The organism is Burkholderia sp. AU44665, from assembly GCF_030504405.1.
Classification (GTDB): Bacteria; Pseudomonadota; Gammaproteobacteria; order Burkholderiales; family Burkholderiaceae; genus Burkholderia; species Burkholderia semiarida.
This window is the reverse complement of the sequence record NZ_JAUJRI010000015.1, coordinates 55,628-140,827: the sequence shown is the minus strand read 5'-3', so window position 1 is coordinate 140,827 and position 85,200 is coordinate 55,628. Positions and strand designations below refer to the sequence as shown.

The 85,200-nt window shown below is 68.8% G+C and carries 74 protein-coding genes and 2 pseudogenes (1 of these 76 running past the window's edge); 44 read left to right on the top strand and 32 right to left on the bottom strand.

Translation table 11 applies throughout. The features are described from left to right. Positions 1-789, top strand: a 789-nt coding sequence (locus QZM15_RS25375) for a tetratricopeptide repeat protein (protein WP_302107479.1), incomplete at its 5' end; no start/stop codon positions are given. Positions 790-1,154: 365 nt separating this feature from the next. On the opposite strand, the gene QZM15_RS25370 is transcribed toward QZM15_RS25375, so the two are convergent. Both QZM15_RS25370 and QZM15_RS25365 read right to left on the bottom strand, forming a co-directional pair. Beyond that, positions 1,155-1,742 carry a type VI secretion system amidase effector protein Tae4 gene (locus tag QZM15_RS25370; RefSeq protein ID WP_081066517.1) on the bottom strand — a complete coding sequence of 196 codons (588 nt, stop codon included), beginning with the start codon at positions 1,740-1,742 and terminating at the stop codon, positions 1,155-1,157. Further along, entirely contained in the window at positions 1,718-2,515 is a 798-nt protein-coding gene (locus QZM15_RS25365) for a hypothetical protein (protein ID WP_302107478.1), read from the bottom strand. The genes QZM15_RS25370 and QZM15_RS25365 overlap by 25 nt, the downstream gene beginning before the upstream one ends. 276 nt (positions 2,516-2,791) lie before the next feature. Between QZM15_RS25365 and QZM15_RS25360 the strand changes: the two genes are divergently transcribed. The 3 genes from QZM15_RS25360 (at position 2,792) to QZM15_RS25350 (ending at position 4,953) form a co-directional block, all read left to right on the top strand. After that, complete coding sequence (locus QZM15_RS25360; protein WP_302107477.1) at positions 2,792-3,712, top strand: biotin--[acetyl-CoA-carboxylase] ligase; 921 nt, start codon at positions 2,792-2,794, stop codon at positions 3,710-3,712. After that, positions 3,709-4,509 (top strand): type III pantothenate kinase, encoded by an 801-nt coding sequence (locus QZM15_RS25355; RefSeq protein ID WP_059575983.1) that lies wholly within the window; start codon positions 3,709-3,711, stop codon positions 4,507-4,509. The genes QZM15_RS25360 and QZM15_RS25355 overlap by 4 nt, the downstream gene beginning before the upstream one ends. Before the next feature lie 201 nt (positions 4,510-4,710). Further along, positions 4,711-4,953 (top strand): hypothetical protein, encoded by a 243-nt coding sequence (locus tag QZM15_RS25350; protein WP_059575981.1) that lies wholly within the window; start codon positions 4,711-4,713, stop codon positions 4,951-4,953. 16 nt (positions 4,954-4,969) lie between these two features. Here the strand turns inward: QZM15_RS25350 and rfaE2 are convergent, their stop codons facing one another. The 6 genes from rfaE2 to QZM15_RS25320 all read right to left on the bottom strand — a co-directional run bounded on the left by rfaE2 (position 4,970) and on the right by QZM15_RS25320 (position 10,975). Then, positions 4,970-5,455, bottom strand: a complete 486-nt coding sequence (rfaE2, locus tag QZM15_RS25345; RefSeq protein ID WP_012329309.1) for a D-glycero-beta-D-manno-heptose 1-phosphate adenylyltransferase — start codon at positions 5,453-5,455, stop codon at positions 4,970-4,972. A 160-nt stretch (positions 5,456-5,615) separates the two neighbouring features. Then, entirely contained in the window at positions 5,616-6,494 is an 879-nt protein-coding gene (locus QZM15_RS25340) for a ferritin (protein WP_060966598.1), read from the bottom strand. A gap of 466 nt (positions 6,495-6,960) precedes the next feature. Next, positions 6,961-8,187, bottom strand: coding sequence for a patatin-like phospholipase family protein (locus QZM15_RS25335; RefSeq protein WP_059585380.1), 1,227 nt, complete (start codon positions 8,185-8,187; stop codon positions 6,961-6,963). A gap of 24 nt (positions 8,188-8,211) precedes the next feature. Continuing rightward, the gene (locus tag QZM15_RS25330; RefSeq protein ID WP_302107476.1) at positions 8,212-8,958 is read right to left on the bottom strand and encodes a PhaM family polyhydroxyalkanoate granule multifunctional regulatory protein; all 747 of its coding nucleotides are present in this window, start codon (positions 8,956-8,958) and stop codon (positions 8,212-8,214) included. 78 nt (positions 8,959-9,036) lie between these two features. Then, complete coding sequence (locus tag QZM15_RS25325; RefSeq protein WP_059837340.1) at positions 9,037-9,864, bottom strand: enoyl-CoA hydratase/isomerase family protein; 828 nt, start codon at positions 9,862-9,864, stop codon at positions 9,037-9,039. A 118-nt stretch (positions 9,865-9,982) separates the two neighbouring features. Beyond that, entirely contained in the window at positions 9,983-10,975 is a 993-nt protein-coding gene (locus tag QZM15_RS25320) for a fumarylacetoacetate hydrolase family protein (protein ID WP_059585383.1), read from the bottom strand. Positions 10,976-11,104: 129 nt separating this feature from the next. On the opposite strand from QZM15_RS25320, the gene QZM15_RS25315 reads away from it, so the two are divergent. From QZM15_RS25315 to QZM15_RS25290, 6 genes are all read left to right on the top strand, one after another. After that, on the top strand, positions 11,105-11,971 hold the full coding sequence (locus QZM15_RS25315) for an IclR family transcriptional regulator (RefSeq protein WP_124863404.1): 867 nt from the start codon (positions 11,105-11,107) through the stop codon (positions 11,969-11,971). Between the two features lie 114 nt (positions 11,972-12,085). Beyond that, the gene (locus QZM15_RS25310; RefSeq protein ID WP_089465299.1) at positions 12,086-13,333 is read left to right on the top strand and encodes a DUF3108 domain-containing protein; all 1,248 of its coding nucleotides are present in this window, start codon (positions 12,086-12,088) and stop codon (positions 13,331-13,333) included. A 248-nt stretch (positions 13,334-13,581) separates the two neighbouring features. Continuing rightward, the gene (locus QZM15_RS25305) at positions 13,582-13,839 is read left to right on the top strand and encodes a DUF3567 domain-containing protein (RefSeq protein ID WP_006477667.1); all 258 of its coding nucleotides are present in this window, start codon (positions 13,582-13,584) and stop codon (positions 13,837-13,839) included. Between the two features lie 200 nt (positions 13,840-14,039). Then, a complete protein-coding gene (locus tag QZM15_RS25300) occupies positions 14,040-15,107 on the top strand; it encodes a homocysteine S-methyltransferase family protein (protein ID WP_034189174.1) in 1,068 nt (355 codons plus the stop codon). 41 nt (positions 15,108-15,148) lie between these two features. Then, positions 15,149-17,866 (top strand): methionine synthase, encoded by a 2,718-nt coding sequence (metH, locus tag QZM15_RS25295; protein ID WP_059585385.1) that lies wholly within the window; start codon positions 15,149-15,151, stop codon positions 17,864-17,866. A gap of 143 nt (positions 17,867-18,009) precedes the next feature. Further along, positions 18,010-18,726 carry a hypothetical protein gene (locus tag QZM15_RS25290; RefSeq protein WP_302107475.1) on the top strand — a complete coding sequence of 239 codons (717 nt, stop codon included), beginning with the start codon at positions 18,010-18,012 and terminating at the stop codon, positions 18,724-18,726. Positions 18,727-18,910: 184 nt separating this feature from the next. Here QZM15_RS25290 and QZM15_RS25285 read toward each other — a convergent pair whose 3' ends face one another. Then, entirely contained in the window at positions 18,911-19,234 is a 324-nt protein-coding gene (locus QZM15_RS25285) for a DUF1840 domain-containing protein (protein WP_006489103.1), read from the bottom strand. A 200-nt stretch (positions 19,235-19,434) separates the two neighbouring features. Between QZM15_RS25285 and argS the strand changes: the two genes are divergently transcribed. The 6 genes from argS (at position 19,435) to QZM15_RS25255 (ending at position 27,563) form a co-directional block, all read left to right on the top strand. Further along, the gene (gene argS / locus QZM15_RS25280) at positions 19,435-21,216 is read left to right on the top strand and encodes an arginine--tRNA ligase (protein ID WP_302107474.1); all 1,782 of its coding nucleotides are present in this window, start codon (positions 19,435-19,437) and stop codon (positions 21,214-21,216) included. Positions 21,217-21,336: 120 nt separating this feature from the next. Further along, positions 21,337-22,236, top strand: a complete 900-nt coding sequence (locus QZM15_RS25275) for an SPOR domain-containing protein (RefSeq protein ID WP_104011854.1) — start codon at positions 21,337-21,339, stop codon at positions 22,234-22,236. Positions 22,237-22,306: 70 nt separating this feature from the next. Then, the gene (locus QZM15_RS25270) at positions 22,307-22,945 is read left to right on the top strand and encodes a thiol:disulfide interchange protein DsbA/DsbL (protein WP_011694426.1); all 639 of its coding nucleotides are present in this window, start codon (positions 22,307-22,309) and stop codon (positions 22,943-22,945) included. 19 nt (positions 22,946-22,964) lie between these two features. After that, positions 22,965-23,738 (top strand): SDR family oxidoreductase, encoded by a 774-nt coding sequence (locus QZM15_RS25265; protein WP_059585389.1) that lies wholly within the window; start codon positions 22,965-22,967, stop codon positions 23,736-23,738. Positions 23,739-24,131: 393 nt separating this feature from the next. After that, a complete protein-coding gene (locus QZM15_RS25260) occupies positions 24,132-25,727 on the top strand; it encodes an ABC transporter substrate-binding protein (RefSeq protein ID WP_302107473.1) in 1,596 nt (531 codons plus the stop codon). 192 nt (positions 25,728-25,919) lie between these two features. Further along, positions 25,920-27,563, top strand: coding sequence for an ABC-F family ATP-binding cassette domain-containing protein (locus QZM15_RS25255; RefSeq protein ID WP_302107472.1), 1,644 nt, complete (start codon positions 25,920-25,922; stop codon positions 27,561-27,563). Positions 27,564-27,579: 16 nt separating this feature from the next. Here the strand turns inward: QZM15_RS25255 and QZM15_RS25250 are convergent, their stop codons facing one another. Beyond that, positions 27,580-28,659, bottom strand: coding sequence for an MBL fold metallo-hydrolase (locus tag QZM15_RS25250; RefSeq protein WP_302107471.1), 1,080 nt, complete (start codon positions 28,657-28,659; stop codon positions 27,580-27,582). Between the two features lie 303 nt (positions 28,660-28,962). Between QZM15_RS25250 and aceK the strand changes: the two genes are divergently transcribed. From aceK to bioB, 11 genes are all read left to right on the top strand, one after another. Continuing rightward, positions 28,963-30,780 carry a bifunctional isocitrate dehydrogenase kinase/phosphatase gene (gene aceK, locus QZM15_RS25245; RefSeq protein ID WP_059641340.1) on the top strand — a complete coding sequence of 606 codons (1,818 nt, stop codon included), beginning with the start codon at positions 28,963-28,965 and terminating at the stop codon, positions 30,778-30,780. Positions 30,781-30,835: 55 nt separating this feature from the next. Then, positions 30,836-31,606 (top strand): carbonate dehydratase, encoded by a 771-nt coding sequence (gene can, locus QZM15_RS25240; RefSeq protein ID WP_059585395.1) that lies wholly within the window; start codon positions 30,836-30,838, stop codon positions 31,604-31,606. Positions 31,607-31,708: 102 nt separating this feature from the next. After that, positions 31,709-32,386, top strand: coding sequence for an SDR family oxidoreductase (locus QZM15_RS25235; RefSeq protein WP_059585396.1), 678 nt, complete (start codon positions 31,709-31,711; stop codon positions 32,384-32,386). A gap of 39 nt (positions 32,387-32,425) precedes the next feature. Continuing rightward, positions 32,426-32,863, top strand: a complete 438-nt coding sequence (locus QZM15_RS25230; RefSeq protein ID WP_302107470.1) for a YchJ family protein — start codon at positions 32,426-32,428, stop codon at positions 32,861-32,863. A 106-nt stretch (positions 32,864-32,969) separates the two neighbouring features. Then, positions 32,970-34,241, top strand: coding sequence for a dienelactone hydrolase family protein (locus QZM15_RS25225; protein WP_302107469.1), 1,272 nt, complete (start codon positions 32,970-32,972; stop codon positions 34,239-34,241). Positions 34,242-34,388: 147 nt separating this feature from the next. Then, positions 34,389-34,778 (top strand): helix-turn-helix domain-containing protein, encoded by a 390-nt coding sequence (locus QZM15_RS25220; RefSeq protein WP_226290322.1) that lies wholly within the window; start codon positions 34,389-34,391, stop codon positions 34,776-34,778. Further along, on the top strand, positions 34,778-36,127 hold the full coding sequence (locus QZM15_RS25215; RefSeq protein ID WP_275906080.1) for a type II toxin-antitoxin system HipA family toxin: 1,350 nt from the start codon (positions 34,778-34,780) through the stop codon (positions 36,125-36,127). The genes QZM15_RS25220 and QZM15_RS25215 overlap by 1 nt, the downstream gene beginning before the upstream one ends. A gap of 381 nt (positions 36,128-36,508) precedes the next feature. Further along, a complete protein-coding gene (bioA, locus tag QZM15_RS25210) occupies positions 36,509-37,855 on the top strand; it encodes an adenosylmethionine--8-amino-7-oxononanoate transaminase (RefSeq protein WP_124659238.1) in 1,347 nt (448 codons plus the stop codon). Then, entirely contained in the window at positions 37,852-39,039 is a 1,188-nt protein-coding gene (bioF, locus tag QZM15_RS25205; protein ID WP_302107468.1) for an 8-amino-7-oxononanoate synthase, read from the top strand. The genes bioA and bioF overlap by 4 nt, the downstream gene beginning before the upstream one ends. Beyond that, positions 39,036-39,755, top strand: coding sequence for a dethiobiotin synthase (bioD, locus tag QZM15_RS25200; RefSeq protein ID WP_059585402.1), 720 nt, complete (start codon positions 39,036-39,038; stop codon positions 39,753-39,755). Before bioF ends, bioD begins: the two co-directional genes overlap by 4 nt. Before the next feature lie 41 nt (positions 39,756-39,796). Then, positions 39,797-40,816, top strand: a complete 1,020-nt coding sequence (bioB, locus tag QZM15_RS25195) for a biotin synthase BioB (protein ID WP_059585403.1) — start codon at positions 39,797-39,799, stop codon at positions 40,814-40,816. A 147-nt stretch (positions 40,817-40,963) separates the two neighbouring features. Here the strand turns inward: bioB and QZM15_RS25190 are convergent, their stop codons facing one another. Together QZM15_RS25190 and QZM15_RS25185 are read right to left on the bottom strand one after the other, a co-directional pair. Then, positions 40,964-41,689, bottom strand: a complete 726-nt coding sequence (locus QZM15_RS25190; RefSeq protein WP_059608800.1) for a copper homeostasis protein CutC — start codon at positions 41,687-41,689, stop codon at positions 40,964-40,966. 206 nt (positions 41,690-41,895) lie between these two features. After that, the gene (locus QZM15_RS25185) at positions 41,896-43,182 is read right to left on the bottom strand and encodes an EAL domain-containing protein (RefSeq protein ID WP_059641320.1); all 1,287 of its coding nucleotides are present in this window, start codon (positions 43,180-43,182) and stop codon (positions 41,896-41,898) included. Between the two features lie 308 nt (positions 43,183-43,490). Between QZM15_RS25185 and QZM15_RS25180 the strand changes: the two genes are divergently transcribed. Further along, positions 43,491-45,158 carry a Na+/H+ antiporter gene (locus QZM15_RS25180; protein WP_060010340.1) on the top strand — a complete coding sequence of 556 codons (1,668 nt, stop codon included), beginning with the start codon at positions 43,491-43,493 and terminating at the stop codon, positions 45,156-45,158. Between the two features lie 92 nt (positions 45,159-45,250). Here QZM15_RS25180 and QZM15_RS25175 read toward each other — a convergent pair whose 3' ends face one another. From QZM15_RS25175 to QZM15_RS25160, 4 genes and pseudogenes are all read right to left on the bottom strand, one after another. After that, the gene (locus QZM15_RS25175) at positions 45,251-48,823 is read right to left on the bottom strand and encodes an indolepyruvate ferredoxin oxidoreductase family protein (protein ID WP_302107467.1); all 3,573 of its coding nucleotides are present in this window, start codon (positions 48,821-48,823) and stop codon (positions 45,251-45,253) included. Between the two features lie 426 nt (positions 48,824-49,249). After that, entirely contained in the window at positions 49,250-49,480 is a 231-nt protein-coding gene (locus QZM15_RS25170; RefSeq protein ID WP_124659232.1) for a hypothetical protein, read from the bottom strand. Between the two features lie 1,528 nt (positions 49,481-51,008). Beyond that, positions 51,009-51,146 (bottom strand): annotated as a pseudogene (locus QZM15_RS25165) (sugar O-acetyltransferase); the annotation flags it as partial. Between the two features lie 49 nt (positions 51,147-51,195). Further along, positions 51,196-51,378 carry a lysozyme inhibitor LprI family protein gene (locus tag QZM15_RS25160; protein WP_226225923.1) on the bottom strand — a complete coding sequence of 61 codons (183 nt, stop codon included), beginning with the start codon at positions 51,376-51,378 and terminating at the stop codon, positions 51,196-51,198. Positions 51,379-51,459: 81 nt separating this feature from the next. On the opposite strand from QZM15_RS25160, the pseudogene QZM15_RS25155 reads away from it, so the two are divergent. Then, a pseudogene (locus tag QZM15_RS25155) lies at positions 51,460-51,531 on the top strand (glutathione S-transferase); the annotation flags it as partial. 71 nt (positions 51,532-51,602) lie between these two features. Here the strand turns inward: QZM15_RS25155 and QZM15_RS25150 are convergent. Together QZM15_RS25150 and QZM15_RS25145 are read right to left on the bottom strand one after the other, a co-directional pair. Beyond that, positions 51,603-52,565, bottom strand: coding sequence for an ion channel (locus tag QZM15_RS25150; RefSeq protein WP_226225921.1), 963 nt, complete (start codon positions 52,563-52,565; stop codon positions 51,603-51,605). A 164-nt stretch (positions 52,566-52,729) separates the two neighbouring features. Further along, entirely contained in the window at positions 52,730-53,749 is a 1,020-nt protein-coding gene (locus tag QZM15_RS25145; RefSeq protein ID WP_302107466.1) for a sulfate ABC transporter substrate-binding protein, read from the bottom strand. 451 nt (positions 53,750-54,200) lie between these two features. On the opposite strand from QZM15_RS25145, the gene dapA reads away from it, so the two are divergent. After that, entirely contained in the window at positions 54,201-55,094 is an 894-nt protein-coding gene (gene dapA / locus QZM15_RS25140) for a 4-hydroxy-tetrahydrodipicolinate synthase (protein ID WP_302107465.1), read from the top strand. A 56-nt stretch (positions 55,095-55,150) separates the two neighbouring features. On the opposite strand, the gene QZM15_RS25135 is transcribed toward dapA, so the two are convergent. The 3 genes from QZM15_RS25135 to QZM15_RS25125 all read right to left on the bottom strand — a co-directional run bounded on the left by QZM15_RS25135 (position 55,151) and on the right by QZM15_RS25125 (position 56,908). After that, positions 55,151-55,531 (bottom strand): type II toxin-antitoxin system VapC family toxin, encoded by a 381-nt coding sequence (locus QZM15_RS25135; protein ID WP_302107464.1) that lies wholly within the window; start codon positions 55,529-55,531, stop codon positions 55,151-55,153. Further along, positions 55,531-55,740 carry a hypothetical protein gene (locus QZM15_RS25130; RefSeq protein ID WP_059583180.1) on the bottom strand — a complete coding sequence of 70 codons (210 nt, stop codon included), beginning with the start codon at positions 55,738-55,740 and terminating at the stop codon, positions 55,531-55,533. Before QZM15_RS25130 ends, QZM15_RS25135 begins: the two co-directional genes overlap by 1 nt. 115 nt (positions 55,741-55,855) lie before the next feature. Then, positions 55,856-56,908: a LysR substrate-binding domain-containing protein gene (locus QZM15_RS25125; RefSeq protein ID WP_302107463.1), complete on the bottom strand. Its 1,053-nt coding sequence runs from the start codon at positions 56,906-56,908 to the stop codon at positions 55,856-55,858. Positions 56,909-57,014: 106 nt separating this feature from the next. On the opposite strand from QZM15_RS25125, the gene QZM15_RS25120 reads away from it, so the two are divergent. After that, a complete protein-coding gene (locus tag QZM15_RS25120) occupies positions 57,015-58,283 on the top strand; it encodes an MFS transporter (RefSeq protein WP_302107462.1) in 1,269 nt (422 codons plus the stop codon). Positions 58,284-58,325: 42 nt separating this feature from the next. On the opposite strand, the gene QZM15_RS25115 is transcribed toward QZM15_RS25120, so the two are convergent. Further along, the gene (locus QZM15_RS25115) at positions 58,326-60,527 is read right to left on the bottom strand and encodes a TonB-dependent siderophore receptor (RefSeq protein WP_302107461.1); all 2,202 of its coding nucleotides are present in this window, start codon (positions 60,525-60,527) and stop codon (positions 58,326-58,328) included. Positions 60,528-60,665: 138 nt separating this feature from the next. Further along, complete coding sequence (locus tag QZM15_RS25110; RefSeq protein WP_059641289.1) at positions 60,666-61,313, bottom strand: glutathione S-transferase family protein; 648 nt, start codon at positions 61,311-61,313, stop codon at positions 60,666-60,668. A 112-nt stretch (positions 61,314-61,425) separates the two neighbouring features. Here QZM15_RS25110 and QZM15_RS25105 point away from each other — a divergent pair, with 112 nt between their 5' ends. Further along, the gene (locus tag QZM15_RS25105; RefSeq protein WP_099316878.1) at positions 61,426-62,346 is read left to right on the top strand and encodes a LysR substrate-binding domain-containing protein; all 921 of its coding nucleotides are present in this window, start codon (positions 61,426-61,428) and stop codon (positions 62,344-62,346) included. A 9-nt stretch (positions 62,347-62,355) separates the two neighbouring features. Here the strand turns inward: QZM15_RS25105 and QZM15_RS25100 are convergent, their stop codons facing one another. From QZM15_RS25100 to QZM15_RS25090, 3 genes are read right to left on the bottom strand one after another with little or no spacing between them, the layout of a single operon-like run. Beyond that, positions 62,356-64,581, bottom strand: coding sequence for a xanthine dehydrogenase family protein molybdopterin-binding subunit (locus tag QZM15_RS25100; RefSeq protein ID WP_302107460.1), 2,226 nt, complete (start codon positions 64,579-64,581; stop codon positions 62,356-62,358). Then, a complete protein-coding gene (locus QZM15_RS25095; protein ID WP_099316880.1) occupies positions 64,578-65,579 on the bottom strand; it encodes a xanthine dehydrogenase family protein subunit M in 1,002 nt (333 codons plus the stop codon). The genes QZM15_RS25100 and QZM15_RS25095 overlap by 4 nt, the downstream gene beginning before the upstream one ends. A gap of 18 nt (positions 65,580-65,597) precedes the next feature. Beyond that, entirely contained in the window at positions 65,598-66,353 is a 756-nt protein-coding gene (locus QZM15_RS25090) for a (2Fe-2S)-binding protein (protein ID WP_059576466.1), read from the bottom strand. A gap of 557 nt (positions 66,354-66,910) precedes the next feature. On the opposite strand from QZM15_RS25090, the gene QZM15_RS25085 reads away from it, so the two are divergent. Then, positions 66,911-67,198, top strand: coding sequence for a hypothetical protein (locus QZM15_RS25085; RefSeq protein ID WP_302107459.1), 288 nt, complete (start codon positions 66,911-66,913; stop codon positions 67,196-67,198). 236 nt (positions 67,199-67,434) lie between these two features. On the opposite strand, the gene QZM15_RS25080 is transcribed toward QZM15_RS25085, so the two are convergent. Further along, a complete protein-coding gene (locus tag QZM15_RS25080; RefSeq protein WP_012329348.1) occupies positions 67,435-68,058 on the bottom strand; it encodes an alpha/beta hydrolase in 624 nt (207 codons plus the stop codon). Positions 68,059-68,404: 346 nt separating this feature from the next. Between QZM15_RS25080 and QZM15_RS25075 the strand changes: the two genes are divergently transcribed. The 4 genes from QZM15_RS25075 to QZM15_RS25060 are packed head-to-tail and all read left to right on the top strand — an operon-like array spanning position 68,405 to position 71,047. After that, positions 68,405-69,346: a glyoxylate/hydroxypyruvate reductase A gene (locus tag QZM15_RS25075; protein WP_060317096.1), complete on the top strand. Its 942-nt coding sequence runs from the start codon at positions 68,405-68,407 to the stop codon at positions 69,344-69,346. A 32-nt stretch (positions 69,347-69,378) separates the two neighbouring features. Next, positions 69,379-70,311, top strand: coding sequence for a hydroxymethylglutaryl-CoA lyase (locus tag QZM15_RS25070; RefSeq protein WP_302107458.1), 933 nt, complete (start codon positions 69,379-69,381; stop codon positions 70,309-70,311). A 26-nt stretch (positions 70,312-70,337) separates the two neighbouring features. Beyond that, complete coding sequence (locus QZM15_RS25065; protein WP_226094042.1) at positions 70,338-70,844, top strand: YbaK/EbsC family protein; 507 nt, start codon at positions 70,338-70,340, stop codon at positions 70,842-70,844. Then, on the top strand, positions 70,841-71,047 hold the full coding sequence (locus tag QZM15_RS25060; RefSeq protein ID WP_226291256.1) for a DUF1289 domain-containing protein: 207 nt from the start codon (positions 70,841-70,843) through the stop codon (positions 71,045-71,047). The genes QZM15_RS25065 and QZM15_RS25060 overlap by 4 nt, the downstream gene beginning before the upstream one ends. Before the next feature lie 243 nt (positions 71,048-71,290). On the opposite strand, the gene QZM15_RS25055 is transcribed toward QZM15_RS25060, so the two are convergent. Then, on the bottom strand, positions 71,291-72,193 hold the full coding sequence (locus tag QZM15_RS25055) for a DMT family transporter (protein WP_059576451.1): 903 nt from the start codon (positions 72,191-72,193) through the stop codon (positions 71,291-71,293). 112 nt (positions 72,194-72,305) lie between these two features. Between QZM15_RS25055 and QZM15_RS25050 the strand changes: the two genes are divergently transcribed. Next, on the top strand, positions 72,306-72,797 hold the full coding sequence (locus QZM15_RS25050) for an Lrp/AsnC family transcriptional regulator (protein ID WP_059576448.1): 492 nt from the start codon (positions 72,306-72,308) through the stop codon (positions 72,795-72,797). 124 nt (positions 72,798-72,921) lie between these two features. On the opposite strand, the gene QZM15_RS25045 is transcribed toward QZM15_RS25050, so the two are convergent. Beyond that, on the bottom strand, positions 72,922-73,818 hold the full coding sequence (locus tag QZM15_RS25045) for an alpha/beta fold hydrolase (RefSeq protein ID WP_302107457.1): 897 nt from the start codon (positions 73,816-73,818) through the stop codon (positions 72,922-72,924). A gap of 239 nt (positions 73,819-74,057) precedes the next feature. On the opposite strand from QZM15_RS25045, the gene QZM15_RS25040 reads away from it, so the two are divergent. After that, positions 74,058-75,017, top strand: coding sequence for a nitronate monooxygenase family protein (locus QZM15_RS25040; RefSeq protein ID WP_059576442.1), 960 nt, complete (start codon positions 74,058-74,060; stop codon positions 75,015-75,017). Positions 75,018-75,143: 126 nt separating this feature from the next. Here the strand turns inward: QZM15_RS25040 and QZM15_RS25035 are convergent, their stop codons facing one another. The 3 genes from QZM15_RS25035 to QZM15_RS25025 form a co-directional block, all read right to left on the bottom strand. Continuing rightward, on the bottom strand, positions 75,144-76,106 hold the full coding sequence (locus tag QZM15_RS25035; protein ID WP_060966567.1) for a LysR family transcriptional regulator: 963 nt from the start codon (positions 76,104-76,106) through the stop codon (positions 75,144-75,146). Between the two features lie 194 nt (positions 76,107-76,300). Further along, positions 76,301-77,377: a porin gene (locus tag QZM15_RS25030; protein ID WP_059641258.1), complete on the bottom strand. Its 1,077-nt coding sequence runs from the start codon at positions 77,375-77,377 to the stop codon at positions 76,301-76,303. Between the two features lie 344 nt (positions 77,378-77,721). After that, a complete protein-coding gene (locus tag QZM15_RS25025; protein WP_124659463.1) occupies positions 77,722-78,204 on the bottom strand; it encodes a peptide-binding protein in 483 nt (160 codons plus the stop codon). 347 nt (positions 78,205-78,551) lie between these two features. Here QZM15_RS25025 and QZM15_RS25020 point away from each other — a divergent pair, with 347 nt between their 5' ends. The 5 genes from QZM15_RS25020 to QZM15_RS25000 all read left to right on the top strand — a co-directional run. Then, positions 78,552-79,583: a bile acid:sodium symporter family protein gene (locus QZM15_RS25020; RefSeq protein WP_059641254.1), complete on the top strand. Its 1,032-nt coding sequence runs from the start codon at positions 78,552-78,554 to the stop codon at positions 79,581-79,583. Between the two features lie 217 nt (positions 79,584-79,800). After that, positions 79,801-81,645 carry a phosphodiesterase gene (locus QZM15_RS25015; protein WP_060010414.1) on the top strand — a complete coding sequence of 615 codons (1,845 nt, stop codon included), beginning with the start codon at positions 79,801-79,803 and terminating at the stop codon, positions 81,643-81,645. Positions 81,646-82,021: 376 nt separating this feature from the next. Further along, positions 82,022-83,041, top strand: a complete 1,020-nt coding sequence (locus QZM15_RS25010; RefSeq protein WP_059576424.1) for a LacI family DNA-binding transcriptional regulator — start codon at positions 82,022-82,024, stop codon at positions 83,039-83,041. Further along, on the top strand, positions 83,038-84,318 hold the full coding sequence (locus QZM15_RS25005; protein WP_059576421.1) for an AGE family epimerase/isomerase: 1,281 nt from the start codon (positions 83,038-83,040) through the stop codon (positions 84,316-84,318). The genes QZM15_RS25010 and QZM15_RS25005 overlap by 4 nt, the downstream gene beginning before the upstream one ends. Beyond that, on the top strand, positions 84,315-85,200 hold the 5' portion of the coding sequence (locus QZM15_RS25000; protein WP_302107456.1) for a carbohydrate kinase. 23 nt of this gene lie beyond the right edge of the window; the window shows 886 of its 909 coding nt (coding positions 1-886); the start codon lies at positions 84,315-84,317; its stop codon lies off the right edge, out of view. The genes QZM15_RS25005 and QZM15_RS25000 overlap by 4 nt, the downstream gene beginning before the upstream one ends.

The window sequence follows — 85,200 nt, the reverse complement described above, 5'->3', positions numbered from 1 at the left end:
CCGACCGGGCTGTACGAATGCAGATCGGTGCTGCCGTTGCGGCCGAGATCCCAGCCGCCGCCCCAAGCGTTGTTCAGCACGTACAGGTTGCCGGCCGCATCCTTGCCGAGCGCCGCGCAGCTCGACGAATGGCAGGCGATGGTCACGCAGGCGACCGAGCCGCATGCGCTGGCCCAATTGCGCACGCTCGCGCGCCGCGGCTCGGGCGCCGCGCAGGCGGCGCTCGGCATCGCGCTCGTCGATGCGCACGAACCGGGGCTGCGCGACGAGGGGCGCGGCTGGCTGGAAACGGCCGCGGCGGCAGACGGCCGGGCCGACGCGCCGGCTGCGCGGCGCGCGCGGCTCGCGCTCGGCAAGGCATTGCTGCTCGGCAGCGGCGACTTCCCGAAAGACTATGCACGCGCCCGCGCGCTGCTCGGCGCGGCGGCCGAACAGGGCGACCCGGCCGCCGCGTATTACCTCGGGCTGATCTACCGCAGCGGCTACGGCATCGCGGCCGACCCGGCGCAGGCCGCGCACTGGTTCGACGTCGCGTCGCGCGCGGACATTCCGGCTGCCGACTTCATGCTCGCGAACGCGTACCGCGACGGCAGCGGCGTGCCGCGCGACGACGCGCGCGCACTCGCGCTGTATCGCCGGGCCGCCGAGCACGAGCTACCGGAAGCCGTGCAGACGCTCGCGATGGCCTATCGCAACGGCGAACTCGGGCTTCGGCCCGACGCGGACGAATTCCACGCGCAGTGGATCGAGACCGCGCATGCGCTGAAGCATCCGGTCGTCGCGCCGTGACGCGATAGTCCTTCGGCTCGCGCTTGCCGTGGCGCGAGTCCTCCGCATGATCTAACGCCCCGCTCATCGATCGCCGTCACGCGGAATCGGTTGCGGGGCCCGGGCGAGCGCACCTCAATCCCGTTCCCGCATTTTTCCTTCCCGGTTTCTCCCCCAGACGCAACCACACCAGCCGCCGATTACCGAGACCACAGCCACGGATACCAACCAGCCGAAAAAAAACAGGTTGGCGACTCTCGGGTGCGTATCGAACAGACTGCCCCTTCCGTGAAGAATCAAAACGCCGAACAAATACAACCCACCCCAACAAACGAGTGTGGTCACGGCCGAGCCGGCAATTGCACCGATGGTAAATCCCAATAGTTTCATTTGATCGGAAAAAACAGGATTCTTTTCGAAACACGAAAATCGGACCAAAATCCAGGAATCACGATATTCCAGCGGATTCGAATTCCAGTACCGAATCCCGTGAGTTTTTCGCCATTCCATAGATCAATGTGCCCACCGCTTGCATTTGCATCTGCCTCGCCCTCGCGAGTCCAGTAGCCGTCAAACATGATGATGCCTGTTCGTCCTTCGACCCTATCCCTCCAATTGGTGCCGGTGACGTTTTCCGCCTTCCCCAGCCCTGCAAATGGTTGCAGCCTCAACCACTCGCCGAGCTCGTTGGCGCGCGTGGCAGTTGCTCGCCCGTTCAACAGGATACGCCCGATGCTCGACTGACCGCCAAGCGGCTTGACCAGTTTCGACGAAAAGGACTTCATTTCTATGCCGACCCGGTGAAGCGCGACGCTCAACCGAATGGCGCATTGATTGGTATAAGCGGGATTCTTATAAGGATTGCCCGACGGATACGCGGCCCACAGTTCCTTGAATGTTACTGCCCTGAGTTGCACACCCTTGATCGAATCAGGCGTCGTGTTCGTTGTTACGGTTGTCGGTCTGTTTGGCATGGCGGCCAGTCCTCGTGGGCAAGCGCATCCTCACCCCAATATACTTGGTAACTTCCGGAGATCTCGGTATGAATGCGCGGCAACCGACCGTTGGTATCGACGCGGCCCGCGATCGTCCGCCCATCGGCCATTTCTATCAAATACGGATAATTCTGAGATAGCGTAGTGCCGATGCAGGCGCGCACCTGTTCGTCATAGATGGGAGCAGTGCGAGATCGTGGTGCGGTATCTTCTCTTTCGTCGATCTCCCCCATTCGCAGTTTCTTCTCGGCGCCGGCTGCATCTCGTGACGTCAGAATCATCTTCATGCCACGCTCGGCATAGAAGACGGGGGGCGGACTACATCCGCATACGTTGACATCGCCACTCAATGCCCACTGCCGACCATTGGGCCCCGTACCCGACAAACGCGGACCTTCCGGCGCGATGAACCCTTCCTGTTTGCAAGCCGCGCAGTAGGTTTTCATGTAAAGCGTGGCGATCTGTACACGTGGGGGTGGACTGGAACACGTGACGAACTCCAGTCCTTCCGTAATCACGGCGTTACCGCCCCGGTCGCCTTTGGCAAGGAAATAGCGAATCATGCCGGCCAGCCACGGAACGTCCGGCCCGCACGCTTCTCGTCCGTAGCGGAATGAACCGCTGCCGACGCGATGACTGCCTTCTTGCCGTCCACGACAAGCCGACCACTCTGCGCAGCAAGCCGGCAAATAACCATGAAAGAAAATGCTGGTGACGCTTGCCCGTTGCTCATCTGGATTCCTCGTCGTCAATGGCTGGAATCCAAAATGCCCAATCCGCACGAGGCAATCAATCAGACGTATTCGAAATCGCAATCAATTAATATGGGTCGACTATATGTTTTCGACACGAACAAGAGCCGGGCGACTTCACCTATCGTGACGATGCCCTTCTGCTTGAGAACGCGATACCTTCGCCTGGCGGCGACGCAATTCGAGCGGACCTGTCGGGACGATCCGGACAAGCGCCTCGACACACGCCTGCCCGCTTGCCAACTCCCACCGCCCCCTGTCGCTACAATAGGCGCCATGAACGCCCCCACCTCCTCCGACACGCCCGAATCCACCGACGCGCACATCGCGCGCAACCGGCTCGAGGCGCACCTGGACGCCGCGCCGCGCGCGTGGCCGCTCGACATCGTCGCCGCCACCGGCTCGACCAACGCCGACGTCGCGGCCCGGCTCAAGGCGCTGCCGCGCGGCGCGAACGCGTTGCCCGCGCCGCTCGTGCGCGTCGCGTTCGAGCAGACGGCCGGCCGCGGCAGGCAGGGCCGCCCGTGGTTCGCGCAGCCCGGCAATGCGCTGCTGTGCTCGGTCGGCTGCATCGTGCCGCGCGCCGTCGATGCGCTCGGCGGCCTCAGCATCGCGATCGGCGTCGCACTCGCCGAAGGGCTGGCCACGCTGCCGCTCGACGCCCGCATGCGCGTCGCGCTCAAATGGCCGAACGACCTGCTGCTGACGGCCGCCGACGACGGCGCGCCGCGCATCGTCGGCAAGCTCGCCGGGATCCTGATCGAAACCGTCTGGACCACCGCCGACGCCACCGCCGTCGTGATCGGCTTCGGCATCAACGTGCGCGGCGCGCAAGCCGTGGCCGCGCAGGTCGACGCGCTGCGCGCGCGCGAAGCGACGCTCGCAAGCGGGCTGCCGCCCGCCGCGCTGTCGATCGCGTGCGCGTCGGCGAACCTCACCGATACGCTCGCCGCGTCGCTGAACGCGCTCACGCCCGCGCTCGCGCAATTCGGCGCCGACGGCCTCGCGCCGTTCCTGCCGCGCTGGCACGCGCTGCACGCATACGCGGGCCGCGAAGTCGTGCTGCTCGAACAGGGCGTCGAACGCGCACGCGGCATCGCGACGGGCATCGACGCGACCGGCCAGTTGCTGCTCGACACGCCGAACGGCGTACAGACGATCGCGGCCGGCGACGTGTCGCTGCGCGAAGCGCAATGAGCGAACCGTACCTGCTGATCGACGCCGGCAACAGCCGGATCAAATGGGCGCTCGCCGACGCGCGGCGCACGCTCGTCGACACGGGCGCGTTCGGCCACACGCGCGACGGCGGCGCCGATCCCGACTGGTCGCGCGTGCCGAGGCCGCGCGGCGCCTGGATCTCGAACGTCGCGGGCGCCGACGTGGCCGCACGGATCGACGCGCTGCTCGACGCACGCTGGCCCGGCCTGCCGCGCACGACGATCCGCTCGCGGCCCGCGCAATGCGGCGTGACGAACGGCTATACGACGCCCGAACAGCTCGGCAGCGACCGCTGGGCCGGCCTGATCGGCGCGCACGCGGCGTTTCCGGGCGAGCATCTGCTGATCGCGACGTTCGGCACCGCGACGACGCTCGAGGCACTGCGCGCGGACGGCCGGTTCACGGGCGGGCTGATCGCGCCGGGCTGGGCGCTGATGATGCGCGCGCTCGGCACGCACACCGCGCAGTTGCCGACGCTGACCACCGATATCGCAAGCGGCCTGCTCGCGGGCGCGCAGGCCGAGCCGTTCCAGGTCGATACGCCGCGCTCGCTGTCGGCCGGCTGCCTGTACGCGCAGGCCGGCCTCATCGAACGCGCATGGCGCGATCTCGCCGATGCCTGGCAGGCGCCCGTGCGGCTCGTGCTGGCAGGCGGTGCGGCAGACGACGTCGCACGTGCATTGACGGTCGCGCATACGCGGCATGACGCGCTGATCCTGTCCGGGCTCGCGCTGATCGCAGCCGATGCGGGCGACCCGGCAACGGCGCCGGATTGACGCGCGCGTGCCGGCGCGCGGCGGCGCGGGCCGATGCAAGCCCAGGCGGGCCCGCGTCACGCCGACGATGCAATACGCGCGGTGCCGCGCCTGCGGCCCGCACGAACGGTCAGGTCAACGGAAACCATGAAAAAAGCCGGCCCTTCGGCCGGCTCGACTGAACGACGTGAACCACGTCAATGACGACAAGGAGTTTCGACGATGCTGCGCTGGCTGATCGCTGTTCTCTTTCTCGCCAACATGCTCGCGTTCGTGGTGGCGCGCGGCGTGTTCGGGCCGCTGCCGGCGGCCGGCCCGCGCGAACCCGGCGTGCTGTCGCGGCAGGTGCGGCCCGACGCATTGCGCGTGACACCGCTCATGCGCGCGACCGACCAGCCCGTGGTCGGCGGCCCGATCGCGGCGCCGGCCGTCACGACCGCGCCGCTCGCGGCATCGGCCCCGTGACGGCGCCGCGCCGCGCTCAGGACTGTTGCGCGCGCACCTTCTTCAGCAACGCGGTGGTCGAGCGGTCGTGCTCGAACGGAATCGCCAGCGCCCGGCCGCCCCAGCCGCGCACGAGCGCCGATTCCGGCAGCGCGTCCATGTCGTAATCGCCGCCCTTCACGAGGATGTCCGGACGGACGGCCTCGATCAGCGACACGGGCGTCTTTTCCCCGAACGTCACGACCCAGTCGACGCTTTCCAGCGCCGCGAGCAATGCCGCGCGATCCTCTTCGCGGTTGATCGGCCGGTCGTCGCCCTTGCCGAGCATGCGCACCGACGCATCGCTGTTCACGCCGACGATCAGGCACGCGCCGAGCGCTTTCGCATCGGCGAGATACGTGACGTGACCGCGATGCAGGATGTCGAACACGCCGTTGGTGAACACGACGGGCGACGGCAGCGACGCACGCAGCGCGACGAGGGCGTCACGGGTGATCAGCTTGCGTTCGAAGGTGGCGGACATGATGGCGACAGGACGGAATGGACCACGGCGCGCGCGACGGCAGCGCCAGATAAAAAGCCCGCCGGACCGGCCGGGCGGGCTTCACGCAACACACGCGACACCGGCCGCGAGCCGGGCGCGAATCGGGCACGACGCGCGCCGGCACCGGCGCCCGCCGGCCTCAGGCCGGCTGCGCGGCCGACGACGGGCCGCTTTCGGCCTGCAGGCGGCTGGTGACTTCCTTGCGGTAGCGGTTCAGCTCCTGCGCGGTCGCGAACGTGCGCTCGAACAGGATCGACAGGTTGTGCAGGATCCGCTCGACCACCTTCTTCTCCCACTCGCCGTCGAAACGGATCTGCTCGTCGAGCCAGCGCTCGAGCCATTCCGGATCCGGCAGGCGCGATTGCACGGTGTCGCGCGGGAACAGCGCCTGGTTCACGTGCAGGTTGGTCGGGTGCAGCGGCTTCTCGGTGCGGCGCGCCGACGCCATCAGCACGCCGATCTTCGCGAAGGCCGCACGCGCGACGTCGCCGCAGTTGTTCAGCGCCTTCTTCATGTAGCGCAGGTACGCGCCGCCATGACGCGCCTCGTCGCGCGAAATCGTTTCGTAGATCTGCTTGATGACGGGCTCGGTGTGCCAGTCGGCCGCGCAGCGGTACCAGTGGTTCAAACGGATCTCGCCGCAGAAATGCAGCATCAGCGTCTCGAGCGGCGGCGCAGGATCGAACTGGAAACGCACCGCGTGCAGCTCCTCCTCGGTCGGCACCAGCTCCGGCTTGAAGCGCCGCAGGTATTCCATCAGCACGAGCGAATGCTTCTGCTCCTCGAAGAACCACACGCTCATGAACGCGGAAAAGTCGCTGTCGTGCTGGTTGTCGCGCAGGAACATTTCCGTCGCGGGCAGCGCCGACCATTCGGTGATCGCGTTCATCTTGATCGTCTTCGCCTGCTCGTCGGTGAGTAGCGAAGCGTCGAACTTGTCCCACGGAATGTCCTTCTCCATGTCCCAGCGGACAGCTTCGAGCGACCTGTAAAGTTCCGGATAAAGCATGGTGTTCATGATGGTCCCACCCCTGTTCTGCGCAATGCGACTTCTCTAAACGTGACTGTTGCCGCGCAAGCGCGCCACCCGCGCTTTTTGCAGCCAAGACTCTAATTTTACGCGGGAAACCGGCCCGCCGGACGCTGATTCCTCGTCCGGCTGCCGGGCGGCCGCGTCGCCGCCGTTGGGCATGCCGCAACCCGCTCCGTTCGGACGGAGCCGGCCGCGCTTGCCTGAGTGGGGGGCCGGCGCTGGCCGGCTCGTTGGCGCGCCCGTCCCCTGCCCCAGGCGGGTTCCCCGAAAGGTCCCGTGCGGATGCCGGATCGGCGGGCTGCTCGATATGGTGTATACGGCGGCGGCCATGATAGCACGCGTGCATGACGCTTCCGAGACGCCCGCCCGGTCGCGCGCCGCCAACCGGTATGCGGCGATCGGTCGCGGCCGGCCGTCGCGAAAACGCAACCTTGCATTGCGCGTGCGCGTGTCAGACCCGTATTTCGTCGGTCGCGAGGCCGTCTTCGGGCGGCGTGCCGGCCGCCGGCGCGCTGCTGCCGTCCGCCTGCGCGATCCAGCCGGCGAGCGTCTCGCGCTGCGCGCGGCCGTCGCGGTAGCCGAGCTCGATCAGCTCGCGCGTGAAGGCTTCCTCGAACAGCAGGTAGCTGGCGAACGACGCGCCGGCCGGCTGGCTGCCGCCGATCGCGCCGAGCAGCCCGCGCATCGTCGCCGGCATCTGCTTCAGGTGCTTCGCGGCGATCAGCTCGATGCGCTCGGACGGCGCGATCGCGAGCACGTCGACGTGCCGCCAGCCGCTGTCGATCTCGACCTGGTGCGGCAAGTGCTCGATCATCCGGTTGATGTGCTCGATCCGTTCGATGTCCGAGCCGATCGAGTCGAGGAACACGCTCGCGAGCACCTGCTGGCCGATCTGCGCGGGCGTCGGGTAGCCACGCGCCCGGCCCGCGCCGTTCGCGGCCGGAATCTCGGGCCGAGGGTCGGCAGCGCCCACGACGACGATCCGGTCCGCGCCGAAGTGGATCGCCGGCGACAGCGGCGCGATCTGCCGGATCGAGCCGTCGCCGAAGTACTCGACCTGTCCGTCGAGCACGAGCGGCACGGCGGGAAACACGAACGGAATGGCCGACGACGCGAGCAGGTGCGACGCCGACAGATCGACGAGCCGCGCGGTGCGCTGCGCGCGCCGCCACGCCTGGATCGGCTCGGCGGCCTGGTAGAACGTGAGGTGCCGGCCGCTCGAATAGCTGAGCGCGGTGACCGCGAGCGCGTGCAGCAGGCGCGCCTCGAGCATCTGCTCGATCCGGTGGAAGCTCAGCTCGCGCTGCAGCAGGTGCGCGAGCGGCGTGTTGTCGAGCAGCCCGCGCGGCGAGCGGCGGGCCGCCCAGCCGAACGTCATCGTCGCGAGCCAGCGCGCGCCGGCGCCCGCGATGCCGAGCCAGTCGGTGCGATACACGTAATCGGCGCGCAACGGCTCCCAGAATTCGAGCAGGCGCCGCACGCCATGGGAAAAGTCGTCCGCGTGGCTCGCGATCGACGTCGCGTTGATCGCGCCGGCCGACGAACCGCACACGACCGTGAACGGCACCGTGTGCCGCTGCGGATCGGCCTCGCGCGCGATCTCGGCCAGCGCCTTCAGCACGCCGACCTGGTATGCGGCGCGCGCGCCGCCTCCCATCAGAACGAGCGCGAGTCGCATGATCGACCTGCTACCTGCGCCGCATCACGTCGAGCGCTTCGGCGGACGCGTTTCGGGCGACGAAGCGGCCGCCGCGCGCGCCGCGGCCGAACCGGACGGCTTCACGGCGCGCTTGGCCGCGGGCTTGCGCGGCGCGGCGGCGGCGGGCTTCGCGACGGGTTCCGGCGCGGCGGCGGGCTCGGGCGACGCGGCGCCCGGCGCCGCCGGCTGCATGCCCGGCTGCGCCATCGCGAGGCTCGCGAGCTGGTTGAATTGCGTCTGCAGCAGGTTCCACCAGCCGGCCGGATCGAACGGCTGCTGCGCGGGGTCGCCTTCCGGCGCATCCGCCGCCGGAGCCGCCGCATCCGGTGCGGGCGCGGCCTCGCCCGCCGAGGTTTTCGCGGCCTGCGCGGCGGCGACCGCCGCGTCCTCGGCCGCCGACATCGAGCTCTGCGCGAACGCGCCGAACGCGCGCAGCGTCGCGAGCGTCGCGCGCTGCACCTCGAGCGCCTGGATCGCGGACTGCAGCATCCCGAGATTGAGCTTCAGCCACTGCTCGACCGCGCGCAGATCGGTGATCCGCTTGTCGAGCTCCTCGACGCTCGTGAGCGGAGACATCATGTCGGACATGCTCGACAGCGACGGCGGCAGCCCGTGCGCGGCGCCCGGAAAGGGCGCCATCCCGCCGAACGGCGACATCCGGATCATGTCCCACATCCGGTCCATCATGTCGGCGGGCTGGAACCCGGCAAAGCCGGCGAAAGGGTTGGCGCCGGAGGCATCGGTCGTCATACGGGCATCCTGGTTGACTGGGGGAGCGAGGCGGCCGTGCGTCGCGCGGCCGCCCATGATTCGATCATAGCGCGCGCGTCAGAACGGCGCGTCGCCGGGAAACGCGGGCGGGCGCCGCTCGCGCAGCGAGCGGATGCCTTCCTGCACGTCGGGCCCCGAAAAGCCCATGAATTCGAGCGCGAGCGACGTATCGAAGGTCGGCCCGGCCGTGCGCAGCCAGTTGTTCAGCGCGTACTTGGTCCAGCGGATCGCCGACTGCGAACCGTGCGCGAGCCGTTCGGCCACGTCGTACGCCTTCGGCAGCAGGTCGGCGGGCTCGACCGCGAGCGAGACCAGCCCGATCCGTTCGGCCTCCTCGCCGCTCACGGGCTCGCACAGCATCAGGTAGTACTTCGCCTTCGCCATCCCGCACAGCAGCGGCCACACGATCGCCGCGTGGTCGCCGGCCGCGACGCCGAGCCGCGTGTGGCCGTCGATGATGCGCGCATCCTTCGCGGCAATCGAGATGTCGGCGAGCAGCCCGGCGACGAGCCCCGCGCCGACGGCCGGCCCATGCATCGCCGACACGATCGGCTTGCTGCAATTGATCACGTTGTAGACGAGGTCGCGCGCCTCGCGCCACACGCGGGCGCGCACGTCGAAATCGTTCGCCATGTCCTCGACGAGCGCGAGATCGCCGCCCGCCGAAAAACCCTTGCCTTCGCCGCGGATCACCGCGACGCGCGTGTCGGGATCGCGATCGACGTCGCGCCAGATGTCGGCGAGCTCGCGATGCATGCGCGCGTTCGCGGTCGCGAGGCCGCTGCGGTTCGCCCCCTCGCCGCTCATCACGATGTCGAGCACGCCATGATCGCGGCGCGTCACCTTCAGTGCTTCGTAACCGCCGTACGCGGCGAGATCGGCCATCTGCTGCTCCTTGTTCGAGGCGCTCGAACGCTTGAATCGAGTGTAGCCAAGCCCGCGCGGTCAAACATCGGGCGAAACCCGGCGCGCGGGCCGAGGCCGGGTGCCGCCGCCGCGTTGCCTATGCCGCGCCGTCGGGTGGGGAAACCGACTGCTCGATCGCGCCGAAGATCGACTTGCCGGCCGCATCGAACATCTCGATGCGCACGGTATCGCCGTAACGCATGAATTCGGTCTGCGGCGCGCCGTGCTCGATCGTCTCGAGGCAGCGCTTCTCGGCGATGCAGCAGTAGCCGCGCTTCGCATCCTTGTTCGATACCGTACCGGAGCCGACGATCGAGCCGGCACGCAGGTTGCGCGTCTTCGCCGCGTGCGCGATCAGCTGGCCGAAGTGGAACACCATGTCGGTGCCCGCATCGGGCTGCCCCACCTTCTTGCCGTTCCAGTGGACGATCATCGGGCGGTGCACGCGGCCCTCGCGCCATTCGTCGCCGAGCTCGTCCGGCGTGACGGCGACCGGCGCGAACGCGGTGGCGGGCTTGCTCTGGAAGAAGCCGAAGCCCTTCGCGAGTTCGGCCGGAATCAGGTTGCGCAGCGACACGTCGTTCGCGAGCGTGACGAGCCGCACGGCCTTCAGCGCGGCGTCGGGCGACGCGCTCATCGGCACGTCGCCGGTGATCACCGCGACTTCGGCCTCGAAATCGATGCCCCATTCCTCGGACGGGCACACGACGTCGTCGCGCGGCCCCAGGAAATCGTCGCTGCCGCCCTGATACATCAGCGGATCGGTCCAGAACTCGGGCGGCATCTCCGCGCCGCGCGCGCGGCGCACGAGCTCGACGTGGTTCACGTACGCGGAGCCGTCGGCCCACTGGAACGCGCGCGGCAGCGGCGCCATGCAGTTGGCCGGATCGAACGCGAACGCGTTGCGCGCGCGGCCGTGGTTCAGTGCGTCGTACAGGTCGCGCAGTTGCGGCGCGTAGAACGCCCAGTCGTCGAGGACGCGCTGCAGCGTCGGCGCGACCGCATCGGCGATCGCCGCGGTGTGCAGGTCGCGCGACACGACGATCAGCTGGCCGTCGCGCGTGCCGTCCTTCAGCGAAGCAAGTTTCATAGGGAGGATCTGCCGTTGTAGTGACGATGGAGGGAATCTATTTTACGATGGTGAATCCATGCGGCGCGCCCCGATCGCGCGCGCTGTTTTCACCCCGTTTCCTGCCGCATTTTCGCGCACCCGTTGCCCATGCCCGCCAGCCCGCTTCCCGACGACGATCTCACCGACTCCGATACCGACGACACCGCGTCCGGCGAGCACGGCGAGAAGGTCCGTTCCGGCATCCAGTCGATCGAGGTCGGCTTCCGCCTGCTCGACGTGCTGACGAGCGAGCCGCGCGCGATGATGCTGCGCGATCTCGCGCAGCGCGCGGGCATGAGCCCGGCGAAGGCGCACCGCTACCTGGTCAGCTTCTCGCGGCTCGGCGTCGTGTCGCAGGATCCCGTCTCGGGCCGCTACGAGCTCGGCGGCTTCGCGCTGCAGATGGGCCTCGCGCGGCTCGCGCGCGTCGACGGCGTGAAGCTCGCGCGGATCGCGCTGACCGAATTCCGCGACCGCCTCGACCAGACGGTCGGCATCGCGGTATGGGGCAACCAGGGGCCGACGATCGTGCACTGGATGGAATCGAGCCATCCGGCGAAGGCGTCGCTGAAGCTCGGCGACGTGATGCCGCTGCTCGGCTCCGCGACGGGCCTGCTGTTCGCCGCGTACCTGCCGCGCAGCAAGACCGCCGCGATGCTCGAGCGCGAACTCGCCGATACGCGCCGCTCGCCGCACCACGGCGGCCCGCGCACGCTCGACGAAGTCGACGCGGTGCTCGCCGACGTGCGCCGGCACCAGGCCGCGCGCGTCGAGGGGATGCTGCTGCCGACGATCCACGCGTTCTGCATGCCGGTGTTCGACGCGGTCGGCGAACTCGCGCTCGCGATCGTCGCGCTCGGCCAGGAAGGCTCGTTCGACATCGCGTGGGGCGGCGAGATCGACACGGCGCTGCGCGCGTGCGCGCGGAAACTGTCTTACGAACTCGGCTATAGTCCCGACGCACGCGACGCCTGACGCCTCCGGCTCACCCCACGTCACGCGTCGCGAACGCGCGGCGCATCCGGCGGTCCGATTCCTGTGGCGCGCGCCGCGCGCCCGACGTCACGCACGCGCCCCGACCCCGTTCCGATGCCCATGCAGCCTGCCGACCTTCGCCCGAGTTACGCCCCGCCCCGCCGCTGGCTGCGCGTGGGCGTCGCGCTCGTCGCCGTGCTGGTGCTGCACGCGCTCGCGGGGTTCTGGCTGATGCGCAACCGCGAATCGTTCACGCCGCCGCCGCCCGCCGACATCCCCGTGCAGATCGAACTGCTGAAACCGCGGCCGATCGAACGCCAGCCTGCGCCGCCAGAGTCGAAGCCGGTCGAACGTCCGGCCGCACCCGCCGCGCCGAAGGCGGCCCCGCCGAAACCCGCGCCGCCGGACGAACCGGTCCTCACGTCGACGCAGACGGCCGAGCACGGCGAACCGCCGGCTGCCGCCGCGTCCGCCGCGAGCGGCGTACCGGGCGCCTCGGGCGCGCACGCCGCGCCGGCCGCCGGCGCCAGCGCCGCGACGCCGGGGCCAGCCGCGAGCGGCGTGAAGTTCGCCGCGCCGCCGTCCGGCGACCTGCAGTACGACACGTTCTACAACGGCATGCAGAACATGATCGGCACGATCCGCTGGCGCACCGACGGGCACACCTACGACCTGTCGGTGTCGATGCCCGTGCCGTTCGTCGGCCCGTTCGCCTATCGCAGCGAAGGCCGCATCGATGCATTCGGCGTCGCGCCCGACCGTTACGTCGAGAAGCGGGGCAAGCGGCCGGAGGACATCGCGATCTTCAACCGCGAGATCCGGCAGGTCGTGTTCACGCGCACGCCGAACAACGCGCCGCTGCCCGATGGCGTGCAGGACCGCTTCAGCATGCTGATGCAGTTGTCGGGGCTCGTGCGCGGCAATCCTTCCGCGTACAAGCCGGGCGTCACGCAGCAGTTCTTCGTGATCGACAACAACAGCGGCGAGACCTGGCCGATCACCGTGATCGGCGACGAGCAGGTGCAGACGCAGGCCGGCATCATCGCCGCGCGGCACTTCATGCGCCTGCCGCGCCGCGACGGCGACACGCGCCGCATCGACATGTGGCTCGCGCCGTCGCTCGGCTGGCTGCCCGCGCGGCTCGTGCAGACCGAGCCGAACGGCGCGCAGATCGAGCTGCTGTGGCACGGCCGCCTCGCCGCACCGGACGTGCCTGCGGATGCAGCACCGCCCGGCGGCGCAACGAGCGCGCCCGACGCCGCACCGGCGCCCGATGTGCCGGCCGCGCCGCCCGCGCAAGCGGCGCCGTCCACGCCCGCTGCAACCGTGCAACCACCGGCCTCCTCGGTTGTCACACAGTAAAAAACATGCACGAATCGGCAATTTCGACCGATTACAGTTTTCCCGGAAATGGCCGATGACACTCTTTAACAACTATTTCAGTCCACCGGCTCACAATGAGAAACGTTTGATAGACATCGGCTTCTAACCGATACACCCCACGCGAACGGGAGGAACGGGGTGTGCAGCGCAAGCCCCTTGAAACCGGCAAGGCTTGCCCCACCTAGGGGACAACAAGGCCAGATGCCACTGCGAAGAGGAGTGCCGCCATGCAAATGATCTACAACAGCCCCAACTACTGCGTCGTCGAATTTGCGCCGCAGGCCGGCCATCACCTGATGAATGCCGGCGGATATGAAATCGTCGACAAGAACGCGCAGCGCGAGATCTTCATCGACGGCGAACTTGCCGAACGATTCCGCGCGCACGTGAAGCAGTTGATCGAGGATGAACCGTCGCTCGACGAAGTCGACGAATTCCTCGGACAATTCGACAGCCTGATGATGATGCCCGTCGTGCTGCACTGACGACTCGCGGCCCGGCGCGCCACGCGGCCGGGCCATTCGCCGCGCATCGACGCGGCGCCGCGTGCACTCCGATCCTGCCCCCGTCCGGCTCGCCGGCGGGGGCTTTCATTTGGCGGCCGCCCGGCCGGCGCGGCCAGGGCGGCGACCGCTTGACGCACCGGCTACAATGACGGTTTTCCGTCTTCGCCGGTCTTCCGCCCATGTCTGCGACTCCTCTCGCCGCTTCCGTCCCGCTCGACGCGCCCTACACGCGCGGCGCCGCCCTGCCCGCGCTGCTCAAATCGCGCATCCTGATCCTCGACGGCGCGATGGGCACGATGATCCAGCGCTACAAGCTCGACGAGGCCGCGTATCGCGGCGAGCGCTTCAAGGATTTCCCGCGCGACATCAAGGGCAACAACGAGCTGCTGTCGCTCACGCAGCCGCAGATCATCCGCGAGATCCACGACCAGTACTTCGCGGCCGGCGCCGACATCGTCGAAACCAACACGTTCGGCGCGACGACCGTCGCGCAGGCCGACTACGGGATGGAAGATCTCGTCGTCGAGATGAACGTCGAATCGGCGAAGCTCGCACGCGAATCGGCCGCGAAATACGCGACGCCGGACAAGCCGCGCTTCGTCGCGGGCGCGATCGGGCCGACGCCGAAGACGGCCAGCATCTCGCCGGACGTCAACGATCCGGGCGCCCGCAACGTCACGTTCGACGAGCTGCGCACGTCGTACTACCAGCAGGCGAAGGCGCTGCTCGACGGCGGCGTCGACCTGTTCCTCGTCGAGACGATCTTCGACACGCTGAACGCGAAGGCCGCCCTGTTCGCGCTCGACGAGCTGTTCGAGGACACCGGCGAGCGCCTGCCGATCATGATCTCGGGCACCGTCACCGATGCGTCGGGCCGGATCCTGTCGGGCCAGACCGTCGAGGCGTTCTGGAATTCGCTGCGTCACGCGAAGCCGCTCACGTTCGGCCTGAACTGCGCGCTCGGCGCGGCGCTGATGCGTCCATACATCGCCGAGCTCGCGAAGCTGTGCGACACCTACGTGTCGTGCTACCCGAACGCGGGCCTGCCGAACCCGATGAGCGACACCGGTTTCGACGAAACGCCCGACGTCACGTCGGGCCTGCTGAAGGAATTCGCGCAGGCCGGGCTCGTGAACCTCGCGGGCGGCTGCTGCGGCACGACGCCCGAGCACATCGCCGAGATCGCGAAGGCGCTCGCCGACGTGAAGCCGCGCCGCTGGCCGAACCAGTACAGCGACAACGCCTGACCCGCCTGCCCCACGTCCTTCATCACCAAATTCGCACCGCCATGACCGATCACATGATGCGCCTTGCCGGCCTCGAGCCGTTCAACGTCACGCCCGGGACGCTCTTCATCAACGTCGGCGAACGCACCAACGTCACCGGCTCGAAGGCGTTCGCACGGATGATCCTCAACGGCCAGTTCGACGAGGCGCTCGCCGTCGCGCGCCAGCAGGTCGAGAACGGCGCGCAGGTGATCGACGTCAACATGGACGAGGCGATGCTCGATTCGAAGGCGGCGATGGTGCGCTTCCTGAATCTGATCGCATCCGAGCCGGACATCGCGCGCGTGCCGATCATGATCGACTCGTCGAAGTGGGACGTGATCGAAGCCGGCCTCAAGTGCGTGCAGGGCAAGGCGATCGTGAACTCGATCTCGCTGAAGGAGGGCGAGGACGCGTTCCGCCACCACGCGAACCTGATCCGCCGCTACGGCGCGGCCGCGGTCGTGATGGCGTTCGACGAGACCGGCCAGGCCGATACGTACGAGCGCAAGACCGAGATCTGCAAGCGCTCGTACGACTTCCTCGTGAACGAAGTCGGCTTCCCGCCTGAAGACATCATCTTCGACCCGAACATCTTCGCGGTCGCGACGGGCATCGAGGAGCACAACAACTACGCGGTCGACTTCATCGAGGCGACGCGCTGGATCAAGCAGAACCTGCCGTACGCGAAGGTGAGCGGCGGCGTGTCGAACGTGTCGTTCTCGTTCCGCGGCAACGACCCGGTGCGCGAGGCGATCCACACCGTGTTCCTGTATCACGCGATCCAGGCCGGGATGGACATGGGCATCGTGAACGCGGGCCAGCTCGGCGTGTACGCCGATCTCGACGCGGAGCTGCGCGAGCGTGTCGAGGACGTGATCCTGAACCGCCGCGCGGATTCCACCGATCGCCTGCTCGAGATCGCCGACAAGTTCAAGACCGGCGCCGCGAAGAAGGAGGAGAACCTCGAATGGCGCAACCAGCCGGTCGAGAAGCGCCTCGCGCACGCGCTCGTGCACGGCATCACGACCTTCATCGTCGAGGACACCGAAGAAGCGCGCGCGAAGATCGCCGCGGCCGGCGGCCGTCCGATCAACGTGATCGAAGGGCCGCTGATGGACGGGATGAACGTCGTCGGCGACCTGTTCGGCCAGGGCAAGATGTTCCTGCCGCAGGTGGTGAAATCGGCGCGCGTGATGAAGCAGGCGGTCGCGCACCTGATCCCGTTCATCGAGGAAGAAAAGCGCCTGCTCGCGGAAGCGGGCGGCGACGTGCGCGCGAAGGGCAAGATCGTGATCGCGACCGTGAAGGGCGACGTGCACGACATCGGCAAGAACATCGTGTCGGTCGTGCTCCAGTGCAACAACTTCGAAGTGGTCAACATGGGCGTGATGGTCCCGTGCAACGAGATCCTCGCGAAGGCGAAGGTCGAAGGCGCGGACATCATCGGGCTGTCGGGCCTCATCACGCCGAGCCTCGAGGAAATGGCGTACGTCGCGTCCGAAATGCAGCGCGACGACTACTTCCGCGTGAAGAAGATTCCGCTGCTGATCGGCGGCGCGACGACGTCGCGCGTGCACACGGCCGTGAAGATCGCGCCGCACTACGAAGGCCCGGTCGTCTACGTGCCCGATGCGTCGCGCTCGGTGTCGGTCGCGTCGAACCTGCTGTCCGACGAAGGCGCGGCGAAGTATCTCGACGAGCTGAAGTCCGACTACGAACGCATTCGCGACCAGCACGCGAACCGCAAGGCGCAGCCGATGGTCACGCTCGCCGAGGCGCGCGCGAACAAGACCAAGGTGGACTGGGCCGGCTACCAGCCGGTGAAGCCGAAGTTCATCGGCCGCCGCGTGTTCAGGAACTACGACCTGAACGAGCTCGCGAACTACATCGACTGGGGCCCGTTCTTCCAGACCTGGGATCTCGCCGGCCCGTACCCGGCGATCCTGAACGACGAGATCGTCGGCGAATCGGCGCGGCGCGTGTTCTCCGACGCGAAGTCGATGCTCGCGCGCCTGATCCAGGGGCGCTGGCTGACCGCGAACGGCGTGATCGCGCTGCTGCCGGCGAATACCGTCAACGACGACGACATCGAGATCTACAGCGACGAGTCGCGCTCCGAGGTGCTGCTCACGTGGCGCAACCTGCGCCAGCAGAGCGTGCGCCCGGTGGTCGACGGCGTGATGCGGCCGAACCGCTCGCTCGCCGACTTCATCGCGCCGAAGGAATCGGGCGTCGCCGACTACATCGGGATGTTCGCGGTGACGGCCGGCCTCGGCGTCGACGTGAAGGAAAAGCAGTTCGAAGCCGATCACGACGACTACAGCGCGATCATGCTCAAGGCGCTCGCCGACCGCTTCGCGGAAGCGTTCGCCGAAGCGATGCACGCGCGCGTGCGACGCGAGCTGTGGGGCTATGCGAGCGGCGAGACGCTCGACAACGACGCGCTGATCGCCGAGAAGTACGCGGGCATCCGCCCGGCGCCCGGCTACCCGGCCTGCCCCGACCACCTCGTGAAGCGCGACATGTTCGACGTGCTGCACGCGGACGAGATCGGCATGAGCGTGACCGACTCGCTGGCGATGCTGCCGGCGGCGAGCGTGTCGGGCTTCTACCTCGCGCATCCGGACAGCCGTTACTTCTCGGTCGGTAAAATCGGGCAGGATCAACTCGAGGACTATGCACGGCGCATGGCGCTGTCGCTCGACGACGCACGCCGCGCGCTCGCGCCGCAGTTGTAATCGAGCCGCGGCGCGCAGCCGCGACTTACCGTCACGCGCCCCGATCTCGGGGCGCGTTGTCTACCCCACCACTTATTCAGGATAACTAATCTCAATATTCGTCGATCAACGCTGCAATCTCTCGACCCGACACCCCCGCAGCCATGCCTTCCTTCGAGATCAGGATCACCGAAACACCGCTCGACGCCGCCACCCCGTTCCCGCCGACCCGCTGTCGCGGCGAAAGCTGGGACCTGAGCCACTTGCGCCCGTTGACGTTCACCTGCGATCTGGAAACCGGCTTCGACGTGACGGTTCTGGTCCTGTTCTCCTGTCACTGCTTCACACGCAGCCTCAAATGGGACGGGCGGACCCGCGACACCATTCCTGACGACGAGATCTACGACGACGGCCGCGAGACACGTGTGCTCTGCGCGGACCGGTATCGCGCGTCACGGCAGCTGTTGCGCGGCGTGATCGTCGGGCTGGCGACGCGGCGGATCGTTGTCGCGGATGAACGGCAGCCCAATTTCGTGACGGTGGAAGAGGTCGCGTCAGACGGCACGCAGCGCGTGTATGCCGTGTTCTTCGAGGTGGCGAAGGACCGGATCAGGAAACGCCGGCTTATCCTGCGCGTGCAGTCGGCCTACGTGGTGGAGGGCGGACTCACCCGACGCCAGCGGGAAGCCCGGAAAGCGCGTTGCGCACGTTGCTGCGCGCAAGCCTGGAAGGCCGCAAGATCCGGGCGTAGAAAAACCAACGGCCGCCTTTCGGCAGCCGTCGCATGCGGGATTCTCTTTCCGTCTTTCGACGAAATACCCACTCCAGGTGGGACCCGGTTGCCCGGGCGGCGCTATGTTTTCGCACCCGCTTTCACATAGTCTTGCATTGAATTATAAGGAATTTCACCTATCGGTCAAGGCAGGCCCGCACTGCCGCCCCATTTCGTCGCGCCCGCCTTCCGCCCCGTCGTCATTTCATCAGACAAAATAAAAAGCCCGCTCGAAAGCGGGCTTTTTCCTGTCTGGCCGACCGTTCGATCCGCCGGGCAAGGAAGAAGGAAGCTCAGAAGCCCCAGTGCACGTCGGCTTGGCCAGCCTTCGCTTCGCGCAGCATCGTCAGGAACGGCGCGACGCGCTGCGCCAGGCTCGGCGGCACTTCGTGGTGCGCGTGGTCGGCTTCGTCCTCGTGGAAATGGCCGGCGTGCTCGGCGCGCTCCTGCTTGGCCTGCGCGACCGCGCCTTCCAGCTTGGCGATCGCGTGGTCCAGTTCGTCGTGCGTAATGACACCGCGCTCGCCCAGCTGCTTGCCGACGAGACCCAGCACATACACGGCGAAATCCTTCAGCACGTCGAGATCCTGTGCCGCCTTGCTCTTGAACGTAATCATGACAATTCCCTTTTCATCTTGTTGTGCCTGCGCGGCGAGGTTGGGGAACGCCGGCAGACCGGCGTCCGGCCTCGCGGACGCGGGCCGCCTGAGCGGCATATTAGCACCTGTTAAAATTCTGCGATCCCTGAAACGCGCGCTTAAAAAGCGCGCCGGCGGGCCGGCATTTCCGGCCGCCACCAACGAAGCCTTCTACCAGCATGCTGCCAGCACACAAACAGACCCTCGAAGCCCTGCTCGCGGATAGCGTCAAGCAGGTCGCACACGCGCTGAAAGGCGCCGACGCAGCATTCGTCGCCCCGACCATCACGCTGGAGCGCCCGAAGGTCGCCGCGCACGGCGACGTCGCGTGCAACGTCGCGATGCAGCTCGCGAAGCCGCTCGGCACGAACCCGCGCCAGCTCGCCGAACGGATCGTCGCCGCGCTCACCGCGCAGCCGGCCGCGCAAGGCCTCGTCGAAGCCGCCGAGATCGCCGGCCCCGGCTTCATCAACCTGCGCCTGTCGGCGGCCGCGAAGCAGGCGGTGATCGCCGCCGTGTTCGAGCAGGGCCGCGCGTTCGGCACGTCGGATCGCGAGAAAGGCAAGCGGGTGCTGCTCGAATTCGTGTCGGCCAACCCGACCGGCCCGCTGCACGTCGGCCACGGCCGCCAGGCCGCGCTCGGCGACGTGCTCGCCAACGTGATCGCGAGCCAGGGCTACGCGGTGCACCGCGAGTTCTACTACAACGACGCGGGCGTGCAGATCGGCAACCTCGCGATCTCGACGCAGGCGCGCGCCCGCGGCCTGAAGCCGGGCGACGCGGGCTGGCCGGAAGCCGCGTACAACGGCGAGTACATCGCCGACATCGCGCGCGACTACCTGAACGGCGAAACGGTCGCCGCATCGGACGGCGAGCCGGTCAAGGGTGCGGGCGACGTCGAAGATCTCGACGCGATCCGCAAGTTCGCGGTCACGTACCTGCGTCGCGAGCAGGACATGGACCTGCAGGCGTTCGGCGTGAAGTTCGACCAGTACTACCTCGAGTCGTCGCTGTACAGCGAGGGCCGCGTCGAGAAGACGGTCGACTCGCTGGTCAAGGCCGGCATGACCTACGAGCAGGATGGCGCGCTGTGGCTGCGCACGACCGACGAAGGCGACGACAAGGATCGCGTGATGCGCAAGTCGGACGGCACGTACACGTACTTCGTGCCGGACGTCGCATACCACGTGACGAAATGGGAGCGCGGCTTCACGAAGGTGATCAACATCCAGGGTTCGGACCACCACGGCACGATCGCGCGCGTGCGCGCCGGCCTGCAGGGCCTGCACATCGGGATCCCGAAGGGCTATCCCGACTACGTGCTGCACAAGATGGTCACCGTGATGCGCGACGGGCAGGAAGTGAAGATCTCGAAGCGCGCGGGCAGCTACGTGACGGTGCGCGACCTGATCGAATGGTCGGGCGGCGCGGCGGCGGGCCAGGAAGCGGCCCCCGACCTGATCGACGAGGCGACCATCACGCGCGGCCGCGACGCGGTGCGCTTCTTCCTGATCTCGCGCAAGGCCGATACCGAGTTCGTGTTCGACATCGATCTCGCACTGAAACAGAACGACGAAAACCCGGTCTATTACGTCCAGTACGCGCATGCGCGGATCTGCTCGGTGCTCAACGAACTGAAGTCGCGCTACAACGTCGACGTCGCGCAACTGCCGGGCGCCGACCTGTCGCAGTTGACGAGCGCGCAGGCGGCATCGTTGATGCAGAAGCTGGCCGAGTATCCGGACATGCTCACGCACGCGGCGAACGAGCTGGCGCCGCACGCGGTCGCGTTCTACCTGCGCGATCTCGCTGGCGAATTCCACTCGTTCTACAATGCGGAGCGCGTGCTGGTCGACGACGAAGCGCCGCGCAATGCGCGCGCCGCGCTGCTCGCCGCGACCCGGCAGGTGCTCGAGAACGGCCTGACGGTGCTCGGCGTGTCCGCCCCCGCCAAGATGTAAGGATGTCCGCGCGGCCCGAACCGGGCCGCGACTGGCTGCGGCAACGCCCGCCGTCGGATTGCCCGCCGTCGGGCGCCCGTCGCAGCCCTCTCACGATTCTTTTTGCAGGTGACTCAAGCAATGGCACAACCACGCCGAACTTCGAAGCAATCGAAACAAGCCGGAGGGACATTTCTTGGAATCGTACTGGGCCTGATCGTCGGCCTCGCGATCGCCGTGGTGGTGGCGCTCTACATCACGCGTTCGCCGTCGCCGTTCGTGTCGAAGGTCGCGCCGCCGCAGGCCGACAACGGCGCGAGCCAGCCGCAGCAGTTCGACCCGAACCGCGCGCTGCAGGGCAAGACGCCCGGCCAGCCGGTGCCGCAGGCCGCGCAATCCGCACCGCCGAACACCGCGCCCGGCCAGGCCGCGAACCAGACTCAGGGCGGCGGCCTGCTGCCCGAGCCGCAGATCGTCGAAGTGCCGCCGTCGGGCAACGCGAACGGCGCCGCTGGCTCGAGCAACGCCACCGCGTCGAACAATCCGTCGTCGGGCAACGGCGTCGCCGTCGCACCGAAGCCGGCCGACACCACGCCGCCGCCGAAGAAGACGCAACAGGCGCAGCAACAACAGCAGCAAGGCGGTGAGGACGACCTCGCACGCTTCGCCGCGCAGAAGCAGGCGCAGCAGGCCGCCGCGCAAAAGCAGCAGCAACAGCAGCAGGCCGCGAACACGCCGAAGCCGACGTCGTCGGCCGCCGCCGCGGCGGCAGCGGCGAAGCCGCCGACCGCGAACGACGCGAACACCGGCTACTTCCTGCAGGTCGGCGCGTACAAGACGGAAGGCGATGCCGAACAGCAGCGTGCGCGCCTCGGCTTCCAGGGCTTCGAGTCGAAGGTGTCGAAGCGCGACGTCAGCGGCGTGACCTATTTCCGCGTGCGCGTCGGCCCGTTCTCGAAGTTCGAGGATATGAACTCGGCCCGTCAGCGCCTGTCCGATGCAGGTGTCGACACGGCGGTGATCCGCTTCACGAAGCAGTAAGCCAACCGGCCGCGCCCACGCAGAACCCGTTACGTTCCGTAACCCGAGCAACCGATTCGACGTTCACAACATGAAAAAACTGCTTAGCACGCTCCTTCTGTCCCTGGGCCTGGCCGCCGGCCTCGCCCAGGCTTCGCCCGCCGCGCCGGCCGCCGGCAAGGACTTCGAGGTGATGAAGTCGCCGCAGCCGGTGTCGGCGCCGGCCGGCAAGGTCGAGGTGATCGAGTTCTTCTGGTACGGCTGCCCGCACTGCTACGAATTCGAGCCGACGATCGAGGCCTGGGTGAAGAAGCAGGGCAACAACATCGACTTCAAGCGCGTGCCGGTCGCATTCCGTGACGATTTCCTCCCGCACTCGAAGCTGTTCTACGCGGTGTCCGCGCTCGGCATTTCCGAGAAGGTCACGCCGGCGATCTTCAACGCGATCCACAAGCAGAAGAACTACCTGCTGACGCCGCAGGCGCAGGCCGACTTCCTGGCCACGCAGGGCGTCGACAAGAAGAAGTTCATGGACGCGTACAACTCGTTCAGCGTGCAGGGCGAGGTGAACCAGTCGGCCAAGCTGCTGAAGGACTACGCGATCGACGGCGTGCCGACGGTCGTCGTCCAGGGCAAGTACAAGACGGGCCCCGCTTACACGAACAGCATCCCGGGTACCGCCCAGGTGCTCGACTTCCTCGTGAAGCAGGTTCAGGACAAGAAGCTCTGATCCCCGCCCGCGCGCCGGCATGACTACTCCGCTGAAGGTCTTCATCACCGGCGCGTCGAGCGGCCTCGGCCTCGCGATGGCCGAGGAATACGCCCGCCAGGGCGCCACGCTCGCGCTCGTCGCGCGCCGCACCGATGCACTCGATGCGTTCGCGCGGCGGTTCCCGAAGCTGTCCATCTCCGTCTATTCCGCCGACGTGCGCGACGCCGATGCGCTGGCCACCGCCGCCGCGTCGTTCATCGCCGCGCACGGCTGCCCCGACGTCGTGATCGCGAACGCGGGTATCAGCCAGGGCGCCGTCACGGGCCAGGGCGACCTCGCGACGTTCCGCGACGTGATGGACATCAACTACTACGGGATGGTCGCGACGTTCGAGCCGTTCGTCGGCCCGATGACGGCCGCGCGCCACGGCACGCTGGTCGGCGTCGCGAGCGTCGCCGGCGTGCGCGGGCTGCCCGGCTCCGGCGCGTACAGCGCATCGAAATCGGCCGCGATCAAGTATCTCGAATCGCTGCGCGTCGAGTTGCGCCCGGCCGGCGTCGGCGTCGTGACGATCGCGCCCGGCTACATTCGCACGCCGATGACCGCGCACAACCCGTACCGGATGCCGTTCCTGATGGACGCCGACCGCTTCGCCGCGCGCGCGGCGCGGGCGATCGCCCGGCAGCACGCGTTCCGCGTGATTCCGTGGCAGATGGGCGTCGTCGCGAAGGTGCTGCACGTGCTGCCGCGCTGGCTGTACGACCGCCTGTTCGAGAAGGCGCCGCGCAAGCCGAAGGCCGGCGCGCACTGAGTGCGCCGCGGATCCGGCGTGCGCGTCGCCGGGTCCTGTCGGGCCTTGGCCCGATCTGCCTCGCCATACCGCGCGAATCCGCGCGGGCCTCTACCTTCGTGTCGCGCCACATACCGCGCACCGCTGCCGCGATCCTGCCCGTTCCGTCGCTCGCGCCGCGCATTCGCAGCCGCCCGCCTCGCCCCGCGCTCGCTCTCCTCGCACGGCCGCATCAACACCCGTTCCGTCGCCATCGCAGCCGTTTTTCGGTCAATTCGTCGCGTTCCGGCGCCTTTTTCCACGCGTCGCGCGCTTTGACGGTATCCTATTCGCCAGCCGCGCCGGCCCTGCCCGCTGCCGGGCCGCGCCCGCCTCCGTCATCCAGCGAAAAACACAAGCCACGTGGGAGATCCTATGCACGTCAAGCTATTCGCCGCGGCCGCCGTGGCCGCGGCCCTTGCCGCTCCCGGCCTCGCCGCCGCCAAGCCGCTCACCGTCTGCACGGAATCGAGCCCGGACGGCTTCGACGTCGTGCAGTACAACTCGCTCGTCACGACCAACGCGTCGGCCGACGTGATCTTCAACACGCTCGTGTCCTACGACGAAGCCGCGAAGAAGGTCGTGCCCGCGCTCGCGGACAAATGGGAAGCGAGCGCCGACGGCCTCACGTACACGTTCCACCTGCGCCCGAACGTCGCGTTCCAGACCACCGACTACTTCAAGCCGGGCCGCCCGCTGAACGCGGACGACGTCGTGTTCACGTTCACGCGAATGCTCGACGATGCGAATCCGTGGCACAAGGTGGCCGGCGCGAGCGGTTTTCCGCATGCGCAGTCGATGGGCCTCGTGAAGCTCGTGAAATCGGTGACCAAGGTCGACGACAACACGGTGAAGTTCGTGCTGAACGAGCCGAACGCGACGTTCGTGCCGATCCTGACGATGGGCTTCGCGTCGATCTACTCGGCCGAGTACGCGGACCAGTTGCTCAAGGCCGGCAAGCAGGCCGACCTGAACGCGAAGCCGGTCGGCACCGGCCCGTTCGTGCTGAAGAGCTATACGAAGGACGCACTGATCCGCTACGACGTGAACCCGACCTACTGGGGTGCGAAGCCGAAGGTCGATCGATTGATCTACGCGATCGCGCCCGATGCATCGGTGCGCATGCAGAAGGTGAAGGCCGGCGAATGCCAGATCGCGCTGTCGCCGAAGCCGCAAGACGTGCTCGCCGCGAAGGGCGACAGCGCGCTGAAGGTCGTGCAGACGCCCGCGTTCATGACCGCGTTCGTCGCGCTGAACACGCAGAAGAAGCCGCTCGACAACGACAAGGTGCGCGAGGCGCTGAATCTCGCGTTCGACCGCGCGACCTACCTGAAGGTCGTGTTCGACAACACCGCGACGGCCGCGAACAATCCGTATCCGCCGAACACGTGGAGCTACGCGAAGGACATCGCGCCGTATGCGTACGATCCCGCGAAGGCGAAGCAGTTGCTCGCGCAGGCCGGCTTCCCGAACGGCTTCTCGACGACGATCTGGACGCGCCCGACCGGCAGCGTGCTGAACCCGAACCCGAAAGCCGGCGCCGAGCTGCTGCAAGCCGACCTCGCGAAGATCGGCGTGAAAGCGGAAGTGAAAGTGATCGAATGGGGCGAACTGATCAAGCAGGCGAAGCTCGGCCAGCATGACATGCTGTTCATGGGCTGGGCCGGCGACAACGGCGATCCGGACAACTACCTGTCGCCGCTGTTCAGCTGCAACGCGGTGAAGTCGGGCATCAACTTCGCGCGCTTCTGCGATGCGCAGCTCGACAAGCTGATCGCCGACGGCAAGTCGACCGCCGACCAGGCCAAGCGCGCGAAGCTCTATGAAAGCGCGCAGAAGATCATCCACGACCAGGCGCTGTGGATCCCGCTCGGCTACCCGACCGCGGCCGCGCTGACGCGCACAAACGTGAGCGGCTATCACGTGAGTCCGTTCGGACGGCAGAACTTCGCGACGGTCGCGGTGCAGTAACCTCGCATGGCGCGCAAGCGACGGCGCACATGCCGCTCGCTTGCGGCCCGCGCGCCGCGCTTGCTACACTGCGCGCTCATTCCTCATACCGGACGCCAGCCAAAGTGAACAACTAAGCCTTCCCGAAATGTTTTCGCCGCCCGTGCCACGCACGCCGCGCGCGAAGGTCTTCACGCATTTTTGGAGGTGCTTATGGCTGCAGCCACGCCCACCGGCGCGCTCGTCGCGCTTCATCACGTTTCTTTCCGCTTCGACGACGGCGTCACGCTGTTCGATTCGCTCGAACTGACCATCGATCGCACGCCGACCGGCATCGTCGGCCGCAACGGCGTCGGCAAGAGCGTGCTCGCGCAACTGATCGCGGGCCGCCGCGCGCCGAGTGCGGGGACGGTCGAGCGACATGCGCAGGTCGTCTACGTCGCGCAGCAGCACGACCACGACGCCACGGCCGCCCCGCGATCCGTCGCGCAGATCGCCGCGCTCGATGCGCCGCTCGGCGCGCTCGCGCGTCTCGCGGACGGCCACGCGGGGCCGCACGACTTCGACCTGATCGGCGATCGCTGGGATCTCGCGGAGCGGCTGCGCGCGGCGCTCGACGCGGCCGGCCTGCACGATGTCCGCGCCGACACGCCCGCGCACACGTTGAGCGGCGGCCAGCTCGCGCGCGTCGCGCTGATCGGCGCGCTGCTGTCCGGCGCCGGCCTGCTCGTGCTCGACGAACCGACCAATCATCTCGACGCACCGGGCCGCGCGTGGCTGCGCACGGCGCTCGACGGCTGGCGCGGCGGCGTGGTCATCGTGAGCCACGACCGTGCGCTGCTCGCCGGCGTGCAGCGCATCGTCGAGCTGACGCCGCACGGCGCGCGCTCGTACGGCGGCAACTACGCGCTCTACCGTGCGCAGCGCGACGCGCAACAGGAAGCCGCGCACGCGGCGCTCGACCATGTGCGCACCGAGCGCGAGCGCGTGCGGCGCAGGCTCGAACAGGAACACGACACGATCCAGCGCCATGCGGCCGCGTCGCTGCGCGACGCGAAGGCGGCCAACCTGTCGTCGATGGCGCGCCAGCGCCGCAAGGGCGCCGCGCGCGCCATCATGGGGACGGTCCGGCGTCATCAGAGCGACTTCAAGGCGACGCTCGACACGCGCGTGCAGGAAGCGGCAGCGCGCGTCGAAACCGACGCGCCCGTACTGGTGTCGCTGCCGGGCACGGAGGTCAGCGCGCGCCGCCAGCTGTTCACGCTCGAACGCGCGCAACTGCCGTGGCGCGTCGCGGGCGACACCGACGCGATCACGTGGTCGGCCAGCGGCGCCGTGCGCATCGCGCTGACGGGCCCGAACGGCTGCGGCAAGTCGACGTTGCTGAGGATGCTCGCGGGCGAGCTGGCGCCGCGCTCAGGCACTTGCACGACGCACGTGAGCGCCGCGTATCTCGACCAGCGGCTCGCACTGCTCGACCCGGAGCGCTCGATCGTCGAGCAACTCGGGCTGCTCGATACGCCGCTCGCCGAAGGCGACCTGCGCAGCCGTCTCGCGCTGCTGCAGCTCGACGCGACACGTGCGACGCAACCGGCGCGGCAACTGAGCGGCGGCGAACGGTTGAAGGCCGCGCTCGCGTGCGCGTTGTGGCGCGGCACGCCCGCGCAACTGCTGCTGCTCGACGAGCCGACCAATCACCTCGATCTCGAATCGGTGCGTGCGATCGAAGCCGCGCTGGCGGGTTTCCCGGGCGCGCTCGTGGTCGCGTCGCACGACGCAGCGTTTCTCGCGGCGCTCGAACCGACGCACACGATGCAGTGGCATCCCGACGGATGGCGTTACGAACCCGTCGCGTAACGATGACGAAGCGCGCTCAGCTGGCGGCGCGGAACCGCAGCACGCCGTCGTCACCCTGCTCGCGCACGAGTTCGCCCGCGAGCCACAGCAGGTTCAGATGCGCGAGCGCTTCGCCGAGCGCGAACGTCATCTGGTGGATGTCGAGCTCCCGGCGGCGGAACATGATCGGCACGATGTCGGCCGCGCTCATCGACTTTTCCGCGCACGCGACGCGCACTTCGGCCAGGCGCGCATCGTGGTGTTCGCGCAGTTGCGCGATGCGCGTGCGCACGCCGCGGAACGGCTTGCCGTGCGACGGCAGCACGAGCGTGTCGGGCGACATCGTCTCGTAGCGGCCGAGCGATTCCAGGTACAGCGCGAGCGGGTTCGCTTCGGGCTCGAGGTCGAACACCGACACGTTCGTCGAGATGCGCGGCAGCACCATGTCGCCGGAAATCAGCACGCCGTCGGCTTCGCTGTGAAGCGCGCAATGTTCGGGCGAATGGCCGTAGCCGGTGACGACGCGCCACGTGCGCGCGCCGATCGTCACCGCGTCGCCTTCGCGCAGGCGCCGGTAGCGCGGCGGTACGGCCGGCACCAGATCCGAGTAGTAGCTGCGGCGGTTGCGCAGCTTGTCGAGCGCGGCCGGATCGGTCAGGCCGTGGCGCGCGAAGTGATCGGCGGCGGCCGCGCCGCCCGCATTCGACCCGTTGCCGGCCGCCATCAGGCAGCCGAACAGGTATTCGCCGAGCGTCATCCACAGCCGCACGTTCCAGCGGCCCTTGTCGCCGCCTTCGCACAGCCAGTTCGCGAGGCCGAAGTGATCGGGGTGGCAGTGCGTGACGAGCACGCGCAGCACGGGCAGGCCGTCGAGCTGCGTGTCGAAGATCTGCTCCCAGTGCGTGCGGATCGCGTCCGATGCGATCCCGCAATCGACGACCGTCCAGCCGGCCTGCCCGTCGATCTCGTCGCGCAGCAGCCAGAGATTGATGTGATCGAGCGAGAACGGCAGCGGCATGCGCAGCCAGCGCACGCCGGGCGCGACCTCGAACGTGTCGCCCGCGGCGGGCAGCGTATCGGCGAAGGGGTAGTCGAGTTGGTGTTCCAGGGCGTTCATCGGTGGGGCGTCTCGTCGTTATCGGTGCGAAGGCGCGCCGGCGGCAGGGTGCGGCGGGCGGTGCGTCGATTCTATCGCCGTCGCGCGAAACACGTGCCCGGCCCCCGCCGGCGCGCCGAAAAAAGTTCGTGTCAGAATCGGTTCCGTACCCGTATCTTTACGCGAAGATGCGTCGAACGGCGCCCAACGGCGATCAACACGCCGATTGACGACCATTCGCGCATCACCGCGAAAGTCATTGAAACGCCGACTTGGGCGCTAAAATGGCGAGTGCTTACAGCCCCTTGAACGAGCCTGCACGCGATGAATCACTTCCCCAAACTGCTGTCGTCGCAGATCGGTTTCGACGTCGCGCAGACGATGCTCGAATACTTCGATCGCCATTACCGGATCTTCCGCGAAGCGGCGGTCGATGCGAAGACGCTGTTCGAGCGCGGCGACTGGCACGGGCTGCAGCGGCTCGCGCGCGAGCGGATCACGTCGTACGACGATCGCGTGAAGGAATGCGTCGAGGTGCTGGAAGACGAATACGACGCGGAGAACATCGACGACGAAGTCTGGCAGCAGATCAAGCTGCACTACATCGGCCTGCTCACGTCGCACCGCCAGCCCGAGTGCGCGGAAACCTTCTTCAATTCGGTGTGCTGCAAGATCCTGCACCGCTCGTATTTCAGCAACGATTTCATCTTCGTGCGCCCGGCGATCTCGACCGAGTATCTGGAGAACGACGAGCCGGCCGCGAAACCGACGTATCGCGCGTACTATCCGGGCACCGACGGGCTCGCGGTCACGCTCGAGCGCATCGTCACGAACTTCCAGCTCGAGCCGGCGTTCGAGGATCTCACGCGCGACATCGGCTGCGTGATGCAGGCGATCGACGATGAATTCGGCCACTTCGACGAAGCGCCGAATTTCCAGATCCACGTGCTGTCGTCGCTGTTCTTCCGCAACAAGAGCGCGTACATCGTCGGCCGCATCATCAACGCCGACCGCGTGCTGCCGTTCGCGGTGCCGATCCGCCACGTGCGCCCGGGCGTGCTCGCGCTCGATACCGTGCTGCTGCGCCGCGAGCAGCTGCAGATCATCTTCAGCTTCTCGCATTCGTACTTCCTCGTCGACATGGGCGTGCCGTCCGCGTACGTGGAGTTCCTCTGCACGATCATGCCGGGCAAGCCGAAGGCCGAGATCTACACGTCGGTCGGCCTGCAGAAGCAGGGCAAGAACCTGTTCTACCGCGACTTGCTGCACCATCTGTCGCATTCGAGCGACCGCTTCATCATCGCGCCCGGGATCAAGGGCCTCGTGATGCTCGTGTTCACGCTGCCGTCGTTCCCGTACGTGTTCAAGATCATCAAGGATCAATTCCCGCCGCCGAAGGAAACGACGCGCGCGCAGATCATGGAGAAGTACCAGCTCGTGAAGCGTCACGACCGCCTCGGGCGAATGGCCGACACGCTCGAGTATTCGAGCGTCGCGCTGCCGCTCGCGCGGCTCGATCATGCGCTCGTGCGCGAACTCGAGAAGGAAGTGCCGTCGCTGCTCGAATACGAGGACGACAAGCTCGTGATCAAGCACCTGTACATCGAGCGCCGGATGACGCCGCTGAACCTGTACCTGCAGAACGGCAGCGACGCGGACGTCGAGCACGGCGTGAAGGAATACGGCAACGCGGTGAAGGAGCTGATGAAGGCGAACATCTTCCCCGGCGACATGCTGTACAAGAACTTCGGCGTCACGCGCCACGGCCGCGTCGTGTTCTACGACTACGACGAGATCGAGTACCTGACCGACTGCAACGTGCGGCGCGTGCCGCCGCCGCGCAACGAGGAAGACGAGCTGTCCGGCGAACCGTGGTATACCGTCGGCCCGCACGACATCTTTCCAGAGACCTACGGGCCGTTCCTGCTCGGCGACCCGCGCGTGCGCAGCGTCTTCATGAAGCATCACGCGGACTTTTTCGATCCGGCGCTGTGGCAGGCGAGCAAGGACAAGCTGATGCAGGGCGAATTGCCCGATTTTTATCCGTACGATGCGGCCCTGCGCTTTAGCGTACGCTACCCTGCGCGCTTCGGCGCGACGGGCCTCGACGACGGCGCGGGCGACGCGCAGCGCGCCGCCTGACGCCGGCAACACCGAATCCGATATCGACCGATTTCCGCCAACGGAAGCCACACCGATGACTACCCAAGACAATCCGCTTTCACATCTGTTCGACAACAACGATGCCTGGGTCAAGCGCCAGCTCGCCGACGATCCCGATTTCTTCGCACGACTCGCCGACCAGCAGGCGCCGGAATATCTGTGGATCGGCTGCTCGGATTCGCGCGTGCCGGCGAACCAGATCATCGGCCTGCCGCCGGGCGAAGTGTTCGTGCACCGCAACATCGCGAACGTGGTCGTGCACAGCGACCTGAACTGCCTGTCGGTGATCCAGTTCGCGGTCGACATCCTGCGCGTCAAGCACATCATGGTCGTCGGCCACTACGGCTGCTCGGGCGTGAACGCGGCGCTGCACAACCGCCGTGTCGGCCTCGCGGACAACTGGCTGCATCACGTGCAGGACGTACGCGAGCGCCATGCGGCGCTGCTCGACGAATGGCCGGTCGGCGAAGCGCGTTACCGTCGCCTGATCGAGCTGAATGCGATCGAACAGGTCGTCAACGTGTGCCGCACGACGATCGTCAACGACGCGTGGGCGCGCGGCCAGTCGCTCACCGTGCACGGGCTCGTGTACGGCGTGCACGACGGCCGGATGCGCAACCTCGGGATGGCCGTGTCGAACTTCGACGCGCTCGACTCGACTTACCGGCGCTGCGTGGCCGCGCTCACCGCCGGCGGCGAGCATGCGCCGGACAACGACATGGTCGCGGCGGACGCCGCCCGGCTCGAAAGCGTCGCGCAGGCGGTCGCCGCGACGCTCAAGCCGTGCGACGACGCGCAGCAGTAACGCGCCAGCCGCCGGACGGCGGCTGCGACGCGGCCGCGGCACGCGTCGAACGCATCTGACAACGGCACTGCCTCGGTGGCGCCACCGCAAGGAGCGACAGGCATGAAAACCGTATTGATCGTCGGCGCATCGCGCGGCCTCGGCCGCGAATTCGTCCGGCAATACCGGCGCGACGGCTGGAACGTGATCGCCACCGCGCGCGACGCGGCGTCGCTCGATGCGCTGCGCGCGCTCGGCGCGCAGCCGCATGCGCTCGACATCGCGCAGCCCGAGCAGATCGCGGCGCTCGGCTGGAAGCTCGACGGCGAGCGGCTCGATGCGGCCGTGCTCGTGTCCGGCGTGTACGGGCCGCGCACCGAGGGCGTCGAGACGATCACCGCCGAGGATTTCGACGCGGTGATGCACACGAACGTGCGCGGGCCGATGCAGTTGCTGCCGATCCTGCTGCCGCTCGTCGAGGACGCGCGCGGCGTGCTGGCCGTCGTGTCGAGCCGGATGGGCAGCATCGCCGAGGCGACCGGCACGACCGGCTGGCTGTACCGCGCGAGCAAGGCCGCGCTGAACGACGCGCTGCGCATCGCGTCGCTGCAGACGCGCCATGCCGCGTGCATTTCGCTGCATCCCGGCTGGGTGCGCACCGACATGGGCGGCGCGCAGGCCGCGATCGACCCGGAAACGAGCGTGACCGGCATGCGTCGCGTGATCGCCGAATCGGGTTCGGACGTGTCCCAGGCGAACGGCCGGTTCTTCCAGTACGACGGCGTCGAGCTGAGCTGGTGAGCCGCATCGGCAACCGATCGTTGTTAATTCACATTTCGCATGATTTTGAACCGACCTGACGCGTGCCCGTGCGGCGGCGCGTCTCCCGCGCCCGCCGGCAAAGCCCCGACGCCGCGCTACGCGGCCTGCTGCGCCCGTTTCATCGACGGCGGCGAGGCCGCCGCGACCGCACTCGAATTGATGCGTTCGCGGTATAGCGCGTACGTGCTCGGCGCGACCGATTACCTGCGCGCGACGTGGGCCGCGCGCACCTGCCCGCCCGATCTCGACGCCGACCCTGAAGCACCGGACGCGCCGCGCTGGCTCGGCCTCGCGGTCAAACGCCACGTGCCGCTCGACGAGCGGCACGCGGAGGTCGAATTCGTGGCGCGCTACAAGGTTGGCGGGCGCGCTTACCGGCTCCACGAGACGAGTCGTTTCGAGCGCGACGAACACGGTTTCTGGCGCTATGTCGACGGCGAAGTAAGTGAACGCTGACAAATAGTTGCCATGTCAGACGCCGGGTAATTCCCGCATTGCACAACCTGATTTTGTCGGGCTACGATGGCCTCGAATTGGTCATGTTGCGTGGCAGGGCTTACGGATGGCGTTCAGCAAGGTATTGGTGGGATGGATGGCGGCCTGTACGCTGTCGGCCGCTCAGGCCGGTACGCTGCCGGGCGCCGCTACGGGGGCGGGCGCCAGCGGATCGCTCGCGCACGCCGAGCGCTTCGACTACGCCGACGCGAACCTGCCGCAGGTCGCCGCCGACCTCAACGAACAGATCCTGCGCATTCCGGCCGATGCTTCGGGCGCCGTCACGCTCGAGGCGACGCTCTTCAAGCCGAACGGCCCCGGCCCGTTCCCGCTCGTCGTCTTCAACCACGGTAAAAATACCGGCGATCTCCATCTGCAGCCGCGCAGCCGGCCGCTCGCGTTCGCGCGCGAATTCGTGCGGCGCGGCTATGCGGTGATCGCGCCGAATCGCCAGGGCTTCGCCGGTTCGGACGGCACGTACCGGCAGGAAGGCTGCAACGTCGGCAAGAACGGGCTCGCGCAGGCCGCCGACGTCGACGCGACGGTGCGCTACATGTCGCGCCAGCCGTACGTCGATGCGTCGCGCATCGTCGTCGCCGGCACGTCGCATGGCGGGCTCGTGTCGGTCGCATACGGCACCGAAGCGGCAGCCGGCGTACGCGGCATCATCAACTTCTCCGGCGGGCTGCGCCAGGACCTGTGCGACGGCTGGCAGCGCAATCTCGTCGATGCGTTCGACCAGTATGGCGCGCATACGGCCGTGCGGTCGCTGTGGCTGTACGGCGACAACGATTCGGTATGGACGCCCGCGCTCGTCGCCCAGATGCACGATGCGTACGTGTCGCACGGCACGCAAGCCCGCTTCATCGATTTCGGCCGCTACAAGGACGACGCGCACCGGCTGATCGTCGATCGCGACGGCGTGCCCGTCTGGTGGCCGGCCGTGAACGCATTCCTCGCCGAACTGAACCTGCCGACCGCGGTGCGCTATGCGGTCGCGAACCCGCACGAGCCGAAGGCCAGCGGCTATGCGTCGATCGACGCGGTCAACGCGGTGCCGTACGTCGACGAAGCCGGCCGCGAAGGCTATCGCCGCTTCCTGAACCAGCATCCGAGCCGCGCATTCGCGGTGTCGTCGGAAGGCGCGTGGTCGTGGGCCGAAGGCGGCGACGACCCGATGGCGCTCGCGCTCGACAACTGCGCGAAGCAGGGCGCGGGCGCGTGCCGGCTGTACGCGGTCAACGACCGCGTCGTGTGGAACGTCAGCCCGACGCAGACGGCCGACAACGGCGACGATCACATCCGCGACACCGATACGCGCGCGCTGGCTTCGCGCTGACGCGCGGCTGTCGTTCTTCCCGCCTCGCACGCCCCGTCCTTTCAGGTCATCGCGGCACGCTCCCGCCTGCTCGTCAAATCGAGCACTCACCGCGTAATGCTCGTTTTTACGCGCAATCGGCTTGAATTCGAGCTGGCATGATCTATCATGATCGTTATTTCGATCATAATCGACTTAACGATCGATTTTACGAGCATGAAGGTCAATCAAGCTGCGGCCGCCAGCCCCACCGTTCTCGCGGAAGCCGCGCGTGTCGGAGAAGCGCTCGCCCGTCTGCGCATCTCGCGGCGCATCCAGCAGAGCGAGGCGGCCACCCGGGCCGGGCTTTCACGCAATACCGCCTATCGCATCGAGAAAGGCGATCCTGGCGTCGCGCTGGGACAGTGGCTGCGGTATCTCGACGCGATTGCACCGGAAACGACCCTGCTGGAACTGCTCTCCGGAACAGACCCGTCGCTCAAGGCACAGGCGGCCCGCGAACGCAGTCGACGCGTACGATCTCTCACGGACAACGAACTCAAGGATCTTGATTTCTGATGGTCGCCGTCGTCAAAAGACTCGCCGTGTTTGCCTATCTCGACGATGACTGGGCACCCGCGGGGCTGCTTCAAATGACCGAAGACGGTGCGGATCTACAGGCATCGAGCTTCGCGTACGGGTTGCGCTATATCGATCGGCCCAACGCCATCGAAATCGACCCGGTGAGCCTGAGTCTGGCGAGAAAGAACGAGACACGCGGCAAGATGAACTTCCCGGCGGGCGGGTTGACGCAGTTCGGCGGGATTCGCGACGCCGCGCCCGATGCATGGGGACGGCGTGTCATCGAAGCCAAACTCAAAGTCCGGGCCAACACACTGCCCGAATCCACCTATCTCCTCCACGCGGGCAGTCAGCGGATTGGTGCGCTCGATATCCGGGCGAATCTGGACACCCCTCCAGGCCCGCAAGCCGGCAAGGGCCTGCACAGGCTCGAATATCTGATCGATTCGGCAGCGCGCATCGAGGAAGGCGAGCCCGTGCCGGCCGAACTCGAAGCCATCTTCGTACAGGGCAGCGGTCTCGGCGGCGCCCGGCCAAAGGCTACGGTGCGGGACGAAAACGGCGTGCTTTGGCTGGCCAAATTCCCGAGTCGTAGCGACCGGCTGAACGTGACGGTCATCGAAGAGGCCACGCTTCGTCTTGCGGCCCGGTGCGGCATTCGGGTCCCACCTACCCGCATCGTCGACGTCGGCGGCCGACAAGTCATGTTGATCCGCCGATTCGACCGGTACTGGACTCACCCCGAATTCGACGCCCTTCGAGGGGACGACGCGCTCTATCTGCCTCCCCGTGCCGGGGCAACCGAGCGAAGAGTGCCCTTCGCGAGCGCATTGACGCTGGTCGGCTGTTCCGAGATGGAATCGATGGAGAAAAGTTATCAGGACGTGGCTCACGCGATCCGGCAGCACGGGCACGTGGACGCAATTCGAGCCGACAACCGGGAACTGTTCAAGCGGATGGTCTTTAACATCCTCGTGAGCAACGACGATGACCATTTGCGCAACCACGGATTCATTCGCGACCCGCGTCTCCCCGGCTGGCGTCTCAGCCCGTTATACGATGTTCTGCCCCGGCCGAGCACTGCACACGAGCGCTATCTCCACCTCGGCATCGGCCCGCAGGGGCGGCTCGCCACCCTGGATAACGCGTTCAATGCCCGGGATGCATTCGGCCTTTCGAAATCGGACGCCGGACTCGCGATTGCTGAAGTCTGGCAACCGACACGCGAATGGAAGACGTGTTTCGAAGAGCATGGCGTGCCTGACAAGGAAGTCGACAAGATTGCGCCGGCGTTCCGTCACATCGACCACGTGGCCGACGCGGCACTTCGCAAAGCATTGCCCTGAACCTGCCCGCTCGATTTCGCTCAGTGGTCCGGCATTGCACCACCCGGTCGATCGACCCTGCGCGCAGCAAGTTCGCCCCTTGTCGCCGCCAACACCGCACCATCATCCTTCCCCATATTTTGCTGCCCGGCCGCCCCGCCCCGCGATTTTTTTCTGTCGGGGGGTGTCACTCGACCGTCGTCATCTGCGTGCATTTCGGCCGATCCGCCGCGTTCCGTTCCGAGCACCCCCGAACTGCGCCGAACTCCCGCCCAGCAAGGCTGTGCGGCGTTTGTAACCGCTAGTGCAACGTCCGGCGGAACACGCTAATCTCTGCGCGTTTCGTATCCCGCCGCGCGGCGCCCGTCGATACCGCGCGGCCGTTTTACCCCCGGAGTCGCCTTGAGTACGCCAGCCACCGACGACTGGGTCGCGCGCAGCCTGCGCGCGGTCTGGCACCCCTGCACCCAGATGAAGCATCACGAGCGCCTGCCGCTCGTCCCCGTCGCGCGCGGCGCGGGCGTGTGGCTGGTCGACCGTGACGGCCGCCGCTACTTCGACGCGATCAGCTCGTGGTGGGTCAACCTGTTCGGCCATGCGAACCCGGACATCAACGCGGCGCTGAAGGACCAGCTCGACACGCTCGAGCACGCGATGCTCGCCGGCTGCACGCACGAACCGGCGATCGAGCTCGCCGAACGGCTGCACGCGCTGACCGCCCGCACGCTCGGCCATGCGTTCTTCGCGTCGGACGGCGCGTCGGCCGTCGAGATCGCGCTGAAGATGAGCTTCCACGCGTGGCGCAACCGCGGCCGCGCGAACAAGCAGGAATTCGTCTGCGTCGCGAACAGCTATCACGGCGAGACGATCGGCGCGCTCGGCGTGACCGACGTCGCGCTGTTCAAGGATGCGTACGACCCACTGATCCGCCACGCTCACGTGGTCGCGTCGCCCGATGCGCGCGGCGCGCTGCCGGGCGAGACGGCCGCCGACGTCGCGGGCCGCGCGCTCGTGGACGTGCGGCGCCTGTTCGTCGAACGCGGCGACCGGATCGCCGCGCTGATCGTCGAGCCGCTCGTGCAATGCGCGGCCGGCATGGCCATGCACGATCCGTCGTACGTGCGCGGGCTGCGCGCACTGTGCGACGAATTCGGCGTGCACCTGATCGCCGACGAGATCGCGGTGGGCTGCGGCCGCACGGGCACCTTCTTCGCGTGCGAACAGGCGGGCGTCTGGCCCGATTTCATGTGTCTGTCGAAAGGGATCAGCGGCGGCTACCTGCCGCTGTCGCTGGTGCTCACGCGCGACGACGTGTTCGCGGCGTTCTACGACGACGACACGACGCGCGGCTTCCTGCACTCGCATTCGTACACGGGCAACCCGCTCGCGTGCCGCGCGGCGCTCGCGACGCTCGACCTGTTCGCGCGCGACGACGTGCTCGCGAGCAACGCCCGCAAATCGGCGACGCTGCGCGCGGCGCTCGCACCGCTGGGCGCCCATCCGCACGTACGCCACCTGCGCGAGCGCGGCACGCTGTTCGCGTTCGACGTCGCGCTCGACGGCGACGCGGCGCGTGGCTTCTCGCGGCGCTTCTTCGAGCGCGCGCTCGAACGTGAACTGCTGCTGCGCCCGATCGGCACGACCGTGTACCTGATGCCGCCGTACGTGATGAGCGACGACGACATCGCGTGGCTCGCGCGGCGCACGCGCGACACGCTCGACGCCACGCTGGAGGATCTCGGCCGATGAGCCTGCTCGACACCCTGCAACGCGGCCTCGCCGACCTCGACGCGCAAGGGCTGCGCCGCGTGCGCCGCATCGCCGACACCGCGTGCGACGCGCGCATGACCGTGAACGGCCGCGAGATCGTCGGCTTCGCGAGCAACGACTACCTCGGCCTCGCCGCGCATCCGGCGCTCGTCGCCGCGTTCGCGGAAGGCGCGCAGCGCTACGGCTCCGGCAGCGGCGGCTCGCACCTGCTCGGCGGGCATTCGCGCGCGCACGCCCGGCTCGAGGACGAACTCGCGGGCTTCGCGGGCGGCTTCTCCGACGCGCCGCGCGCGCTGTACTTCAGCACCGGCTACATGGCGAACCTCGCGGCGATGACCGCGCTCGCCGGCAAGAGCGCGACGATCTTCTCCGACGCGCTGAACCATGCGTCGCTGATCGACGGCATGCGGCTGTCGCGCGCGAACGTGCAGGTCTATCCGCACGCCGATACCGCCGCGCTCGCCGCGCTGCTCGACGCATCGGATGCGGAAACGAAGCTGATCGTCAGCGACACCGTGTTCAGCATGGACGGCGACATTGCGCCGCTCGCCGAACTCGTCGCGCTGGCGGAACGCCACGGCGCGTGGCTCGTCGTCGACGACGCGCACGGCTTCGGCGTGCTCGGCCCGCAGGGTCGCGGCGCGCTCGCGGCCGCCGCGCTGCGTTCGCCGCATCTCGTGTACGTCGGCACGCTCGGCAAGGCGGCCGGCGTCGCCGGCGCGTTCGTGATCGCGCACGAAACCGTGATCGAATGGCTGATCCAGCGCGCGCGCAGCTACATCTTCACGACGGCCGCGCCGCCGGCCGTCGCGCACGCGGTATCGGCGAGCCTGAAGGTGATCGCGGGCGACGAAGGCGACGCGCGCCGCGCGCACCTCGCCGCGCTGATCGAACGCACGCGCGCGCTGCTGCGCAACACGCGCTGGCAGCCGGTCGATTCGCACACGGCCGTGCAGCCGCTCGTGATCGGCAGCAACGACGCGACGCTCGCCGCGATGCGCGCGCTCGACGCGCACGGCCTGTGGGTGCCCGCGATCCGGCCGCCGACGGTGCCGGCCGGCACGTCGCGGCTGCGCGTGTCGCTGTCGGCCGCGCATTCGTTCGACGATCTCGCCAGGCTCGAAGCCGCGTTGATCCAGGCCAGCGAGGAGGCCGCAGCATGACCGCCCCGCTCTCCGTCTTCGTGACCGGCACCGACACCGAAATCGGCAAGACCTTCGTGTCGGCCGCGATGCTGCACGGCTTCGCGCGGCACGGCCTGCGCGCGGCCGCGCTGAAGCCGGTCGCGGCCGGCGCGTACGAACGCGACGGCGTGTGGCGCAACGAGGACGCCGACCAGCTCGACGCCGCCGCGAACGTCGTGCTGCCGCCCGAGCTGCGCACGCCGTTCCTGCTGAAAGCGCCGGCCGCGCCGCATATCGTCGCCGCGCGCGAAGGCGTGACGCTCGACCTCGACACGATCGTCGCGTGCCATCGCGAAGCGCTGACGCGCGCGGACGTGGTCGTCGTCGAAGGCGTCGGCGGCTTTCGCGTGCCGCTGAATGACACGCAGGACACCGCCGATCTCGCGGTCGCGCTCGGCCTGCCCGTCGTGCTCGTCGTCGGCGTCCGGCTCGGCTGCATCAGCCACGCGCTGCTGACGGCCGATGCGATTCGCCAGCGCGGCCTCACGCTCGCGGGCTGGGTCGCGAACCACGTCGACCCGGCGATGTCGTTCGCCGACGAGAACGTCGCGACGATTGGCGACTGGCTCGCGCGCGAGCACCGCGCGCCGCTGATCGGCCGCATCGCGCACCTGACGCCGGCCGCCCCCGAATCCGCCGCGGCGATGCTCGACATCGCCGCGCTCGTCGAGTCGCTGCGCGCCGCGCGGCCTTGACCCAACCGATCCCCCAATCCCGCCCAGGACAGGAAAAAGAAATGACCCAAGCCCAGACCGCCGCCGTGCAACCCGACGCGATCCCCGTGGCCGCTCCGGCGCCGCAGCGCTGGCGCGTCGCCGACGTCGTCGCGCTGTTCGAGCTGCCGTTCAACGACCTGATGTTCCGCGCGCAGCAGGTGCATCGCGAGCACTTCGACGCGAACGCGGTGCAACTCTCGACGCTGCTGTCGATCAAGACGGGCGGCTGCGAGGAAGATTGCGGCTACTGCTCGCAGTCGTCGCATCACGACACGGGCCTGAAGGCCGAGAAGCTGATGGACGTCGACGCGGTGCTCGACGCCGCGCGCGCGGCGAAGGCGAACGGCGCGAGCCGCTTCTGCATGGGCGCCGCGTGGCGCAATCCGAAGGAGCGCCACATGCCGGCGCTGACCGAGATGGTGCGCGGCGTGAAGGAGCTCGGCCTCGAGACCTGCATGACGCTCGGCATGCTGGAAGACGAGCAGGCCCGGCAGCTCGCCGACGCGGGCCTCGACTACTACAACCACAACCTCGACACGTCGCCGGAGTTCTACGGCCAGGTGATCTCGACGCGCACGTACCAGGACCGCCTCGACACGCTCGACCGCGTGCGCGACGCCGGCATCAACGTGTGCTGCGGCGGCATCATCGGGATGGGCGAGTCGCGCCGCGAACGCGCGGGGCTGATCTCGCAGCTCGCGAATCTGAACCCGTATCCGGAATCGGTGCCGATCAACAACCTCGTCGCGATCGAAGGCACGCCGCTCGAAGGCACCGCGCCGCTCGACCCGTTCGAGTTCGTGCGCACGATCGCGGTCGCGCGCATCACGATGCCGAAGGCCGTCGTGCGCCTGTCGGCCGGCCGCGAGCAGCTCGACGACGCGATGCAGGCGATGTGCTTCCTCGCCGGCGCGAACTCGATGTTCTACGGCGACCAGTTGCTGACGACCAGCAATCCGCAGACGCAGCGCGACCGCGCGCTGTTCGAGCGCCTCGGCATCCGCGCGAGCCAGGCCGACGCGCTGGCGGAACACGCGTAAGCGGTAGCGGCCGGCGCGCCGCGCCCGCCAACGAGAAAGCCGGGGCATGCCCCGGCTTTTTTCATCCGATCGTCTGCACCGGGTCGCTCCGCGTGTCTCGAATCGAGAGTTTTCTCGACGAGCCAACGCGCAGCTTCGGCGTGCGCATCACACGTGCGACGCCGCGCCGTCGAGCGCCGCGCGCACGCGCTCGACGCGCTGCCCGTCGACGGGTGCCAGCACCTCGCCGCGCGGCCGCACGCCCGAGCCGAAATGCACCGCGCGCACGCCGGTGGCGCGAACGAAATCGCCGACCGCATCGATCGTGAGCCCCGAACCGGCCAGCACCGTGCAGGTCGTGCCTGCCGCCTGCCGCACGAGCCGCGTGATCGTCGCGGCCGCGTCGAGCACCGACGGATGGCCGCCCGACGTCAGCACGGACGTGACGGCCGGCACGCGCAGCAGCGCATCGAACGCGGCGTTCAGGTCGCGCGCGACGTCGAACGCACGGTGGAACGTGAGCGGGCGCCCGTCCGCGGCGGCCGCGACGCGGGCCAGCGCGCCGAGATCGATGTCGCCGCGCGCGTCGAGCGCGCCGAACACGACGCCGTTCGCGCCGGCCGCGACGGCCGCACGCACGTCGCGCTCGATCGCGCGCATGTCGTCGGCGTCATAGACGAACGAGCGGCTGTGCGGACGCACGATCACGTTGACGGGAATCGGCACGGCGGCCACGACGGCCTCGATCAGGCCGACGCTGGGCGTCAGCCCGCCTTCGGTGATCGCGGTCACGAGTTCGAGGCGGTCGGCGCCCGCGCGGGCGGCGGTCCTTGCATCGCCGACGGTCGTGGCGATCACTTCGAGGAGGACGGAAGAAGCAGCGGGTCGGTTCATGGCGGCTCGCGAATCGTCAGGACAATTCGCGCATCCTAGCCGAGCCGCGTGACGGACGCCAGCGTGCCGGCGGCCGCGTACTTCCGCCGCGTATTTCAGCCGCGCCGCACGCGCCACACGCCGACGCGCGCGGACACCGCCGTCACCGCCGTGGCGGGCACGAACCGGAACGGCGCGGCCGCTCGCCGCGTGCGAGCCGCACCTCGCTACGCGACTTGCGCGTCCTCGTCGATCCAGTCGATGTCGCCGCACAGCACGCGCTGCGCGTCGCCGACGCGCACGGCCACCGACAGCGTCACGCACGGCTGCGCCTCGTTGATCGACAGGTACGGCCGCGTGACCTGCACGCGCCCCGGTTCGGCGATCGCCGAGCGGAAATACGGCCGGCGCAGCCAGTTCGCGCCCTGCGCGTCGGCCAGCGGCGAAAAGCGCGCCTCGGCCAGCGCGCGATCGGCGCGCAGCACGACGTTGCGGCCCGACTGCCGGCCGTGCGCATCGAGCAGGAAGCAGCGCGCGGCCGCGTCGAGCGCGAGGAAGTTCCAGCACACCTCGTCGAGCGGCTCGCCGGCCTCGAGGCGCTCGGCGGCCCGTTCGAACGCGCGCAGGTACGGTGCGAGCCGCTGCGCGTCGCGCCGCTCGCGCGCTTCGGTCTGCTGACGATAGCGCTCGGTCAGCTCGCCGATGCAGCCGGTCGCGGTCGCGCTGTCGGGCAGCCCCGGCGCCGGGCGGCCGAAGTAGTAGCCCTGCACGAAGTCGGCCTCGCACGACAGCGCGATCTGCGCTTCGTGCTCGGTCTCGATCCCTTCGACGAGCACGAGCTTGCCGGCCTCGTGCAACAGCGTCACGAGCCCGTGCAGGATCGCGGTGAGCCCCGTACGGTGCGCCGCGTGCGACAGCATGATCCGGTCGAGCTTCACGATGTCCGGGTTCAATTGCCAGATCCGCTCGAGATTCGAGTGGCCCGCGCCGAAATCGTCGAGCGCGATCAGGAAGCCGTGCGTGCGGAACTCGCGCACGGCCTCCGCGAGCCGCTCGACGTCGTCCGCGCGCTGTTCGAGCACTTCGAGCACGATGCGCCGCGGCGGCATGCCGAGCCGCTTCAGGTTCGCGAGCAGCGCGGCCGCCTGGAACGGATCGGTGAGCACGCCCGGGTGGACGTTGAGAAACAGCCACTCGCGCTCGGCGCCGAGCAGCGCGAAGTTCTCCAGATGCAGCGCCTGCGCGAGCCGGTCGAGTTGCAGCAGTTCGCCCTGGCGCGCGGCTTCGCCGAACACGTCGAGCGGCGACACGGCGCGGTCGAGCGCATCGTGCGCGCGCAGCAGCGCCTCGTAGCCGACCGCGCGCTGGTGCGACAGGCTGAATATCGGCTGGAACACGGTCGTGAGCGTCAGGTCGCGGTGCTGCGTCGCGAGCCGTTCGAAGCCGGAGCTCATCTCCCGCTCGAACCGGTACGGCGACGCGGCGGCCGGACGCTCCTGTTGCGCGATCGTCATGCCTTCCTCCTGGTGGTGCAGTCGAACGCGACGTCCGGCGTCATGGACGACGACCGGGACGGCGCGCGCAATGTCATGGTTGGACCCTCGGTTGCCCGGCACGTGCCGGGCGGCTGCCCACCTTCAAGCAAGCTCCGTGCAAGGCGTGCGGAACCCATGCGCCGCATGGCCGCGCCGCGCCGCCGCACCATCGTGGCGCACCATCCGCGCACCGTTTCCGTGCGCACGCACCGGCCGCTCGAACGCATCCGTTACGTCGGCACGCTACACTCCGTACGATCGTTTCATTCCCCGCATCCGCCGTCTCGATGGAAATCGTCTTCACCGTCCTCATTCTGCTGCTGACCGTCGCGCTGTCCGGCGCCGTCACGCGCATCCTCCCGTTGCAACTGCCGCTGCCGCTGATGCAGATCGCGTTCGGCGCGATGCTCGCGTGGCCGAAGCTGAACCTGCACGTCACGTTCGACCCCGAGATCTTCATGCTGCTGTTCATCCCGCCGCTGCTGTTCGCGGACGGCTGGCGGATTCCGAAGCGCGAGCTTTACCTGCAGCGCCGCGCGATCCTGATGCTCGCGTTCGGGCTCGTGTTCATGACGGTACTCGCGGTCGGCTACTTCGCACACTGGCTGATTCCCGAGTTGCCGCTGCCGATCGCGTTCGCGCTCGCGGCCGTGCTGTCGCCGACCGACGCGGTCGCGCTGTCGGGCATCGCCGGCAAGGGTCGCATTCCACCGCAACTGATGCACATTCTCGAAGGCGAGGCGCTGATGAACGACGCGTCGGGCCTCGTCGCGCTGAAGTTCGCGATCGCGGCCGCGCTGACGGGCGTGTTCTCGCTGCGCGCCGCGTCGGTCACGTTCGTGATCGTCGCGGCCGGCGGGCTCGCGACGGGGGCGATCGTCGCGTGGTTGTTCAGCGCGCTGTCGACGCGCTTCCTGAACGCCGAGCAGGAAGGCGACCCGGCGCCCGGCATCGTGATGACGCTGCTGGTGCCGTTCGCGGCCTACCTGTTCGCCGAGCATCTCGACCTGTCGGGCGTGCTCGCGGCCGTGTCGGCCGGGATGATGATGAACTACACGAGCTTCTCCCGCAAAAGCACCGTCGCGTCGCGCGTGCGTGCCGAAAGCACGTGGGCGATGATCGAGTTCGTGTTCAACGGCATGGTGTTCATCATGCTCGGGCTGCAGTTGCCGCACATCATCGGCCGCGCGCTCGTCGACGCGCACCACACGAGCGACGTGCTGGTCGGCCGCATGATCTTCAACGTGGGCGCGATGATGCTCGCGCTGTACGCGATCCGCTTCCTGTGGGTGTGGCTGCTGCGCTGGTTCGCGAGCCGCCGCGCCGCGCGTCGCGGCCTCGCCGGCACGATGGCCGGCGTGCGCACGATCGCGGTGATGACGGTGGGCGGCGTGCGCGGCGCGGTCACGCTCGCCGGCGTGCTGTCGATCCCGGTCGCGCTGTCCGACGGCGCACCGCTACCGGGCCGCGACACCGCGATCTTCATCGCGTCGTCCGTGATCCTCGGCTCGCTGATCGTCGCGGTGATCGGCCTGCCGCTGCTGCTGCGCGGCGTGCGCTCGTCGCGCAACCCGCTCGGCGACGAGGAGCGCATCGCTCGCTCGGCCGCCGCGCAGGCCGCGATCCGCGCGATCGATTCGTCGCACGACGCGATCTCGGCCGAGCTCGACGAATCGGGCGCGGCCCGCTGCGCCGACATCTCCGCACGCGTGATGGACCAATATCGCCGCCGGCTCGCCGCGCTCGCCGACGACGGCCCCACGCCGCGCGCGGAAGCGAAGCAGGCCGAAACGATGGAATTGCAGATGCGGATCGCGGCCGTGCGCGCGGAACGCTCGGCGCTGTACCGGCTGCGCAGCGACAGCAAGATTTCCGACGAAACGCTGACGAAGCTGCTTCGCGAGATCGACCTGTCGGAAACCGCGCTGTCGACGCGCAAAAAAGGCATTCTTTGAAGGATCGACCGCGGCCGGCGCGCAGCCGCCGACGGGCATAAAAAAACGGCGACGCACCCGCGTCGCCGTTTTCACGTCCACTCACGCTCGCGTCACTTCGCGACGACGACCGGAATCCCCTTCAGCATCCCCGCGCCCTTCATCTCGTCGAGCGCATGCTGCACGGCCGCGCTCGTCGCCGCGTCGATGCCGAGCTGCAACGCGAGCTCGCGTTCCGCGCGCTTCACGCCGGCCAGATTGCGCACCTTCACGTGGCCGAAGCCGCGCACGCGGGCGTGCAGGTCGGCCAGTTGCACGACCTGCGTGGCATTGCCGGGGGTCATCGCGGCGAACGCACGCGTGAGCGTGGTCTCGTAGTCGTCGGCCAGCGCGCGCTCCATCTTCCGCTCGACCGTGCGGCCGAACGGATCGAGCCACGTGCCGCGCACGCCGCGCACGCGCGCCAGCATGCCGAGCACCGGCCACATCCACTGGCCGAACACGCGCTTCTTCGGCGTGCTGCCGTCGCTGCCGGCCTTCGCGACCGCGGGCGGCGCCAGGTTGAACTTCACGCGGTACGTCTGGCCCGGCACGCCTTCGAACTGCGCTTCGAGCGCCGTGCGGAACGCGTCGTCCGCGTACAGCCGCGCGACTTCGTATTCGTCCTTCACCGCGAGCAGCCGGTAGAACGTCGTCGCGACCGCGCGCGTCAGCGTGTCGTCGCCCTTCGCCTGCGCCGCGTTCACCAGCGCGCGGTAGCGCTCGACGTAGCGCGCGCCGCCGTACGCGTCGAGACGCGCTTCGCGATCGGCGATCAGCTCGGCGAGCGTCTCCGGCGCGGCGTGCGCGGCCACCGCATGACGCGCGTTCCACAGCGCGTCGAGACCGGCCGCATCGCCGGCCGCCATCCGGCCGATCGAGAACGCGAGCTTGTTCATCGGCACCGCGACGTTGTTCAGCTCGATCGCGCGCATCATCGCGGCGAGCGACACCGGCACGAGGCCGAGCTGCCACGCGTAGCCGAGCATCAGGATGTTCGCGCCGATCGAGTCGCCGAGGAACTTCGCGGCGAGCGCCTGCGCGTCGCAGCTCGACAGGTAGCCGTCGCCGGCCGCGTGATGCATCTTCTCGAGCAGCGCGTCCGCATGCAGGTTCGCGTCGGGGTTCTGCACGAACGATGCATTCGGGATCCGGTGCGTGTTGACGACGATCCGCGTGCGCGCGTGGCGCACCGTCTGCAGCGCCTCCGCGCTCGCCCCGACGACCATGTCGCACGCGAGCAGCACGTCGGCCTGCTGCGTGTCGATGCGCACCTGGTTCAGCCAGCGGTCGCTCGACGCGATCCGCACGAACGACAGCACCGAGCCGCCCTTCTGCGCGAAGCCCATGAAGTCGAGCACCGATGCGCTCTTGCCTTCGAGGTGCGCGGCCATGCTGATCAGCGCGCCGACCGTCACGACGCCGGTGCCGCCGACGCCCGTCACGAGCATGTCGAACGGCGCCGCGTCGAGGTGCGTCGCCGGCACCGGCAGCGCGTCGACGCGTGCGGCGAGCGCCGCTTCGTCGAACGCGGCGCCGGCCGCCTTCTTCAGCGCCGCGCCCTCGACCGTCACGAAACTCGGGCAGAAACCGTTCACGCACGAATAGTCCTTGTTGCACGACGACTGGTCGATGCGGCGCTTGCGGCCGAGCGGCGTCTCGAGCGGCTCGACCGACAGGCAGTTCGACTGCACGCCGCAGTCGCCGCAGCCTTCGCACACCGCGTCGTTGATGAACAGGCGCTTGTCCGGGTCGGGGAATTCGCCTTTCTTGCGGCGGCGGCGCTTCTCGGCCGCGCAGGTCTGGTCGTAGATCAGCACGGTGACGCCCGGCGTCTCGCGCAATTCGCGCTGCACCGTATCGAGTTCGCTGCGGTGATGGAACGTCGTGCCGGTCGGGAATTGCCCGTGATGACCGTCGTACTTCTCCGGCTCGTCGGACACGACGACGAAGCGCGACACGCCTTCGGCCTCGACCTGCCGCGCGATCTGCGGCACCGAGATGCTGCCGTCGACCGGCTGGCCGCCCGTCATCGCGACCGCGTCGTTGTAGAGGATCTTGTACGTGATGTTCGCCTTCGCGGCGACGGCCTGGCGGATCGCGAGGATGCCCGAGTGGAAGTAGGTGCCGTCGCCGAGGTTCTGGAACACGTGCTTCGTGTGGGTGAACATCGCGTGCGCGGCCCAATCGACGCCCTCGCCGCCCATCTGGATCAGGCCGGTGGTATCGCGCTCCATCCACGACGCCATGAAGTGGCAGCCGATGCCGGCCTGCGCGATCGAGCCTTCGGGCACCTTCGTCGACGTGTTGTGCGGGCAGCCCGAGCAGAAGTACGGCGTGCGCTTCACCGCGTCGGCCTCGTTCGACAGGATCCGCGGCGCAACGAGATCGACGACGCGCTCGCGCCGGTCGAGCGCCGGCTTGTGCTGCGCGAGCCAGTCGGCGAACACCGGCAGGATGCGCGACGGACGCAGTTCGCCGAGCTCGGACAGCAGGCACGCGCCGGCGGCGTCGTGCTTGCCGAGCACGCGCGGGCGCGCGCCTTCGGTGCGGTTGTACAGGTGGTCCTTGATCTGCTGTTCGATGACCGGGCCCTTCTCCTCGATCACGAGCACTTCGGCGAGCCCGTCGACGAAGGTCTCGATGCGCGTCATTTCGAGCGGATACGACAGGCCGACCTTGTAGATCCGCACGCCGGCCGCGTCGAGATCGGCCACCGTCAGGTCGAGCCGGCGCAGCGCTTCCATCAGGTCGAGGTGCGCCTTGCCGCAGGTGACGATGCCGACGTTCGCGTGCGTGCTCGGCGCGATCCACTTGTCGATGCTGTTGGCGCGCGCGAAATGGCGGACCGCGTCGAGCTTCGCCGCGAGGCGTGCCTCGATCGTCAGGCTCGGCAGGTCGGGCCAGCGATTGTGCAAGCCGCCCGCCGGCGGCGTGAAGCCTTCCGGCGCCGGCCAGCGCGTCTGCAACGCATCGAGGTCGACGGTGGAGCCCGACTCGACCGTTTCCGAAATCGCCTTGAAGCCGACCCATGCGCCCGAATAGCGTGACAGCGCCCAGCCGTACAGGCCGAATTCGAGCATGTCGGCGATGTTCGACGGGTTCACGACCGGCATGTGCCACGCCATCATCGCGAAGTCGCTCTGGTGCGGCATCGACGACGACACGCAGCCATGGTCGTCGCCCGCGACGACCAGCACGCCGCCATGCGGCGACGAACCGTATGCGTTGCCGTGCTTGAGCGCGTCGCCCGCGCGATCGACGCCCGGCCCCTTGCCGTACCACATCGCATACACGCCGTCGACCGTGCGCTCGGGGTCGGCCTCGACCCGCTGCGTGCCGAGCACGGCCGTGCCGCCGAGTTCCTCGTTGATCGCCGGCAGGAAGCGCACGCCGCTGGCGTCGAGCAGTTTCTTCGCCTTCCACAACTGCTGGTCGACCATGCCGAGCGGCGAGCCGCGATAGCCGCTGACGAAGCCGGCCGTGTCGAGGCCCTGTTCGGTATCGACCGTGCGCTGCATCAACAGCAGGCGGATCAGCGCCTGCGTGCCGGTCAGGAAGATCCGGCCGCGCGTCGCGGTCAGGTTGTCGGTCAGGCGGTAGTCGGACAGGGCAGGCGTGCCGTCGACGGGCAGGCGGGCGGTCATGGGGGGAAGTCTCCGGATAGTGCTGTTCTGGGCCGTGCGCGGCGGGGCGCCGGGTGACGCATGAGTGCGGCAGCGAATGGCTCTATTTTTTCGCGCGCGGCCGAGAATGTTTTTCCTCATCTTGCTCGGACCGGTGCACGGCGAGAAAAACCGCGCAGGTTTTTGCCGGGATTTGAGAGAGTTTTCGCGCGGGGTGGCGGGTGGCGGTCGGGGGTTGGGCGGGATGGGGGAGCGCTTGCGTCGACATCGCGGGTGACGAGCGGGACGCCGGCCGCGGGCCCGGCGGCGCTCGCTCGGGGCCCGTGCGACAAGGGTTTGGGCCGGGAAACGACGGCGCGCTCACCGATGGAATGCACAGCGTTTGGAGTGAGTGAGGGCGCGGGATGTCCACAATGCCGGGACTGTCGGCCGAGCGGGTGATCGCGCTCACCGTTCGATCGCACAGGGTTTCGAGTCGCGTCGGGCGCCGGATGTCCACACCTCGATCTGTCCGCCGCTCATGCGGACGGCGACGCTCACCGTCGAAATCCACAGCGCGACGAGTCGATGCCGGCAGGAGATATCCACACCGCCGGATGCCTGCGTCGCCGCCGCGACGTTGGCGCTCAGCTCCCTGATGCACAGGCGCGCGAGTCGGCTCGGCGGCAGGATATCCACATGTCCGTCCCTTCGTGCGTGCTGTTGGGTAGTCGAACGAGAGGTCGGTACGGGTGTGGATATCACCCACCCGCAGACACTCAAAGCCCTGTGAATTTCGACGGTGAGTGATGGCACGCGCTCGAACGACGGTGCCGATTCGGGGGTGGGCAGCCCGATCCGCGACGACTCCAGACGCTGTGAATCCCAATGGTGAGCATCGACAGCGCACAAACAACGGCGCCGATTCAGGCGTGGATTGCCCGATCCGCGACGACTCTAAACACTGTGAATTTCAACGGTGAGCAACGGCGCGCGTTCGAACAAGGGTGCCAATTCGAGCGTGGACCGCCCGCTCCACGACGACTCCAAACACTGTGAATTTCAACGGTGAGCAACGGCACGCGCTCGAACAAGGGTGCCAATTCGAGCGTGGACCGCCCGATCCACGACAACTCTGAACACTGTGAATTTCAATGGTGAGCAGCGGCACGCGCTCGAACAAGGGTACCCATTCGGATGTGGACAGATCGCCCCGAGACGACCCTGAACACTGTGAATTTCGGTGGTGAGTGACGGCAAACGATTAGACGAGTGCGCCGGCTCGGGTGCGAATCGCTCGACCCTGCGACGACACCGAACACTGTGAGTTCCAGCGGTGAGCGAGGCGCGACGATCCAACCAGGGTGCCGATCCGAGTGTGGACAACCGCGCCCGAGGCCAGTCGAGACGCTGTGAAATTCAACGGTGAGCATGGGCGTCCGGTCGCACGAAGGCGGCGCCTCGGCGCGAACAGCCGCGCCCCCCGCCCACGCTGCGCTCCGTGGACCGGGATCCGCGCAGACGCGGCCGCGCCGCATGCACGCGCCCCCTCACCGCTGAAATACACAGCAGGTCGACTGGCTTCGGCGACCGGCTATCCGCATCGGTGCACGAACTCAAACGGAACGCGCGATCGCATGTCCGGTTAGAATGCGCAACCGCTCGAAGCGGTGCCGAAGATCACGAACGGACACGCCATTCGGTCGCCCCTCCGACGCTCACCATTGAAATACACAGCGCTGCGACTGAATTCGGCCACGAGATATCCACACCGCGATACGCATCCAGATCTATCGCCGACCCGCGCGTGCCGTTAGAATGCGCGGCGCCCCCGCATTCCCGCGCGACGCGCGCTCGACGCCCGGAAATCCGCACCAGGCAAGCCTCACCCGCAATCGGTCGCCGACACTCACCCTTCAAAAGCACAGCATTTTTCGTCGTTCAGGGCGCGGTTGTCCACACCCTGCATCGCGCTCACCGATGGAAAGCACAGCGTGGCGAGTGATTCGGGACCGGGATATCCACAACCGACGCCGCGCAGGAATGTGCGGCCAGCGCATCGGCAACGTCGGCTCATGCGTCTGCCCTCGATCGGTGTCGAATGCCGGGAAGTCCCGCCAATGCTGGCTCCAGCCATACACTCACCGTTCGCATCCACAGCGTTCAGAGTGGTCGGCGGGCCGGTTGTCCACATTCACCTCCCCGCTGAAGAGGCCGTCAGCCACCGTCACTTGGTAATCGATCGAATGATCTGCGCCGGATTTCCACCGAGCAGCGTAGCCGGCGGAACCTCCCGCGTCACGACCGAACCCGCGCCGACCACGGCGTTCTCGCCGACCGTCGCGCCGACGCCGATCGTCGCACCGGTCCGTTCGCATGTCGTCCGGCCGGGCTGGCCGGCGTAAGCTTCGGCGCTACTTCGACGGCAAGTCGGATACGGCGTTGCGCAGTTGCTCAACGCGTGCGCCGTTGAGTGCCGCGACACAGGCCAAGCGCCCCATCTCGTGGGCGTTACCCGCTCCACCGCCGCTCAGCGAAGCGGAGAATTCACATTGAGCCGCGCGATACTTTGCGAATTCCTTGTTCGATGCCGCCAAAGCCAGATAGACGCCAGAAAAAGGTCGCAAAAGGTCAACAGCCGTTTATCCGGTAGCGGTACCCAAGCGGCGGCGCGCGCTCCCTGCCTCGAACCGGCGATGGCCGAGAAATTCGCCGGCGCGTCGGGCAACCCCGTCGCGTTCGGTTGGGGGCAGCATCGCACGCGTGCAGCGCGCTTGCTGCACGCTCGACGTGCAACGGGGCGGCGCCCGGCCAACGTCGATCACGCCTGTGCGCCCGGCCCCGGCGCACCCGCGTCGATCACCACGCCCGGCGAACCGCGCTCGTCGGTATCGGCGTCGATCGGCACGACGTCGTGAAAATGCGTGTAATCGATGTGCGTGATGCCGTCCTGGTCGTGCATCAGGTCGACGTAGCGGTGATGCCAGCGGATGTCGCCATGCACCCACACATGGCGCGCCTGCATGACCTGGGCGGTCGTCTCGTCCGATCCCTCGATCGTGATCAGCAATTGCGCGTCGCGCGCGGCGAGCGACTCGGGCGTCTCGCCGAACAGCGCGCTCGACTCGTCGATCACGTGCATCAGGTTCCAGCCGAGCAGGAAGATCGGATGCTCATTGCGCACGAGCGGCAGGTCGTGAATCTTGCGCAGCGAGTAGCCCTCGTGCGTGCCTTCGACGCGCATCAGCCGCAGTTTCGCCTGCGCCTCGGCAATCACGTTCTGGCGGGCATTCGCGGCGCGCACCATCAGCGTCATCCGGCCGTTCAGCGGCCGCACGATCGCGTGGCGCGCGAACAGGATCTTCGCTTGCGGCCGAGAAAACCGCGCGAACACGAGCCCCGTGGCCAGCGCGATGCTCGACATCCCGACGAAGATCTCGAACGTCGCGACGAGGTGCGCATAAACGGTCTGCGGATGCATGTCGCCGTAGCCCACGGTCGCGAGCGTCTCGACGCTGAAGAAGAACGCGCCGCCGAAGCCGGCCGGCGACTGGTTCGCGATCGGCGCCTGGCCGAGCAGGTAGAGCGCCGCGAAGCCGCTGTTGAGCAGCAGGAACAGCACCGCGAGCGACAGGAAGAACACGGGCCAGCTCACCGTCAGCGCGCGGTGATAGAAGTCGCGCCAGCCGAGCGGCGGCATCCCGTACGCGATCACCGGGCGGGTGCCCGACCAGATCTTGCGGCCACGGCCGCGGGAGGCTGGGGAGGACGAATCGACGTTCATCGCGCGGCGCCGGTTGCAGGAAGGCGATGAGCGTAGCACGCGCGGCGGCGGCCGGGAATGCGGACCGGTTCGGCACGGCAATCCGCCGCGCCGCCATAAAAAAACCGGCCGCCCATGCGGCCGGCTGCGTCGTCATGCGAGCCCGCGCGTGGCGCGCGCCGCGCTCACTTGCGGTCGACGATTACCTGGTCGAACGTGCCGCCGTCGGCGAAATGGGTCTTCTGCGCGTTCGCCCAGCTGCCGAAAACCTGCTCGACGCTGAACGTCTTCAGCGCCTTGAACTCGGCCGCATGCTTCTGCAGCACGGTCGCGTCGCGCGGGCGCAGATGATGCTGCGCGATGATCTCCTGCGCTTGCGGCGTGTACAGGTAGTCGAGATACGCCTGCGCGACCTTGCGCGTGCCTTTCTTGTCGACCACCTTGTCGACGACGGCGACGGGCGGCTCCGCGAGGATGCTCGCCGACGGATACACGGCGTCGAACTGCGCGCCCGACGCGCCCGTGTCCATCAGCGCGACCTCGTTCTCGAACGTGACGAGCACGTCGCCGATGCCGCGCTGCGTGAACGTTGTCGTCGCGCCGCGGCCGCCCGAGTCGAGCACCGGCACATTGCGGAAGATCGCCTTCTCGAAGTCGAGCGCCTGCTGGTCGGTCGCGCCCTTCTGCTTCTGGAAGCCCCACGCGGCGAGATACGCGTAGCGGCCGTTGCCCGACGTCTTCGGGTTCGCGATGATCACCTGCACGCCCGGCTTCGCGAGATCGCTCCAGTCCTTGATCGCCTTCGGGTTGCCCTTGCGCACGAGGAACACCATCGTCGTCGAGTACGGCGAGCTGTTGTCCGGGAAGCGCGCGCGCCAGTCCTTCGGCAGCAGTTGGCCGCGCTCGGCGAGCAGGTCGATGTCATTCGGCTGGTTCATCGTCACGACGTCGGCCTGCAGCCCTTGCAGCACCGACAGCGCCTGCGCGCTCGACGCGCCGTGCGACTGCTTGATCGTGACCGTCTCGCCCGTCTTCTGCTTGTAGGCGGCGGCAAAGCTCGCGTTGATGTCCTTGTACAGCTCGCGCGTCACGTCGTACGACACGTTCAGGATCGACGTGTCCGCGTGCGCGGCGGTCGCCGCCACGACCAGCGCCGCCGTCGCGCCCGTGTGCAGCCAGCGGCCGATCCCCTTGATGCTTGCCATCGTGATATGCCCCGTTTCCAGTGGTGGTGAATATGCGTGACCGTACGCGTACGTGCTGTCATCGAAACGTAAGCGGGCATTCTAGCGGCCGGCAGCAGCGCGCCTTCCAATCAGTCGTGGAAAGCAAATCTCGAATTCTGCTAAACGGCGGCCGCGGCTCGCGCGCGCCGCCGCTCCGGTGTTAAGATCGCCGCTCAGCCCATTCACGGTTCATCCATGTCCGCTACCCTGCGCTCGCCCTCGATCCTCGCCGCCGTCGCGGCAGGTGCGCGCGCGGCCGGGCTGAAACTGAAAAAACGACTCCTCGACTGACGGGGACGTCGCGTCCCGTCAGGCGAATGCCGGACGGGATGCCCGCAGGTCGTTTCTTTCTCCTTGCATGCACGCCTCGCTCCGGCACGCCGCCGGCGGAACGGTTCCTTCCCACTCCGTTTCCACCATGAGGCTTTGCATGAACACACGTTTCGAAGGTATCTGGCTGCCGATCATCACGCCGTTCCACCGCGGCGAGGTCGACCATGCGGCGCTCGCGCGGCTCGCGCGCCACTATGCGGGCGCCGGCATCGCGGGTTTCGTCGCGGGGGCGACGACCGGTGAAGGCGTGCTGCTCGACGCGCGCGAACAGGACGCGGTGTTCGCGACGCTGCGCGACGCGGCGCCCGGGCTGCCGATCGTCGTCGGGCTGACCGCGAGCGCGACGCACTTCGCGGCCGCCCGCGCGCGCGAACTCGCGGCGCTGCGCCCCGACGGGCTGCTCGTCACGCCGCCCGTCTACGTGCGGCCGACGCAGGACGGCATCCGCGGCCATGTCGAAGCGATCGTCGACGCGGCCGACCTGCCGGTGCTCGTCTACAACATCCCGTACCGCACGGGCGTGAACGTCGAACTGGACACGCTGCAGGCGCTCGCGCGCGACTCGCGCGTCGCCGGCATCAAGGAATGCGGCGGCACGCTCGACCGGATGAGCCGGCTCGTGCACGACACGCCGCTCGCGATCCTGTCCGGCGACGACAACCAGAACTTCGCGGCGATGAGCGCGGGCGCGCACGGCGCGATCGCGAGCAGCGCGCACGTGCTGCCCGAATGGCACGTGCGGATTCACGCGTGGCTGCGCGACGGGCGGCGCGCCGACGCGCGGCGCCTGTCGGTCGCGCTGCAGCCGCTCGTCGCGGCGCTGTTCGCGGAACCGAACCCGGCGCCGGTGAAGGCCGTGCTCGCCGCGCAAGGATGGTGCGAGGACGGGTTGCGGCTGCCGTTCGTGCCGGCGAGCGAGGGATTGCGGGCGCGACTGGCAGCCATTTCCGCGGAACTGCATGAAATCGAGCCGGACATCGCCGTCGCATGAACCGCAACGCTACGTGACGTGCAGGCGACCGATGGATCGCGCACCGACAGATTGCTTCAAACTGTCAAAACGAGAGACAGGTCATACCGTGCAAGATGAGCGTCGGCCGTCACGAGCTGAAGCGGCTCGAGCCGCGCCTGGGCAACCAGCAAACGATCGAAGGGATCACGATGGTGATGCGGCAAATCGCGGACCGCGGCCCCATGCGCCGCCCGAACCGGCAGTTCGCGGATCCCGCTCGGCCCGATCGCCCGCATCAGCTCGCCGACGTCGATATCGAGCTTGCCCAGTCCGGCCTTGATGGCAGCCTCCCAGATACTTGCGCTGCTGACGAAACGCTCGTCGGCGGCCGAGATCACGCTGCGCGCTTGGGCGCTGAGCTTGGGGTCATTCGTCACGATCCACAAAAATATGTGCGTATCGAGCAACAGCCGCATCAGCGCCCTTCGAATGCATCCAGCAAGTCATCGGGCAGCGGGGCATCGAAGTCGTCCGCGATCCACGCCTGCCCTTGCAGGACACCGAACCGAACGGGCGGATTGACGGGCACGGGGCAATCGGCTGACGGCCCGTCGTCGCGGATCGAGGCTTCCGCCCTTTGCGCCGGATCGACCGCGCTGGCGCCCGGTGTATTTGCGTTTTGCATGATGACCTCCGTTTCAAGTGATCATCACTGTAGTCAGGTTTGCCCGATCGATCCATTCGGCCGATCGGCAGAGGGACGACCGAACCGCGGCCCGCGACGGCAATCGAGCGTTTCATCACGCCGCCACCGCCTCCTGCGTCGCCCCCCGCACCGCCTGCGTGACGATCCGCGCGAGCCGATCGACCGTCGGCGTCGCCGACGACGTACGCCGCAGCAGGATCAGCGGCAGGCTCGGCAGCGCCGGCAGCCCGCACGACGCCGCATCGAGCCCGCGCACCGACGCGGGCAGCCCGTAATGCGAGCGCACCGTGAGCCCGAGGCCGGCCGCCGCGGCCGCCCATAGCCCGGCCAGGCTCGGCGTCGTGAACGCGACGCGCCACGGCACGCCCGCGCGGTCCAGCGCATCGGTCGCCGCGCCGAAGAACCGGCACGGCCGGTCGAACACGACGAGCGGCAACGGCTCGCCCGCCGCGCGCACGGCGCGATCGCGCGTTTCGTCGCCGCCGCTCGCGCCGCCCCGCGCGCCCGCGTCCCCGCCTCCATCCGGCACGCCGAGACCACCGCCCGCCGCCGCGCCGATCCACTGCATCGGCACGTGCGCGATCGCTTCGCTGTCGATCCCCGCCCGCGACACGAGCGCCGCCGACGCCGGATCGCCCCATACGAGCGCCAGATCGAGCTGGTTCGCATCGAGCCGGTCGAGCAGATCGGCGTTGCGCGCCACGCGCGCCTCGATCTTCACCTTCGGATGCGCGCGCGCGAAGCGCCCGAGCACGTCGGGCAGGATCGCTTCACCGAAATCCTCCTGCAACCCGACCCGTACCCAGCCGTCGAGATTCACGCCGCGCACGGCCGCGGCCGCCTCGTCGTTCAGCTCGATCATCCGCCGCGCGTAGCGCAGCATCGCGTCGCCGGCGTCGGTCAGCGCGAGCCCGCGCCCGGCCTTCACGAACAGCGGCGTGCCGGCCTGCTCCTCGAGCTTGCGGATCTGCGCGCTCACCGCCGACGACGAGCGCGCGACGCGATCGGCCGCCTTCGCGAAACTGCCGAGATCCACGCCCGCGACGAGGCTGCGCAACGCCGCGACGTCGAAGTTGGGCCGCGCGAGTGCGGCATCGGCGCCCGCGACGGCCTCGCCGCCATCGCGCGAAGTGTCTTGTCCGGCCATCTCAACCATCCTGATTTATCGAACGATTCATCAAAAACTTTCCGATTTTCAGGATGAATGTAGGGCGCCAGACTGTGGACGTCAACTTCGAACCGGGCCTGCCGTCATGGATACCTCGTGCATCGCTTCCCCCTCTTCGCCTGCCCGCGACGGGCGCGGGCCGGCCCATCGCTGGCGCGTGCTGGCCGCCGGCGTCGCCGCGAACATGAGCTTTTCGGCCGCCGCGGCCGGCATCCCGACCACGGCCGTCTGGATGCGCGCCGCGTATCACCTCGACAACGGCGCGCTCGGCCTCGTGCTCGGCGCACTCGGCTTCGGCGTCGCGCTGTCCGAGCTGCCGTGGGGAATCGCCGCCGACCGCTTCGGCGACCGCCGCGTGCTGCTGACCGGGCTCGTCGCGACGGCCGCGATGCTCGCGCTGATGATGTGCACGATCGCGCCGACCGCGCACGCGGTGCCGCCGCTGATGCGGGTCGCCGCGGCCATGGGCTGCGTCGGCCTGCTCGGCGGCAGCGTGAACGGGTCGAGCGGACGTGCGGTGATGCGCTGGTTCGGCGAGCGCGAGCGCGGGCTCGCGATGAGCATCCGCCAGACGGCCGTGCCGCTCGGCGGCGGCCTCGGCGCGGCGCTGCTGCCGTCGCTTGCGTCGCATGCGGGCTTCGCCGCGGTATACGGCGCGCTGATGCTGCTGTGCGCCGGCTCGGCCGCGTTGACGTGGCGCTGGCTGCACGAGCCGCCCGATGCGCCGGCTGCGACGCCCGTCACCGCAGGCCGTCCCCTCGCGCCGCCATCGCCGGCCGCACCGATGCGCAGCCCGCTCGCGAGCGGCCGCGTGTGGCGCATCGTGCTCGGCATCGGCGCGCTGTGCGCCCCGCAGTTCGCGGTGCTTACGTTCGCGACCGTGTTCCTGCACGATTTCGGCCGGCTCGGCCTCGCCGGCATCAGCGCGGCAATGGTCGCGCTGCAGGTCGGCGCAATGGTGATGCGCGTGTGGAGCGGCCGCCATACCGACCGGTACGGCAACCGGCGTGCGTACCTGCGCGGGTCGGTGTGCGTCGCGGCCGGATCGTTCGCGCTGCTCGCGGCCGCGACGGCCGGCAGCCCGCACGTGCCGCTCGCGGCCATCGTCGCGATTCTCGTGTTCGCGGGCATCTGCGTATCGGCGTGGCACGGCGTCGCGTACACCGAGCTCGCAACGCTCGCGGGTGCGAACCACGCCGGCACCGCGCTCGGGATGGCGAATACGGTCGTGTATCTCGGTCTGTTCGCGACGCCGCTCGCGATTCCGCCGCTGCTGGCCGTCAGTTCGTGGAGCGTGGTGTGGCTCGCGACCGCGCTGATCGCCGCCGCGACCTACCCGCTGTTCGCGCGATAGCGGGCCGACGCGGCAACGTTCGCGGCAGCGTGCGCGAGACGGTCAGAACTTGTACACGGCCGACAGCATCGCCGAACGGCCGTCGCCGAACTCGACGGCCGACGATCGCGACTCGCTTCCCAACACCTGCCGCACGCGCTCGACATACGCGCGGTCGAACACGTTATCGATATTCAGCTGGAAACGCAGCCGGCGGTTCACTTCGTAGCCGGCCATCAGGTTGTGCACCCAATACGCGCCGAGCTGGCTGCCGCCTTCGGACGTCACGTTGCGCCGGCCGACGAAGTGCGAGCCGTAGCCGATCGTCCAGCCTGCCGGCAGCCGATAGGTCGTCCACAGGTTGAGCGCGTGCCGCGGCGTGTTGCCGAGTGCCTGCCCATCGCGGCGCGGCGTGGCCGGCGAACTGAGCGTGACGCTCGCCAGGTACGTGTAATTCGCGAACACGTCCCACTGCGGCGTCACCTTGCCGGCCGCGCCGAGCTCGATGCCGCGCACGCGCTGCCGGCCCACGAGCGCGTAGCTGCCGTCGGCCATGCGCTCGCGCGCGTTTTTCTTCTCGGTCTGGAACAGCGCGCCGTTCAGCGCGATGCCGGCCAGCCCTTCCCATTTCGTGCCGAGCTCGAAGCTCTCGTTTTTCTCGGGCGCGAGCGACTCGGTCGCCGCGTTGAGGCCCGAGCCGTTGCTCACGAGAAATTCGGCGGACGGATTGAACGACGTGCCATACGAGAAATACACGCGGCCGTTGTCCGTCGGCTTGAACACGAGCCCCGCGCGCGTGCTCAGATGGCGGTCGCTGTTCGCCGCGCGCTCGGTCGGCTTGCCGGCCGGCGTGCTTTCGGCCCAGCCGTCGATCCAGTCGTGCCGCAGCCCGACGTCGATGTCCCAGTAGCGGCCGAGCGAGAGCGTGTCGAACGCGTACAGCGCCTTCACGATGAGCTCGGTATCGCTGCGCGCGCTGTTCTCGCGCTTCGCGGGGCCGAGCCACACGCCGGGCGGCGCGGTGAGCGCGAAACCGTTGGCCGGATAGAAACGGTTGAGCCCGTAGGAATACGTGGTGCGACCGTACGTTTCCCGCGAAATTTCGAAGCCCGTGACGAGCGTGTGCCCGATGCCGAACGTCGCGAATTCGCTCGTGACGTTGGTCTGGTTCGCCCACATCGCCGTCGACGCATCGCGGCCGTAGCCCTGCGGCCCGGCCGGCTTGTAGCGCCCCGGTGGCAGCCCCTGCAGATTCGCGTGCGACGCGGACACCACCGTATCGCGATTCAGGTGCGTGTAGCGGCTCAGGTTCTGCACCTTCAGGTGCGGCGACACGTCGTGCTCGGCCTTGACGGTGAACGTGTCGGACATGATGCGTTCGCGATCGAGATTGCGCCAGCCGAAGTAGCTGTCGCGCGACACGCCGGCCAGCACCTGCCCGTCGCGCGCGGGCAGCCCGTAATCGGGCAGGTTGTTGTCGTACTGATGGAAATAGCCGAGCGTGACGCGCGTCGGCGTGCCGAGGCCGAACGCGAGCGACGGCGCGACGCCCCAGCGCCGCTTGCGAATGTCGTCGCGGCCCGGCACGTCGTTGATGTGCGCCATCGCGTTCAGGCGGAACGCCGCCTTGCCGTCGGCGCCGGGCAGCGGCTGGTTCGTATCGAGCGTCACGCGGCGGTAGTCGGACGTGCCGAGCACCGCGCCGGCTTCGGTCAACGCGCCGGCCTTCGGCGTCTTGCTGACCAGGTTCACCGAGCCGCCCGTGGTGCCGGCGCCGCCGAACACCGAGTTCGGCCCCTTGATCACCTCCACCGCGTCGATGTTGAACAGGTCGCTGCGATTGTTCTGCGCGCTGTCGCGCAGCCCGTCGAGCTGCATGTTCGCGTTCGCGCCGAAACCGCGGATATTGAAACTGTCGCCCGAGCCCCCGCCGCCCTCGCCGGCGTTGAACGTGATGCCGGCGACGTTCGACAGCGCTTCGCGCAGGCTCAGCGCCTGCTGTTCGTCCAGCACCGCGCGCGGCACGACGGTGATCGTCTGCGGCACGTCGAGCAGCGGCGTCGCATATTTGGCCGAGCCCGACCGATCGACGCGCGAGCCTGCGTCGTGCGCGCCGCGAACGAAGATCGGATCGAGGTGCGGCGCCTGCCCCGGCTCGCCTTCTTCCGCACACGCCGGCGCGGCCGCACAGGCGATCATCGCGAACGCGACGGACGCGGTCGCGCGACGCGGCGGCGTCGCGCTCGACAAAATGCAACTGCTCATGCTCACTCCATTCCATTGATGAGAATAATTCTCATTTAAATGGAATGGCGTCGACGCCGCAATTGGACACGTCCGAACTTCGCGGTCCGAACGAACGCGCGACCGAAACGCCGGAGCAGCGCGTCGCGCGTCGGCCGCTCAGGTCGCTTGCGCGGCCTCGCGCGCCAGCGCGCGCCGCGCGGCCGGCCGTTCGGCCTCGCGCTGCGCATGCGCGGTCCATGCGGGATGCCGCGTCATGTCGAGCCCGATCGCGACGCCCCAGCGATACAGCACGAGCAGGAACGGATCGACGATCGAATGCGCGCCCGGCTCGGCCCACGTGCGGCCGTCGGCCAGCAGGGCTTCGATCGACGCGTTCGCGGCCTCGATCGTGCTGCGCCCATGCGCGCTGATCGCGCCGTGCAGCGCCGGATCGTCGATGAAACGGCCCGGCCGCCACAGCGCGCCGTAGCCGACGCCGTGCACCCAGCCGACCAGCCAGGCGAGCCATTCGTGGCAGCGCGCCTCGCGCAGCGGATCGTCGAGCGGCAGCAATTGCGCGTCCGGATAGCGGCGCGCGAGATACGTGAGGATCGCCGGCGTTTCCGTCAGCACGCGCGGCTCGCCCGGAATCGCGAGCACGGGCACGCGCGCCTTCGCGTTGATCGCGAGGTAGCGCGCTTCGAGGTTCTGCCGCTGTTTCACGGAGACGATCTCGACGTCGAACGGCGCGCCGGTTTCCTCCAGCGCGATGTGAGCGGCGAGCGAGCAGGCGCCCGGCGAAAGATAGAGACGATAGGCGTTCATGGCGGTGGGGCCCGACGGGGCTGTGGAAGACGGAACCGAGTGTAGGAACGCATGCCGGCGCGCGGCAAACGATGAATTGTCGTGCTCGAGCATTAGTGTTACTAATACCCACATGCGACGCATCCATCTCCCTCCGCTGCAGACGTTGCGCGCGTTCGAAGCCGCCGTGCGGCTGCAGAGCTTCACGCGCGCGGCGGACGAGCTCGCGCTCACGCAAGGCGCGGTCAGCCAGCACATCCGCGCGCTCGAGGCGCAGCTCGGCTATCCGCTGTTCACGCGCGAACGCAACGGCGCGACGCCGACGCACGCCGCGCACGCGCTCGCGCTGCAGGTACGCCAGGGTCTGAGCGTGCTCGAACGCGCGTTCGAGCCGGCGCTGGCGGCGCGCCGCCGCCCGCGCACCTGCGACGCGACGCTGAACGTGAGCGTGCTGCCGAGCGTCGCCGAGCGCTGGCTCGCGCCGCGCCTGCCGCGTTTCTCGGCCGCGCATCCGCATATCTCGATCGTGCTGCATCCGGACGTGGCGCTCGCGCCGCTGCGCAAGCGCGACCGCATCGACGTCGCGCTGCGCTACGGGCCCGGCACGTGGCCCGGTGTGGTCGCCGAGAAGCTGATGAACGAGACGATCTTTCCGGTCGCGAGCCCCGCGTACCGCAATCGCGACGGCGTCGCCCCGCGCGCGCCGGCCGATCTCGTGCGCGCGACGCTGCTGCGCCATCCCGCGCAACCGTGGGAACCGTGGTTCCAGGCCGCGCGGCTCGACCTTACCGAATCCGCGCGCGCACCGCGCTTCACCGATGCGAACGCGCTGATCGCCGCGGCGCTGCAAGGCCGCGGCGTCGCGCTCGCGCGCCGCTCGCTGATCGAGCCCGAACTCGCGCGCGGCACGCTCGTGCGTGTGTCGAGCGTGCGCATCACCGACGTGTATGCGCACTACGTCGTGTGGCGCCCCGGTCATCCCCGCGAAGCGGCGATCCGCACGTGGCTCGACTGGCTGCGCAGCGAAGTGCGGCGCAGGACGCCGCGGCGCTGACGCCGGCGCTCACGCGCGCACCGGCATCGCCACCTTGTCGAGCGTGATCGGCAGATCGCGCACGCGCACGCCGGTCGCGTGATAGACCGCGTTGGCGATCGCGGCCGGCACGCCGGTGATCCCGATCTCGCCGATGCCGCGAATGCCGAGCGGATTGAAATGCGTGTCGCTTTCGTCGACGAAGCTCACGTCGAGCTCGCCGATGTCCGCGTTGACGGGCACGTGGTATTCGGCGAGATTCGCGTTCGTGAAGCGGCCGTGCCGCACGTCGAGATGCGAGCCTTCCTCGAGCGCGGTGCCGAGCCCCCACACCATCCCGCCGATCAACTGGCTGCGCGCGGTCTTCGCGTTGAGCAGGCTGCCGACGCTGTAGACGCCGACGATGCGCGGTACGCGAATCGTGCCGAGCTCGGCGTCCACGTGCACTTCGGCAAACACCGCGCCGAACGAATGGGACGCATAGCGCGACTTCTCGTCGCCGGGCTTCGCCGTCGCCTGCGCGTCGATCGGCTGGCCGCCCGCCCGCGCGATCACCGCCGCGGCCGGATCGCGCCGCGACGGCTCGCCGCGATGCACGACCCAGCCGTTGTCGACCGTCACGTCGTCGGCCGCGGCGCCGTGCAGCGGCGAGCCGGGATCGGCGATCGCCAGCGCGATCAGCTTCGCACGCGCCTGCAGCGCGGCCTCGCGCACGGCGGGCGCTACGCTCGCGGCCGACTGCGAGCCGCCCGATACCGGCGCGCGCGGCAGGCTGGAATCGCCGAGCGCGAAGCGCACGTTCCGCGGCGCGAAACCGAGCGCGTCGGCCGCGACCTGCGTCATCACCGTGTAGGTGCCGGTGCCGATGTCCTGCGTGCCCGACGCGACTTCGGCCGTGCCGTCCGGCAGGATGCGCGCACGCGCGGACGCTTCGCTGCGGTTCGCCGGATACGTGGCGGCCGCCATCCCGAGGCCGATCAGCGTGTCGCCGTCGCGCATCGTGCGCGGCGTATCAGTGCGCCTCGACCAGCCGAAGCGCCGCGCGCCGACCTCGTAGCACGCGCGCAGCTCGTTGCTCGACCACGGCTTGCCGTCCTGCGGATCGACCTCCGCGTAGTTCGCAAGCCGCAGCGCGACCGGGTCCATGCCGAGTTGCCATGCGAGCTCGTCCATCGCCGATTCCAGCGCGAACGAGCCGGACGCCTCGCCGGGTGCGCGCATGAACGTGGGCGTACCGACGTTCAGCGACACGATCCGGTGCGTGGTCGCGTGGTTCGGCACCGCGTACATGATCCGCGACGGCATCCCGCACATCTCCATCCAGTCCTCGAACGTCGACGTGGTGGCGATCGTGTCGTGGCGCATCGCGGTCAGTTTGCCGTCGCGACGGGCGGCCAGCACGACGCGCTGTTCGGTGAACGGCCGCCCGCCGACCGGGCCGAACATCTGCGGCCGCGTCAGCGCTAGCCGGACCGGGCGCCCCACCTGCTTCGCCGCCATCGCGCACAACGACACGTGCGACCACGACGAACCCTTGCAGCCGAAGCCGCCGCCGAGGAACGGCGAAATCACGCGCACGTGTTCCGGCGCGATGCCGAACACGGCGGCCACGGCCGTGCTCGCGCCCGACACGCCTTGCGTCGCATCGTGCAGCGTGAGCGTCGGGCCGTCCCAGCGTGCCATCGTCGCGTGCGGCTCGATCGGGTTGTGGTGCTGCATCGGCGTCGTATAGGTTGCGTCGACGCGCACCGCGCCTTCGCGCAAGCCGGCATCGACGTCGCCGCGCTGCGTGTCCATCGCGCGGCCCTGCTGCTTCGGCGGCACGCGCGCGCCGCGCTTCGCGTGCGCGAAATCCACCACGGCATCGCCCGCGCGATAGCGCACCTGCACGGCATGCGCGGCGTCGGTCGCCTGCTCGAGCGTTTCGGCCACGACGACCGCGACGGGTTCGTTGCTGTAGCGCACCGTGTCGTCCTGCAACAGCGTGAGCCGGCGCCCCGCGGGCGGCGACAGCGGCGGCCGGCCGCCGTTGGGCAGCCGCATCGCGTTCTCGTGCGTGATCACGAGCAGCACGCCGGGCATCGTGCGCGCACGCGCCGTGTCGATCGACTCGATGCGGCCGGATGCGATGGTGCTCGTCACGAGCACCGCGTGCGCGAGCCGCACATCGGGGAACTCGGCCGCGTAGTGCGCGCCGCCCGTCACTTTCAGTACGCCGTCGACGCGGTCGAGCGGCTGTCCGGTCAGCGTGTTCATGCGGCACCTCCGGTCGGTCCGGCGGCGGTCTTCACCGCACGCACGATCGCCCGCTGCGCGAGCGCGATCTTGAAGCCGTTGCCGTCGAGCGGCGTGGCGTCGCGCAGCGCGAGCGCGGCCGCTTCATTCAGCGCGGCATCGCTCAACGCGTGCCCGGCGAGATGCTGCTCCGCGGCCGTCGCGCGCAACGGCTTGTGCGCGACGCCGCCGAGCGCGATCCGCGCATCGGCGATGCGCGGGCCGTCCATCCGCAGCGCGGCCGCGACCGACACCAGCGCGAACGCGTAGCTCGCGCGGTCCCGCACTTTCAGATAGTGCGCATGGTCGGCGAAGCGCGGCGGCGGCAAGTCCACCGCGGTGATCAGCTCGCCCGGTTCGAGCGTCGTGTCGAGATCGGGACGATCGCCCGGCAAGCGGTGGAACGACGCGATCGGAATCTGCCGCGCGCCCCGCGGGCCGCTCACCTGCACGACGGCGTCGAGCGCGGCGAGCGCGACGCTCATGTCCGACGGGTTCACCGCCACGCACTGCGGGCTCGCGCCGAGGATCGCGTGCATCCGGTTGTGGCCGCCGATCGCCGCGCAGCCGCTGCCCGGCTCGCGCTTGTTGCACTGCGCGAACGCGGGATCGTAGAAATACGGGCAGCGCGTGCGCTGCATCAGGTTGCCGCCGACGGTCGCCATGTTGCGCAATTGCGCGGACGCGCCGGCGAGCAGCGCCTGCGACAGCAGCGGATAGTCGGCGCGCAGGCGCGGATGATCGGCCGCATCGCTGTTGCGCACGAGCGCGCCGATGCGCACGCCGCCGCCGGGCAGCGCATCGACCGCGTCGAGGCCGGCGATGCGCGTGATGTCGATGAGCGCGGCGGGCCGCGCGACGCCGCCCTTCATCAGGTCGAGCAGGTTCGTGCCGCCGCCGATGAAGGCCGCGCCGGGCCGCTGCGCCGCGCGCACGGCGCCGGCGACGTCCATCGCGCGTTCGTAGGAGATCGCTTCCATTGCGGTGCCCTCCGTCGGCTAGCCATGCGCCGCATGCGCGGCGCGCACGGCGGCGACGATGTTCGGGTACGCGCCGCAGCGGCACAGGTTGCCGCTCATGCGCTCGCGGATCTCGTCGTCCGACAGATGCGCGGGGCGGCGCCGCACGTCGTCGGTGGCGGCGCTGCCGGCGCCCGCCGCGAACTCGTCGAGCAGCGCGGTCGCCGAGCAGAGCTGGCCGGACGTGCAATAGCCGCACTGGAACGCATCGTGTTCGACGAACGCGCGCTGCACCGGGCTCAGCTCGCCGCCGCGCGCCAGCCCTTCGACGGTCGTGATCCGCTCGCCTTCGTGCATCACCGCGAGCGTCAGGCATGCGTTGATGCGCCGCCCATCGACGAGCACCGTGCACGCGCCGCACTGCCCGCGATCGCAGCCCTTCTTCGTGCCCGTGAGGCCGGCGTATTCGCGCAGCGCGTCGAGCAGCGTGACGCGCGGTTCGAGCTGCAGCGTGTACGCCCGCCCGTTGATGTCGAGATGCACGGGCCGCGCCGGCACCGAATCGCGGCGGGGCGCGGCAGGTGCGGCTGCCGCGTGCGGCGGCTGCGGATGAACGTGCGAGGCGGCGCTGACGGTCGCGGCAGCCGCCGCGGATTGCAGGAAGCGGCGCCGCGCGGCGCTGGGCGGCGTATCGTGCGGCGACGGCGGCGCCGCTGACTGGCCGGGCCCGCGCGGCGCCGGGGCGGCGTCGCGCGCCGGCTCGGCGGACGGAGAATCGGATCGATCGCTGGACATGGCTTCTGCTCGCTCCATGGTTGATGGACGCGGATGTGCCGCCCGCGCCCGGAGGGCGGCGCGGTCGGCACGCGCATCGCGCAAAGAGCAATTCCGGTGCCGCGAAACGGGGGAGCAGCGCCCATGTGCAATGCCGGCCCCGCCTCGTGGCGCGCACCGGGCGGCAAACGGGTCGGGTCGTCGCTGACTGCGCGTCCATGACGCCACGCTGGCGCACGGCTGGCCGTTCGCTGACGAAGCGGCAATAACGCCCGGATTTTTCGACGTGACCGGCAACGCATCGGTCACAAATTGCCGGCCGCATGTGCCGTGCCGCGCATGGCGTCCGCGTCGCCACGGCCGGGCCGCGGCGTTGCGCGCCGTGTAAATGCGCGCAGCATCCGCGTTCGCTGGAAAATTCCGCCATGCGTGCCGCGGCCGATTACCGCGAAGGCATCCGGTCAGCGTGACGAAAACATGTCGCGATGCCGCCGGAATCGCAAACGATTCACCGAAACGTCGCATCGCGGCGGCATACTCGAAAACGTTTCCCGATCAGCCTTGCCAGGAGAGAAGTCATGCGTCGCGTTTTCGTCGCCGTCGTTCTGTGTGCCGCCGTGTTCGTCGCCGCCTGCAGCGACGACGCACCGCACGACGCCAACGCGACCGATGCCGCCGCGCCGCAGGCCGGCGCATCGAACGGCGCCGCCAGCGCGTTCAACAGCGGCGCGAACGCGAACGCCGCCGCGTCGGATGCCGCACCGCTCGCGCCGCCCGTCGTGCACTACCCGCCCGATGACGACGACGATGCGAAGCCCGCCACGAACGCGGCCGCGTCGAGCGCCGCCGCGTCGATGTCGGGCTGATCCCGCTGTCACCTGACAGGAGTCGGTACCGCTCGGGGAGAGCGGTGCGCGCTCGCGTCGCGCCGCCACCGGCATGACGACACGGTGGATGGCGGCGTGAACGGCACGGTGCCGCGCCGCTTCGCGGGCCGTATCGAGCATGGCCGCGCCGCTGTTCGGCCCCGGCCGCCGTCAGGCCCGTTTCCGCGCCGTAGGCGCGACAGCCACCGCGCGGCCTGCACCGCGCGGCCTGCGCGTCAGACCGCGTGCGCGAGCGCGCGGTCGACGAGCGCGGCCTCGAAGCCGTCGTCCGCGTCGCGAAAGCGCAGCGGCGCCGCGCAATGCACGAGCGTGTCGATGAAGTATTTCGCGCGCGGCCACGGCCCGAAGCCGGCCGCCGTGTTGATGTGCCCGGCGTCGCCGAGGTTCACGAACGCGCTGCCCAGGCGCTGCGCGAGCGCGCGCGCATCGGCGAGCGGCATCCACGGATCGGTCTCGCTGCCGATCACGATCGACGGCACGGCGAGCCGGCGCGCGTCGAACGGCCCGGCAAACGTGAATTTCTTCGGGCTGGCCGGCGCGACGAACAGCACGCCCGCCACATCGCCCACGTGCGGCCACTGCGCGAGCGCATGCGCGGCCGCGAGGCAGCCGAAGCTGTGCGCGGCGAGCACGAACGGGCCGCGCTCGCGATCGAGCAGCGCGCGCACCGATTGCGCCCAGCCCGCGAGATCGGGCGCGTCCCAGTCGTGCTGCTCGACGCGCAACGAGCGCGGGAACTGCCGCTCGAGCCACGTCTGCCAGTGGGCGCCTTCGCTGCCGTGCAGGCCCGGAACGGTGACGAGCCGCGGCGGCCACGCCGATTTGCTGCATGCGCGCATGATTGCCCTCGCTTGCTTGAACACGAGGTTCGATTGTGGCGTCGGGTACGCGGCGACCGAACCAATATTTTGTGCTTTGCTTTTGCGCGGGGCGATGACCGCCGGCGGCCCGGCCACCGCGCGACGACGGCCCGCATCGGCCGCACGCTCCGTGCGGCGGCGCAATGTGCGGCGAAACCGTAGAATGTGGGCTTCCCGTCAGCTTCACACGGAACCGGGCCCCGCGCCGACGCGCCGGGCCGTCCGTCAGGAGACGCCCGATGTCCGCCATGTCCGCCGGCGCGCCGCGCCCGGCTCCGCTCACCGTTCCCGTGACGCGCCTCGCCGGCGCGCGCGCCCTCGCGCAATGAAGATCCTGTTCCATTCACCGCATCAGGAAGCCGACGCATGGCGCGACGAGATCGCGCGGGCGCTGCCGGAAGCCGAACTGCGCGCGTGGCAGCCGGGCGATACGGCCGCCGCCGACTACGCGCTCGTGTGGCGCGCGCCGCGCGAGTTCTTCACGCCGCGCGACGGCCTGCGCGCGATCTTCAACCTCGGCGCGGGAGTCGATGCGCTGCTCGCGCTCGAACACGCCCATCCGGGCACGCTGCCCGCGCACGTGCCGCTGGTGCGGCTCGAAGATTCGGGCATGGCGCGGCAGATGGTCGAATACGTGACGCACGCGGTGCTGCGCTACCTGCGCCGCTTCGACGAATACGACCTGCTCCAGCGCGAACGCCGCTGGCAGCCGCTCGAACCGCACGCGCGCGCAAGCTTCACCGTCGCCGTCCTCGGGCTCGGCGTGCTCGGCGCGCAGGTCGCCCGCGCGCTCGCCGCACTCGGCCTGCCGGTGCGCGGCTATAGCCGCAGCGTGAAGCAGCTCGACGGCGTCACCACGTTCGCCGGCGACGGCGCGTTCGACGCGTGCATCGACGGCGCGAAAGTGCTCGTCAATCTGCTGCCGAGCACGCGCGACACCGACGGCATCCTGTCGGCGCGCGCATTCGCGCGGCTCGCGCGCGGCGCATACGTCGTCAACGTCGCGCGCGGCGCGCATCTCGTCGAAGCCGACCTGCTCGATGCGCTCGCGAGCGGCCAGGTCGCCGCGGCCACGCTCGACGTGTTCCAGCACGAACCGCTGCCGGACGACCATCCGTTCTGGCGCGCGCCGCGCGTCACGATCACGCCGCACAGCTCGGCCGAGACGCTGCGCGCGGAAGCCGTCGAGCAGATCGCCGGCAAGATCCGCGCGTTCGAGCGCGGCGCGCCCGTCAGCGGCATCGTCGACTACGCACGCGGCTACTGAATTCCGCCACAAAGAGAAACCAGGAGACAACCATGACGCTCCCCACCGCCGTCAAGATCGTCGAAGTCGGCCCGCGCGACGGCCTGCAGAACGAGAAGACCTTCGTGCCGACCGACGTGAAGATCGCGCTCGTCGACCGGCTGTCGCGCGCCGGTTTTCGCAACGTCGAGTCCGCGTCGTTCGTGTCGCCGAAATGGGTGCCGCAGATGGCCGACGGCGCCGACGTGATGGCCGGCATCGAGCGCCGCGCGGGCACCGTGTACTCGGTGCTCACGCCGAACCTGAAGGGCTTCGAGCATGCGCTCGCCGCCCGCGCGGACGAAGTCGTGATCTTCGGCGCGGCGAGCGAGGCGTTCTCGCAGCGGAACATCAACTGCAGCATCGCGGAGAGCATCGCGCGCTTCGAACCCGTCGCGAAGGCCGCGAAGGATGCGGGCCTGCGGCTGCGCGGCAGCGTGTCGTGCGCGCTCGGCTGCCCGTACCAGGGCGAGGTGCCGGTGGCGTCGGTGGTCGACGTCGTCGAGCGGTTCGCCGCGCTCGGCTGCGACGAGATCGACATCGCCGACACGATCGGCGTCGGCACGCCGAAGCGCACGCGCGAAGTGCTCGCGGCGGTGACGCGCGTGTTCCCGCGCGAACGCCTGTCGGGCCATTTCCACGATACCTACGGCCAGGCGCTCGCGAACATCTACGCGGCGCTGTTCGAAGGAATCGAGATCTTCCACGCGTCGGTCGCGGGCCTCGGCGGCTGCCCGTACGCGAAGGGCGCGACCGGCAACGTCGCGACCGAGGACGTGCTGTACCTGATGCAGGGCCTCGGCATCGAGACCGGCATCGATCTCGCGCAGGTCGTCGCCGCAGGCGACTTCATCTCCAACGCGATCGGCCGCGCGAACGTGTCGCGCGCCGGTCGTGCACTGCTCGCCAAGGCGCAGAGCGCGGCCGACGCCGCGAACTGCGTCTGATCGCGCCACTCCACGGATTCTCCAACATGACGACACCCGCTTCATTCGATTCCCTGCCCGATTCCGCGCGACGCGTCGCGCTGCTGCTGCGCGAGCGCGGCCATGCGAAAGGCATCGTGATGCTCGCCGAAACCGGCAAGACGTCGGCCGAGGCCGCGGCCGGGCTCGGCTGCTCGGTCGCGCAGATCGCGAAGTCGATCCTGTTTCGCCGGCAGGCCGACGATGCGCCCGTGCTCGTCGTCGCGAGCGGCGTCAACCGCGTCGACGAAAGGAAGGTCGCCGCGCAGGTCGGCCCGGTCGGCCGCGCCGATGCGAAGTTCGTGCGCGACAACACCGGCTACGCGATCGGCGGCGTCTGCCCGATCGGCCATCTGGTCGAACCCGTCACGCTGATCGACGCCGACCTGCTCGCGCTCGACAGCCTGTGGGCCGCCGCCGGCCATCCGCATGCGGTGTTCAACCTGTCGCCGCACGAGCTCGTGTCGCTGACGGGCGCGCCCGTCGCGGACGTCGCGTTGCGGGAGACCGCATGAGCGACGTGACGATGCCGGTCGCGACGGTCGCGTCGCCGTGCACCGACGTCTGCCGGATCGATCCGCGCACCGACTGGTGCGCGGGCTGCCTGCGCACGCGCGGCGAGATCAAGGGATGGCGTACGTCGGACGACGACGCGAGACGCGCGCTGCTCGCGCAACTCGACGCGCGGCGGCGCCTGATCGCGGGCAGCGAGACATAAAAAAAAGCCGTTCAGCCTCACGGGCGAACGGCGTCGAGATCGGAATCCTGTGAACGTGATCAACGTCACAGCCCGCATCATACGAGCGACGCGGCCGCATCGCATCGGGTGTTTCCCTACAACTTCCTGCCGCGCTTTTCGCGGCCGCGCGCGACGCCCTCTCGCGCGCAATCGCCGTTCCCGACACGCGCAGTCGGCGCGCCGCGGCGCGACCGCGCAGCCGCGCCGAATCGTCCGACCGTATCAGTTGCCGACCGCCTCGCGACGCGCGGGCACGATGCGCCAGCCGAGGTTCACGCCGGCCGCCGCGAGCAGGATCAGCAGCGCGCCGAACATCTGCGTCCACGCGAGCGTCTGCCCGAACGCGATGCGATCGACGGCGATCGCGACGACCGGATAGACGAACGACAGCGCGCCCGTCATCGCGGTCGGCAGCTTCTGCACCGCGCCGTACAGCAACACGTACATCAGCCCCGTGTTGACGATGCCGAGCACGATCAGGTCGGCCCATTGCCCGGCCGTCGCCGGCAACGTGTCGAAGTGCGCGAACGGCGCGAGCAGCACGATGCCGAGGCCGACCTGCAGCAACGCGAGCAGATGCGGCGGCGTGCCCTTCAGGTGCTTCGTGATGATCGACGAGATCGCATACAGGAACGCCGCGCCGAGCGACAGCGCGACGCCTTCCAGATATGCGCCGGGCACGGCGAGCACGGCCGGCTCGACGCGCACCACGAACACGAGCCCGGCAAACGCGAGCACGAGCCACGCGACCGTCGACGCGGTGATCCGTTCGCGGAACACGATCGCGCCGAGCGCGACCAGCATGAACGGCTGCGTGTTGTAGACGGCGGTCGCCATCGAGATCGACGCACGCGAATAGGCGGCGAAAAGCAGCAGCCAGTTCGCGACGATCGCGAGGCTGCCGAGCGTCACGAGCACGAGCATCCGCGGCGAGAACAGCGAGCGGCGCAGGAAGCCGAACGCCGCGCAGACGATCGCGAGCGTCGCCGTGCCGAATACGCAGCGGAAGAACACGACATTGGTCAGCGGCTGCTGCGACGACATCACGAGCCAGCCGATCGTGCCGGACATCAGCATCGCGACGATCATCTCGGCGGCGCCGCGGCGAATTTCATTCGTGGCCATCATGGATTCCGTTGAAGAGAGGGGATGACTTCGATTCTAGAAACTTGCCTTCGCCACAACCACGGCTAAACTGAAGCGAATCAGCCGATTCACCTTCGAAACCAAAGCGATCATGCCGAAACGCCTTTCCCCGCCCGCCGTCGCGTCGCTCGACGCGACCGACCGCGCGATCGTCGCCGCGCTGGCCGACGACGCACGCATCGCGACCAGCGAACTCGCCCGGCAGATCGGACTGTCGGCGCCCGCCACGGCCGACCGCGTGCGGCGGCTCGAGGCGCAAGGCGTGATCGCCGCATTCACCGTCGAGCTCGACCCGCGCGCGCTCGGCTATACGCTGCAGGCGATCGTCCGCGTGAAGCCGCTGCCGGGCCAGTTGCATCTGGTCGAGGAGTTGCTGCGGCGGATTCCGGAATTCGTCGAATGCGACAAGGTCACCGGCGACGACTGCTTCATCTGCCGGCTCTACCTGCGCACGATCGAGCACCTCGACGACATCCTGTCGAAGGTGACGGAGCGCGCGGAGACGAGCACCGCGATCGTGAAATCGACGCCCGTGCCGCGCCGCCTGCCGCCGCTCGTCGAAGACGACCACGCGCGCCGCTAAGCCGCTGGCGGCGCACACCGCCGAGCCGCTGGCGGCGCACACCGCCGAGCCACTGGCGGCGCATACCGCCGAGCCGCCGGCGACGCACACCACTGAACCGCGGGCGGCACGCCCGCACGCACCGTCACGCGGCTGGGTCGCGCGCGTCGAAGAACGCGAGCAGTTCGTCGATCAGCGCGGCCGGCGCCTCTTCCGCAATGTAGTGCCCGCAGTCGAGCGCGCGGCCGCTGACGTCGCGCGCGACGCGCCGCCATTCGTCGAGCGGATCGAAGCAGCGGCCGACGACCCCGTGCTCGCCCCACAGCACGCGCAGCGGGCACGCGACCTTGTTGCCGCGTTCGAGGTCCGCACGGTCGTGCTCGAGATCGATCGTCGCCGACGCGCGGTAGTCCTCGCACATCGCATGCACGGCGCCCGGCTGCGCGAGCGCCGCCCGGTACGCGTCGAGCGCCTCGGGCGCGAACGGCGCGAGCCCGGCCGAGCGGTTGCCCATCACGCGTTCGATGTACGCATCGGTGTGCGCGCCGATCAGCGTCTCGGGCAGCGGCTCGGGCTGGATCAGGAAGAACCAGTGGAAATACGCGGTCGCGAACGCGCGATCGGTTTTCTCGTACATCGCGAGCGTCGGCGCGATGTCGAGCAGCATCATCCGCTCGACGGCATCCGCATGATCGAGCGCGAGCCGGTGCGCGACCCGCGCGCCGCGATCGTGCGCGCACACATGGAAATGCTCGAAGCCGAAATGCCGCATCACGGCGACCTGGTCCGCCGCCATCGCCCGTTTCGAATACGGCGCGTGGCGCGCGTCGCTCGGCGGCCGGCCCGATGCGCCGTAGCCGCGCAGGTCGGTGGCGATCACCGTGAAGTGATTCGCGAGCGTCGCGGCAACGCGATGCCAGATCATGTGGGTCTGCGGATGGCCATGCAGCAACAGCAGCGGCGGCCCCGCGCCTCCTTTGACACCGAAGATGTCGGTGTCCTGCACCGTCACGCGAAACGATGCAAACGCGTCAAACGACATGGTTTGTTTCTCGTTGGTTTGTTATGGCGGCTATTTTAAAAGTGGCGGCGCGTCTTCACAGCGAGGTCACCGCCCGAAACCGTAGAAAGAGAACACTCACTCGATTGCCGGCCCACCGCGCCTTTTGCTAAGCTCGCGTAGAATCGCACGACCGTTCGTATTAATATGACCGAATGCGTTCCGCGGCTACACTCGAATCACCGTTCGACCGCCACGCCCCCGGAGACTGGAGACATCACATGGCATTGCCCACCGTCCTGCAGAACCTGACGCTCCCCGTCATCGCGTCGCCGATGTTCATCGTCAGCTACCCCGAACTCGTGCTCGCGCAATGCAAGGCGGGCATCGTCGGTTCGTTCCCCGCGCTCAATGCGCGCCCGGCCGAACTGCTCGACGAGTGGCTCACGCAAATCCAGTCGGAACTCGCCGAGCACAAGGCGAAACATCCCGACGCGGTGATCGGCCCGATCGCGGTCAATCAGATCGTCCACCAGTCGAATGCACGGCTCGAGCACGACGTGCGCGTGTGCGTCGAGCACAAGGTGCCGATCTTCATCACGAGCCTGCGCGCGCCGGCGCGCGAGATCGTCGATGCGGTGCACGGCTACGGCGGCATCGTGCTGCACGACGTGATCAACCTGCGCCACGCGCAGAAGGCGCTCGAAGCGGGCGTCGACGGGCTGATCCTCGTCGCGGCCGGCGCCGGCGGCCACGCGGGCACGACGTCGCCGTTCGCGCTGGTCGGCGAAGTCCGCAAGATCTTCGACGGCCCGATCGTGCTGTCCGGCTCGATCGCGAACGGCGGCTCGATCCTCGCCGCGCAGGCGATGGGCGCCGACTTCGCGTACATGGGCACGCGTTTCATCGCGACGCAGGAAGCGCACGCGATCGACGACTACAAGCACGCGATCCTGAACGCGAAATCGTCGGACATCATCTACACGAACCTCTTCACGGGCGTGCACGGCAACTACATCCGCGAGAGCATCGAGAAGGCCGGCCTCGATCCGGACGCGCTGCCGGAATCCGACAAGACCAAGATGAATTTCGGCAGCGACAAGACCAAGGCATGGAAGGACATCTGGGGCGCCGGCCAGGGCGTCGGTCTGATGGACGATCTGCCGAGCGTGGCTGCGCTCGTCGAGCGGCTCAAGCGCGAGTACGACGACGCGAAGGCGCGGCTCGGCATCCCGCGCTGACGGATGCGGCGGCCGTGGTGGCCGCCATCGGCCGCCATCGGCGCGAGATCGTCGCCCCAACGAAAAAAGCGCGAACCGCAGCGGTTCGCGCTTTTTTATTGCCCCGCCGCGGCGGAACGATGCGGCTCAGCCCGCGCGCTTCATCCGCGTGATCGGCAGCACGCGCAGACGCGATTCGATCGACGGGCACAGCGACTGCCCTTCAAAACGCGCGGCGAGGAAGTCGACGAACGAGCGCACCTTCGCGGACACGTGACGACGGCTCGCGTACACCGCATAGATCGGCGCCTCGTGCGGCGGCACCGAATCGAGCAGCACCGGCACGAGCCGGCCCGCTTCGATGTCGTCGCCGACCACTTCGGTGCCGAGCAGCGCGATGCCCGCGCCGGCGAGCACGGCCGCGCGCAGCCCTTCGAGATGGTTCACGATCAGGTTGCCGTTCAGGCTCACGCGCGACGCGGCGGCCGCGTCGATCACCAGCGAATCGAGCATCGTCGAATTCGAATCGCGCCGCAGGTAGTTGTGATCCGCGAGATCGGCGATCGTCCGGGGCGTGCCGTGCTTCTCCAGATATGCGGGCGACGCGACCAGCAGGATGTGCGCGGTCGCGATCTGGCGCGCGACCAGCGACGACGATTTCAATCCGTTCGGCGCCGCGCGCACCGCGACGTCGTAGCCTTCCTCGATCAGGTCGACCACGCGATCGGACAGCGTCATGTCGACGGTCACGTCCGGGAACCGGCCCGCATAATCGGTGACGGCCTGCATCACGTGCCGCAGCCCGAACGCGGACAGCGACGTCACGCGCAGCCGGCCCTGCGGCACCACGCTCGCGGCGCCGACGGCCTGCCCGGCCTCGTCGAGTTCGGACAGCGCCTGCACGAGGCGCTCGTAGTATTCGCGTCCCGCCTCGGTCGGCGCGACGCGTCGTGTCGTGCGATGCAGCAGCCGCGCGCCGAGCTGCTGCTCGAGGTGCATCACGTGCTTGCTCGCCATCGCCGCCGACATCTGCATGCGCTCCGCCGCGCCGACGAAGCTGCCCACTTCGACGACGTAGCGAAACACATTCATGCTGACGAGGGTATCCATCGAACTAGCTCGCAATCCCGGGAAATCGACCAATTACGAGATAGGGTAACAAAGGCGGGGAAACAGAAAGGTCAAGAAAGGCAAAACGGCGCCGCGGGTGGCGGCGCCGCTTCGGACTGAAAATGACGGGCAGGAAAACATGCAGCCGAAACGCGCGATTGACGCGCGGCCGGCGCACCGATCGCGCGTGCGCGTCAGAACTTCGCGCGGATGCCGGCGCCGAACGTGTTGCCGGTCGACAGGCCGCTGATGTGATCGTTCATGTAGGCCGCGTAGACGTCGGTGCGCTTGGACAGCGGATAGTCGTAGCCGACGGCCCAGGTCTGGCGCGTCTGGTCGAGGCCGCCCGCGTCGCGCGAGTACGCATACGACGCCATCGCATTGCCCACGCCGATCGGCACCGACACGCCGCCCTGCGCGGTGTTCACGTGCCAGCTGCCCGCGACCTGGTCGTTCTTCGTATACATGTACTGGCCGAACAGCTTCACGAGCTTCAGGTCGTAGGTGGCGCCGACCAGCGCGATGCCCTGGCTCTTCATGCCGGTCACGAGCGCGCTCAGGTCCTGCGGGCCGTTGTTGAAGTTCACGTACTGATACACGGCGGTCGCCGCGAACGGGCCGTTCGCGTAGTTGAACTGCGCGCTCCACTTCTTCGAACGGTTGTCGCCGGCCTGGTTGCCGAGCGCGTACATCGCGCCGAAGTTCAGGCCCCCGAACGAAGGCGACGTGTAACCCAGCGCGTTGTTCCAGCCCGAATCGCCCACCGCGCCCTGGTCGCTCGGATAGGTCGGGAACGTGCCGAGGCCGAGGAACACGTGATACACCATCGGCGAGAAGGTGTACGAGTCGTAGAACGGGTTGAACAGGATCGTCGACAGGAACAGGTGCGTCGTCAGGCGGCCCGCCGTCACCGTGCCGTACGGCGAGCTGATGCCGACGTACGCGTTGCGCGCGAAGAACGTGTCGCCCTGGAAGCGGCCGTACTGGCCGTTCTGCGCACGGAAGAAACTCTCCAGCGTGAAGATCGCCTTGTAGCCGCTGCCGAGGTCCTCGGCGCCGTGCAGGCCCCAGTACGACGTCGACATGCCGCCGCCCGACACGTTCCACGCGCGATCGCCGCCCGGGAACTTGGTGGCGCCGACCCATTCGTCAACCTGCCCGTAGAGCGAGACGCTCGACTGCGCATGGACGGGTGCGGCAGCCGCCACGCAGGCGGCTGCGGCGATCAGCTTGACGGACGTGCGCGACGCACGGCGGGCGAATGCTTTCATGGGATCTCCAGGTTTTGTCGAATAGTCGATAAGTGGCGCGAGCGTTGTTGTATGGAGCCGAGTGCTTGCGTCGTATGGGGCGCAGCCATCTTTACGGATCATTCGTCCGGTCAAAATTGCGCACGCTTATTGCGGGTATAGCGTCGGCATTAACTTCGCGGCAGGTATCCATGGCCGCACGCACGGCGGCGGCCCGGCACGAACGCGGTCGCACGGGCGGGCGGCGGCGCGGCATGGCGTGCCGGGCGCGAAAGATAGCGCAATGCGGCGGGAAAATCAGCGGGAATCTGCGCGCGACTGTGGCGAATTCGCATCAGCCGGCAAGGGGACGAGCGCCGGGGCGCTCAGTTTCGGTAGAACGGGGAGAAAAACGGCGAGTGCGCAGGCTCTTCCTGCGAGCGAGGCGGCGGCATCGGGCGGCCGCCGCGCTCCTCGTTGTAGCGCGCGACGTCGGCGCGGATCGAGCCGGCTCGCAGCGGGACGTTGCCGCCGCCGGGCGGGCGCGGCATCTGGCGGACTTCGGCGTTGATCGGCCGATACGGGCTTTGCGCGGCGTAATGGCCGTACGACGGTGTCGGGCGCAGCCCCCAGCGGGAGCCGGCACCGCTCACGCCGCCGGGACGCACGCCGGCAGACGGCGGCACGCGACGCCACACCGGAGCGCCGCCGGCGGGCTGACCGTACGCGCGCATGTCGCCGCCGCCGAAGCCGTGGCTGCCGAACCCGTGACCGCCGTGGGGAGGCTGGGCGAGCGCGAGCGGCATCAGCAGCGTGCCGAGCACGCCTGCCGCCCATCGTCCGATCTTCCGTTTCACCCGTTCCGTCATCGTTCCGTGCCCATCGACGCCCGCCGTCGGCTCCTTTCGGCCGACCCAAGGCTTTCAGCAGTAATTTATGAGCGGGGGGAAAGCGTGTCGAGCCAAAAAGTGTTATGTCGCCGGCATCGGTGTAACACCATGTTACTGCTAGGTTTTTTCACTTCCGGGCGCGATCGCGACGGAACGTTCTTCCGCGGTTTTGGCCGCCGCCGCGACTCGTACGGCGGCCGCCGTTGCATGCCACTGATTCATCAATCGATTCGCACAATGAATTTGTGTAGTGAATCGTCAACCGGGACAATAACGCCATCCGCGCGCGCGACGCGCGCCTTCGTCGTTTCCGAATCGAGTTCCCGATGGCCCGTCCCCGTTTTCTTCCCGACAACTTCACGCTCGCGCTCGTCGGCACCGTCGTACTCGCGAGCCTCGTGCCGTGCCGCGGCCCGGCCGCCCATGCGTTCAACTGGGCCACCAACATCGCCGTCGGCCTGCTGTTTTTCCTGCATGGCGCCAAACTGTCGCGCGAAGCCGTCGTCGCGGGCGCGACGCACTGGCGGCTGCACGCGCTCGTGCTGCTCAGCACGTTCGCGCTGTTCCCGCTGCTCGGCCTCGCGCTGAAACCCGTGCTGCAGCCGCTCGTCACGCCGACGCTGTATGCGGGCGTGCTGTTCCTCTGCACGCTGCCGTCGACGGTCCAGTCGTCGATCGCGTTCACGTCGATCGCGAAGGGCAACGTGCCTGCCGCCGTGTGCGCGGCCTCCGCGTCGAGCCTGCTCGGGATCTTCGTCACGCCGGCGCTCGTCGGGCTGATGATCACGTCGCAGTCGGCCGCGGCCGCGTCGCCGTGGAGCACCGTCGGCAGCATCGTGATGCAACTGCTCGTGCCGTTCATCGCCGGGCAGTTGCTGCGGCCCGTGATCGGCGGCTGGATCGACCGCAATCGCGGCGTGCTGCGCTTCGTCGACCAGGGCTCGATCCTGCTGGTCGTCTACGTCGCGTTCAGCGAGGCCGTCAACGAGGGGCTGTGGCACCAGATTCCGCCGCGCGCGCTCGGCGGCCTGCTCGTCGTCAACCTCGTGCTGCTCGCGATCGCGCTGCTGCTGACCGCGTTCGTCAGCAAGCGGCTCGGCTTCAACCGCGCCGACCAGATCACGATCATCTTCTGCGGATCGAAGAAGAGCCTCGCGGCCGGCGTGCCGATGGCGAAGGTGATCTTCTCGGCGAACGCGGTCGGCGCGATCGTGCTGCCGCTGATGCTGTTTCACCAGATCCAGCTGATGGCGTGCGCGGCGCTCGCGCAGCGCTGGGGCGCGCGCGACACGAGCGGCGAGCACGACGAGGGCGGCGCGACGGCCGCGTCCGGCGCGCTGAGCGCGGGCAAGCGCTGACACGTCCGGGGGCGCGATGGCCGCCGCGGGCGGCTTTCCGCTTTCCGCCTACCGCTCATCGCCCCCCGTTTTCGGTCCCTCGCCCCTTCCGGCCACGCGCCGACGCGTATCCGGCGCGATGCACCGGCAACGCCGGTCATGTCACGAAATCTTCATTCAATTCTCCGCGCGCGATGCCGTTAAGCCGGACGTCCCGTCGATTCGGCTGCCCTCGCCCATGCCCGCGCCCCACTCCGGTTCCGCCGCCACCCGCACCTCGCGCCTGATCGCGGATCGCGCGCTCGCCGCCGTCTTCCAGCCGATCGTCGACCTCGGGTCGGGGACGGTCGTCGGTTACGAAGGACTGATCCGCGGCCCGCGCGGCACCGACCTCGAGCCGCCCGCCGCGCTGTTCGCGCAGGCCGCGCGCGAAGGCGAAACCATCGCGCTCGAACGGGCGGCCGCGCTCGCCTGCCTCGACGCGTTCGCGGCGCTCGGCTGCGATGGCAAGCTGTTCCTCAATTTCAGCGCGGGCACCATCCTCACGCTCGCCAGCGAACGCGAGCGCGCATGCCAGTTCCTCGGCCGCGCGCACATCGGCGCCGAACGCATCGTGATCGAGCTCACCGAGCAGAACGCGATTCCCGATCTCGCGGACATCGGGCCGGCGGTCGCGTCGCTGCGCGACGCCGGCATCCAGTTCGCGCTCGACGACTACGGCACCGCGAACGCGAGCATGAACCTGTGGCTGCGCCTGCACCCGGACCTCGTGAAGATCGACCGCTTCTTCATCCACGACATCGCGCGCGACCCGCTCAAGTTCGAGGCCGTGAAGGCGATGCAGCACTTCGCGCAGGCGAGCGGCGCGAAGCTGATCGCGGAAGGCATCGAGAACGAATGCGACCTGATCGTCGTGCGCGACATGGGCATCTGCTGCGTGCAGGGCTTCCTGCTCGGCCGGCCGAACGCGCAGCCGTCGCGGGTGGTCGCGCCGGCCGCGCGCGACGCGATCCGCGCGCCGCACATCGCGGTGTTTCCCGGCATGACGCGCGCGGTGCGGCCGGCCGGCACGATCGCCGGGAAGATGCTCGTGCCCGCCCCGGCGCTGCCGCGCGACGCGACCAGCAACGACGTGCTCGACCTGTTCAACCGGATGCCCGACCTGCACGCGGTCGCGCTCGTCGAGCGCGGGCGGCCCGTCGCGCTCGTCAATCGTCGCGGCTTCATCGACCGTTTCGCGCTGCCGTATCACCGCGAGGTGTTCGGGAAGAAGCCGTGCCTGCAGTTCGCGAACGATGCGCCGCTGATGATCGACAACGCGACGACCTTCGAGCAACTCGCGCTGCTGCTCGCGAGCCACGACCAGCGCTATCTCGCGGACGGCTTCGTGATCACCGAACACGGCCGCTATGTCGGGCTCGGCACCGGCGAGAGCCTGGTGCGCACGGTGACCGAAATGCGCATCGAGGCCGCGCGCTACGCGAATCCGCTGACCTTCCTGCCCGGCAACATTCCGATCAGCGCGCACATCGACCGCCTGCTCCAGCGCGACGCCGGCTTTCATGCGTGCTACGTCGACCTGAACCAGTTCAAGCCGTTCAACGACCAGTACGGCTACTGGCAAGGCGACGAAGTGCTGAAGTTCGCCGCGACCGTGCTGGCCGGCGTATGCGACCCGCAGCGCGACTTTCTCGGCCATGTCGGCGGCGACGATTTCCTGGTGCTGTTCCAGCGCGACGACTGGCGCGAGCGCGCCGCCGACGCGATCGCGCGCTTCAACGACGGCGCGCGGCTTTTCTACACGCAGGCCGACCGGCAGGCGGGCGGGCTGCATGGCGAGGACCGCCACGGCAACCCGGCGTTCTTCGGCTTCGTGACGATGGCGATCGGCGCGGTGGGCGTGCCGGCCGGCGCGCACGGCGCGAAACGCTACGGCAGCGACGAGATCGCGTCGGTCGCCGCGCTCGCGAAGCGGCGGGCCAAGCAGCAGCCGGACGGGCTCGCGGTCGTCGATCTCGATGCCGGCCGCGCCGCGCTGCGGCATCGCGGCGAACCGCCGGCCGTGGCGGTGGCGGCTGGCTGAACGACGGACGGTCGCCCGCGACGCACGGAAAACCGGTGCACCGTGCGACGGGGGCGATGCCCGGCCGCTGCAACGTTCGGCTGTCGCGCAACGGCCTCTCATCGTCATCGGTCACGGCCACGGCCACGGCGCCCCCACGCTCGCACGGGCGCGCGGTCCGACTGCCCATTTTGCGGCGCTGCGTCGGCACCGCCGGACACCCGCACGCCCACCTTGCCTTTTTCGCGTTTTGTTTAGTATTTTTAGTAACGGCGTTTTCGCAGATTAGCGCTTAAAAATCCGCTATTTGCGGGTATTCCCCGGTTATCCGGCCCGAATTCCGCGATACGTTTTACTATACAATCGCCTCCACCCTAAACAAACCGGACCCCGAACGATGGGTACGACCATTCGCGATGTGGCGCGGGCGGCTGAGGTTTCGATCGGCACCGTCTCCCGCGCGCTGAAAAACCAGCCCGGCCTGTCCGAAGCCACGCGCGCGCGCATCGTCGGGATCGCGCAGCAGCTCGGCTACGATCCCGCCCAGCTGCGGCCGCGCATCCGCCGGCTCACCTTCCTGCTGCATCGGCAGCACAACCGCTTTCCCGCGAGCCCGTTCTTCTCGCACGTGCTGCACGGCGTCGAGGACGCGTGCCGCGAGCGCGGCATCGTGCCGACGCTGCTCACGGTCGGCCCGAACGACGACGTGCTGCGCCAGATGCGCCCGCACGCGCCCGACGCGATCGCGGTCGCCGGCTTCATCGAGCCCGAGACGATCGAGGCGCTCGCCGCCACCGGCCGGCCGCTCGTGCTGATCGACCTGTGGGCGCCCGGGCTGCGCTCGGTCAACATCGACAACGCGACCGGCGCGGCACTCGCGATGCGCCACCTGCTCGCCACCGGCCGCTCGCGGATCGCCTTCATCGGCGGCTCGGCCGCGCACTACAGCATCGCGCAGCGCGCGATCGGCTATCGGCGCGCGTTCTTCGAAGCCGGGCGGCTGTTCGATCCCGCGTACGAAGTGACGATCGACGCCGGGCTCGACCCCGACACGGGCGCCGCGCGTGCGATGGAGCAACTGCTCGACGCGCCGGGCCCGCGGCCCGAAGCCGTGTTCGCGTACAACGACGCGGCCGCGCTGGCCGCGCAGCGCGTGTGCATCGCGCGCGGGCTGCGGATTCCGGACGACATCGCGATCGTCGGCTTCGACGACATCCCGGCCGCCGCGCACGCGAGCCCGCCGCTCACGACGCTCGCGGTCGACAAGGAAGCGCTGGGCCGCCGCGGCGTCGAGCTGCTGCTCGCCGAAGCGCCCGAGCGCACCGAGATTTCCCTGCCCGTCGAGCTGATCGTGCGGGCCAGCAGCCAGCCCGCCGGCTCCCCGGCACTCGATACCGCCACGGTCCAAGAATCATGAACATGCCTCCGGTCCAACCCCGCGCCGCCGCGCCGGCCGGCCACGCGCCAGCCGCACCGTTCGTCGCGAGCTTCCGCGATCCGTCGTTCCTGCTGTCGCACGTCGAAGACACGCTGCGCTTCTACGCGGCCAACGCATTCGACCCGACGGGCGGCTTCTACCACTACTTCCGCGACGACGGCAGCATCTACAACCGCACGTCGCGCCATCTCGTCAGCAGTTGCCGGTTCGTCTTCAACTACGCGATGGCGTACCGGCATTTCGGCGATCCGCGCCACCTGGAATACGCGCGCCACGGGCTGCGCTTCCTGCGCGACGCGCACTGGGACGACGCGCTGCAGGGCTACGACTGGGAGCTCGACTGGCGCGACGGCGCGAAGCGCGCGACGCTCGACGGCACGCGCCACTGCTACGGCCTCGCGTTCGTGCTGCTCGCGGCCGCCCACGCGACGATGGCCGGCATCGACGAAGCGCGCCCGCTGATCGCGGCCACCTACGAGCTCGCCGAGCACCGCTTCTGGGATGCGGCCGCGGGCCTCTATGCGGACGACGCGACGCCGAACTGGAACGTATCGACGTATCGCGGCCAGAACGCGAACATGCACATGACGGAAGCGCTGCTCGCCGCCTACGAGGCGACCGGCCACCTCACGTACCTCGATCGCGCGGAAAAGCTCGCCACCCACATCACGCAGCGCCAGGCCGCGCTGTCGGGCGGGCTCGTGTGGGAGCACTACCATGCGGACTGGTCGGTCGACTGGGACTACAACAAGGAAGACAGCTCGAACATCTTCCGCCCGTGGGGCTTCCAGCCCGGGCACCAGACCGAATGGGCGAAGCTGCTGCTGATCCTCGAGCGGCACCGCCCGCTCGACTGGCTCGTGCCGCGCGCGACCGAGCTGTTCGACGCGGCGCTCACGCACGCATGGGACGCCGATCACGGCGGCCTCTGCTACGGCTTCGGCCCGGACTTCACGATCTGCGACCACAACAAGTATTTCTGGGTGCAGGCGGAGACCTTCGCGGCGGCCGCGATGCTCGGCGCGCGCACCGGCAGCGAGCGTTTCTGGGACTGGTACGACGAGATCTGGCGCTACAGCTGGGCGCACTTCGTCGATCACCGCTACGGCGCGTGGTACCGGATCCTCACCTGCGACAACCGCAAGTACAGCGACGAGAAGAGCCCGGCCGGCAAGACCGACTATCACACGATGGGCGCCTGCTACGACGTGCTCGCGACCCTCGCGCGCGCGCAACGCAGCGAGCCGACGCAATGAGCGGCGGCACGTTTCCGGCTTTCGTGTCGGCGGGCGACATCCTGACCGACATGGTGCGCGCGGGCGACGCGCAGTGGACGTCGGTGCCGGGCGGCGCCGGCTGGAACGTCGCGCGCGCGGTCGCGCGGCTCGGCGTGCCGAGCGCGCTTGCGGGCGCGATCGGCGAAGACTACTTCTCCGACGTGCTGTGGCGCGCGAGCGAAGCGGCCGGCCTCGACCTGCGCTTCCTGCAGCGCGTCGCGCGGCCGCCGCTGCTCGCGATCGTCCACGAAACGCGCCCGCCCGCGTACTTCTTCATCGGCGAAGCGAGCGCCGATCTCGCGTTCGATCCGGCACGGCTGCCGGCCGGCTGGACCGATCACGTGAAATGGGCGCATTTCGGCTGCATCAGCCTCGTGCGCGAACCGCTCGCGAGCACGCTGGCCGCGCTCGCGGCCGACCTGCATGCGCGCGGCGTGAAGATCAGCTTCGACCCGAACGTGCGGAACCTGATGACGGCCGCGTACCGGCCGACGCTGGAGAAGATGGCCGCCCTCGCCGACCTGATCAAGGTGTCCGACGAAGACCTGCGGCACCTGTTCGGCGGCGATGGCCCCGACGCGATCGCGGCGGTGCGCGCGCTGAACCCGCGGGCGGCCGTGCTCGTCACGCGCGGCGCGCAGACGGCCACGCTCCATGCGGACGGCGACGTGCACGAAGCCAGCCCGCCGCGCGTCGAGGTGGCCGACACCGTCGGCGCGGGCGACGCGTCGATCGGCGGCCTGCTGTTCAGCCTGATGGCCGCGCCGCGGCGCGGCTGGCGCGAGCATCTCGCGTTCGCGGTGGCGGCCGGCGCCGCCGCGTGCCGGCATACGGGCGCGCACGCCCCGACGCTCGACGAGG

What these genes read in the sequence shown, in the direction of transcription:
- QZM15_RS25370 (WP_081066517.1), bottom strand. Translation starts at nt 1,742, where the DNA reads ATGCCAAACAGACCGACAACCGTAACAACGAACACGACGCCTGATTCG.
- QZM15_RS25360 (WP_302107477.1), top strand. Translation starts at nt 2,792, where the DNA reads ATGAACGCCCCCACCTCCTCCGACACGCCCGAATCCACCGACGCGCAC.
- QZM15_RS25355 (WP_059575983.1), top strand. Translation starts at nt 3,709, where the DNA reads ATGAGCGAACCGTACCTGCTGATCGACGCCGGCAACAGCCGGATCAAA.
- QZM15_RS25350 (WP_059575981.1), top strand. Translation starts at nt 4,711, where the DNA reads ATGCTGCGCTGGCTGATCGCTGTTCTCTTTCTCGCCAACATGCTCGCG.
- rfaE2 (WP_012329309.1), bottom strand. Translation starts at nt 5,455, where the DNA reads ATGTCCGCCACCTTCGAACGCAAGCTGATCACCCGTGACGCCCTCGTC.
- QZM15_RS25340 (WP_060966598.1), bottom strand. Translation starts at nt 6,494, where the DNA reads ATGAACACCATGCTTTATCCGGAACTTTACAGGTCGCTCGAAGCTGTC.
- QZM15_RS25335 (WP_059585380.1), bottom strand. Translation starts at nt 8,187, where the DNA reads ATGCGACTCGCGCTCGTTCTGATGGGAGGCGGCGCGCGCGCCGCATAC.
- QZM15_RS25330 (WP_302107476.1), bottom strand. Translation starts at nt 8,958, where the DNA reads ATGACGACCGATGCCTCCGGCGCCAACCCTTTCGCCGGCTTTGCCGGG.
- QZM15_RS25325 (WP_059837340.1), bottom strand. Translation starts at nt 9,864, where the DNA reads ATGGCCGATCTCGCCGCGTACGGCGGTTACGAAGCACTGAAGGTGACG.
- QZM15_RS25320 (WP_059585383.1), bottom strand. Translation starts at nt 10,975, where the DNA reads ATGAAACTTGCTTCGCTGAAGGACGGCACGCGCGACGGCCAGCTGATC.
- QZM15_RS25315 (WP_124863404.1), top strand. Translation starts at nt 11,105, where the DNA reads ATGCCCGCCAGCCCGCTTCCCGACGACGATCTCACCGACTCCGATACC.
- QZM15_RS25310 (WP_089465299.1), top strand. Translation starts at nt 12,086, where the DNA reads ATGCCCATGCAGCCTGCCGACCTTCGCCCGAGTTACGCCCCGCCCCGC.
- QZM15_RS25305 (WP_006477667.1), top strand. Translation starts at nt 13,582, where the DNA reads ATGCAAATGATCTACAACAGCCCCAACTACTGCGTCGTCGAATTTGCG.
- QZM15_RS25300 (WP_034189174.1), top strand. Translation starts at nt 14,040, where the DNA reads ATGTCTGCGACTCCTCTCGCCGCTTCCGTCCCGCTCGACGCGCCCTAC.
- metH (WP_059585385.1), top strand. Translation starts at nt 15,149, where the DNA reads ATGACCGATCACATGATGCGCCTTGCCGGCCTCGAGCCGTTCAACGTC.
- QZM15_RS25290 (WP_302107475.1), top strand. Translation starts at nt 18,010, where the DNA reads ATGCCTTCCTTCGAGATCAGGATCACCGAAACACCGCTCGACGCCGCC.
- QZM15_RS25285 (WP_006489103.1), bottom strand. Translation starts at nt 19,234, where the DNA reads ATGATTACGTTCAAGAGCAAGGCGGCACAGGATCTCGACGTGCTGAAG.
- argS (WP_302107474.1), top strand. Translation starts at nt 19,435, where the DNA reads ATGCTGCCAGCACACAAACAGACCCTCGAAGCCCTGCTCGCGGATAGC.
- QZM15_RS25275 (WP_104011854.1), top strand. Translation starts at nt 21,337, where the DNA reads ATGGCACAACCACGCCGAACTTCGAAGCAATCGAAACAAGCCGGAGGG.
- QZM15_RS25270 (WP_011694426.1), top strand. Translation starts at nt 22,307, where the DNA reads ATGAAAAAACTGCTTAGCACGCTCCTTCTGTCCCTGGGCCTGGCCGCC.
- QZM15_RS25265 (WP_059585389.1), top strand. Translation starts at nt 22,965, where the DNA reads ATGACTACTCCGCTGAAGGTCTTCATCACCGGCGCGTCGAGCGGCCTC.
- QZM15_RS25260 (WP_302107473.1), top strand. Translation starts at nt 24,132, where the DNA reads ATGCACGTCAAGCTATTCGCCGCGGCCGCCGTGGCCGCGGCCCTTGCC.
- QZM15_RS25255 (WP_302107472.1), top strand. Translation starts at nt 25,920, where the DNA reads ATGGCTGCAGCCACGCCCACCGGCGCGCTCGTCGCGCTTCATCACGTT.
- QZM15_RS25250 (WP_302107471.1), bottom strand. Translation starts at nt 28,659, where the DNA reads ATGAACGCCCTGGAACACCAACTCGACTACCCCTTCGCCGATACGCTG.
- aceK (WP_059641340.1), top strand. Translation starts at nt 28,963, where the DNA reads ATGAATCACTTCCCCAAACTGCTGTCGTCGCAGATCGGTTTCGACGTC.
- can (WP_059585395.1), top strand. Translation starts at nt 30,836, where the DNA reads ATGACTACCCAAGACAATCCGCTTTCACATCTGTTCGACAACAACGAT.
- QZM15_RS25235 (WP_059585396.1), top strand. Translation starts at nt 31,709, where the DNA reads ATGAAAACCGTATTGATCGTCGGCGCATCGCGCGGCCTCGGCCGCGAA.
- QZM15_RS25230 (WP_302107470.1), top strand. Translation starts at nt 32,426, where the DNA reads ATGATTTTGAACCGACCTGACGCGTGCCCGTGCGGCGGCGCGTCTCCC.
- QZM15_RS25225 (WP_302107469.1), top strand. Translation starts at nt 32,970, where the DNA reads ATGGCGTTCAGCAAGGTATTGGTGGGATGGATGGCGGCCTGTACGCTG.
- QZM15_RS25220 (WP_226290322.1), top strand. Translation starts at nt 34,389, where the DNA reads ATGATCGTTATTTCGATCATAATCGACTTAACGATCGATTTTACGAGC.
- QZM15_RS25215 (WP_275906080.1), top strand. Translation starts at nt 34,778, where the DNA reads ATGGTCGCCGTCGTCAAAAGACTCGCCGTGTTTGCCTATCTCGACGAT.
- bioF (WP_302107468.1), top strand. Translation starts at nt 37,852, where the DNA reads ATGAGCCTGCTCGACACCCTGCAACGCGGCCTCGCCGACCTCGACGCG.
- bioD (WP_059585402.1), top strand. Translation starts at nt 39,036, where the DNA reads ATGACCGCCCCGCTCTCCGTCTTCGTGACCGGCACCGACACCGAAATC.
- bioB (WP_059585403.1), top strand. Translation starts at nt 39,797, where the DNA reads ATGACCCAAGCCCAGACCGCCGCCGTGCAACCCGACGCGATCCCCGTG.
- QZM15_RS25190 (WP_059608800.1), bottom strand. Translation starts at nt 41,689, where the DNA reads ATGAACCGACCCGCTGCTTCTTCCGTCCTCCTCGAAGTGATCGCCACG.
- QZM15_RS25185 (WP_059641320.1), bottom strand. Translation starts at nt 43,182, where the DNA reads ATGACGATCGCGCAACAGGAGCGTCCGGCCGCCGCGTCGCCGTACCGG.
- QZM15_RS25180 (WP_060010340.1), top strand. Translation starts at nt 43,491, where the DNA reads ATGGAAATCGTCTTCACCGTCCTCATTCTGCTGCTGACCGTCGCGCTG.
- QZM15_RS25175 (WP_302107467.1), bottom strand. Translation starts at nt 48,823, where the DNA reads ATGACCGCCCGCCTGCCCGTCGACGGCACGCCTGCCCTGTCCGACTAC.
- QZM15_RS25150 (WP_226225921.1), bottom strand. Translation starts at nt 52,565, where the DNA reads ATGAACGTCGATTCGTCCTCCCCAGCCTCCCGCGGCCGTGGCCGCAAG.
- QZM15_RS25145 (WP_302107466.1), bottom strand. Translation starts at nt 53,749, where the DNA reads ATGGCAAGCATCAAGGGGATCGGCCGCTGGCTGCACACGGGCGCGACG.
- dapA (WP_302107465.1), top strand. Translation starts at nt 54,201, where the DNA reads ATGAACACACGTTTCGAAGGTATCTGGCTGCCGATCATCACGCCGTTC.
- QZM15_RS25135 (WP_302107464.1), bottom strand. Translation starts at nt 55,531, where the DNA reads ATGCGGCTGTTGCTCGATACGCACATATTTTTGTGGATCGTGACGAAT.
- QZM15_RS25130 (WP_059583180.1), bottom strand. Translation starts at nt 55,740, where the DNA reads ATGCAAAACGCAAATACACCGGGCGCCAGCGCGGTCGATCCGGCGCAA.
- QZM15_RS25125 (WP_302107463.1), bottom strand. Translation starts at nt 56,908, where the DNA reads ATGGCCGGACAAGACACTTCGCGCGATGGCGGCGAGGCCGTCGCGGGC.
- QZM15_RS25120 (WP_302107462.1), top strand. Translation starts at nt 57,015, where the DNA reads ATGGATACCTCGTGCATCGCTTCCCCCTCTTCGCCTGCCCGCGACGGG.
- QZM15_RS25115 (WP_302107461.1), bottom strand. Translation starts at nt 60,527, where the DNA reads ATGAGCAGTTGCATTTTGTCGAGCGCGACGCCGCCGCGTCGCGCGACC.
- QZM15_RS25110 (WP_059641289.1), bottom strand. Translation starts at nt 61,313, where the DNA reads ATGAACGCCTATCGTCTCTATCTTTCGCCGGGCGCCTGCTCGCTCGCC.
- QZM15_RS25105 (WP_099316878.1), top strand. Translation starts at nt 61,426, where the DNA reads ATGCGACGCATCCATCTCCCTCCGCTGCAGACGTTGCGCGCGTTCGAA.
- QZM15_RS25100 (WP_302107460.1), bottom strand. Translation starts at nt 64,581, where the DNA reads ATGAACACGCTGACCGGACAGCCGCTCGACCGCGTCGACGGCGTACTG.
- QZM15_RS25095 (WP_099316880.1), bottom strand. Translation starts at nt 65,579, where the DNA reads ATGGAAGCGATCTCCTACGAACGCGCGATGGACGTCGCCGGCGCCGTG.
- QZM15_RS25090 (WP_059576466.1), bottom strand. Translation starts at nt 66,353, where the DNA reads ATGTCCAGCGATCGATCCGATTCTCCGTCCGCCGAGCCGGCGCGCGAC.
- QZM15_RS25085 (WP_302107459.1), top strand. Translation starts at nt 66,911, where the DNA reads ATGCGTCGCGTTTTCGTCGCCGTCGTTCTGTGTGCCGCCGTGTTCGTC.
- QZM15_RS25080 (WP_012329348.1), bottom strand. Translation starts at nt 68,058, where the DNA reads ATGCGCGCATGCAGCAAATCGGCGTGGCCGCCGCGGCTCGTCACCGTT.
- QZM15_RS25075 (WP_060317096.1), top strand. Translation starts at nt 68,405, where the DNA reads ATGAAGATCCTGTTCCATTCACCGCATCAGGAAGCCGACGCATGGCGC.
- QZM15_RS25070 (WP_302107458.1), top strand. Translation starts at nt 69,379, where the DNA reads ATGACGCTCCCCACCGCCGTCAAGATCGTCGAAGTCGGCCCGCGCGAC.
- QZM15_RS25065 (WP_226094042.1), top strand. Translation starts at nt 70,338, where the DNA reads ATGACGACACCCGCTTCATTCGATTCCCTGCCCGATTCCGCGCGACGC.
- QZM15_RS25060 (WP_226291256.1), top strand. Translation starts at nt 70,841, where the DNA reads ATGAGCGACGTGACGATGCCGGTCGCGACGGTCGCGTCGCCGTGCACC.
- QZM15_RS25055 (WP_059576451.1), bottom strand. Translation starts at nt 72,193, where the DNA reads ATGGCCACGAATGAAATTCGCCGCGGCGCCGCCGAGATGATCGTCGCG.
- QZM15_RS25050 (WP_059576448.1), top strand. Translation starts at nt 72,306, where the DNA reads ATGCCGAAACGCCTTTCCCCGCCCGCCGTCGCGTCGCTCGACGCGACC.
- QZM15_RS25045 (WP_302107457.1), bottom strand. Translation starts at nt 73,818, where the DNA reads ATGTCGTTTGACGCGTTTGCATCGTTTCGCGTGACGGTGCAGGACACC.
- QZM15_RS25040 (WP_059576442.1), top strand. Translation starts at nt 74,058, where the DNA reads ATGGCATTGCCCACCGTCCTGCAGAACCTGACGCTCCCCGTCATCGCG.
- QZM15_RS25035 (WP_060966567.1), bottom strand. Translation starts at nt 76,106, where the DNA reads ATGGATACCCTCGTCAGCATGAATGTGTTTCGCTACGTCGTCGAAGTG.
- QZM15_RS25030 (WP_059641258.1), bottom strand. Translation starts at nt 77,377, where the DNA reads ATGAAAGCATTCGCCCGCCGTGCGTCGCGCACGTCCGTCAAGCTGATC.
- QZM15_RS25025 (WP_124659463.1), bottom strand. Translation starts at nt 78,204, where the DNA reads ATGACGGAACGGGTGAAACGGAAGATCGGACGATGGGCGGCAGGCGTG.
- QZM15_RS25020 (WP_059641254.1), top strand. Translation starts at nt 78,552, where the DNA reads ATGGCCCGTCCCCGTTTTCTTCCCGACAACTTCACGCTCGCGCTCGTC.
- QZM15_RS25015 (WP_060010414.1), top strand. Translation starts at nt 79,801, where the DNA reads ATGCCCGCGCCCCACTCCGGTTCCGCCGCCACCCGCACCTCGCGCCTG.
- QZM15_RS25010 (WP_059576424.1), top strand. Translation starts at nt 82,022, where the DNA reads ATGGGTACGACCATTCGCGATGTGGCGCGGGCGGCTGAGGTTTCGATC.
- QZM15_RS25005 (WP_059576421.1), top strand. Translation starts at nt 83,038, where the DNA reads ATGAACATGCCTCCGGTCCAACCCCGCGCCGCCGCGCCGGCCGGCCAC.